The sequence below is a fragment of the Candidatus Solirubrobacter pratensis genome, from assembly GCF_000425945.1.
GTDB lineage: Bacteria > Actinomycetota > Thermoleophilia > Solirubrobacterales > Solirubrobacteraceae > Solirubrobacter > Solirubrobacter pratensis.
Genome location: NZ_AUEK01000010.1, coordinates 223,664 through 304,545 on the forward strand (window position 1 = coordinate 223,664; position 80,882 = coordinate 304,545).

Annotated in this window: 92 protein-coding genes, 1 tRNA gene and 1 pseudogene (1 of these 94 cut by a window edge); 61 read left to right on the forward strand and 33 right to left on the reverse strand. The window is 72.2% G+C overall.

What is annotated here, in order from left to right; all coding sequences use genetic code 11:
• Positions 1 to 250: the start of an acetyl-CoA carboxylase biotin carboxylase subunit gene (locus tag H958_RS0116615; RefSeq protein WP_028059494.1), read on the reverse strand. It extends 1,016 nt beyond the left edge of the window; the window shows 250 of its 1,266 coding nt (coding positions 1-250); the start codon lies at positions 248 to 250; its stop codon lies beyond the left edge, outside the window.
• Positions 247 to 1,860: a purine-cytosine permease family protein gene (locus H958_RS37945; RefSeq protein ID WP_037410365.1), complete on the reverse strand. Its 1,614-nt coding sequence runs from the start codon at positions 1,858 to 1,860 to the stop codon at positions 247 to 249. Before H958_RS37945 ends, H958_RS0116615 begins: the two co-directional genes overlap by 4 nt.
• An 82-nt stretch (positions 1,861 to 1,942) precedes the next feature.
• Here H958_RS37945 and H958_RS37950 point away from each other — a divergent pair, with 82 nt between their 5' ends.
• The gene (locus H958_RS37950; RefSeq protein ID WP_051324383.1) at positions 1,943 to 2,761 is read left to right on the forward strand and encodes a FadR/GntR family transcriptional regulator; all 819 of its coding nucleotides are present in this window, start codon (positions 1,943 to 1,945) and stop codon (positions 2,759 to 2,761) included.
• On the opposite strand, the gene H958_RS0116630 is transcribed toward H958_RS37950, so the two are convergent.
• Genes H958_RS0116630 through pxpA form a run of 4 tightly spaced genes read right to left on the reverse strand, consistent with a single transcriptional unit; the run spans position 2,758 to position 7,718 of the window.
• Positions 2,758 to 4,728 carry a hydantoinase B/oxoprolinase family protein gene (locus H958_RS0116630; protein WP_028059495.1) on the reverse strand — a complete coding sequence of 657 codons (1,971 nt, stop codon included), beginning with the start codon at positions 4,726 to 4,728 and terminating at the stop codon, positions 2,758 to 2,760. The two genes, H958_RS37950 and H958_RS0116630, sit on opposite strands and share 4 nt — an antisense overlap.
• The gene (locus H958_RS0116635; RefSeq protein ID WP_028059496.1) at positions 4,725 to 6,755 is read right to left on the reverse strand and encodes a hydantoinase/oxoprolinase family protein; all 2,031 of its coding nucleotides are present in this window, start codon (positions 6,753 to 6,755) and stop codon (positions 4,725 to 4,727) included. The genes H958_RS0116630 and H958_RS0116635 overlap by 4 nt, the downstream gene beginning before the upstream one ends.
• Positions 6,756 to 6,759: 4 nt before the next feature.
• A complete protein-coding gene (locus tag H958_RS0116640) occupies positions 6,760 to 7,005 on the reverse strand; it encodes an acetyl-CoA carboxylase (protein WP_028059497.1) in 246 nt (81 codons plus the stop codon).
• Positions 7,002 to 7,718 (reverse strand): 5-oxoprolinase subunit PxpA, encoded by a 717-nt coding sequence (gene pxpA / locus H958_RS0116645; RefSeq protein ID WP_028059498.1) that lies wholly within the window; start codon positions 7,716 to 7,718, stop codon positions 7,002 to 7,004. The genes H958_RS0116640 and pxpA overlap by 4 nt, the downstream gene beginning before the upstream one ends.
• A 245-nt stretch (positions 7,719 to 7,963) precedes the next feature.
• Between pxpA and fusA the strand changes: the two genes are divergently transcribed.
• From fusA to truA, 33 genes are all read left to right on the forward strand, one after another.
• Entirely contained in the window at positions 7,964 to 10,063 is a 2,100-nt protein-coding gene (gene fusA, locus H958_RS0116650; RefSeq protein ID WP_028059499.1) for an elongation factor G, read from the forward strand.
• Between the two features lie 61 nt (positions 10,064 to 10,124).
• Positions 10,125 to 11,312 carry an elongation factor Tu gene (gene tuf, locus H958_RS0116655; protein WP_028059500.1) on the forward strand — a complete coding sequence of 396 codons (1,188 nt, stop codon included), beginning with the start codon at positions 10,125 to 10,127 and terminating at the stop codon, positions 11,310 to 11,312.
• 163 nt (positions 11,313 to 11,475) lie between these two features.
• Positions 11,476 to 11,796, forward strand: coding sequence for a 30S ribosomal protein S10 (rpsJ, locus tag H958_RS0116660; RefSeq protein ID WP_028059501.1), 321 nt, complete (start codon positions 11,476 to 11,478; stop codon positions 11,794 to 11,796).
• A 1-nt stretch (position 11,797) separates the two neighbouring features.
• On the forward strand, positions 11,798 to 12,415 hold the full coding sequence (rplC, locus tag H958_RS0116665; protein ID WP_028059502.1) for a 50S ribosomal protein L3: 618 nt from the start codon (positions 11,798 to 11,800) through the stop codon (positions 12,413 to 12,415).
• On the forward strand, positions 12,408 to 13,028 hold the full coding sequence (rplD, locus tag H958_RS0116670; protein WP_028059503.1) for a 50S ribosomal protein L4: 621 nt from the start codon (positions 12,408 to 12,410) through the stop codon (positions 13,026 to 13,028). Before rplC ends, rplD begins: the two co-directional genes overlap by 8 nt.
• Positions 13,028 to 13,327 (forward strand): 50S ribosomal protein L23, encoded by a 300-nt coding sequence (gene rplW, locus H958_RS0116675; protein ID WP_028059504.1) that lies wholly within the window; start codon positions 13,028 to 13,030, stop codon positions 13,325 to 13,327. Before rplD ends, rplW begins: the two co-directional genes overlap by 1 nt.
• 3 nt (positions 13,328 to 13,330) lie before the next feature.
• Entirely contained in the window at positions 13,331 to 14,176 is an 846-nt protein-coding gene (rplB, locus tag H958_RS0116680) for a 50S ribosomal protein L2 (RefSeq protein WP_028059505.1), read from the forward strand.
• On the forward strand, positions 14,176 to 14,448 hold the full coding sequence (gene rpsS, locus H958_RS0116685) for a 30S ribosomal protein S19 (protein ID WP_028059506.1): 273 nt from the start codon (positions 14,176 to 14,178) through the stop codon (positions 14,446 to 14,448). The genes rplB and rpsS overlap by 1 nt, the downstream gene beginning before the upstream one ends.
• A gap of 362 nt (positions 14,449 to 14,810) precedes the next feature.
• On the forward strand, positions 14,811 to 15,161 hold the full coding sequence (gene rplV, locus H958_RS48240) for a 50S ribosomal protein L22 (RefSeq protein WP_028059507.1): 351 nt from the start codon (positions 14,811 to 14,813) through the stop codon (positions 15,159 to 15,161).
• A gap of 6 nt (positions 15,162 to 15,167) precedes the next feature.
• Complete coding sequence (gene rpsC, locus H958_RS49090; protein WP_081685958.1) at positions 15,168 to 16,184, forward strand: 30S ribosomal protein S3; 1,017 nt, start codon at positions 15,168 to 15,170, stop codon at positions 16,182 to 16,184.
• Entirely contained in the window at positions 16,184 to 16,600 is a 417-nt protein-coding gene (gene rplP / locus H958_RS0116700; RefSeq protein WP_028059508.1) for a 50S ribosomal protein L16, read from the forward strand. Before rpsC ends, rplP begins: the two co-directional genes overlap by 1 nt.
• Positions 16,600 to 16,818: a 50S ribosomal protein L29 gene (gene rpmC / locus H958_RS0116705; RefSeq protein ID WP_028059509.1), complete on the forward strand. Its 219-nt coding sequence runs from the start codon at positions 16,600 to 16,602 to the stop codon at positions 16,816 to 16,818. The genes rplP and rpmC overlap by 1 nt, the downstream gene beginning before the upstream one ends.
• Complete coding sequence (rpsQ, locus tag H958_RS49095; RefSeq protein WP_081685959.1) at positions 16,811 to 17,380, forward strand: 30S ribosomal protein S17; 570 nt, start codon at positions 16,811 to 16,813, stop codon at positions 17,378 to 17,380. The genes rpmC and rpsQ overlap by 8 nt, the downstream gene beginning before the upstream one ends.
• Complete coding sequence (rplN, locus tag H958_RS0116715; RefSeq protein ID WP_028059511.1) at positions 17,377 to 17,745, forward strand: 50S ribosomal protein L14; 369 nt, start codon at positions 17,377 to 17,379, stop codon at positions 17,743 to 17,745. The genes rpsQ and rplN overlap by 4 nt, the downstream gene beginning before the upstream one ends.
• A complete protein-coding gene (rplX, locus tag H958_RS0116720; RefSeq protein ID WP_028059512.1) occupies positions 17,745 to 18,062 on the forward strand; it encodes a 50S ribosomal protein L24 in 318 nt (105 codons plus the stop codon). Before rplN ends, rplX begins: the two co-directional genes overlap by 1 nt.
• Entirely contained in the window at positions 18,062 to 18,652 is a 591-nt protein-coding gene (gene rplE, locus H958_RS0116725; RefSeq protein ID WP_037410368.1) for a 50S ribosomal protein L5, read from the forward strand. Before rplX ends, rplE begins: the two co-directional genes overlap by 1 nt.
• 14 nt (positions 18,653 to 18,666) lie before the next feature.
• Entirely contained in the window at positions 18,667 to 18,852 is a 186-nt protein-coding gene (locus H958_RS0116730; RefSeq protein WP_028059514.1) for a type Z 30S ribosomal protein S14, read from the forward strand.
• A 4-nt stretch (positions 18,853 to 18,856) separates the two neighbouring features.
• Entirely contained in the window at positions 18,857 to 19,264 is a 408-nt protein-coding gene (rpsH, locus tag H958_RS0116735) for a 30S ribosomal protein S8 (RefSeq protein ID WP_028059515.1), read from the forward strand.
• Between the two features lie 5 nt (positions 19,265 to 19,269).
• A complete protein-coding gene (gene rplF, locus H958_RS0116740; protein ID WP_028059516.1) occupies positions 19,270 to 19,803 on the forward strand; it encodes a 50S ribosomal protein L6 in 534 nt (177 codons plus the stop codon).
• On the forward strand, positions 19,800 to 20,153 hold the full coding sequence (rplR, locus tag H958_RS0116745; RefSeq protein WP_028059517.1) for a 50S ribosomal protein L18: 354 nt from the start codon (positions 19,800 to 19,802) through the stop codon (positions 20,151 to 20,153). The genes rplF and rplR overlap by 4 nt, the downstream gene beginning before the upstream one ends.
• Positions 20,154 to 20,167: 14 nt before the next feature.
• Positions 20,168 to 20,755: a 30S ribosomal protein S5 gene (gene rpsE / locus H958_RS37965; protein WP_051324384.1), complete on the forward strand. Its 588-nt coding sequence runs from the start codon at positions 20,168 to 20,170 to the stop codon at positions 20,753 to 20,755.
• The gene (gene rpmD, locus H958_RS0116755; RefSeq protein WP_028059518.1) at positions 20,752 to 20,934 is read left to right on the forward strand and encodes a 50S ribosomal protein L30; all 183 of its coding nucleotides are present in this window, start codon (positions 20,752 to 20,754) and stop codon (positions 20,932 to 20,934) included. The genes rpsE and rpmD overlap by 4 nt, the downstream gene beginning before the upstream one ends.
• Positions 20,931 to 21,449 carry a 50S ribosomal protein L15 gene (gene rplO, locus H958_RS0116760; protein WP_231379272.1) on the forward strand — a complete coding sequence of 173 codons (519 nt, stop codon included), beginning with the start codon at positions 20,931 to 20,933 and terminating at the stop codon, positions 21,447 to 21,449. The genes rpmD and rplO overlap by 4 nt, the downstream gene beginning before the upstream one ends.
• Positions 21,450 to 21,455: 6 nt before the next feature.
• Entirely contained in the window at positions 21,456 to 22,727 is a 1,272-nt protein-coding gene (gene secY / locus H958_RS0116765) for a preprotein translocase subunit SecY (RefSeq protein ID WP_028059520.1), read from the forward strand.
• Between the two features lie 10 nt (positions 22,728 to 22,737).
• A complete protein-coding gene (locus H958_RS0116770; RefSeq protein WP_028059521.1) occupies positions 22,738 to 23,406 on the forward strand; it encodes an adenylate kinase in 669 nt (222 codons plus the stop codon).
• Positions 23,403 to 24,182: a type I methionyl aminopeptidase gene (gene map, locus H958_RS0116775; protein ID WP_028059522.1), complete on the forward strand. Its 780-nt coding sequence runs from the start codon at positions 23,403 to 23,405 to the stop codon at positions 24,180 to 24,182. Before H958_RS0116770 ends, map begins: the two co-directional genes overlap by 4 nt.
• A 322-nt stretch (positions 24,183 to 24,504) precedes the next feature.
• Positions 24,505 to 24,618 carry a 50S ribosomal protein L36 gene (gene rpmJ / locus H958_RS45180; RefSeq protein WP_081685960.1) on the forward strand — a complete coding sequence of 38 codons (114 nt, stop codon included), beginning with the start codon at positions 24,505 to 24,507 and terminating at the stop codon, positions 24,616 to 24,618.
• Between the two features lie 9 nt (positions 24,619 to 24,627).
• The gene (rpsM, locus tag H958_RS0116780) at positions 24,628 to 25,011 is read left to right on the forward strand and encodes a 30S ribosomal protein S13 (RefSeq protein WP_028059523.1); all 384 of its coding nucleotides are present in this window, start codon (positions 24,628 to 24,630) and stop codon (positions 25,009 to 25,011) included.
• Complete coding sequence (gene rpsK, locus H958_RS0116785) at positions 25,011 to 25,406, forward strand: 30S ribosomal protein S11 (RefSeq protein WP_028059524.1); 396 nt, start codon at positions 25,011 to 25,013, stop codon at positions 25,404 to 25,406. The genes rpsM and rpsK overlap by 1 nt, the downstream gene beginning before the upstream one ends.
• 78 nt (positions 25,407 to 25,484) lie before the next feature.
• Positions 25,485 to 26,105, forward strand: coding sequence for a 30S ribosomal protein S4 (rpsD, locus tag H958_RS0116790; protein WP_028059525.1), 621 nt, complete (start codon positions 25,485 to 25,487; stop codon positions 26,103 to 26,105).
• Positions 26,106 to 26,185: 80 nt separating this feature from the next.
• On the forward strand, positions 26,186 to 27,175 hold the full coding sequence (locus H958_RS0116795; RefSeq protein WP_028059526.1) for a DNA-directed RNA polymerase subunit alpha: 990 nt from the start codon (positions 26,186 to 26,188) through the stop codon (positions 27,173 to 27,175).
• Positions 27,176 to 27,226: 51 nt separating this feature from the next.
• Positions 27,227 to 27,583 carry a 50S ribosomal protein L17 gene (rplQ, locus tag H958_RS0116800; RefSeq protein WP_028059527.1) on the forward strand — a complete coding sequence of 119 codons (357 nt, stop codon included), beginning with the start codon at positions 27,227 to 27,229 and terminating at the stop codon, positions 27,581 to 27,583.
• Positions 27,584 to 27,646: 63 nt separating this feature from the next.
• The gene (gene truA / locus H958_RS0116805; RefSeq protein WP_231379279.1) at positions 27,647 to 28,345 is read left to right on the forward strand and encodes a tRNA pseudouridine(38-40) synthase TruA; all 699 of its coding nucleotides are present in this window, start codon (positions 27,647 to 27,649) and stop codon (positions 28,343 to 28,345) included.
• Here truA and H958_RS43525 read toward each other — a convergent pair.
• Together H958_RS43525 and H958_RS37975 are read right to left on the reverse strand one after the other, a co-directional pair.
• Positions 28,335 to 29,363, reverse strand: coding sequence for a GGDEF domain-containing protein (locus tag H958_RS43525; protein ID WP_051324385.1), 1,029 nt, complete (start codon positions 29,361 to 29,363; stop codon positions 28,335 to 28,337). The genes truA and H958_RS43525 overlap by 11 nt on opposite strands.
• A 4-nt stretch (positions 29,364 to 29,367) precedes the next feature.
• The gene (locus tag H958_RS37975) at positions 29,368 to 30,387 is read right to left on the reverse strand and encodes a hypothetical protein (protein ID WP_037410371.1); all 1,020 of its coding nucleotides are present in this window, start codon (positions 30,385 to 30,387) and stop codon (positions 29,368 to 29,370) included.
• A gap of 81 nt (positions 30,388 to 30,468) precedes the next feature.
• Between H958_RS37975 and surE the strand changes: the two genes are divergently transcribed.
• Positions 30,469 to 31,281: a 5'/3'-nucleotidase SurE gene (gene surE / locus H958_RS0116820; protein ID WP_028059529.1), complete on the forward strand. Its 813-nt coding sequence runs from the start codon at positions 30,469 to 30,471 to the stop codon at positions 31,279 to 31,281.
• A complete protein-coding gene (gene ligA, locus H958_RS0116825; protein ID WP_028059530.1) occupies positions 31,278 to 33,278 on the forward strand; it encodes an NAD-dependent DNA ligase LigA in 2,001 nt (666 codons plus the stop codon). Before surE ends, ligA begins: the two co-directional genes overlap by 4 nt.
• On the opposite strand, the gene H958_RS0116830 is transcribed toward ligA, so the two are convergent.
• The 3 genes from H958_RS0116830 to dacB form a co-directional block, all read right to left on the reverse strand.
• Positions 33,235 to 33,834, reverse strand: a complete 600-nt coding sequence (locus tag H958_RS0116830) for a hypothetical protein (RefSeq protein ID WP_028059531.1) — start codon at positions 33,832 to 33,834, stop codon at positions 33,235 to 33,237. The genes ligA and H958_RS0116830 overlap by 44 nt on opposite strands.
• A gap of 84 nt (positions 33,835 to 33,918) precedes the next feature.
• A complete protein-coding gene (locus tag H958_RS37980; protein WP_051324386.1) occupies positions 33,919 to 35,673 on the reverse strand; it encodes an alpha/beta hydrolase family protein in 1,755 nt (584 codons plus the stop codon).
• A 30-nt stretch (positions 35,674 to 35,703) separates the two neighbouring features.
• Positions 35,704 to 36,900, reverse strand: a complete 1,197-nt coding sequence (gene dacB / locus H958_RS37985; RefSeq protein WP_037410373.1) for a D-alanyl-D-alanine carboxypeptidase/D-alanyl-D-alanine endopeptidase — start codon at positions 36,898 to 36,900, stop codon at positions 35,704 to 35,706.
• Positions 36,901 to 36,961: 61 nt separating this feature from the next.
• Between dacB and H958_RS37990 the strand changes: the two genes are divergently transcribed.
• Positions 36,962 to 38,197, forward strand: a complete 1,236-nt coding sequence (locus H958_RS37990) for a patatin-like phospholipase family protein (protein WP_051324387.1) — start codon at positions 36,962 to 36,964, stop codon at positions 38,195 to 38,197.
• Here H958_RS37990 and H958_RS0116850 read toward each other — a convergent pair.
• The 3 genes from H958_RS0116850 to H958_RS0116860 all read right to left on the reverse strand — a co-directional run bounded on the left by H958_RS0116850 (position 38,179) and on the right by H958_RS0116860 (position 41,082).
• A complete protein-coding gene (locus H958_RS0116850; protein WP_051324388.1) occupies positions 38,179 to 39,969 on the reverse strand; it encodes an AMP-dependent synthetase/ligase in 1,791 nt (596 codons plus the stop codon). The genes H958_RS37990 and H958_RS0116850 overlap by 19 nt on opposite strands.
• 71 nt (positions 39,970 to 40,040) lie before the next feature.
• Positions 40,041 to 40,217 carry a hypothetical protein gene (locus H958_RS47605; protein WP_196807394.1) on the reverse strand — a complete coding sequence of 59 codons (177 nt, stop codon included), beginning with the start codon at positions 40,215 to 40,217 and terminating at the stop codon, positions 40,041 to 40,043.
• A gap of 103 nt (positions 40,218 to 40,320) precedes the next feature.
• Positions 40,321 to 41,082: a Nif3-like dinuclear metal center hexameric protein gene (locus H958_RS0116860; protein ID WP_028059533.1), complete on the reverse strand. Its 762-nt coding sequence runs from the start codon at positions 41,080 to 41,082 to the stop codon at positions 40,321 to 40,323.
• Between the two features lie 135 nt (positions 41,083 to 41,217).
• Between H958_RS0116860 and H958_RS0116865 the strand changes: the two genes are divergently transcribed.
• Positions 41,218 to 42,921 (forward strand): sigma-70 family RNA polymerase sigma factor, encoded by a 1,704-nt coding sequence (locus tag H958_RS0116865; protein ID WP_028059534.1) that lies wholly within the window; start codon positions 41,218 to 41,220, stop codon positions 42,919 to 42,921.
• 35 nt (positions 42,922 to 42,956) lie between these two features.
• A tRNA-Pro gene (locus H958_RS0116870) sits at positions 42,957 to 43,030 on the forward strand.
• Positions 43,031 to 43,070: 40 nt separating this feature from the next.
• On the opposite strand, the gene H958_RS0116875 is transcribed toward H958_RS0116870, so the two are convergent.
• The gene (locus H958_RS0116875; RefSeq protein WP_028059535.1) at positions 43,071 to 43,910 is read right to left on the reverse strand and encodes a TIGR03560 family F420-dependent LLM class oxidoreductase; all 840 of its coding nucleotides are present in this window, start codon (positions 43,908 to 43,910) and stop codon (positions 43,071 to 43,073) included.
• A gap of 90 nt (positions 43,911 to 44,000) precedes the next feature.
• Here H958_RS0116875 and H958_RS0116880 point away from each other — a divergent pair, with 90 nt between their 5' ends.
• On the forward strand, positions 44,001 to 44,435 hold the full coding sequence (locus H958_RS0116880; RefSeq protein WP_028059536.1) for a MarR family winged helix-turn-helix transcriptional regulator: 435 nt from the start codon (positions 44,001 to 44,003) through the stop codon (positions 44,433 to 44,435).
• Here the strand turns inward: H958_RS0116880 and H958_RS37995 are convergent.
• On the reverse strand, positions 44,423 to 46,261 hold the full coding sequence (locus H958_RS37995) for a penicillin-binding transpeptidase domain-containing protein (RefSeq protein WP_051324389.1): 1,839 nt from the start codon (positions 46,259 to 46,261) through the stop codon (positions 44,423 to 44,425). The two genes, H958_RS0116880 and H958_RS37995, sit on opposite strands and share 13 nt — an antisense overlap.
• 214 nt (positions 46,262 to 46,475) lie before the next feature.
• Between H958_RS37995 and H958_RS0116890 the strand changes: the two genes are divergently transcribed.
• On the forward strand, positions 46,476 to 46,691 hold the full coding sequence (locus H958_RS0116890) for a hypothetical protein (protein ID WP_028059537.1): 216 nt from the start codon (positions 46,476 to 46,478) through the stop codon (positions 46,689 to 46,691).
• A gap of 67 nt (positions 46,692 to 46,758) precedes the next feature.
• Here H958_RS0116890 and H958_RS38000 read toward each other — a convergent pair whose 3' ends face one another.
• From H958_RS38000 to H958_RS38010, 5 genes are all read right to left on the reverse strand, one after another.
• On the reverse strand, positions 46,759 to 48,780 hold the full coding sequence (locus H958_RS38000; protein ID WP_081685963.1) for a GAF domain-containing protein: 2,022 nt from the start codon (positions 48,778 to 48,780) through the stop codon (positions 46,759 to 46,761).
• A gap of 153 nt (positions 48,781 to 48,933) precedes the next feature.
• Entirely contained in the window at positions 48,934 to 49,440 is a 507-nt protein-coding gene (locus H958_RS38005) for a universal stress protein (protein ID WP_051324390.1), read from the reverse strand.
• Positions 49,441 to 49,576: 136 nt separating this feature from the next.
• A complete protein-coding gene (locus H958_RS0116905) occupies positions 49,577 to 50,635 on the reverse strand; it encodes a WD40/YVTN/BNR-like repeat-containing protein (protein ID WP_028059538.1) in 1,059 nt (352 codons plus the stop codon).
• Positions 50,632 to 50,898, reverse strand: a complete 267-nt coding sequence (locus H958_RS0116910) for a MoaD/ThiS family protein (protein WP_037410378.1) — start codon at positions 50,896 to 50,898, stop codon at positions 50,632 to 50,634. Before H958_RS0116910 ends, H958_RS0116905 begins: the two co-directional genes overlap by 4 nt.
• A 10-nt stretch (positions 50,899 to 50,908) precedes the next feature.
• Complete coding sequence (locus tag H958_RS38010) at positions 50,909 to 51,976, reverse strand: sigma-70 family RNA polymerase sigma factor (RefSeq protein ID WP_255325427.1); 1,068 nt, start codon at positions 51,974 to 51,976, stop codon at positions 50,909 to 50,911.
• Here H958_RS38010 and H958_RS0116920 point away from each other — a divergent pair.
• From H958_RS0116920 to H958_RS38015, 3 genes are read left to right on the forward strand one after another with little or no spacing between them, the layout of a single operon-like run.
• The gene (locus H958_RS0116920) at positions 51,975 to 52,328 is read left to right on the forward strand and encodes a VOC family protein (protein WP_028059540.1); all 354 of its coding nucleotides are present in this window, start codon (positions 51,975 to 51,977) and stop codon (positions 52,326 to 52,328) included. The two genes, H958_RS38010 and H958_RS0116920, sit on opposite strands and share 2 nt — an antisense overlap.
• A 54-nt stretch (positions 52,329 to 52,382) precedes the next feature.
• Entirely contained in the window at positions 52,383 to 53,132 is a 750-nt protein-coding gene (locus H958_RS0116925; RefSeq protein WP_028059541.1) for an alpha/beta fold hydrolase, read from the forward strand.
• Between the two features lie 22 nt (positions 53,133 to 53,154).
• Positions 53,155 to 53,697, forward strand: a complete 543-nt coding sequence (locus H958_RS38015; RefSeq protein ID WP_051324392.1) for a hypothetical protein — start codon at positions 53,155 to 53,157, stop codon at positions 53,695 to 53,697.
• Positions 53,698 to 53,736: 39 nt separating this feature from the next.
• On the opposite strand, the gene H958_RS0116935 is transcribed toward H958_RS38015, so the two are convergent.
• From H958_RS0116935 to H958_RS0116940, 3 genes and pseudogenes are all read right to left on the reverse strand, one after another.
• Positions 53,737 to 54,519: an SDR family NAD(P)-dependent oxidoreductase gene (locus H958_RS0116935; protein WP_028059542.1), complete on the reverse strand. Its 783-nt coding sequence runs from the start codon at positions 54,517 to 54,519 to the stop codon at positions 53,737 to 53,739.
• A 49-nt stretch (positions 54,520 to 54,568) separates the two neighbouring features.
• Positions 54,569 to 54,724 (reverse strand): annotated as a pseudogene (locus H958_RS49100) (pyridoxamine 5'-phosphate oxidase family protein); the annotation flags it as partial.
• 9 nt (positions 54,725 to 54,733) lie between these two features.
• Positions 54,734 to 55,570 carry a sulfurtransferase gene (locus tag H958_RS0116940; RefSeq protein ID WP_028059543.1) on the reverse strand — a complete coding sequence of 279 codons (837 nt, stop codon included), beginning with the start codon at positions 55,568 to 55,570 and terminating at the stop codon, positions 54,734 to 54,736.
• Positions 55,571 to 55,599: 29 nt separating this feature from the next.
• Here H958_RS0116940 and H958_RS0116945 point away from each other — a divergent pair, with 29 nt between their 5' ends.
• A complete protein-coding gene (locus H958_RS0116945) occupies positions 55,600 to 56,817 on the forward strand; it encodes an FAD-binding protein (RefSeq protein WP_028059544.1) in 1,218 nt (405 codons plus the stop codon).
• Positions 56,818 to 56,857: 40 nt separating this feature from the next.
• Here the strand turns inward: H958_RS0116945 and H958_RS0116950 are convergent, their stop codons facing one another.
• The 3 genes from H958_RS0116950 to H958_RS0116960 all read right to left on the reverse strand — a co-directional run bounded on the left by H958_RS0116950 (position 56,858) and on the right by H958_RS0116960 (position 58,961).
• A complete protein-coding gene (locus tag H958_RS0116950) occupies positions 56,858 to 57,691 on the reverse strand; it encodes a class I SAM-dependent methyltransferase (RefSeq protein ID WP_028059545.1) in 834 nt (277 codons plus the stop codon).
• 79 nt (positions 57,692 to 57,770) lie between these two features.
• The gene (locus H958_RS0116955; RefSeq protein ID WP_028059546.1) at positions 57,771 to 58,052 is read right to left on the reverse strand and encodes a hypothetical protein; all 282 of its coding nucleotides are present in this window, start codon (positions 58,050 to 58,052) and stop codon (positions 57,771 to 57,773) included.
• A gap of 9 nt (positions 58,053 to 58,061) precedes the next feature.
• Positions 58,062 to 58,961 carry a phenylalanine 4-monooxygenase gene (locus tag H958_RS0116960; RefSeq protein WP_028059547.1) on the reverse strand — a complete coding sequence of 300 codons (900 nt, stop codon included), beginning with the start codon at positions 58,959 to 58,961 and terminating at the stop codon, positions 58,062 to 58,064.
• Positions 58,962 to 59,063: 102 nt separating this feature from the next.
• On the opposite strand from H958_RS0116960, the gene H958_RS0116965 reads away from it, so the two are divergent.
• Positions 59,064 to 59,534, forward strand: a complete 471-nt coding sequence (locus H958_RS0116965) for an Lrp/AsnC family transcriptional regulator (protein WP_231379273.1) — start codon at positions 59,064 to 59,066, stop codon at positions 59,532 to 59,534.
• Here H958_RS0116965 and H958_RS43530 read toward each other — a convergent pair.
• The gene (locus tag H958_RS43530; protein ID WP_028059549.1) at positions 59,495 to 60,940 is read right to left on the reverse strand and encodes a sensor histidine kinase; all 1,446 of its coding nucleotides are present in this window, start codon (positions 60,938 to 60,940) and stop codon (positions 59,495 to 59,497) included. The two genes, H958_RS0116965 and H958_RS43530, sit on opposite strands and share 40 nt — an antisense overlap.
• Before the next feature lie 77 nt (positions 60,941 to 61,017).
• Here H958_RS43530 and H958_RS0116975 point away from each other — a divergent pair, with 77 nt between their 5' ends.
• The 4 genes from H958_RS0116975 to H958_RS0116990 are packed head-to-tail and all read left to right on the forward strand — an operon-like array spanning position 61,018 to position 63,686.
• The gene (locus H958_RS0116975; protein WP_028059550.1) at positions 61,018 to 61,779 is read left to right on the forward strand and encodes an SDR family NAD(P)-dependent oxidoreductase; all 762 of its coding nucleotides are present in this window, start codon (positions 61,018 to 61,020) and stop codon (positions 61,777 to 61,779) included.
• Positions 61,749 to 62,279 (forward strand): DsbA family protein, encoded by a 531-nt coding sequence (locus tag H958_RS38025; RefSeq protein ID WP_051324393.1) that lies wholly within the window; start codon positions 61,749 to 61,751, stop codon positions 62,277 to 62,279. Before H958_RS0116975 ends, H958_RS38025 begins: the two co-directional genes overlap by 31 nt.
• 14 nt (positions 62,280 to 62,293) lie before the next feature.
• On the forward strand, positions 62,294 to 63,499 hold the full coding sequence (locus tag H958_RS0116985) for a hypothetical protein (RefSeq protein ID WP_156028027.1): 1,206 nt from the start codon (positions 62,294 to 62,296) through the stop codon (positions 63,497 to 63,499).
• Position 63,500: 1 nt separating this feature from the next.
• Entirely contained in the window at positions 63,501 to 63,686 is a 186-nt protein-coding gene (locus tag H958_RS0116990) for a hypothetical protein (protein WP_028059552.1), read from the forward strand.
• Positions 63,687 to 63,791: 105 nt separating this feature from the next.
• Here the strand turns inward: H958_RS0116990 and H958_RS38030 are convergent, their stop codons facing one another.
• Together H958_RS38030 and H958_RS0117000 are read right to left on the reverse strand one after the other, a co-directional pair.
• Complete coding sequence (locus tag H958_RS38030; protein WP_051324394.1) at positions 63,792 to 65,552, reverse strand: sensor histidine kinase; 1,761 nt, start codon at positions 65,550 to 65,552, stop codon at positions 63,792 to 63,794.
• A 16-nt stretch (positions 65,553 to 65,568) separates the two neighbouring features.
• Positions 65,569 to 67,485: an acetoacetate--CoA ligase gene (locus tag H958_RS0117000; protein WP_028059553.1), complete on the reverse strand. Its 1,917-nt coding sequence runs from the start codon at positions 67,483 to 67,485 to the stop codon at positions 65,569 to 65,571.
• 23 nt (positions 67,486 to 67,508) lie between these two features.
• Here H958_RS0117000 and H958_RS0117005 point away from each other — a divergent pair, with 23 nt between their 5' ends.
• From H958_RS0117005 to H958_RS38050, 8 genes are all read left to right on the forward strand, one after another.
• Positions 67,509 to 68,240, forward strand: coding sequence for a HipA family kinase (locus H958_RS0117005; protein ID WP_081685967.1), 732 nt, complete (start codon positions 67,509 to 67,511; stop codon positions 68,238 to 68,240).
• The gene (locus tag H958_RS0117010; RefSeq protein WP_028059555.1) at positions 68,227 to 68,613 is read left to right on the forward strand and encodes a DUF3037 domain-containing protein; all 387 of its coding nucleotides are present in this window, start codon (positions 68,227 to 68,229) and stop codon (positions 68,611 to 68,613) included. Before H958_RS0117005 ends, H958_RS0117010 begins: the two co-directional genes overlap by 14 nt.
• Positions 68,614 to 68,827: 214 nt before the next feature.
• Positions 68,828 to 69,388 carry a GAF domain-containing protein gene (locus H958_RS0117015; RefSeq protein ID WP_028059556.1) on the forward strand — a complete coding sequence of 187 codons (561 nt, stop codon included), beginning with the start codon at positions 68,828 to 68,830 and terminating at the stop codon, positions 69,386 to 69,388.
• Positions 69,389 to 69,406: 18 nt separating this feature from the next.
• The gene (locus H958_RS38035) at positions 69,407 to 70,096 is read left to right on the forward strand and encodes an MBL fold metallo-hydrolase (protein WP_051324395.1); all 690 of its coding nucleotides are present in this window, start codon (positions 69,407 to 69,409) and stop codon (positions 70,094 to 70,096) included.
• A 90-nt stretch (positions 70,097 to 70,186) separates the two neighbouring features.
• Positions 70,187 to 71,761, forward strand: coding sequence for an MFS transporter (locus tag H958_RS38040; protein WP_196807396.1), 1,575 nt, complete (start codon positions 70,187 to 70,189; stop codon positions 71,759 to 71,761).
• On the forward strand, positions 71,758 to 72,024 hold the full coding sequence (locus tag H958_RS0117030; RefSeq protein WP_028059557.1) for a hypothetical protein: 267 nt from the start codon (positions 71,758 to 71,760) through the stop codon (positions 72,022 to 72,024). The genes H958_RS38040 and H958_RS0117030 overlap by 4 nt, the downstream gene beginning before the upstream one ends.
• Before the next feature lie 6 nt (positions 72,025 to 72,030).
• Positions 72,031 to 73,314 (forward strand): FAD-binding protein, encoded by a 1,284-nt coding sequence (locus H958_RS38045; RefSeq protein ID WP_037410382.1) that lies wholly within the window; start codon positions 72,031 to 72,033, stop codon positions 73,312 to 73,314.
• A gap of 225 nt (positions 73,315 to 73,539) precedes the next feature.
• A complete protein-coding gene (locus H958_RS38050; protein WP_051324396.1) occupies positions 73,540 to 74,265 on the forward strand; it encodes a DUF6597 domain-containing transcriptional factor in 726 nt (241 codons plus the stop codon).
• A 113-nt stretch (positions 74,266 to 74,378) separates the two neighbouring features.
• On the opposite strand, the gene H958_RS0117045 is transcribed toward H958_RS38050, so the two are convergent.
• Together H958_RS0117045 and H958_RS0117050 are read right to left on the reverse strand one after the other, a co-directional pair.
• A complete protein-coding gene (locus H958_RS0117045) occupies positions 74,379 to 75,371 on the reverse strand; it encodes a Glu/Leu/Phe/Val family dehydrogenase (protein ID WP_081685968.1) in 993 nt (330 codons plus the stop codon).
• A 172-nt stretch (positions 75,372 to 75,543) separates the two neighbouring features.
• A complete protein-coding gene (locus H958_RS0117050; RefSeq protein ID WP_028059559.1) occupies positions 75,544 to 77,019 on the reverse strand; it encodes an RNA polymerase sigma factor in 1,476 nt (491 codons plus the stop codon).
• 91 nt (positions 77,020 to 77,110) lie between these two features.
• Between H958_RS0117050 and arfB the strand changes: the two genes are divergently transcribed.
• From arfB to H958_RS38060, 3 genes are all read left to right on the forward strand, one after another.
• On the forward strand, positions 77,111 to 77,527 hold the full coding sequence (gene arfB / locus H958_RS0117055) for an alternative ribosome rescue aminoacyl-tRNA hydrolase ArfB (protein WP_028059560.1): 417 nt from the start codon (positions 77,111 to 77,113) through the stop codon (positions 77,525 to 77,527).
• Positions 77,528 to 77,602: 75 nt separating this feature from the next.
• Entirely contained in the window at positions 77,603 to 78,361 is a 759-nt protein-coding gene (locus H958_RS43535; protein WP_081685969.1) for a response regulator transcription factor, read from the forward strand.
• An 88-nt stretch (positions 78,362 to 78,449) separates the two neighbouring features.
• On the forward strand, positions 78,450 to 80,270 hold the full coding sequence (locus H958_RS38060; protein WP_051324398.1) for a M14 family zinc carboxypeptidase: 1,821 nt from the start codon (positions 78,450 to 78,452) through the stop codon (positions 80,268 to 80,270).
• A gap of 195 nt (positions 80,271 to 80,465) precedes the next feature.
• Here H958_RS38060 and H958_RS47610 read toward each other — a convergent pair.
• The coding region (locus H958_RS47610; RefSeq protein WP_196807397.1) for a hypothetical protein at positions 80,466 to 80,882 on the reverse strand (417 nt) is incomplete at its 5' end.

Consider the following 80,882-nt stretch of genomic DNA (forward strand, 5'->3'; position numbering starts at 1 on the left):
ACGCGGCGTTCTCGGCGAGGAACCCGTACCCGGGGTGGACGGCGTCGACGTCGCCCGCGGCGTCCAGCAGCGCTTCGCCGTCGAGGTAGGCCTTCGGCTTGCCCAGCGCGACGGCGCGATCGGCCATCGCGACCCAGGGGGCATCCGCGTCCGCGTCCGTGTACACGGCCACGGACTCGAATCCGAGGTCCCGGCACGCCCGGATGATCCGAACCGCGATCTCGCCGCGGTTCGCGACGAGGACCCTCATGCCCCGGCGCGGGCCTCCCGGATCGCCGCCGCGTAGAACGCGGTGCCGGTCGCGCACGCCGCGCAGATCGCCTCATGGCCCGCGCTGGGATCGCGATCCATCTCGCGCGCCACGTAGGACTTGCGGCAGTGGTGGCACTCCACGCGCGCCTCCCACGCGTCGTCGACCTCGAGGGCGGGGTCGTACGGCCGCGCCATGGCGAACCACTCAGGCCGGGCCGCCCGCAGCGAGAGCGAATAGACGCCGAACGCGATGGCGAACGTCAGCAGCAGGCCCCAAGTGTCCCAGAACTGGCTCGTCGCGCTGTCGGAGACCTTCAGGATCACGCCCACGGCCGTCGCGGCGAACCAGGCGGCGATCCCGCCCGGGTTGAACGCCGGGATGCGTCCCGGCCGGAACTCGAGACGGTCCAGCGAGCGCTTGTGCGCGCGCAGGTACGCCACGTGCGCCAGCGCCACGCCGACCCACGCGACGATCGCGATGCCCTGGTAGTTGAGCGCGTCGACGACGTAGGAGAAGACGTTGGTGAGCATCAGCAGGTAGCCGATCGCGCACGCCACCACGACCCACGCCGTGCGCGGCAGGTTGAGGCGGAACAGGCGCGAGAAGAAGCTCTGCAGGTTCGTCGACGCCAGGTACAGGTTGACCGTGTTGATGCGGGTCTGCGTGATGTAGATCAGCAGCAGGCCGAGGATGCCGGTCAGGTTCACAATCTGCACGGGGAGCGCGCTCTCCTGGCCGGCGAGCTGCTCCAACGTGATGCCGAAGGTCGAGACGAGCAGGATGCCGACGAGCCCGTTGACGAGGAACGTGAGCACGTAGTACAGCCATCCGAACGTGATCGCGACGTGGTAGCGCTCGTCCTCGCGGCGTCCCAGGCGCGCGAAGTCCATCGTGAACATCATCAGGATCCAGACGCCCATGTAGGCGGTGAACGCCTGCAGCCACGGCAGCGTCGTGCCCGGCGCGGCCTTGGCGTCGGGCAGGAAGCCGTGGTAGCCCTTGTCGGCGAGCGCCCAGATCACCACCGCCGCCAGCGCGATCGCGTAGAACGGCAGCAGCGCGCCGTTGAGCCGGTCCAGCCACGTACGCACGCCGCGCCACACGAGCGGCGCCGTCGACGCGATCACGATCGCGTACCAGAGCTTGATCGGGCCGCCGAAGAACGTCTGGGCCGCGACGGACACGACCGAGCCCTCGAACACGAGGTAGTAGATCGCCGTGGCGGCGAAGATCAGCGTCGCGATCGCCGCGCCGACGAAGCCGAACATGCTGCGTGAGAACAGCGCCACGGTCAGGCCGCTGGTGGCCGCCACGCGGGTGATCACGGTGTTGATCAGCGCGTAGGCGATGACCGTCAGCACGATGCCGATCAGCGCGTTGACCGTGCCGTACGCGAGCGCGATGAATGCCGCGAAGTACATGTAGAAGAACGCCGTCATGACGGCGTACCACGCCATCGTCAGCTTGCCTCGGTCCATCCGCCACGTCTGCGGTACGACGTGCAGCGAGTAGTCCTCGGTGGCCGCCTCCGCGAGCACGCGTGGATCGTCGTGATGCGTGACGCGCAGCGCGGGGATCTCCGCGCTCGCCTGACTGGTCGTCGCCATGTCTCTCCTCCTCAGGGGCGTCAGCCTTTGTACGGATCGGCATTTCGAATGTCAAGCCTTTGCAAGGCGCTAGCATCCGCCCGTGCCGTCCCGGTTCGTCCCCCACCCGATCACGACGATGGGCGCGGCGCAGCAGATCGCCGAGCAGATCCGCCTCGGAATCATGCGCGGAGAGCTGGCGCCCGGCGAGCGGCTGCCGCGCGAGCTCGAGCTGGCTGCCGAGTACTCCGTCAGCCGCGGCACGATCCGCGAGACGATGAAGCTGCTGGCGGCCCAGCACCTGGTGGAGTCCACGCGCGGCGCCTCCGGCGGCACGTTCGTACGGCTGCCCGAGCCCGAGAACGTCGCGGCGACGATGGGCGACTCGATCTCCCTGTGGTTCAACGCCGGCGCGACGTCGGTGGCGGAGCTCAACGCCGCGCGCGCCTGGATCGAGCGCGGCTGCGTCGTGATCGCGGCGCGCAGCTGCCAGCTCGCCGACCTCGAGCAGATCCGCGTCGCCGTCGAGGCGATGGAGGCGCCCGGCATCGCGATGGACGACATGCTGGCGCTCGACATCGACTTCCACGTCGCCGTCTGCCGCGCCGCGCGCAACGCGATCCTCGAGCTCGCGATGACCGCGATCCACATCGTCCGGCCCTACACGAACACGATGCTCGTGCCGCTGCTGGATATCGCGTCGATCGCGCGCCAGCATCGCGCCATCTACGAGGCGATCGCGAGCGGCGACGAGCAGGCCGCGGTGCAGGCGTTCGACGCGCACATCGCCTACCTCGACCAGGCGCGCGAGCGGGCGCTCGCGGACCAGCGGCCAGAGGACCTCCGGGTGGCCGCGCTCACGCACGAGGCGCACCCGCAGTTCGAGCGCATCCGCGCCCGCGTCCTCGACCGCGACCGCTAGCTCCCCCAGTGCGCCGCGGAGCGGCGCCGCAGCATCTCGCGGAACTTGCGCGTGGTCTCCGGGAACAGCGTCCCGTCGCCCCAGTCGACGATGACGCCGTAACGGCGGATCAGGTCGAGCACGCCGAGCTCGCCGGCGCGATAGCGCGCGGCGACCGCCTCCGCGTCCTCCTCGAGCCAGCCCACGCGTGCCGCCGCGATGCGCGCGCGCTCGGCCGCCGTCGCGTCCTGGTCGACCTCGTAGGCGTCGGTCTCGGCGTCGACGACGCGCAGCACGACCCCGTAGTCGGTCCGCGCCCGCTCGAGGCTCACGTAGCCGTCCGCCACGTCCTCGCGCACGGCCGCCGGGTCGCGCGCGAGCGGGTCGCCGAGCCCGCCGCCGCCCGCCGAGGGCCGCGTGAAGACGTCGCCTTCGCCGACCGGCACGTTGGAGAACACCGCGCCGAGGAAGCGCTCGTCCTCGGAGCCTCGGTTGAGCCAGACGCCGTGCGGGTTGGACGGCAGGCCGCCGTCGAGGCCCCAGGTGATCGAGCGCGCGCGATCGCAGCAGTAGCTCATGACCGTCCCGGTCGCCTTCGTCAGCCGGCCGCCCTTCTCGACGCCGCAGCCGCCGCGGTACCGGCCCGGGCCGCCGGAGTCGGTGACGATCTCGTGGCCCGTCGTCACGACGGGGGAGAGGCGCTCCTGGCCCTCGAGCGGCTGGACCGCCAGCCCGACGCCGAACACCGGCGCCGTGCAGTTGGAGCCGTCCTTGCCGTTGCGGGCACCCCAGCCGCCGACCATCCAGTCGTACCACATGAAGAACGGCTCGCTCTCGGCGCGGGCGTCACGGCCGCCGACGAGCAGGTACTCGAGGTTGAACGAGCACGCCATCGCGCGCTCGGGCATCACGCGCGACCACAGCTCGAAGATCGCGTTCATGATCTTCTCGTAGGGCCCGGAGCAGAAGCCCGTCACCGCGATCGGCCAGGGCGCGTTGACGACGCTGCCGGCGGGCCCGAGATCCACCTGCACCGCGCGATAGAAGCCCGAGTTGAGCGGGATCTCCGGGAAGAACGTCTTGGTCCCGGCCATCACGCCCGAGATCGCCGAGCCGAAGCCGGCGTTGAGGAACGTGCCGACGGCGGGGTGCGAGCCGCTGAGGTCGTAGTGCAGGCGGTCGCCGGCGATCGTCAGCTTGACCTTGATCGGGACCAGGCCCTCGCCCTCGTTGGGGTCGTAGTCGATGTGGTCCTCGGTCTCCCACTCGCCGTCGGGCAGCTCGGCGATGCGCCGCCGCGTGAGCGTCTCGACGTAGTCCTGGACCGCCTCGAAGGCCTCGAGGACCGTCTCGCGGCCGTACTTGCCGACGAGCCGCAGGATCTCGCGCTCGCACACGCGCGTGGCCTCTGCCTGGGCGTGGAGGTCGCCCTCGGTGTCGGCCGGCGCTCGGCCGTTGGAGAGGATCAGGCGCGCCACGTCGGCCAGGTAGCGGCCGCGGTCCCAGATCCGCACCGGCGGGATCCGCAGGCCCTCGCCGAAGTGGTCCTTGGCGGTGATGTCGAACGAGCCCGGGACGCTGCCGCCCACGTCGGCCCAGTGGCCGTTGGACTGCGCCCAGGCGATCAGCTCGCCGCCGGCGAAGATCGGGCGCAGGATCCGCACGTCGTTGAAGTGGGTGCCGCCGAGGTACGGGTCGTTGACGGCGAAGACGTCGCCCTCGTGGACGTCGTCGCGGAACGCCTCGATCACCGCCTTGGCCGTGAAGTGCAGCGTCCCGACGTGTACCGCGATGTCCTGCGAGCCCTGCATGATCGTGTTCCCCTCGCGATCGCAGAGGGCCGACGAGAAGTCGCGCGCGTAGATCACGAACGAGTGGCAGGTGCGCAGGATCTGCTCCGCCATCAGGTCGACCGTGGTGGCGAACGAGTTCTTGAGCACCTCGAAGGTGACGGGGTCCAGCCGATGTGCAGCTCGCTCGATGGTCATACGGGGATCTCCATCCGGATCATGAGCCACTCGTCCACCCGCGCCTGGACGTCGGGCGGCACGAGCACGGTCGAGTCGAGCTGCTCGATCACCGCGGGCCCAGTGATGCGCGCGCCGGCCCGCAGGTCCTCGCGCCGGAACAGCGCCGTGTCGACGGCGTCGCCGGCGTCGAAGGTGACCGGGCGGCGCGCGTGCGGCTCGGGCACGTGGTCGCGCGGCTCCGAGCGGGGCAGCTCCGGCTTCGGCGTGACGCCGATCGCCTGCACCTGCAGCTGATAGAGCTCGACCGGCGCATCGTCGCGGCGGTAGGTGTACTCGCGCTCGTGCTCTTCGTGGAAGCGCGCGAGCGCCGCGTCGAGCGACGCGATCGGGCCGTCGACGGCGACCGTCAGCGAGCGCCACTGCCCCAGGTAGCGCATCGAGATCAGCCGCTGCAGCGTCATGTCGCGCTCCTCGACGCCCTCCGCCGCCAGCCGCTCGCGCGCCTCGGTCTCGAGCTCCGCGAACGCGGCCTCGACCTCGTCGGTGTCGGCCTCGTCGGCGCGGCGCAGGTACATCGTCGAGAGGTCGTGGCGCACGTCGACGAGCAGGCACCCGAGCGCGCTCGTGATGCCCGGGTTGGGCGGCACGATCACGTTCGGGATTCCGAGCTCGGCGGCCAGCGCCGCCCCGTGCAGCGGGCCGGCGCCGCCGAAGACGACGAGCGCGAACTCGCGCGGGTCATAGCCGCGCCGGATCGAGATCAGCCGCACGGCGTCGGCCATGTTCGCGTTGGCGACGCGCAGCGCCGCCTGCGCGGCGGCGGCGACGTCCATGCCGAGCGGCCGGGCCACGCCGCCCTCGACCGCCGCGCGCGCGGCCCCCGCATCGAGCGTCATCCCGCCGCCGAGCAACTGCGCGCCGAGCCGTCCGAGCACCAGGTTGGCGTCCGTGTTGGTCGGCTCGGTGCCGCCGCGCCCGTAACAGGCGGGGCCGGGGTCGGCGCCCGCCGACTGCGGGCCGTTGCGGAGCGCTCCCGCCGGGTCGATCCACGACAGCGAGCCGCCGCCGGCGCCGATCGTGAGGATCTCGATCGACGGGAACGAGATCGGATAGCCGTACTCGACCGACCACTCGCCGGTCACGCGCATCTCGCCGTCGTAGACGAGCGAGATGTCGGTGCTCGTGCCGCCCATGTCGAGCCCGATCGCGTTGCGGTGCCCGCACAGCATCGCCACGTGGCGGGCCGCGATCGCGCCGGCCGCGATCCCGGAGGCCGCCAGCCGCACCGCGTAGCGGTCGACCAGCGCCGGGGTCATCACGCCGCCGCCGGAGTGCAGCAGCAGCAGGTCGCCGCGGTAGCCGCCGCCGGCCAGCGCATCCTCCAGCCTGCGCACGTAGCCCGACACGAGCGGCGTCAGCACGGCGTTGGCCACGGTGGTCGAGAAGCGCTCGAACTCGAAGATCTCCGGCAGCACGTCCGAGGACGTCGTCACGTGCACGCCCGGCAGCTCGCGCGCGAGAATCTCCGCCATCCGCCGCTCGTTCTCCGGGTTGGCGTACGCGTTGATGAAGCACACGGCGACCGTCTCGACGCCCTTGCGGGCCAGCTTCGCCGCGACCGCGAGCGCCTCGCCTTCGTCGAGCGGCTCGAGCACGCGGCCCTCGAAGTCGACCCGCTCGCTCACCTCGAGCCGGTCGCGCCGGCGGATGTACGGCGGCGCGACGTCCTTGTAGGCGTCCCAGAGGTCGTCGCGCGTGCCGCGGCGGATCTCGATCACGTCGCGGAAGCCCTTGGTCGTGACCATCGCCGCCGGCGGCAGCCGGCGGGTGATCAGCGCGTTGGTCGCGACGGTGGTCCCGTGCGACAGCAGCGTGGTCTCGGCCAGGTCCACGCGCGCGGCGGCGATGCCGTCGAGGATCGCGCGCATCGGATCCTCCGGCGTCGAGGCGACCTTGGCGACCGTCACCGCGGCGGTGTCCTCGTCGAGCACGAGGACGTCGGTGAACGTCCCCCCGACGTCGACGGCGACTCTCAGGCGGGCCACCGCGTCACGCGCCGTCTTCGACGATGGCGACGGCCTGACCGGCCTGCACCGCGTCCTCGTTGTCGACGAGGAACTCGACCAGCGTGCCGGCGACCTCCGCCTCCACGTTCTGGAAGTTCTTCATGATCTCGACGAGCCCGACCGTGTCGCCACTCGCGACCTCGCCGCCGGGCTCGACGAACGGGTCGCTGTCGGGATCGGGGCGCCGGTAGAACGTGCCCGGCACCGGGGTCAGCACCTCATGCCTCACGTGAGCTCCTTCACTTTCGCCGCCACCGCCCGCGCGAGCTCGGCCGCCCCCGGCGTGTCGGAGTGCACGCACACGGTGTCGGCCCGCATCGGGATCTCCTTGCCGCCGGCCGATACTGCCACGCCTTCGCGCAGGACGCGTTCCACGCGCGCGGCGGCCTCGGCCGGGTCGTACGCCACGTGCTTGCGCGTGATCAGCAGCCCGCCGTCGTCGTCGTAGTCCAGGTCGGCGTAGTACTCGGCCCAGAACTCGAGCCCGCGCCCCGAGTACACCCGTTCGTGCTCGGTTGCGGCCATGCCCATCACGGGCACGCCGAAGACGGCGGCGGCGTCCGCGATCGCGCCCGCGACGTCCGCGTCGCGCGCCGCGGCGCCGTACAGCGCGCCGTGCGGCTTGATGTGCGAGAGCGCCATGCCCTCGGCGTCGAGGAACCCCTTCAGCGCCGCCACCTGGTAGACGAGCGCCGCCGCGAGCTCCTCACGGTCCATCGCCATCGTCCGCCTCCCGAATCCCTGGAGGTCCGGGTAGGACGGGTGCGCGCCGACGCCGACCCCGTGGCGGCTCGCCAACCGCACGGTCCGTTGCATCACGACGGGGTCGCCGGCATGGAACCCGCACGCCACGTTGGCCAGCGAGACGTGCGGCATCAGGGCCTCGTCGGCCCCCAGGTCGTAGATCCCGAACGCCTCGCCCATGTCGCAATTGAGCCGCATCCGACCATGTTCGCAATGCGCCGCTGCGGGCGCTACGCCCCTGCTATTCTCAGACGCCGTCGCACAGCGGCATCCGTCGCTGCGCGGACCCTGGTCCTTCACATGGAGTCAAGCGAGACATAGCCCATTTGCGAACAGGGCCTCGCAGCATGTGAAGAGACACGGGCCCAGCAGGGCCCGTTTCTTTGCCCGCTGCAAGGGCACCCCTTACGCAGGAAGACCGTAGACAGAGAAGAGAATCCTCCATGCCGCGCAAGTTCACGCTCGAGAAGACCCGGAACATCGGGATCATGGCCCACATCGACGCGGGCAAGACGACGACGACCGAGCGCATCCTCTACTACACGGGCCGCTCCCACAAGATGGGCGAGGTCCACGAGGGCGCCGCGACGATGGACTGGATGGAGCAGGAGCAGGAGCGCGGGATCACCATCACCTCTGCTGCGACCACGTGCGAGTGGGCCGGTCATCGGATCAACATCATCGATACGCCGGGCCACGTGGACTTCACCGTCGAGGTCGAGCGCTCGCTGCGCGTACTCGATGGTGCGGTCGCGCTCTTCGACTCCGTCGCCGGTGTAGAGCCGCAGTCTGAGACGGTCTGGCGCCAGGCGGACAAGTACCACGTCCCGCGCATCGCCTACATCAACAAGATGGACCGCATCGGCGCCGACTTCGAGCGCGGCGTCCAGACGATGATCGACCGGCTGGGCGCGCATCCCGTGCCGATCCAGCTCCCCATCGGGGCCGAGGGCGACTTCAAGGGCATCATCGACCTCATTAACATGAAGGCGATCGTCTACAACGACGAGCTGGGCAAGGACGTCTCGATCGAGGACATCCCGGGTGAGCTGCTGGACGCGGCGATCGCCGCGCGCGAGCACCTGCTCGACGAGGTCTCCCATTACGACGACGAGCTCGTCGAGATGATCCTCGAGGAGCAGGAGATCCCGAGGGAGCGCCTCGTCGCGGCGATCCGCGCGGCCACGCTCTCGAGCCAGATGACGCCGGTCCTGTGCGGCTCCTCGTTCAAGAACAAGGGCGTGCAGCCGCTGCTGGACGCCGTGATCGACTTCCTGCCGTCGCCGCTCGACGTCCCCGCCGTCACCGGCCTGGAGCCCGTCAAGGGCCACGACGACCGCGAGGCCGAGCGCCACGCGGACGACTCCGAGCCGTTCAGCGCGCTGGCGTTCAAGATCATGGCCGACCCCTACGTCGGCAAGCTCACGTACTTCCGCGTCTACTCGGGCAAGCTCGAGGCGGGCTCGCGCGTGCTCAACGTGTCCTCCGGGCGCACCGAGCGCATCGGCCGCATCCTGATGATGCACGCCAATGATCGCGAGGATGTGTCCGAGGTCTACGCGGGCGACATCGCGGCCGCGGTCGGCATCAAGCAGGTCGTCACCGGCGACACGCTGGCGGCGCCGGACAAGCCGATCAAGCTCGAGTCGATCACGTTCGACGACCCCGTCATCTCGGTCGCGATCGAGCCCAAGACGAAGTCCGACCAGGAGAAGATGTCGGTCGCGCTCGGCCGCCTCGCCGAGGAGGACCCGACGTTCCAGGTCCGCACCAATGAGGAGACCGGCCAGACCGAGATCTCCGGCATGGGCGAGCTGCACCTCGAGGTGCTGGTGGACCGGATGTTCCGCGAGTTCAAGGTCGACGCCAACGTCGGCCGCCCGCAGGTCTCCTATCGCGAGACGGTGCGCGGCACCGCGGAGAAGGTCGAGGGCCGGCACGTCCGCCAGACCGGCGGCTCGGGCCAGTACGGCATCGTGTACATCAACATCGAGCCGGCGCCGGGCGAAGGGTTCGACTTCGTCAACAAGATCAAGGGCGGCGCCATCCCGACCGAGTTCATCCCGGCGATCGAGAAGGGCGTCGAAGAGGCGCTCGAGACCGGCGTGCGCGCCGGTTACCCGATGGTGGATGTCCGCGTCACGCTCGTGGACGGCAAGTTCCACGACACGGACTCCTCGGAGATCGCGTTCAAGATCGCCGGCTCGCTGGCGCTCAAGGACGCGGCCAGGCGGGCGAAGCCGGTTCTGCTGGAGCCGGTGTTCGCGGTCGAGGTCGTCACGCCCGAGGAGTACATGGGCGACGTCATCGGCGACCTCAACAAGCGCCGCGGGCGGGTCAACGGCATGGAGCCGCGCGGCAACGCCCAGGTGGTCAACGCCCACGTCCCGCTGAGCGAGATGTTCGGCTACGCGACCGACGTGCGGTCGATGACGCAGGGCCGCGCGACCTACACGATGCAGTTCGACAGGTACGAGGAGGTGCCGCCCAACATCGCCGAGAAGGTGGTCGAGGGTCGCACCGGGGAGCCCGTCCTCGCCTAGACGCGGTAGTCTGGACGGGTTCGCCTCTAAACGAGACTTAAGGAAAGAGGAGCAGCAGAAAGTGGCGAAGGAGAAGTTCACGCGGGACAAGCCGCACGTCAACGTCGGCACGATCGGTCATATCGACCACGGCAAGACGACGCTGACCGCGGCCATCACCAAGGTCCTGTCGGAGAAGTTCGGCGGACAGGCCCGTTCCTTCGAGGAGATCGACAACGCTCCCGAGGAGAAGGCGCGCGGCATCACCATCGCCACTTCGCACGTGGAGTACGAGACGGAGAACCGTCACTACGCCCACGTCGACTGCCCGGGTCACGCCGACTACGTCAAGAACATGATCACGGGCGCGGCGCAGATGGACGGCGCGATCCTCGTGGTCTCGGCGGCCGACGGCCCGATGCCGCAGACGCGCGAGCACATCCTGCTCGCCCGTCAGGTGGGCGTGCCGTACATCGTCGTCTTCCTCAACAAGGCCGACATGGTCGACGACGAGGAGCTGCTGGAGCTCGTCGAGGTGGAGGTCCGCGACCTCCTCAACGAGTACGAGTTCCCGGGCGACGACATCCCGTTCGTCATCGGCTCGGCGCTGAAGGCGCTGGACGGCGACGAGGAGTACGTCAACAAGATCCTCGAGCTCGCCGAGCAGCTCGACACGTACATCCCGGAGCCCGAGCGCGACCTGGACAAGCCGTTCCTGATGCCGGTCGAGGACGTCTTCTCGATCACCGGCCGCGGCACGGTGGCCACGGGCCGCATCGAGCAGGGCATCGTCAACACCGGCGACACGGTCCAGATCGTGGGCATCCACCCGGAGGTCTCCTCCACGGTGGTCACCGGCGTCGAGATGTTCCGCAAGATCCTCGACCAGGGCCAGGCCGGCGACAACGTCGGCTGCCTGCTGCGAGGCGTCAAGCGCGAGGAGATCGAGCGCGGGCAGGTCCTCTGCAAGCCGAACTCGATCACGCCGCACACCAAGTTCAAGGCCGAGGTGTACGTCCTCAAGAAGGAAGAGGGCGGCCGCCATACCCCGTTCTTCAACGGGTACCGGCCCCAGTTCTACTTCCGCACGACGGATGTGACCGGCGTCGCCAACCTGCCCGAGGGCACGGAGATGGTCATGCCGGGCGACAACATCCAGATGGAAGTGGAGCTGATCCAGCCCATCGCCATGGACGCCGGGCTGCGTTTCGCCATCCGGGAGGGCGGCCGCACGGTCGGCTCCGGGGTGGTCACCGAGATCATCAAGTAGTTCTTCCGCGGCGGGGCCCACGCCCCGTCGCGGCGCGAAGTCGACCGATACGACCCTTGAGGGCGGGCCCCAGAAGCCCGGGGCTCGCCCTCATTGCGCGCGAAGAACCCCCAGTCAACAGCCTTAGTCAAACTCCACCTCAAGCACCGGACAGAAAGTGGCCATAGCCCAGAACAAGATCCGCATCCGTCTCAAGGCGTACGACTCGTCGGCCATCGAGACTGCGGCCAAGGAGATCGTCGAGACGGCGACGCGGACCGGGGCAACCGTCTCAGGCCCGGTGCCTCTCCCGACCGAGAAGAACGTCTACGCCGTCGTGAAGTCCCCCTTCAAGGACAAGGACTCGCAGGAGCACTTCGAGATCCGGACGCACAAGCGCCTGATCGACATCCATCAGCCCACGCCCAAGACCGTCGACTCGCTCCAGCGGCTCGACCATCTGCCCGCCGGCGTGGACATCGAGATCCGACTCGCCTTCGGTTGATATGCCCGCCATTCTCGCCAAGAAGCTCGGTATGACGCAGCGGTTCCTCGACGACGGTCGCGTCGAGCGAGTGACCGTGCTCGAGGCCGGCCCCTGTCCCGTGACCGCGATCCGCACCCCGGAGCTGGACGGCTATGAGGCTGTACAGCTCGGCTTCGGCGCCGTGCGTGAGAAAGCGCTCAACAAGCCGCTGCTCGGTCACCTCAAGAAGGTCAACGCGCCGCCCGTGCGCACGCTCGCGGAGTTCCGCGACGAGGCGGGCGAGCTGCAGGTCGGCGACACCGTGACCGTGGAGGCCTTCGAGGTCGGCCAGAAGGTCAAGGTCGCCGGCACCAGCAAGGGCAAGGGCTTCCAGGGCACGATCAAGCGGCACAACTTCGCCTCAGGCCCGAAGGCGCACGGCTCGCACAACGTGCGCGCCCCGGGCTCGATCGGCGCGTCCGCCACGCCTTCGCGCGTGTTCAAGGGCATCCGCGGGCCCGGCCGCATGGGCGGCAAGCGCGCGACCCAGAAGGGCCTGACGATCGTCGAGCTCATGCCCGACCGCAATCTGATGCTCGTCCGCGGCTCCGTGCCGGGCCCGAAGGGCGGCACCGTGGAGGTGCGCACCGATGCCTAGCGCTCCGACGCTCGGGGGCGGCGCGTCCGTGACCCTGGACGCCGACGTCTTCGAGACGCCGTTCAACGGCCCGCTCGTGCACGAGGTCGTGGTGGCCGAGCTGGCCGCCCGCCGGCGCGGCACGCATGCGACCAAGACGCGCGGCATGGTCTCCGGCGGCACGCAGAAGCCGTGGCGCCAGAAGGGCACGGGCCGCGCCCGCGCCGGCACCACGCGCTCGCCGATCTGGACCGGCGGCGGCACCGTCTTCGGCCCCAGCCCGCGCAGGTACGTCGTCAAGGTCAACCGCAAGGCGCGCCGCGCGGCGCTCCGCGCGGCCCTCTCGGTGCACGCCGAGCGCGCGACGGTGCACATCATCGACGCCGCGGCCTTCGACGCGCCGTCGACCAAGCAGGCCGCCGAGCTGCTGCACCCCCACCGCGGCGGGTCGGTGCTCGTCGCGCTGCACGACGACGAGTTCGCGGCGGCCAAGTCGTTCCGCAACCTCTCGCGGGTCAATGTCCTGCACGTCGACGACGTCGGCGTGGCCGACCTCATCGGCGCCGCGACGCTGGTGCTCTCACAGGGCGCGCTCGACGCGCTGACCACGCGCGCGAAGAAGGAGGCCTCCTGATGGATGCGTCGCAGGTGATCATCCGCCCGGTCGTCTCAGAGAAGTCCTACGTGCTGGCGACCGCCAACAAGTACACGTTCCGCGTCCACCCCGACGCGCACAAGACGCAGATCAAGCAGGCCGTCGAGGCGCTGTTCGACGACGTCAAGGTGCTCGAGGTGCGCACCTCCAAGGTCCCCTCCAAGCCCAAGCGCCGCGGCATCACTGCGGGTCGCACGCGGGCCTGGAAGAAGGCCGTGGTCCAGGTGCGCGAGGGCGACACGATCCCGATCTTCCAGGGTTTGGAAGCCGACCTCTAAGCCATGCCGATCCGCAAGCCCAAGCCAACTTCCCCGGGACGCCGCTTCGTCACGTACCCGGACTTCGCCGAGATCACGAAGACCGAGCCCGAGCGCTCGCTCGTCGAGGGTCTGAAGAAGTCCGGCGGGCGCAACGCGCTCGGCCGCAAGACCTCCCGCCATCGCGGAGGCGGCGCCAAGCGCCTGTACCGCAAGGTCGACTTCAAGCGCACCAAGGACGGCATCCCGGCCAAGGTCGCCTCGATCGAGTACGACCCCAACCGGTCGTCCTACATCGCGCTGCTGCACTACGTCGACGGCGTCAAGTCCTACATCCTCGCCCCGAACCGCCTGCGGGTCGGGATGACGGTGCTGTCGGGCCCCGGCGCCGACATCACGGTCGGCAACGCGATGCCGCTGGCCGCGATGCCGGTCGGCACGCTCGTCCACAACGTCGAGCTCCAGCCGGGGCGCGGCGGCCAGCTCGCGCGCTCGGCCGGCACCGGCATCCAGCTGATGGCCAAGGAGGGCGACATGGCGACGCTGCGCCTGCCCTCCGGCGAGATGCGGATGGTCCGCTCGGAATGCCGCGCGACCGTCGGCGTGGTCGGCAACTCCGACCACCAGAACGTCACCATCGGCAAGGCCGGCCGCAAGCGCCACATGGGCGTGCGCCCGCAGACGCGCGGCAAGGCCATGAACCCGGTCGACCACCCGCACGGCGGCGGCGAGGGCGGCGGGTCGCTGGGCAACCATCCCAAGACGCCCTGGGGCGTGCCGACTCTCGGCTACCGCACCCGCAAGAAGGGCAAGACGTCTGACCGTTACATCGTCCGCGGCCGCCGCCGCGGCAAGAAGGGTGGCCGCTGATGAGCCGTTCCTCAAAGAAGGGGCCGTGGGTCGAGGACCGTCTCTTCGAGCGCATCGAGAAGATGAACGACGCGAACCAGCGCACCATGATCCGCACCTGGTCGCGGGCGTCGACGATCTTCCCCGAGTTCGTCGGCCACACGATCGCCGTCCACGACGGGCGCAAGCACGTGCCCGTGTTCGTCAGCGAGTCGATGGTGGGCCACAAGCTGGGCGAGTTCGCCCCCACGCGCACGTACCGTGGGCATGACTCGAAGGGCAGGGTGCGATGAGCGAAGAGCCGAAGAACGACGACGTCGAGGAGACCGCGGCCGGCGAGACCCCCGAGGAGACCTCGGAGGAGACGGTCGCGGAGACCACGACTGAGGAGACCCCGGCCGCCGAGGCCGAGCAGGAGGTCTCGTCCGAGGCCGCCGAGGATCCCGGCGTCGCCGCGCCCGTGGCCGAGGACGACGACAAGGTCGTCCCGGACAAGCCGAAGCGGCGTGCGCGCGCCAAGAAGGCGACCGAGGAGGCCGCCGAGGAGGCGACCGAGCCGGCCAAGCCCTCGCGCACCCGGAAGAAGAAGACCGACGACGAGCCGCCCGCCGACGAGGCCAAGCCCGCGCGCCGCCGGCGCGACGAGCGTCGCCCCGTGCCGGTCGGCCTCGAGGTCCGCGCCCAGGCCAAGTACGTCCGCACGTCCGCCCGCAAGGCGCGGCTCGTGTGCGACCACATCCGCGGCAAGGACGTCGTGGAGGCCCGCGCGATCCTCGCGTTCACCCCGCGGCGCGCCGCCGAGGCGTGGATCAAGCTGCTCGAGTCGGCGGTCGCCAACGCCGAGCACAACCACGAGCTCGTGGGGGAGGACCTGAAGATCCTCTCCGTGCACGCCGACGAGGGTCCGACGCTCAAGCGCTTCCGCCCGCGGGCCATGGGCCGCGCGACGCGAATCCGCAAGCGCACCTCGCACCTGACCATCACGCTCACCCCGAAGGAGTCCTAGCCCGCCATGGGTCAGAAGGTTCATCCCGAGGCCATGCGCGTGGGCTACATCCACGACTGGAAGTCGAACTGGTTCTCCGAGAAGCAGTTCTCCGACTTCCTGATCGAGGACGTCCGGATCCGGGATCACATCCAGAACAAGCTCGCGCACGCCGGCCTCTCCGACATCACGATCCGCAAGGACGCGGCGGAGGTGGAGGTCAACATCCACACCGCGCGCCCCGGCATCGTGATCGGCAAGTCGGGTTCGGAGGTCGACGCCCTACGGCGCGACCTGCACCGGATCACCGGCAAGTCGATCAAGGTCAACATCCTCGAGATCAAGCGCCCCGAGCTCGACGCGAAGCTCGTCGCGCAGTCGATCGCCGAGCAGCTGCAGAACCGCGTCGCCTTCCGGCGCGCGATGAAGCGCGCGCTCACGAGCGCCATGCGCTCGGGCGCCAAGGGCTGCAAGATCCAGGTCGGCGGCCGCCTCGGCGGCGCCGAGATGGCCCGCTCGGAGTCCTACTCCGACGGCCGCGTCCCGCTGCACACGCTGCGCGCCGACATCGACTACGGCTTCTACGAGGCCCGCACGACGTTCGGCCGCATCGGCGTCAAGTGCTGGATCAACAAGGGCGAGATCATGCCCGCCGGCTACGCCGGCCAGGATCTCACCTCGCTCGACGAGCCCAGCCAGGGCGGAAACGACCGTGACGACGACCGTCGCGGCGGTCGCGGCCGCGGCGATGGCCGTGGGCGCGGCGGTGGCGGCGACGGGCGCGGCGGCGGCGGAGGCGGCGGCCGTGGGCGCGGCGGCGGAGGCCGTGGCGGCCAGGGCGGCGGTCCCGGCGGTCGCGGCGGCGGCCCGGGCGGTCGCGGCGGCGGTGGCGGCTTCGGCGGCGGCGGTGGCCGCGGCGGAGGCGGCGGCGGAGGCGGCGGCCGTGGCGGCGGCGGCTTCGGCGGCGGCGGCGGTGGCCGCGGCGGCGGAGGCGGCGGCCGCGGTGGCGGACGTCCCGACCTCAGCGGAGGGATCAGTCGCTGATGCTCTCTCCCAAGCGAGTCAAGTTCCGCAAGGTGCATCGCGGCCGGCGCGCGGGTCTCTCCCGCGGCCAGCAGACGGTCGCGTTCGGCGAGTACGGCCTGAAGTCGCTCGAGGCCGGTTGGCTCACCAACCGCCAGATCGAGGCCGCCCGAATCGCGATGACGCGCAAGATCAAGCGTGGCGGCAAGGTGTGGATCAACGTCTTCCCGGACAAGGCCTACACCAAGAAGCCGGCCGAGACCCGGATGGGCTCCGGCAAGGGCTCGCCCGAGGGCTGGGTCGCCGTCGTCAAGCCGGGCCGCGTGATGTTCGAGCTCTCCGGCGTGCCGGAGCCGCTCGCCCGCGAGGCCATGCGCCTGGCCGGCCACAAGCTGCCCGTGAAGACCAAGTTCGTGCTGCGCGAGGACGGCCAGTGATGAAGTCGTCCGAGCTCCGCGATCTCAACGACAAGGCCCTGCGTGAGCACATCGCCACGCAGCGGCGTGACCTGTTCGGCCTGCGTCTCCAGCACGCCACCGGCGAGCTGGAGAACACGGCCGGCCTGCGCAGCGGCAAGCGCGCCCTCGCGCGCGCCATCACCGTGGCCCGCCAGCGCGGCATCGATCCGAACCAGAAGACTGCAGACAATGGCTGAGAACCCGGAAGAGACCCCAGAGAACATCGTGGAGGAGGTCGAAGCCACGGCGACCCCCGATGAGGGGACCGCCGAGGCCGCCGCTCCTGGACCGACCGAGACGCGCCGCGAGCGCAACGCCGCCTCGCGCGCCGCCAAGGCGAAGGCCGCGTCGGGCCCGCGCACGCTCGAGGAGCGCATCGCGGAGCGCAAGGCGCACCGCGAGCGCAACGCTCGTCAGCGCACGGCCTACCGCGCCAAGCAGAAGGAGAAGCGCGCGGCCGCTCGCGCCGCGGCTCCGGTCGTGGAGGAGCAGCACGCTCCCGAGCACGGCCCCGGGCGCCCGAAGGTCCGCCAGGGCATCGTCGTGTCCGACAAGGGCGACAAGACCCTGGTCGTGCGCATCGACGTGGCCCGGCGACACAAGCGCTACCAGAAGATCCTGCGGTCGTCGACGACGCTGCACGTCCATGACGAGCGCAACGAGGCGAACGCGGGTGACACCGTGCGCGTCCAGGAGTGCCGGCCGATGTCGCGCAGCAAGCGCTGGCGGCTCGTGGAGATCCTGGAGCGGGCTCGATGATCCAGAACGAGACGCGACTGCGCGTGGCCGACAACACCGGCGCGCGCGAGATCCTCACGATCCGCGTGATGGGCGGCTCGCGCCGCCGCTACGCGAGCGTGGGGGACATCATCGTCGCCACCGTCAAGCAGGCCAACCCGAACGGGACGGTCAAGAAGGGCGACGTCGTCAAGGCGGTCGTCGTGCGCACGAAGAAGGAGTTCGGGCGCGAGGACGGCACCTACATCGCCTTCGACGAGAACGCCGCGGTGATCATCGACGCGCAGAACAACCCGCGCGGGACGCGCATCTTCGGGCCGGTGGCCCGCGAGCTGCGCGACGGCGGGTTCATGAAGATCGTCTCGCTCGCGCCGGAGGTGCTGTGATGAAGATCCGCACCGACGACAACGTGATCGTGATCGCGGGCAAGGACCGCGGGAAGACCGGCAAGGTCATCCGCGTGGATCCGCAGAAGGAGCGCGTCTACGTCGAGGGGCTGAACATGGTCAAGCGCCATCAGCGCCCCGTCCAGGGCCGCCCCAACCTCGAGATCGGCGTGATCGAGAAGGAGGGCCCGATCCACGTGTCCAACGTGGCGATCGTGGACCCGAAGACGAACAAGCCGACGCGCGTGGGCGTGACCCGCGGCGAGCAGGGCCGGCGTGTCCGCGTGACCCGCCGATCCGGCGTGGAGATCGACTGATGGCACGTATCAAGGACCGCTACAACGACGAGATCAGGCCCAAGCTGGTCGAGAAGTTCGGCTACTCGACGCCGATGCAGGCGCCGAAGCTGGTCAAGGTGACCCTCAACATGGGCGTCGGCGAGGCCAAGCAGGACTCGAAGATGCTCGAGGCCGCGCTGGGCCAGCTCGCCGACATCGCCGGCCAGAAGCCGAACATCCGCCGCGCCCGCAAGTCGGTCGCCGCGTTCAAGCTGCGCGAGGGCATGCCCGTCGGCCTGACGGTCACGCTGCGCCAGGAGCGCGCGTACGAGTTCATCGACCGCCTGGTCTCCGTCGCGCTGCCGCGGCTGCGCGACTTCCGCGGCCTGAACCCGCGCTCGTTCGACGGTCGCGGCAACTACAACATGGGCATCCGCGAGCAGGTCATCTTCCCGGAGATCGACTACGACGCCGTCGACCAGGTCCGCGGCCTCGACGTGGCGATCACGACGACGGCCAAGACCGACGCCGAGGCGTTCGCGCTGCTCGACGCGCTGGGCCTGCCGTTCGCCCGCGAGGGTCGCCCCGGGGCCTACGAGTCCCTCACCCCTGAGCCAGTAGCCGCATAAGGAACTTCCTGAACATGGCCAAGACATCCAAGATCGTTCGCGCGAACCGCCCGCCCAAGTACAAGACGCGGGCGCACTCGCGCTGCCGTCGCTGCGGGCGCCCGCGCGCGGTCTACCGCAAGTTCGGCCTGTGCCGGGTGTGCCTGCGCGAGCTCGCGCACCAGGGCTACATCCCCGGCATGACGAAGTCGAGCTGGTGATCGCATGTCGATGACCGATCCCATCGCCGACTTCCTGACCCGCATCCGCAACGGCATCATGGCCGCCAAGGAAGAGGTCGAGATCCCGTCGAGCAAGCTCAAGCGCGAGATGGCCCGCATCCTCACCGAGCAGGGCTACATCCTCGGCTACGACGAGACGCCGGGCGTTCCGGGCTCCGCGGCGGACAAGATCCTCGTGAAGCTCAAGTACACTGAGAACCGCACCTCGGTGATCTCCGGCCTGCGCCGAGTGTCGCGCCCGGGCCAGCGGATGTACGTGGACTCCAAGCACATCCCGAAGGTCCTCGGCGGCATGGGCACGACGATCGTGTCCACTTCGCACGGTGTCATGACCGGTCACGAGGCCCGCGCTGCGGGCGTCGGCGGCGAGGTCGTGGCGGAGGTCTGGTAACCGTCATGTCCCGCATCGGCAAGAAGCCCATCCCCGTTCCCGCGAGCGTCACCGTCACGGTGGAGCCCGAGGTCGTGCGGGTCTCGGGCCCTCGCGGCAACCTCGAGGAGCGCAAGCACCGCGTGATCGAGGTCGTGCTCCAGGACGGCCAGCTGCTGGTCAAGCGCCCGACCGACCGCGCCGAGCACCGCGCCCTGCACGGGCTCACGCGCTCGCTCGTCGCGAACATGGTCGAGGGCGTGACGACCGGCTTCACCAAGACGCTCGAGATCCAGGGCGTCGGCTACCGCGCGCAGCTGAAGGGCCGCGACCTGGAGCTGGCGCTCGGCTACTCGCACCCCGTGCCGATCAAGGCGCCGGAGGGCATCGAGTTCGAGGTGCCCCAGCCGACCCGCATCATCGTCAAGGGCAATGCCAAGCAGGTCGTCGGCGAGATCGCCGCGATCATCCGCAAGCAGCGCCCGCCGGAGCCGTACAAGGGCAAGGGCATCCGCTATCAGGGCGAGTACGTGGCCCGGAAGGTGGGCAAGAGGGCATGACGGTTCTCACCGCTCCCGCGCGGCGCCTCAAGCGCCGCCGCCGCGTCCGCGCGAAGGTGCACGGCACCGCGGAGACCCCGCGGATCTCCGTGTTCCGCTCCAACCGCGGCGTGTTCGCCCAGCTCATCGACGACGACGCCGGCCGCACGCTGGCCGCGGTCCAGTGGACCGAGGCCGAGCTGCGCTCGCTCAAGCCGATGGAGCAGGCCAAGAAGGCCGGCGAGCTGCTCGCGCAGCGCGCGCAGGCTGCAGGGGTCTCGTCGGCGGTCTTCGACCGCGGCGGGTACCAGTACCACGGTCGTGTTGCGGCCCTGGCCGAGGGCGCCCGTGAGGGCGGCCTGAACTTCTAGACTCGATAGGACCTATGGCAGCTCCCGACCGATCCATCTCCGCCTCCGGCATCGACCTGCAGGAGCGTGTCGTCGAGATCAACCGCGTCGCCAAGGTGGTCAAGGGCGGCCGGCGGTTCTCGTTCACGGCCCTGGTCGTCGTCGGCGACGAGAACGGCATCGTCGGCGTCGGCTACGGCAAGGCGAACGAGGTGCCGTTGGCGATCCAGAAGGGCGTCGAGCGCGCGAAGAAGAACCTCTTCCGCGTGCCGCGCCACGGCTCGACGATCACCCATCAGACGACGGGCGTCTTCGGCTCCGGCCGCGTGTTCCTCAAGCCCGCCTCGCCCGGTACCGGCGTCATCGCCGGCGGCGGCGTGCGCGCGGTGCTCGAGCTCGCGGGGATCCACGACATCCTCTCGAAGTCGCTGGGCTCGCAGAACCCGATCAACCTCGTCAAGGCCACGATCGCGGGCCTGCAGGACCTTCGCAAGCCGGAGGAGATCGCGCAGCTGCGCGGCCTCTCGGTCGACAAGGTCCTCGGGCTCTCCAAGCCGGCTGAGCCGGTCGCCGAGACGATCGAGGCCGGCGCCGCCGTGGAGGAGGAGGTCGCACCCGCATGAGCACGTACGTGATCAAGCAGGTCCGCTCCGCCAACGGCGCCAACGGCCGCCAGCGCGACACGCTGCGCTCGCTCGGCCTGCGCGGCATCGGCAAGTCCGTCGAGCATGAGGACACCCCGCAGCTGCGGGGCATGGTCCATGCCGTCCGCCACCTTGTAGTTGTCGAGGAGAAGTCGTGAGCGAGCAGCAGACCGTCGACGAGGAGCTGAAGGCCGAGAACATCGGCCTTCACAGCCTCAAGCCCGCGCCGGGCTCCAAGCGCGACCGCAAGCGCGTCGGGCGCGGCCACGGCTCCGGCCACGGCAAGACGTCGGGCCGCGGGCACAAGGGCTACGGCTCGCGCGCCGGTGCCAAGGACCGGGCCCGCTTCGAGGGTGGCCAGAACCCGATCCACATGCGGATGCGCAAGCTGCGCGGCCCGAACAAGAAGATGTCGATGCCGTTCGAGCCGTTCCGGACGCACACGCAGCACGTCAACCTCGACGACCTCGACGCGCGGTTCGACGACGGCGCGACGATCGACCTCGAGGCGCTGCGCGCGGCCGGCCTGGCGAAGAAGCGCGACATCCCGGTGAAGGTGCTCGGGCGCGGCGAGCTGACGAAGAAGTTCACCCTCATCGTCCACAAGGTCTCCAAGAGCGCCGGCGAGCGCATCGAGGCCGCAGGCGGCACCGTCCAACTCATCGAGGAGTAGCCGGGCGTGGTCTCCACGATCCTGAATTCGTTCCGCGTCGCGGAGATCCGCAAGAAGCTGCTCTTCACGGCGGCGATCCTCGCGCTGTACCGGCTGGGGTCGTTCATCCCCGTGCCGGGCGTCGACACGAGCGCCGTCGACGCGATCAAGAACAACTACTCCGGCAGCGGCGTCCTGAACCTGCTCAACACGTTCAGCGGCGGCGGCCTGTCGCGGATCTCGCTGTTCGCGCTCGGGATCATGCCCTACATCACGGCATCGATCATCCTGCAGCTGCTGACCGTCGTCTCGCCGGCGATGGAGAAGCTGCAGAAGGAGGGCGAGGTCGGGCAGGCGCGCATCACCCAGTACACGCGCTACCTGACCGTCGGCCTGGCCGGCGCGCAGGCGATCGGCTACACGTTCCTGTTCCGCTCGCAGGGATCCTCGGCCGGCACGCCGATCTTCACGAGCTTCAACGCCGGCACCGTGATCCTCGTGGTGCTGTGCCTGACGGCCGGCTCGATCCTCGTCATGTGGATGGGCGAGCTGATCACGCAGCGCGGCATCGGCAACGGCATCTCGCTGATGATCTTCGCCTCGATCGTCGCCGGCCTGCCCCACGGCGTGCAGCAGTGGTGGACGAACCCCGATCCGGTCTTCAAGATCATCATGCCGTTCCTCGCCATCGGCGTGGTCGCGGCGGTCGTCTTCATCCAAGAGGGCCAGCGGCGGATCCCGATCCAGTACGCCAAGCGCGTGATCGGGCGCCGGATGAGCTCCGGCGGGCAGACCTACCTGCCGCTGCGCGTGAACATGGCCGGCGTCATCCCGGTCATCTTCGCCGCGTCGATCATGGCGTTCCCGCCGACCGTCGGCCAGCTGGTCCCGGCGCTCAACGGGCTCGCGACGTTCCTCGCTCCTGGCCGCTGGGCCTACGTCGTCGGCGAGACGCTGATGATCGTCATCTTCACGTACTTCTACACCGCGGTCACCTTCAACCCGGTCGATCAGGCGGACAACCTGAAGAAGTACGGCGGTTTCATCCCGGGCGTGCGCCCGGGCCGGCCGACGGCCGAGTTCCTCGATCGCATCCTCGCCCGGCTGACGTTCCCGGGCGCGTTGTACCTTGCGGCGGTCGCCGCGTTGCCTACCATCATCATCGCCTCCACGGGGGCCACCCGGAACTTCTACTTCGGCGGCACGTCGCTGCTGATCGTCGTCGGCGTGGCGCTCGACACCATGAAGCAGCTGGAGGCACAGCTGATGATGCGCAACTACGAAGGCTTCCTGAAGTAGGCTGCTCGGCTTGAGCGAGCTGAATCTCATCCTCCTCGGTCCGCCCGGGGCCGGAAAGGGCACCCAGGCCGCTCGGCTGCGCGAGGACTTCGGGCTGCCCTACATCGGCACCGGCGATCTCCTGCGCGAGCACAAGCAGAGTGAGACGGAGCTCGGGCTCGCGGCGAAGTCGTACATGGACAACGGCGACCTCGTCCCCGACGACCTCGTGATCGCGATGATCCTCGACAAGGTCGAGGAGGAGGGACAGGACGGCTTCCTGCTGGACGGCTTCCCGCGCACGATCGGCCAGTCCGAGGCGCTGGCGCGGGAGCTCGAGGGCATGGGGCGCCGGCTGACCGCCGCGCTGCTGATCGAGGCGCCCGACGAGGTCGTCATCGCGCGGTTGAGCGGGCGTCGCGTCTGCTCGGCCGGGCATGTCTACCACGTCGAGGACGATCCGCCCAAGCACGAGGGCGTCTGCGATCAGGACGGCAAGCCGCTGACGCGGCGCAAGGACGACGAGCCGGAGACGATCCGCAAGCGGCTCGCGACCTACCACGCGCAGACCGAGCCCCTGAAGGACTACTACGAGGAGCGCGGCCTGCTCCGTCGTTTCGACGGAACGCGCGACGTGACCGAGGTGCACGACCACATCCGTGCCACCCTGGCCACCTTGCGGCTCGAGGAACGGCTGTGATCATCAAGAAGTCCCCCGCCGAGGTCGACGCGATGGCGGCGGCGGGGGAGATCCTGGTGCAGACGATGGATCTGCTCGCGGGCAAGATCCGCCCCGGCGTGACGACCGCCGAGCTGGACGCCGCGGCGGAGAAGTTCATCCGCTCGCAGGGCGCGACGCCGGCGTTCAAGGGCTACCGCGGCTTCCCGGGCTCGATCTGCGCGTCCCCGAACGACATGGTCGTGCACGGGATCCCGGGGAGGTTCAAGCTCAAGCGCGGCGACATCCTCTCGGTGGACATCGGCGTGGTGAAGGACGGCTGGGTCGCCGACGCGGCGCGCACCTTCGGAGTCGGCGACGTCTCCCCGGTCGCTGCGAAGCTGATGGAGGTCACCTCCGGCGCGCTGTTCGCGGCGGTCGAGCAGTGCCGGGCGGGGAACCGGCTGGGCGACGTGAGCCACGCGGTGCAGGAGCACGTCGAGGCCGAGGGCTTCTCGATCGTGCGGTCCCTGGTGGGACACGGCGTCGGCCGCGACATGCACGAGGAGCCGCAGGTCCCGAACTACGGGCCGGCGGGCAAGGGCGTGCCGCTCGAGGAGGGCATGGTCCTCGCCGTCGAGCCGATGGTCACCGCCGGGCGCCACATGGTCCGCATGGGCGACGACGGCTGGGCGATCTACTCCCAGGACGGCTCACTGGCCGCCCACTTCGAGTTCACGATCGCGATCACCGCCTCCGGACCCAGGGTCCTCACGCCCTGGCACCACCCGGACCGCGCCGCCGCCGCGGCGGCCTGATCCGTCGCCCGACTGGGCTAGTCCGGATGACGCTTCGGACACATCGAACCGCTGCCCGGGCGCCAAGACGAGCGCAAAAGCGCCAAATTGCGGATTCGGTCAGAACGCCGCGAGAACGCCGGTACCGCGCGGTTTCGTAGAGTGTGAGGGACTGCCGCGGAAGGGTCTAGCACGCGGCTCGGTCGGCAAGAAGGCTTTGCTATCCTGCGCTGTCGCGCTCGGAGCCGGGAGGCTTCTGCGTGTGACCGCTCCGGGGGCATGGTAGCGGCGGCCGGCACGGCCGCCAGAGCCACCCCGTCTGGATCATCAGCCGAAAGGGATCATGAAGGTACGACCGTCGGTCAAGCCGATGTGTGAAAAGTGCAAGATCATCCGACGCCACGGTCGGGTGCTCGTGATCTGCCAGAACCCCCGGCACAAGCAGCGGCAGGGGTAAGGCAGAACGATGGCTCGCATCGCCGGGATCAACATCCCGCTCAACAAGCGTGTCGAGATCGGCCTGACCTACATCTACGGCATCGGCCGGCCGACGTCGAACGAGATCCTCGCCGCCATCGGGATCGAGCCGGACCGCAAGGTCCGCGACCTCACCGATGACGAGGTCTCCAAGCTGCGCGACATCATCGACCGCGACTACGTGGTCGAGGGTGACCTGCGCCGTGAGCGCAGCCAGAACATCAAGCGCCTGATGGAGATCGGCTGCTATCGCGGCCTGCGTCACCGCCGCGGTCTCCCGGTCCGCGGGCAGAACACGAAGACCAACGCTCGTACGCGCAAGGGCCCCAAGCGCATGCAGGTGGCGGGCAAGAAGAAGGCAGGTAAGAAGTAGTGCCCGCACCCCGTCGCCCCCAGCGCGGCCGCCGCAAGGTCAAGAAGAACGTCCCGATCGGCCAGGCGCACATCAAGACGTCCTTCAACAACACGATCGTCGCGCTGACCGACCGCGAAGGCAACGTGATCGCGTGGGAGTCCGCCGGCGGCGCCGGCTTCAAGGGCTCGCGCAAGTCGACCCCCTTCGCTGCGCAGGTCACGGCCGACGCCGCCGCGCGCAAGGGCATCGAGCAGGGCATGCAGAAGGTCGAGGTCTTCGTCAAGGGACCCGGCTCGGGCCGTGAGACCGCGATCCGCTCGCTCCAGGCCGCCGGGCTCGAGGTCACGGGCGTCAAGGACGTCACTCCGCAGGCACACAACGGCTGCCGCCCCCGCAAGCGGCGCAGGGTGTAGCCATGATCAACCAGCCCCACCGCTCCCACCCGGACATGACCAACGAGCCCCGCCGCTCCCACCCGGACAGACTTTGACATGGCACGCGATACGTCACCCCAGTGCAAGCAGTGCCGCCGCGAGGGCCAGAAGCTGTTCCTCAAGGGCGAGCGCTGCCTCACCGACAAGTGCGGCGTCGAGCGTCGCTCCTACCCGCCGGGCGATCATGGCCGTGGGCGCCAGAAGCAGTCCGAGTACCGCGTCCAGCTGCGTGAGAAGCAGAAGGCCCGCCGCTACTACGGCGTGCTGGAGAAGCAGTTCCGCAACTATTACGAGAAGGCCTCGCGCCAGAGCGGCATCACGGGCGAGAACCTCCTGCGAATCCTCGAGTGCCGCTTCGACAACGTGCTCGTGCGCCTCGGATTCGCCGCGTCGCGCCGCCAGGCGCGCCAGCTCATCCGCCACGGCCACTGGGCCGTCAACGGGCGCCGGGTGGACATCCCGTCCTACCAGGTGCGCGAGAACGACGTGATCACGTTCAAGCCCGGCTCCGATGCCGAGACCGTGATCCGCGACGCGACCGAGCTCGTCGCTCAGGTCCCCGCCTGGCTGCAGGCCGACCACGACCAGCTCACCGCGAAGGTGCTGCGCCGGCCCGAGCGCGCGGAGATCGCCGCGCCGGTGCAGGAGCAGCTCATCGTCGAGCTCTATTCGAAGTAACCAGCTCCCCTGAACCCCCGGCTGCGCACACGGCGCGCCGGGGTCCCGCTCCCCACACAGAGAACGACGTTAGGACCCTGATGCTCGACTTCCAGATCCCCCGAATCACGTCCGAATCGGTTGAAGAGAACCGCGGGCAGTTCGTGGTGGAGCCGCTCGACCGCGGCTTCGGCTACACGTTCGGGAACTCGCTGCGGCGCGTGCTGCTCGCCAGCCTCGCGGGCGCCGCCGTGACCTCGGTTCGGATCGAGGGGGTGGCGCACGAGTTCTCGACGATCAAGGGCGTGACGGAGGACGTGACCGACATCGTCCTCAACCTCAAGGGCATCGTCTGCCGGATGCACTCCGACGCGACCGAGGTCGAGGCGCCGCTGGTGGTCACCGGTCCCGGTGAGATCACCGCGCGCGACATCGACTTGCCCTCGGGCGTCGAGATCCTCAACCCGGACGCTCACATCGCCACGCTCGACAAGAAGACCAAGCTCGAGCTGTACCTGACGATCGGGCGCGGCCGCGGCTACCGGCCGGCCGAGGAGAACAAGTCGCCCGATCAGCCGATCGGCGTGATCCCGATCGACTCGATCTTCAGCCCGGTCCGCCGCGTCGCCTACTCGGTCGAGCAGGCCCGCGTCGGGCAGCGCACCGACTTCGACAAGCTGACGCTGGACATCGAGACCGACGGCTCGATCGATCCCCAGGCCGCGCTGCGCGAGGCCGCCGAGATCCTGATCTCCAGCCTGTCGATCTTCACCGACGAGGACCGGATCGAGGACCTGCGCGCGGGTCCCGGCGGCCCCCTCGGCACGCTCGAGAACGGCGCCGGCGGCGGCGTCCTCTCTCCCGGCGGCCGCTCGGGTGGTGGCGGCCCCATGGACGACATCCTGATCGAGGAGCTCGAGCTGGGCGTCCGTTCGTACAACTGCCTCAAGCGCGCTGGAATCCAAACGGTCGGCGACCTCGTGTCGAAGTCGGAGGGCGAGCTCGCCGCCATCCCGAACTTCGGCAAGAAGTCGATCGACGAGGTGATCGAGACCCTCTCGCAGCGGGGCCTGACGCTGCGCACGGATTAGTGAAGGCAGGGCATCCCCTTCGCCCCACCCCGATCATCCGACCTTAACTTCATGAGACATCAGAAGACCCGCCACAAGCTCTCCCGCGACAGCGCGCACCGCAAGGCGCTGCTCGCGAACCTCTGCATCGAGGTCATCGACCACGAGCGGATCAAGACCTCCGAGGCCAAGGCCAAGGCGGTCAAGCCGGAGATCGAGAAGCTGATCACGCTCGCCCGCAAGGGCGACCTGCACGCTCGCCGGCAGGCGACCTCGATCCTCCAGCACCCCGACAAGGGCGTCATCTACAAGCTCTTCGAGGAGATCGCCCCGCGCTACAAGGAGCGTCCGGGCGGCTACACCCGGATCCTCAAGCTCGGCCCGCGCCCGTCGGACGCGACCGAGATGGTCTACCTCGAGCTCGTGTAAGGCAAGCAGCCCCTCCGCCCCACCCCGATCATCCGGCCTTAGGCACTGGGCACGAAGCTCACTCTGGAGTACGACGGCGGCCCCTTCGCGGGCTGGGCTGCGCAGCCCGGCGAGCGGACGGTGGCCGCCGAGGTCGTTAAGGCGCTCGAGACCGTCCTGCGGCAGCCCGTGCGCATCACGGTGGCCGGCCGCACCGACCGCGGCGTCCACGCGCTCGGCCAGGTCGTCTCCTACGACGGCCCGCTGCCGAGCCTGCGCGGCGTCAACGCGGTCCTGCCGCCCGAGATCAAGGTGACCGCAGCCGAGGAGGCCGGGCCGGGCTTCAGCGCCCGTCACGACGCCGTCGCGCGCACCTACGTCTACCGCGTCCTGCACCGCGCCCAGCCGTCGCCGTTCGAGCGCGGCCGCGCGCTCTGGTGGCCGCACGCGGCGGACCTCGACGCGCTGGACGCATGCGCGCGCGCCCTGCGCGGCAGGCACGACTTCACCGCCTTCACGCCCACTGAGACCTACCACCAGCGCTTCGAGCGCGACGTCGTCGACGCCCGTTGGGAGCGCCGCGGCGACGTGCTGGAGTTCTGGATCGAGGCCGACGCGTTCATGCGCAACATGAACCGCGTGCTCGTCGGCACGATGCTCGAGGTCGCTCAGGGACGCCGCAGCCCGCAGTCCTTCGCAACCCTGCTGGAGGGCCGCCCGCGCGCCGAGGCCGGAACGACGGCGCCGCCGCACGGCCTCTACCTCGCGTCGGTCAGATACTGAGCGCCCGGTTCTTGCCCGTGCGCTTGGCGCGCAGCAGCGCGCCGTCGGCGGCGGCGAGCAGCGCGTCGGCATCCGGCTCGCCGAGCGCCCACCCCGCGCTCACGCGCAGGACGAAGCCCGGCAGCCCGAGCGAGTCGTCGCTCGCCCGGACCGTCTCCAGGATCCGCTGCGCCAGCGCGTCCATGCCGTCGGGCGTCGCCCCGTGCACGAGCAGCGCGAACTCGTCGCCGCCCAGCCGCGCCGGCAGGTCGCTCTCCCGCGCGAGCGACCGCAGCGACAGCGCGACGAAGCGCAGCGCGCGATCGCCGCCGGGGTGACCGTGGAGCGTGTTGGCGAGCTTGAAGTCGTCGACGTCGAGCAGCAGCAGGCCGAGCTGGTCGCCCGCGCGCCGCGCCGGACCGGCGCCGATCGACTCCAGCAGCGCGCGCCGGTTGGCGAGCCCGGTGAGCGGGTCGCGCCGCGCGAGGTCGTCGGCCCGCGCCCGCAGCTCGACCATCCCGCGCTTGCCGGAGACGAGCAGGAACATCAGCAGGCAGTAGCAGGGCGTGACCACGAGCAGCTCGCCGAGCAGGCCGCCGTCGACCGCGTGGCGGTCGTAGACGAGCGGCAGCGCGTGCAGGAACAGCACGAGCCCGAGATACGGCCATGCCTCGCTCCCGGGGAAGAAGTAGCCGCTGAAGACGAGCACGAGCATCAGCAGGAAGCGCGCCGGCGAGTTCGCGCCGCCGTTGTCGGACGTCGCGATCGCGATCCCCAGCGCCCCGGCGAGGACGGCGCCGTGGATCACGCCGCCGGCAACGTTGGCCCAGCGGATGCGCCGCAACGCGACCACGCCGAAGACCAGCGCGACGCCGGCGATCGGCGTCGTCGGCGTGATCGCCTTGCCCTCGACGCCGGGGATGAGCGGCAGCACGAGGGCGACGATCGTGCTCATGACGAACATCCAGCCGACGACCTTGCCGGCCAGCTCCCGCTCGTCGGCGACGTCGACGCCGACGAGCCGGCTCCCACGATCCATATCTTCAGTAATCGGCAGATCGCCGCGCAGGTCGCAGGCGCGCGACCTCCGCGGCGGCGGTGAAGACCAACAGGCCCGCAAGGCCGACGATTCCGAGGTTCACGGGCACCTCGGGGGCGGTCAGCAGCAGGATCGCGACGAGCAGCAGCGCGCCGGCGCGAGCCAGCCGCGCTCCGGGCCGCTCGGGATGGGCGACCCGCGCGAGCACCCGGCGCCAGGCGCCTGGCGTTCCCGGCTCGGCGGTCGCCGCGAGGATCAACCCGATCGCGCCGACGGCGACCGCCCACAGCCGCAGGTCGCCGAGATACGCGCTCCAGATCGTGCCCACGACGGCATCGCCGTGGCTCGTGTCGAAGGTCGCGAGCAGCAGCGACCGGGCGATCGTCACCGCCGCGAGCGTCGCGCCGCCGATCGCCGCGACCGCCATCGCGGCGCCGCGCAGGCCGCGTCGCCGCGTCGGGGCGCGCCGCACGGCCAGGCCCAGCAGGACGATTCCGGCGGCGAGCGCCGGCAGCGCCAGGCCCGCGAGGCTGCGCGCGGCCGGAGCGATCCGGCGCAGCGTCGTCTCGAGCCGGCCGCCGCCGATCGCGAGCAGGTCGGGATCGCCGTCCGGCACCGTCCGCGCCGCCGATTCCGAGTGGTTCTCGACCGCCGCCGACAGCTCCTCGCCTGCCCCGGGCAGCACGAACTGGACCGTGCTGTGCGAGTCGGCGAACAGGGTGTGGTGCATCCGCGCCGCGCCGCGCCGGAACTCCTGCGCGAAGCGCGGTGTCGCCACGATGTCCGCCGCGGCCGCATCGAGCACGGGCCGCAGCTCCGCGAGCCCCGGATGCGCCTCGACGAGCCGCCCCGCGATGCGAGCGGCGATCTCGTCGCGGACCTCGTCCTGCGCCAGAGTGCCCGTGGCGCGCGCGGCGAACGCCTGCTCGTCGAGCACCGTGTGGCGGCCGTAGAACGTGAAGCCCGCCGCCAGCAGGCAGAGGGCGCCGGCGACGAGCAGCAGGGCGTACGCGCGCGACGGCATCCGGTCAACCGTAGGCGCGGCGTCTGCTCGCGCCCCTGGCCGTCCGTCGAGGCTCGCCCGCGCCGCCTATCCTCCCGACCGATGCCGCGCGTGCTGCTGACCAATGATGACGGGATCGACGCCGAGGGGCTGCAGGCGCTCAGGCGCGCGCTCGCGCGACTGGAGGACGTCGAGCTCGCGGTGGTCGCGCCCGACGGCAACCGCTCGGCGACGGCGCGCTCGATCACGTTCCGGCGGCCGCTGTGGGTCGCCGAGGTGCCGTTCGAGGACGGCACCGTCGGGTACGCGTGCGACGGCACGCCGGTCGACTGCGTGCGGCTCGCGAGCCTCGGCCTGATCGAGGGCTTCGAGCCGGACGTGATCGTGTCGGGCATCAACCACGGCGCCAACCTCGGCGACGACATCACCTACTCCGGTACCGTCGCGGCGGCGCTCGAGGGCGTCGTGCTGGGCATCCCGGGCATCGCCGTCTCCCAGCAGTCGACGAGGCGCGAGATGGACTTCCGCCTCGGCCACCTGTTCGACTTCGAGAACGCCGCCGCGTTCGCCGCCCAGGTCGTCGACCGGCTCGACGACGTCCCGCTGCCCGAGGGCACGCTGCTCAACGTCAACGTGCCCGCCGGCGAGATCGGCGGCGTCGAGGTGGCGCGGCTCGGCAAGCGCATCTACCGCGACAGCCTCGACCTGATCGAGGAGGACACCGGCCGCCGCCTGTACCGCATCTACGGCGACTCCCCGGTCCATGACGACGAGGCGGGGACCGATCTCGCGGCCGTCTCGGCGGGGCGCATCGCCGTCACGCCGCTGCACTTCGACCTGACCGCCGAGCACGGGATGGAGGAGCTCAGGGCGTACGACCTCGCGCGCTTACTCGCCCCCACCCCTCCGGCATGAGCCGGGCCGAGCGCGCCGCCGAGCTGCGCAAGGAGCTCGTCTACCACGGGCACCGTTACTACGTCCTCGACGACCCGGTCATCGGCGACGAGGAGTACGACAAGCTGCTCGACGAGCTGCGCGCGATCGAGGCCGAGCACCCCGAGCTCGTCACGCCCGACTCGCCCACCCAGCGGGTCGGCGGCACGCCGGTCGGCCGGCTCGAGAAGGTCGCGCACCTGCAGCCGATGCTCTCGCTGGCCAACGCCCGCTCGGAGGGCGAGCTGCGCGCATGGGTCGAGCGGATGCGCAACCACCTTGCGCGCGAGGGGATCGAGGACCCGGCGTTCGAGTTCGTCGCCGAGCCGAAGATCGACGGCCTGGCGATCTCGCTGCTCTACCGCGACGGCGTGCTGGAGCGGGGCGCCACGCGCGGCGACGGCGAGATCGGCGAGGACGTCACGCACAATCTGCGCACGATCCCGTCGATCCCGCTGGGCATCGAGGACGCGCCGCCGCTGCTCGAGGTGCGCGGCGAGGTCTACATGTCGCTGCCGGACTTCGCCGCGCTCAATGAGCGGCGGGCGGAGGCCGGCCTGTCCACCTTCATGAACCCGCGCAACTCGGCGGCGGGAACGATCCGCCAGCTCGATCCGGCGCTCGCCGCCGAGCGGCCGCTGTCGATGTGGTGCTACGGCATCGGCGCCACCGAGGGGCTCTCGCTCTCCTCGCACTGGGAGGCGCTCGAGTGGCTGCGCGCGCACGGCTTCCGCGTCAACGGCGACGTCAAGAGGCTCGCGACCGAGGACGAGGTCGTCGCGCAGTGCCTGCAGTGGCAGGAGCGCCGCGGCGCGCTGGACTTCGAGATCGACGGCGTCGTGGTGAAGGTGGACGACTTCGAGCTGCAGCGGCGGCTGGGCGTGGTCGGGCGCGATCCGCGCTGGGCGATCGCGTGGAAGTTCCCGCCCACGACGGCGGTGACGCGGCTGAACGCGATCAACTGGAACGTCGGCAAGTTCGGCGACTTCCACCCGTTCGCCGCGCTCGAGCCCGTGCACGTCGGCGGCGTGACGGTGAAGGCGGCGACGCTGCACAACGAGGAGGACCTGGCCCGCAAGGACGTGCGCGAGGGCGACCGCGTGATCGTCCTGCGCGCCGGCGACGTGATCCCGCAGGTGATCTCGCCCGCCCCGCACGAGGCCGAGCGGCCGGATCGCTCACCGCCGCCGAAGGTCCCCGAGCACTGCCCGTTCTGCGGCACGCCGACCCTCAAGGCCGAGGCCTCGGTGTTCACGCGGTGCCCGAACCGCGACTGCCCCGAGCGGCGCTGGCAGCTGCTGACCGCGTTCGCCGGCATCCTCGACATCGACGGCCTCGGCGAGAAGCAGATCGCCACGTTCCTGCGGCTCGGGCTCATCAACACCGCGGCCGATCTCTACCGGCTCGATTCCGACCGGCTGCTCGAGCTCGACGGCTACGGCGAGGTCAGCGTCAACAAGCTGCTCGACTCGCTCGAGCACTCCAAGCGGCGCCCCTTCGGCATGGTCCTGTGGGCGATCGGCATCGAGGGCATCGGCGGCGTGACCGGGCGCGCGCTGGCGCAGCGGTTCCGCACGATCGACGCCCTGCTCGCCGCGACGCCGGAGCAGATAGCCGAGACGCCCGGCATCGGCCCGATCGTCGCCAACCTGATCCACCAGCAGTTGCAGGACCCCAAGACGCGCGCCCTGATCGAGGACCTGCGCGCCGTGGGGCTGACGATGGAGGAGGCCGGTCCGCCGCCCGGGGAGGGGCCGCTGGCCGGCAAGACGTTCGTCCTCACCGGCACGCTGCCGGACCTCACGCGCGAGCAGGCGCAGGAGCGCATCGTCGCGGCGGGCGGCCGCGTCACCTCGTCGGTCTCGAAGAAGACCGACTACGTCGTCGCCGGCGCGTCGCCCGGCTCCAAGCTCGAGAAGGCCGAGCGCCTGGGCGTCACGGTGCTCGACGAAGCCGGGCTGCTGGCATTGCTGCCGTGACGGCGACCGCCGCGACGGTCACGATCGCGGCCGCCACGGCCGGCGTGAGCGAGGCGAGCACGGCGGCGGCGAACACCGCCAGGCCCGCGGCGAGTGCGGTCTCCAGGCTGCGCCGGCGGCTCCGGCGGCCGCCCTCGGCGCGCGCGTAGGCGTAGTCGACCAGCCAGGCGAGCGGGACGCCGACCACCACCCCGGCCGTGAAGGCGAACCCGAAGCCGCCGACGAGGCCGAGGGCGCCGACCGCGGCGAGCGCCGCCGTGGTCGCCGCCGCCAGCCGCGCCGGCGCGCTCCGGCGCCGCAGCGCCCAGGCGCCGACCGCCAGCTCGGCGCCGAGCGCGATCAGGAACCACGGGACCGAGCCGGCGTCGACGACGGCGCGGCGCGCGCCCGGCCCGTCGTAGACGCAGCGCCAGCCGGGCGGCCACAGCGTCGTCTCGCTCGCCGCGCCGGTGGTCCCGGCCGGATACGCGTTGCAGAAGTCGTCGTCCTGGAGCGACGACAGGCCGGCGGCGCCGAGCAGCGCAAGGATCGCGAGCAGCGCGACGGCGAGCTTCACGCGCCCAACGGTAGCCGCGCCGTCACGCGGACATCCAGCCGTCGCCTCCGAACTCCCCGCCGCCGATCGCGACGACGTGTCCGCTCACCGCTTGGCCGCGCAGGTGCGGTACGTGCGCGTGTCGCGCAGCGTCTTCCCGCGCGTCGTGCGCGCCACGACGCGGACCTTGACCGTCGAGCGGGCGCGTCCGCGCAGGTCGACCGTCGCCCGCAGCCGGCCGCCCTTGCGGACCGTGCGCACGCGCTTGCCGGCGACGTAGACGCGCGCGGAACGCAGCTTCCCATGCAGGCGGATCTCGAACCGGCGGCGCGAGACGCACGTACGCGCCGCGCTGAGCAGCGGGGTGGCGGCCGGGCCGACGGTCGGGAGCGAGAGGCCGATCGCGCTGAAGGTGATCGCGGCGACGCCGCGGACCGGGCCGTAGAGCATCGTCCCGCCCGTGACCTGGAGGGTGTAGCGCGCGCCCGCGGCCGCCGACGCGGCGATCGCCTCGAGCGGGCGGGTGATCGTGTGCTGCTGTCCGTCGAGGGTGACCGGGATCGGCGTCGCCTGGTTGCCGACGACGACGCCGCGCGCCTCGTCGACGAGCTGGGCGAACACGTGCGTGCCGGCGCCGGTGCCGCGGTAGGTCAGCGTCAGCCGCGGCTCGCCGACGATCTGGGCCGCCGCGGGCGCCTTGACCGCGACGTCGACGGCGTTGAGCGCGCGGCCCGCGGTCACCGGCGTTCCCGAGACGGCGTCGGACGGGTTCAGCGCGAGCGTGCCCGAGCCGGAGGCGGTGACCGGGGCGCCCTGGGGGAGCGGATAGTCGGCGCCCGAGCGCCACTTGGCGTCGTCGGCAAGCCACTCGAAGCGGGGGCCGGTGTCGACGGAGGCATCGCCCGCGAGGTAGCGCTTCAGCCACGCCACCACGACGGATTCGACGTGGCCGGCCGGCCCGGCGCGTTCCGTCAGGGAATCCCTCGGCGCGACGGAGGGCCCGGCGCCGGTGAGGCAGACGCCGTGGCCGCCGCAGAACCAGACCATCTTTGCCGGCACGCCGTTCGCGCGCAGGATGCCGTAGTTCTCGATCGCCTCGCGAAGCGTGAACAGGGTGTCGGCCGTGCCCTCGACGAGCAGCGTCGGGATCCGGATCCGCCCGACCGCGTCGCCGGGGCCGCGTGAGGCGAACCAGGCGGCGTCCTCGGCCGAGAGCGTGCCGGTGCTCAGCCCGGTCGTGAACGCCGACGTGATGTGCGGGTCCAGCCGGTTCTTCGAGCTCGGAACGCCGGACGAGTAGAGGAGGCTCGCCCAGCCGCCCTTGACCGTCTGCTCCTTGTAGAGCGAAGTGGTCAGCGAGTGCCAGGCGATGATCGGCGCGATCGCGTCGATGCGCTTGTCCTCGGCCGCGCTCACCAGCTCGATCCCGCCCGCGTAGGAGACGCCGGTCATGCCGACGCGCGGGTCGCCCGCGGCGTCCAGCTTCGCCTCCGGCTGCTGCGCCAGCCAGTCGATCAGCGCGCTCACGTCGCGTCCCTCGAAGTCCTTGGAGTCGGCCTCCACGGTGCCGCCCGAGTTGCCGAACCCGCGTGCGTCCCACGTCAGCACGTTGAAGCCCGCGCGCCGCAGCGCGCCGACGCCGACGTTCCCGGTGACCTCGCTGCTCGCGCTGTTGGGGTCGGTGTCGCGCGAGCCGCCCCACCCGTGGCCTTCGAGCACCGTCGGCGCCTTGCCGCCTCCCTCGGCGGGGAAGAAGGAGAGCTGGATCGGCGTGCCGTCGAACGACGTCACGGTGGCGTCTCGGGCCTGAGCGGCCGGCGCGAGGAGCAGGAAGAGGGAGACGGCGATCAAGGCGCGCATGGCGCTGCTTAGTACCCGTTTCCGGAGTGCTCAGTCGAGCCGTGCGAGCGCGACGGTCATCGCGTCCTGCAGCGGGTGCGCGCGCCACGTGGAGGTCGCGTTCATCAGGAACGCGAACGCGACCCGGCGGCCGCCGAGGGTCGTGCAGTAGCCCGCGAGCGTCGAGACGTCGTGCAGCGTCCCGGTCTTCGCGTGGCAGCGGTCCTGCGCCGCCGTCCCGCGCATGCGGCGGTAGAGCGTGCCGTTGCGCCCGACCACCGGCAGCGAGGCGTCGAACGCCGAAGCCTGCTCGGTCCCCGCCATGCCCGAGAGCAGCTGCACGACCTGGCGCGGCGTCGTGCGGTCGTTGCGCGAGAGCCCGGACCCGTCCTGGATCTGCGGCGCGATCTTGAAGCGCGCGACGGTGTTCTCGATCGCGTCCGCGCCCGCCACGGTGCTGCCGGCCGTCCCGTGGTCGGCGCCGATCGCCTTGATCAGCGTCTCGGCCATGTAGTTGTCCGACGGCTGGTTCATCGCCTTCACGATGTCCGCCACCGTCGGCGAGTCCCAATGGCGGAGCGGCGTCATGCCCGTGGGCGCGAGGCCGGAGCGGGCGGCGCCGGTGATCTTCACGCCGCGCTTCTCGAGCGCCTTGGCGAACTCCTGCGCGGCGAAGCGGGCGGGGCTCGACTGCCAGTAGGGCCGGCGCTTGCCGGTGCGCCCGTGGTCGTAGGAGAGCGCGCTCAGCGGCCCGACGTCGCTCGAGAGCCGGAACGCGGAGGACGGCGGGCCGCGGAACGCGTCGAAGGCGGACTCGTCGCCGATCACGCGGCCGTCGATCCGGTCCAGGCCCGCGCGGGTGAGCTGTCCGGCCAGCGCGCTCAGGTCCTTCGTATCGAAGGTCGGGTCGCCGCCGCCGCGCAGCACGACGTCGCCATGGATGTCGCCGGCGTCGTCGGGCAGCGACGCGGACAGGACGGTCGTCGAGAGCCGCCCGGACGCGCCGTACAGCAGCAGCGCCGCCGACGACGTGTACAGCTTCTCCACCGACGCCGGCATGCGCGCCACGTCCGCGTTGCTCGAGTACAGCTCCTCGCCGGTCCCGGCGTCCAGCACGTAGGCGCCCGAGGCGCCGCCGGCCTTCGCCATCTCGCGCGCGAGCACGCGCTGGGTCGTGGCAAGCGTCGCCGCGTCCGCGGATGGGGCGAGCAGGAGCAGGATCGTGAGGGCGAGGACCAGGCGCTTCATCGGCGTTCGAGCCTAGGGAACCCGGCTGACGATCGAAAGTTGCCCATACACTGGCTCAGAGATGACCAACGTCGTCGAGATGGGAGCGCCGGCACGGCGCCGGCGCCGGCAGTCCAAGACCGCGCTCGTGCTCGGCGGCGGCGGCTTCACCGGCGGCGTCTACCAGATCGGCGCCCTGCGGGCGCTCGACCTGCTCTCGGTCAACCGCTCCGTCAACCAGTTCGACGTCTTCGTCGGAACCAGCGCGGGGTCGATGATCGCCGCGCTCGCCGCCAACGGCGTGACGCCGGAGCAGATGATGCGGGTGGTCAACGACCAGGTGCCGATGCCGTTCCCGAACATGCAGCTCGGCAACCTGCTGCGGCCCAACTACGGCGAGATGGCCGCCAAGGCCGTGCGGCTGCCGCTGCACGTGGTCGGCGTCGCCCGGACCCTGGCGCGCACGCTCGGCTCGTTCTCCGCGATGGACCTGCTGCTCGCCCTGGGTGACGCGCTGCCGTCGGGCATCTACACCGGCAAGGGCGTCGAGGAGTACCTCAAGAGCGTGCTGGGCGAGGACGGGCGGACCGACGACTTCCGCCTGCTCGAGCGCGAGCTCTACCTGGCCGCGACCGACCTCGACACCTGCGAGCGGATCGTGCTCGGCGCCGAGGGCTGGGATGACATCCCGATCTCCGCGGCCGTGCGCGCCTCGACGGCGCTCCCGATGGTCTACGCCCCGTATCGCGTGCGCGAGCGCGAGCTGGTGGACGGCGGCATCGTCTCGACCACCAACCTCGACATCGCCGTCGAGGCCGGCGCGAAGTTCATCGTCGTCGTCAACCCGCTCGTGCCCTACGTCAACGACTTCTCGAAGTCGATCCCGACGCTGTTCGGCACGCGCGCGCGGCGGATCTCCGACATGGGCTTCCCGAAGATCGGCTACCAGACGTTCAAGCTGCTCGCCTACCAGCGCCTGCACGAGATGGCCGGCCAGTGGAAGGCGCGCTATCCGGGCGTCGACATCGTGCTGATCGAGCCCGACGCCGACGACGAGCTGATGTTCCAGACGAGCATCCTCAACTACGCGAGCCGCGTCGAGGTCGCCCGGCACGGCTTCCAGTCGGTCACCGTCAAGCTCGCCAAGGACTACGAGGACCTGCGCGAGGTCTGCCGCCGCCACGGGATCGAGATCTCGGCCACGCGCGTGCGCAAGGTCGTGCGCCACTTCTCCTCTGAGAAACAGGAGTCGCGCGCCTGGCGCCGCATCCTCGAGCAGACGACAGGCGCGTTGCTGCGTCAGTCGGCCGACGAGTAGAGCCGCTCGAAGTCGCCGGCGTACTTGTCGTTGACGACGTTGCGCTTGACCTTCAGCGTCGGCGTCAGCTCGCCGGTCTCCTGCGAGAGGTCGTGGTCGAGGATGAAGAACCTCTTGATCTGCTCCACGCGCGCGTAGTTGGCGTTGACCCCGTCGAGCACGCCCTGCACGAGCTCGATCACCTTCGGCTCGCGCGCGAGCGAGGCGACGTCCTCGGGCAGCGAGTGCTCGCGCGCGAAGTGGACGATCTCCTCCGGGTCGAGCGTGATGAGCGCGACGGGATACGGCCGGCGGTCGCCGTACATCACGGCCTGCGAGATCCAGCGCGAGCGCTTGAGGTCGTTCTCGAGGTTGGCCGGCGTGAGGTTCTTGCCGCCGGCGGTGATGATGATGTCCTTCTTGCGGCCGGTGATCGTGAGGTAGCCGTCCTCGTCGAGCGAGCCCAGGTCGCCGGTGTGCAGCCAGCCGTCGGTCACGCCGCCGAACGCGACGGTGTCGCCCGCGCCGTAGTAGCCGCGGAACACGTGCGGGCCGCGGACGAGCACCTCGCCGTCGTCGGCGATCCGCAGCTCGGCGCCGGGGATCGCCCGTCCGACGGTGCCGAGCCGGTAGTCCTGGACGACCGACGTGGTCGTCACGGTCGACGTCTCGGTCATCCCGTAGCCCTCGAGCACCGGCGCGCCGCACGCGTAGAAGAACTCGAGGATCTCGCGCGCGATCGGGGCGGCGCCGGACGTCGCCTGCACGAGGTTGCCGCCGAAGATGCCGCGGACGTTGGCGAACAGCTCCGCGTCGGCCTGGTCGAACGCGGCCTGCAGGTCGGCCGGGACCTCCTCGCCGGCCTCGCGCATCTGGCGCACCGTCAGCCCGAGCTTCGTCGCGGCGGCGATCTTCTCGGGGTCGTTGTTGCCCGTGACGAGCGTGTAGATCTTCTCGAAGATGCGCGGCACCGACGGCAGGTAGGCCGGCTTGACCGCCATCAGGTCCGGCACGATCTGCTGCGGGTCGCCGCTCCAGTAGGCCAGCGGGGCGCCGAGGTCGACGGCCAGCAGCTGGATCAGCAGGGCGTAGGAGTGCGCGAGCGGCAGGTAGAGGTAGACGACCTCGCCGGCCTCGATGACGTCGATCTCCTCGCACATGCGGGTGACCGAGCGGTAGTTGCCGTGCGTGAGCACGCAGCCCTTGGGCGGCCCCGTCGTGCCGGACGTGTAGATGATCGTGTACGTGTCCTCAGGCGTGACGGCGGCGACGCGCGCGGCCAGCTCGGCGGCGTCGCGCGAGCGCCCGCGCTCGCGCAGCTCATCCAGCCCGATCGTGCCCTCGGCGGGCTCGATCGAGATCACGTCCTCGAGCAGCAGCAGCCGGTCGCGGACGGCCGCGATCTTCGCCGCCTGGCCGGCGTCCTCGACCACGACGAAGCGCGACTCGGAGTTGCCGACCACCCATTGGCACTCGTCCGGCGAGTTGGTCGGATAGATCGGGACGACGACGGCGCCGGTGCTGGTGATCGCGAAGTCCACCCACGACCACTCGGGGCGCGTCGTGCACAGGAGGGCGACGCGGTCCCCGGGCTGAACGCCCAGATCGATCAGCCCGCGGCCGATCTCGGAGACGATGTCCGCGAGCCGGCGGTAGCTGATGTCATGCCAGTCGCCGTCGCGCTTGAACCGAGCCGCCGGCCGCTCGCCGTAGCGCTCGGCGGCCAGGCCCACGATGTCCGCGATCGTCGCCGAGCCCGTCCCGTGGCTCGGGGCTGACGTGCCTTCCTGCATGCTGATCCGCTCCTCCTCAGGACTCCCTAGGAGGGCGATGCTACCCGGGGGCGCGCGCTACGCGCGGCAGCTCAGGCAGTTGCTACTGGGCTGGCAGCTTCCAGCTGCGTCACGTTCGCCAGAAATAGCGTCTTGTCAATGCGGCCTTGGAAGATCGGCACGCCCAGCTCCATGCACTTCTCGATGACCTCGCGACGCTCCATGCCGGCTTCGCGAGCGAGCTCCGTGGGCGTGAGATGGATTGCCATCAGTGCGATTCCTCCTGATGAGGTTTGCCACGTGGCAGCCACGGTAGCGTGTTCACCGGATGGCGACAACGCCTACCTGCTCAATCTGAGCTAAACAATCCGCTCACACGGGATTCGGGATGTCTACGAAGATGTGCTCGACCGCAAAGCGTTCCTGAAGCAGGTCGCCGATCGCCCGCACGCCGAAGGTCTCCGTCGCGTAGTGGCCTGCCGCGATGAAGTGGATTCCGGACTCTCGGGCGTCGTAGAGGACATGCTCGCGGGGCTCCCCGGTGAGGAAGGCGTCGAGGCCCGCGGCGACGGCCTGCGGCAGCATGTCCGCGGCCGAACCCGAAACGATGCCGATGGTGCGGATGCGCTCGGGCCCCTCGCCCAGGAAGAGCGGGTCGCGATGGGTGACCGCGCGCACGCGGTCGCGCAGCTCGGACGGCGTGAGACCGTCTCCCGGGAAGGTTCCGCGGCGGCCGATCGGCGTGCCGTGGTAGTCGCCGAACGCCTCGTGCGCGCCGCAACCGAGCTCCTGGGCGAGCAGCGCGTTGTTGCCGAGCTCCGCGTGGGCGTCGAGGGGGATGTGGTACGCGGCGAGGTTGATGTCGTGCTTGAACAGCGGGCGCAGGCGCTCGGCGAGCACGGGTGTCAGGCCCGCGCCGTTGAAGCTCCAGAAGAGCCCGTGGTGGACGAGCACCAGCTGGGCACCCAGCTCCGCGGCCCGTTCACTCAGTTGTCGTTGAGCGGACACTCCGCTCACGACGCGCGTGACCTCGCGCGCGCCAGGAACCTGGAGCCCGTTCGGGCCGAGATCCTTGTAGGCCGCGGGCTCGAGCAGGTCGTCGAGCGCGGCGATCAGTGCAGTTATGTCGGCCATTGAGTTTGAGAACGGACACTTTGGGCGATTTGCAACTACAGTGTCCGCGCGTCCGCCAGCAGGGGGCAGGCGCAGCAGACGTAATCGTTAGCGCACCGGAGGGCCTCGAGGTTGAGTAGGGGATCGAGCGGCGCCGTGCTCGCGCCAGTCGTCCACGATGCAGACGGAGATTCCCCGGCCGACTCCGATCAGCGCCTGGTCGCAGCCGTCCGAGCGGGAGACGATCGCGCGTTCGAGGCGCTGTACGAGCGCTACCAGCGGCGCATCCACGCGTACGCGCTCGGGATGGTCAAGGACCACGGGCGCGCGGAGGACGTGACGCAGGAGGTCTTCGTCTCGGCGCTGCGGCGCATGCGGGCGACGGAGCGGCCGATCGCGTTCAAGCCATGGGTGTATGAGATCGCGAAGAACGCGTGCATCGACGCGTTCCGGCGCTCGAGGCGGGCGGAGGAGGTCTCCTACGACGCCGAGGAGGGCCTGGCGCCGGGGGACCACTCGCGCCTGGCATCCAACGGGCCCTCGCCCGAGGCGGCGGTCGCCGCCAAGCACGACCTCCAGACCCTGTGCGGCGCGTTCGGCGGGCTCTCCGAATCGCATCATCAGATCCTTGTGCTGCGTGAGCTCGAGGGGCTCACGTACGACCAGATCGGCGCGCGCATGGGGATGACGCGCCCGGCGGTCGAGTCGACGCTCTTCCGCGCGCGCCGGCGGCTCACGGAGGAGTACGACGAGCTGGTCTCCGGCGCCCGCTGCCAGCGCGTGCAGTCGATCATCGCGGCGGCGGCCTCCGGCGCGCTCGGCGTGCGCGACTCGCGGCGGCTCAGCCGCCATCTCTCGCATTGCCAGTCGTGCCGGCGCGAGGCCCTCGCCGCCGGGCTGGACCGCGGGCTGCTGGTGCGCCGCCCCGCGCTCGAGCGCGCCGCCGAGAAGGTCGCCGGGCTGCTGCCGTTCCCCGCGTTCCTGCGGCTGCGTCGCGGCGCCGGCTCCGCGCCTTCGGCGTCCGAGCCGACGGGGGCGCGCCTGGCCGCCCACCTGCCCGCGCTCTCGGACCAGCTGAGCGGCCCGTGGGCCAAGGCCGTCACCGGCGCGGCCCTGCTGGTCACCGGCGTCGGCACCGGCATGGGCGTGCACGAGGTCGCGAGCCGGCCCGATCGCGCCGCCGCCCGTCCCGCGGCCGTCGCGCCGGTCTCGCACAAGCCCCCGGGCTCGCATGCGGCCACGACCGCGGATTCCCGCGCGACCGTCACCGTGCGGGAAGCGAGCTCGCGGAGCGGCGGCGACCGGGGGAAGGACAGCCGCCGCTCCGCGCACCGGTCCCACGACTCGGGCTCCGCCCCCGACCGTGCCACGTCGGTCGGCGGCGGGGCTCCGGCCGGCTCGGCGCCTCCGCCGGCGCCGGCGCCGGCGTCGGCCGCGCCCGCGGGACGCGCGAGCGACTCCACGTCGGGGGCGTCCAAGAACGCGGCCTCCCCGACGCCTGCCGTCAAGACGCCGTCCGTGCCGGCGTCGACGCCCGATGCGGTCAAGCAGGCCGCAGACGGCGTCCAGCAGACCTCCGGCGCGGTGGCCAAGACGGTCGACCAGACCGCGGACACCGTGGACAAGACGGTGCAGAGCACGACCGGCGCCCTGACCGACGCGAGCAAGGACGCGACCGGCGCCCTCGACGGTGCCGTCGTCGGCGCGACGGGAGGCGGTCCGGTGCCCGCCACGGTGAAGGGCGCGACGGACACGGTCGGCGGCGCCGTGGACGGCGTGAAGAAGACGGTGGACGGCGCGACGGGCGCCGTCACGGACACCCTGAAGCAGGGGGCGAGAGGGCTGCTCGGCGGCCACTGAGCCACTCGCTCGAGAGCGGCTAGACTGCACGCTCTCGGGGCGTGGCGCAGCCTGGTAGCGCGCGCCGTTCGGGTCGGCGAGGTCCCCGGTTCAAATCCGGGCGCCCCGATGGACAGAAGCCCCCGCCGCCGGCGGGGGCTTCGTCGTTCTCAGCCCGCTCCCGCGCTGAGCGTCGCGACGGACTCCTCGGTCCACGGGCCGTCGGTGATCGCGACCACGTGGTCGAGCCCCAGTTGGCCCAAGGCGATGCAGCGCGCGGTGAAGGAATCGGCGGACTCGCCCGCCTGCAACCGCGTGCTCACCGTCTTCTCGATCGCCTCGTAGGGACGTCCGGCCGCCTCGCAGTGGCGCGCCAGCACGTCCAGCTTGTGGCGGATCGTGCGGCCGCCGTCGGGGATGTCGAACAGGTTGCACGCGTCGCCGTGCTCGGCGACGTAGCGCAGCGTCCTGCGCTCGCCCATCCCGCCGATCAGCACGGGGATCCGCGACAGCGGCGGCGGGCTTGAGACCGGGCGCTCGAGCCGCAGGTAGGTCCCTTCGAAGGGCGAGGCGTCGCCGGCCCACATCCGCCGGGTGAGCCTCAGCGTCTCCTCCAGGCGCGCGAAGCGCTCGGCGACCGGCGGCAGGAACAGCCCCATGGCGCGCGCCTCGTCCTCCTGGTAGCCGGCGCCCACGCCGAGCCACGCCCGCCCGCCGGAGAGGACGTCGAGCGTCGTGACCGCCTTGACGAGCAGGCTCGCGGGGCGGAACGTGACCCCGGTGACCATCGTGCCGAGACGGACGCGCTCCGACTGCCCGGCGAGGTAGCCGAGCGTCGTGTAGGCCTCGAGCATCGGGTCGTCGTCGGCGGTTCCCGGGGCGGCCTGCAGCAAATGGTCGGCGACCCACACCGTGTCGATCGCGCCGGCGTCGGCGGCGCGCACGATGCGCGCGAGGTGCCCGCGGATGTCGTGCTCGGGATAGGCGGTGACGTTGAGGCTCACACGCACGCGGTCGCCGACACGGAGATCTGATGGCATGTGATAAACCTTAGACTTCGAATCCTTTGACTTCAATCCCTCATTGCTACGATTATCGGTGTGACCCGCCCAGCGATGCTTCCGCCCATCGGCCTGCGCCTTGCGCGCACGGCCCGCGTCGTCTCCCAGGCGTTCGAACGTGCGATGGCGGATGCCGGCGGCTCGGCGTCGACGTGGCAGGTGCTGGTGCTCATCCGCTCGCAGAAGTGGGGCAACCAGGCCGAGATGGCCGAGGCGCTCGGGATCACCGGCGCCACGCTCACCCATCACCTCAACGCGATGGAGTCCCAAGGACTGGTGCGGCGCTGGCGCGAGGCGAGCAACCGGCGCGTGCAGCAGGTCGAGCTGACCGAGGAGGGCACGGCGATGTTCGACCGCCTGCGAGGCGCCGCGGTGGCCTTCGACGACCAGCTTCGGTCGGGGCTGGGCGACGATGAGACCGCCCAGCTGGCGGAGTTGCTCGAGAAGCTGCAGGCCGGCGTTCAGGCGCCGTAGGCGCTGAAGAAGCGCGCGGCCAGCGGCGCCGCGACCGAGCCGCCGCTGCGGCCCTTCTCCACCAGCACCGCGAGCGCGAGATCGCCGCGGTAGGCGATGAACCACGCGTGCGTCTCAGGCGGGTCCGCGCCGCCGAACTCCGCCGTCCCGGTCTTGCCCGCGACCTCGCCGGGAACGCTCGCGAGCGCCGTGCCGGTGCCGCTGGTGACGACCTGTCGCATCAGTGAGCGCAGCGTCGCGAGCTCGCTCTGGGGAAGTGCCGGGCCGGCCGTGGACGGATCGGACGAAACCAGCCGCGGCCGGCGCCAGCGGCCGTCCTGGACCGCGGCGGCGACGCCCGCCATCGCCAGTGGCGTCGCCGTGATCTTGTCCTGCCCGATCATGGCCGCGGCGCGGCTGACCTTGTCGGTCCCCGGCGGCACGTGCGAGCGCGCCGTGCCGAGCGGGAGGTCGTAGGTGCGCCCGAGGCCGTAATCCTTCGCGACCGTGCCGAGAGCGGCGGCGGGCAGCCGCGAAGCGAGCGAGACGAACGCGGTGTTGCACGAGATCGCGAAGTCGCCGGCGAACGTCGCGGCGCCGCTCTCCTCGCCCTCGAAGTTCTTGAACGTCTTGCCGTCGACCACCAGCGTCTTCGGGCAGGCGACCGACGAGGCCGGATCGAAGCCGTCGCGCAGCAGCGCCGCCGTCGTGATGACCTTCAACGTCGAGCCCGGGGCATAGGCGCCGGCCAGCGCGCGGTCGAACGTCGAGTCCTCCGGGCGGTTGGCGACCGCGAGCAGGTCGCCGGTCGAGGGCTGGACGACGACCATCGCGGCCTCGGCCTTCTGCTCGGAGAGCGCCTGCTCGGCGGCGGTCTGGGCGCGCGTCGAGAGCGTGGTGCGCAGCGCCTTCGGCGCCTTCCCGGGGAGCTTCTCGAGCGTGCGCACCGGCGCGCCGCTGTCCGTGGTGCGGATGAGGATGCGGCGCGCCGGGGCGCCGGCGAGCCGGTCGTCGAAGGCTTTCTCCAGGCCCCACTGGCCCACCTGCTTGCCGGGCGCGATCTTGCCACCGGACGCCTTGACCTGCTCGGCGGTCGCCGGGCCGACGCCGCCGAGCAGCGCGCGTCCGAACGTCCGCGTGGGAGCCAGCGGCGCCGTGCCCTCGACGGCGAGCACGCCGGGAATCTCGTCGAGTTGCGCCTGCTTGTCCTGGTAGTCGGCCTTGCGCAGCGTCTGCGCCTCGACGAACTGCTTCGGGCCGGCGCCGCGCACCGCCTTCGCGAGCGCCTTGGCGTCGATGTCCAGCGCCTTGCCGAGCGCGCTCGCGCTCGCTGCGACGTCGGTCACCTTGTCGTGCTGCAGGCCGACGCGCACGACCGCGCGCTCCTGCACGAGCGGCTTGCCGTCGCGGTCCAGGATGTCGGCCCGCGAGCCCCTCGAGCTGTCGGTGCCCAGCCGCGTCGCGGCCGTCAGCCGCGGATGGATCGTGCGCGGGCTGTAGTGCACGACCCACTCGTCCTTCGCCTTGATCAGCGTGACCGTCGACGTGTAGCTGTAGGCGCCGATCGCCGGGACCTGCCAGGTCACGCGCAGCCGCCCGGTGGCGCGGTCGTCCTTGACGGTGAGCGGGCCCGGCTTGACGCTGACCTTCGCGCCGTCGAGCCCGGCGCGGTTGGCCTTCAGCGCCTTCGCCGCGGCGGGGTCGTCGGTCAGGGTGCCGGCGCGCGCGTCGTCGCCGCGGCTCCATGCGGCGGCGAACGCGCGCTCCGCGGCGGTGGCCTTCGCCGCGCTGTCATCGCCCCCGCGCACCAGGAAGAAGGCCGCGACCGCGAGGAGCGGGACGAGCACCGCCGCGAGCGCCGCCGCGCGTCCTCCTGAGGACGGCGAGCGCCGTGGCGACGGGGGAGGAGGCGGCAGGCGGCGGGGTGCGGGGCGGGGGCGGGTCACGTCACAACAGTGTCGCCTGGCCCGGATGTGTGTCTCGCTCCCGTTCGCCGGCTGACTCAGGGTGCTCCCAGGCGGCTCGCAGCCGGGTCGCAGCGAGCGGGCCGAAGCTGGGCACATGCCAGCCCGACGAACCCTCCGCAAGCAGATCCTCCCGAACCGCCGCTTCGCGCGCCTGCTGCCGGCGGCGATGGCCTCTGTCGCGCTCGCCGGCGCGTCCTTCGCCGGGCCGGCCGCCGCGCGCGCCGACACGCAGCGCGCCGCGCATGCCAGCCCGCCGCCGAAGCTCTCGAGCGCGACGCTGCGGCGCGACGCGACGCGCCGGCCGAGCTAGGCCTCGAGCGTCCGCCGGCGGCTCGAGCTCGAACACCTCGAGCCGGTTCTCGGCCGGGCCGGCTCGGCTATCGCGTCGCTGCGCCGCCGATCGGGAGCGCGACGCTGACGGCGGTGCCGCGTCCCGGCGGGCTCGCGACGGTGATCGAGCCGCCTGCGGCGGCGACGCGGTCGGCGAGCCCGACGAGTCCGGTTCCCCGCGTCGGATCGGCACCGCCCGCGCCGTCGTCGCGCACCTCGAGACGCAGCGCGTCGCGATCGTCGACGGCAAGGACCTCGACGCTCGTCGCGCCGGCGTGCTTGACCGCGTTGGTGAGCGCCTCGGCGATGACGAAGTAGGCCGTCGTCTCGACGCCTGCCGGCAGGCGGTTCGCGGTGACCTCCACGCCTACCGGCAGGTTCACGTGCGCGACGAGCGACTCGACCGCCGCTCGCAGGCCGCCCCGCGTGAGCGCGGCGGGCATGATGCCGTGGACGAGCTCGCCGAGCTCCGCGGTCGCCCGCTGGGCCAGCTGCAGCGCGTCGTCGATCAGTTCGGTTGCCGCCGCCGCGTCCGTGGCCACCGCGGCCTTGGCGAGCTTGAGCTGGATGACCGTGTGCACGAGCCGCTGCTGCGCGCCGTCGTGCAGGTCGCGCTGGATCCGCCGCCGGGTGTCGTCGGACGCGGCGACGACGCGAGCGCGCGAGGCGGTCAGCTCCGCCCGGCTCTCGGTGTTCGCGATCGCCGTGGCCGCGAGCTCCGCGAACTGGGCGAGCCGGTCCTCCGTTCGCGGCGGCAGCGGGTAGTCGAACGACATCGCGAGCAGGAGTCCCCAGACCTCGCCGCCGACGACGATGGGGGCGCCGACCGCCGCCCGGACTCCGAACGCATGCGCCACGACGGACGCCGGTCCCATGGCGTTCGCGTAACAGTCGACGCGCGCCGGCCGCGCCGTGCGGAGCACACGGCCGGCGACGCTTTCGCCGCCTGCCGCGATGTAGGCGCCCTGGCCGCCCGGGACGCCGTGCTCCGCGACGACCGTCACGCCGCCCTGGCGGTCATATCGCTGCAGCGCCATCGGGCGCCAACCCAGCAGGCGGGATGCCTCCTCCGTGACCGCGGCGAAGATCTGCGGCTGGGAGCCGCCGCGCGCGACCAGCGTGGCCACGTGCCGCAGCGCCTCCTGCTCCTCGGCCAGGGATCGCAGCTCGGCGCGCGCCTGGGCGTTGGAGATCGACGTGGCGACGAGCTCGGTGAAGGCCGCGATCCGCGCCTCGGTGTCAGGCGGGAACGGATCCGCCCCCGTGGTGGACACGAAGCTCGCGCCCCACACGCGACCGTCGACCACGACCGGTACGCCGACCCACGACCGCACGCCCCTTCTCCGCGCCTCCTCCACGAACGCTCCCGTCGCCGGGAGCTCGGCGGGACCGAAGCGCACCGGGCGGGCCTCGTCGCGAATCGTTCGAAGCGCCGCGTCCAGGCGCCGGTTCGCGCCGACGGTCGTCGTCGCCGGGGCGACGACGCTCCACGCGGCCACGACGGTGACGGTCTCGTCGGGCTCGAAGCGCATCATCGCCGTCTGCTCGGCGCCGACGAGCCGCGCGATCCAGTCGTTGACGGCCGCGAAGAGCTCTTCCTGCGCGACGCCGCGGGCCACGAGCGTCGCCACGTGCCGCAGCGCGACCTGCCGGTCGGCGATCCGGGCCGCCTCGGTGCGCGACGGCAGGAGCGCGACATCGGTCTTGTCGGCACCGTCGGTCAGGTAGTAGCTGTGGCACGACACGATCCGGCCGTCGCGAACCCGGTAGATGTCGCAGACCGAGCCGGCGAGGTGCCAGCCGGACTCGTCCTGGTCCGGGTTCACGAGGCGGTACTCGACGACGATCGTGTCGGCGGTCTCCGCCACGACGTTCTCGAGCTCGGCGCGCAGGCCGGGGAACGCCCGGACCGTGCCGGCCGCGAAGGCGAGGGCGGCGGCTCTGCCCCGCATAAGGCCGGCATCGGCCCTGACCTCGACGTCCTCGCACAAGAGGTCGGCCCACGTCGCGAAGTCACGCTCGTTGTAGGCGTGGAGATAGCGCTCGACCAGGGAGCGGAGCGCGGTCACTGCATAACCATGGCGACGGCGCCGACCGTGACTCCGGGATCCCGCGCGAAGTCAGCACATTGGAGCCGCGGCGACTGACTATTCGGTGCGCCTCCGGACCGGACGGTTCGAGTGGCGGCGCGGCGGCGCCGAGCCGGGGAGTGCGGGGCTCCCCTACGTGAGCCCGGGCGCCGTGTCGACCACGGTGCGGGCCGGCGCGGCAGCCGGGACCGGCGCGGGCTCTTCGCGGGGTGCGCGGGCGAGCAGCACCGGGATCGGGCTCGCGTGCAGGACCTTCTGCGAGACGCAGCCCATCAGCGAGGTGTGCAGGCGGCCATGGCCGTGCGAGCCCATCACGATCAGGTCGTAGTCGCCCGACTCGGCGCGCTGGATCAGCGCCCGGGCCGCCGTCCCCTCGACGAGCAGCGTGGTGACGCTGATGTCATCAGGCAGCGAGTCGGTCGCGTGGCGCAGGGTCTCCGCGTAATGGCGGATGACCTCGCTGCGCGGCGGCGCGGCGCCGGAGGCCAGCAGCGCGGTCGCCGGCAGCGGCGGGATCGCCGTCAGCAGGGTGAGGCGGGCGTTCTGGTCGCGTGCCAGCGCCGCGGCGTGCTTGAGAGCCGCTTCGGCGTCGGGCGAGCCATCGACCGCGACGAGGATGCTGCGGTAAACGCTGCTCATCGTGCGTGTGAGCACAATGATACCCGTACATCTGGACGTGTACGTCCATTTGTCCAGGTCCGCGCGGTCCAAACGGCACGTTCGAGCCGGCAGCATTCCGAAACCGATGGGCGCCGCGGCGCTGATCGTGCTGCGCCTACCCGGCCCGGACGCTGTAGACCGGCGGCAGGTGAGCGGCGGCGGTGAACCAGGTGCCGCCGGCGTCCCCTGAGCCGAACACCTCGCCCGAGGTCGCGCCGAAGTAGAGCTCGAGCGAGGCGCCCTCGCCGGTGCGGTCGAACGCCTGGCGCAGCACGGTCAAGTACGCGTGCTCGCTCGGCAGGCCATCGCCGCGCGGGGTCCAGGTCGCACCTGCGTCGCGCGTCTCGAACACCCGCACGCGGCCGTCCGGCGTGACGCGGTCGACGTCCGCGGTCAGCGGGATCACGTACGCGCTGTCGGGGTCGGCCGGGTCGACGGCGAGCGGGAATCCGAAGTCCGACGGCAGGCCGTCGCCGATCGCCGTCCACGACGCGCCCGCGTCGTCGGAGCGGTACACGCCGCCGTGGAACTGCATGAACATGCGCTCGGGCCGCCGCGGTGCGCGGTGGAGGTCGTGGACGCAGAACGTCAGCGACGGCGGCGCGTCCTCCGGCAGGTACCCGGCGTTCAGGCCCTCGTTGCCGTGCGACCACGTCCGCCCGCCGTCCGACGTCAGCCACACGCCGACGGCCGACATCGCCAGCGCCAGCCGGTCCGGATCACCCGGCCACGGGACGATCGAGTGCAGGCACAGCCCGCCGCCGCCGGGCTTCCACTCTGGCCGCGTCGGGTGCTCCCACAGCGCCTGGTTGAGCGCCCACGTCGCGCCGCCGTCGCGGCTCTCGAACAGCACGCCCGGGTCGCCGCCGGCGTACAGCGTGCCGTCCTCGCCGGCGACGATCACCCAGATGCGCTCCAGCGCAGCGTCGTCCCCCTCGGGCAGCGCGACGCCTTCGGCCTGCGTCCACTCGCCGGCCGGGTCGTCGGCGTAGAAGACCTTCGGGCCGTAGAACGGGGACGTCAACGCCGCCAGCACGCGACCGGAGTGCGGGTCGCGCACCGCGTACTCGACCGGCTCGCCGGCGAACGCGCGCGCCGTCACGTCGAACGGCGCGCCGGGCTCTCCGGCCAAGGTGAACAGGCCCTTCTTGGTCCCGACCAGCAGCTCGGTCATGCAGCGCCTCCTGAGATCGCGGGGAGCACGTCGATGCTGTCCCCGGCGGCGAGCGCGGTTCCCTCTCCACCCGCCTCGCCGTTGACGAACACGTTGATGTGGCGGCGGACGAGCCCGCGCTCGTCGAGGATCCAGCCGCGCAGCTCCGGTTGCTCGGACTCCAGCGCGCGCAGCGCAGCGCGCACCGTCGCCGCCTCGACCGTGTGCTCGGCGCGGCCGCCGGCGCGTTGCTTGAGCATGCCGCGAAGCCGGATCAGCGCCATCACGGCGATCCTACGCCAGCTCCGCCGGCAGGGCGAAGCGCGCGAGCAGCTCCGGCTTCACGAAGCCGGTCGCGACCGTGATCCGGTCGCCCCGCAGCGCGATGACGTTGATGCCGATCGCGGCGAAGCGGCCGTCCTCGTACCCGTAGCTCGCGAACGCGAGCTGCCCGTTCGCATGCACGGGGATCCCGCGCACCGCCTCGAAGCACGGCTTCTCCGGCGTGCCGAGCATCGCCTCGACGGTGTCGCGCCCGCGCCACCACGCGGCCCACGGCGGCATCTCGACGACGATGTCCTCGGCGAGCAGCGCGACGATCGCCGGCACGTCGTGGCGCTCCCACGCGTCGATGTAGTGGTGCAGCAGGTCGCGGGCGCGCTCGTCCCCGAGCGCCCGCAGGGTCTCCTGCTGGCTGCGCTCGGGCAGCCGCTCGTCCACCGTGCGCCGGGCGCGCTGCAGCGCGCTGTTGACCGAGGCCACCGTCGTGCCGAGCGACTCGGACGTCTCGCGCGCGGAGAAGCCGAGCACCTCGCGCAGGATCAGCACCGCGCGCTGCTGTGCGGGCAGGTGCTGGAGCGCCGCGACGAACGCCAGCTCGACCGCCTCGCGCTGCTCGTAGCGAGCCTCGGGCGCCGCGTAGCCGCTCTCGAGCTCCTCGCCGGGATACGGCTCGAGCCACAGCAGCTCGCTCTCGGGCGCGCCGACCTCGTGGGTCGCGGACCAGGACGGGCCGTAGTCGGCCGGCAGCACGCGCTTCGGGCGCCGCGCGATCGCGCTCAAACAGACGTTCGTCGCGATCCGGTACAGCCACGCGCGCAGCGCCGCGTCCTCGCGCAGGCGCGGCAGCGCGCGCCAGGCGCGCAGCAGCGCCTCCTGATAGGCGTCCTCGGCGTCGTGCAGCGACCCGAGCATGCGGTAGCAGTGGGCGTGCAGGCCGCGCTTGTGCGGCTCGACGAGGCGCTCGAAGGTGAGCTCGTCGCGCTCGGTGGTGATGGCCATCTCAGCTACAGACCGGGGCGCGCGCGGAAACTCATCGCCCCGGCGATGAATTCGCCGGGCGGCGGCAGTCGAACAGAGCATGACCCATCCCGTCGTGCACCTCGAGCTGCACACCGGCAACCTCTCGCGGGCGTGCGCGTTCTACACGCAGCTCTTCGGCTGGCGCGCCGAGCGGGTCGCCGTCGGCGAGTCGTCGTATCTCGCGCTCGGCCTCGGCCGCGAGTTCGAGGGCGGCGTGGTGGAGTCCGACACCGAGCGGTCGCTGTGGCTGCCCTACGTCGAGGTCGACGACATCGAGCGCGCCACCGCGCAGGCGCGCGAGCTGGGCGGCGGGGTCGCGCTCGAGCCGCGCGAGGGGCCGGCCGGCTGGCGTGCCGTGATCGCCGCTCCGGCCGGCGCCGGCGTCGCGCTGTGGCAGCCGAAGTCGCGCTAAGGGTGTATGACGACGACCAGGACCTTCGAGGTGCGGCACGTTACCGTCCCGCCCATGCTTCCGCACGATGAAGCGGGCTCGGGGCCCGCGGTGATCCTGCTGCACGCCGGCGTGGCCGACCGCTCGATGTGGTCGGAGACGCTTCCCGCGCTGGCCGAGGCGGGGTACCGCGCGATCGCGGTCGACCTCCCGGGCTTCGGCGACGCTGCGGTCCAGGCCGGGCCGCAGGCGCCGTGGAACGACGTCCTGCAGACCATGAACGAGCTCGGGATCGAGCGCGCAGCGATCGTCGGCAACTCGTTCGGCGCCGCCGTCGCGCTGCGGGTGGCGGTGATCGCGCCCGCGCGGGTCAGCGCGCTCATGCTGGTCTCGACGCCGATGCCCGGCGAGCCGTCCGAGCAGCTCGCCGCGGCGTGGGAGGCCGAGGAGGAGGCGATGGAGCGCGGCGACGTCGAGGCCGCGGTCGAGGCGGTCGTCGAGGCGTGGACCGATCCGGGGCCGGTGCGCGAGCGCGTCGCCGCGATGCAGCGGCGCGCGTTCGAGCTGCAGCTCGCGGCGGGCGACGTCGAGGACGCGCCCGATCCGGTGGACGAGGACCCGGCCTCGCTGACCCGCATCGACATGCCGGTGCTGGTCGCCGCCGGCGCGGGCGAGATGCCGGACTTCCTCGCGGCCGCCGAGACGCTCGCGCGCGTCGTTCCGGGCGCGCGCTCCGTGCTGATCGGCGGCGCCCGCCACCTCGCGCCGCTCGAGGCGCCGGAGGCGTTCCACGGGCTGGTCACGGAGCTCTTGACCCTCCAGTAGGTGGAGGCTGTTCCATGGCCGCATGACCGCCCTGCTGGGCATGCCCGACGACGAGCGCAAGCGGATCGTCGGCGACTTCCTCGACCACGTCTTCGATGGCCTCGACGTCGACCCCGCGTTCGTCGCGCGCATGCGGTGCGCCGCGCCGGAGCTGCCCGACGACCCGTCACCGGAGCAGCTCGACGCGTGGATCGAGCTCGCCGAGCTCGTCCACGACGCCGGCTTCCGCGCCCGGATCCGGCGGATGTCGGAGGAGAGCGCGGCGGCGGGGCCGGCCAGCGTCGAGATGCAGGCGGCGGCGACGCTCGTGGCCGAGCGCGCGGGCGCGGCGCTGAGCGACGGCGTCGCCCCGGGCTCGCCCGAGGCGGAGGCGGTCGTGGCCGAGATCCTCGCCGCGTTCGGGGACACGGATCGGCGCGCGCTGGCGGAGCGCCTCGCCGCGGGGACCGACGCGCGCGCCGAGCGCTACTGGCAGCTGCTGGCGACGATCAACGGCTGGCCGCCGGTGCCGGCGACCGTCCCCGCGTGGGAGTGGTCGATCGCCGCTCTGCGATATCGAACGTGAGTCCAGCGGCGCGGGGGCGGCGTGCCGCCGAGCCGGACGTCATAGCGTCTTGATCAGGCCGCCGTCGATCACGAAGTTCGAGCCGTTCACGTTCGCCGTCCGCGGCGACGCGAGCACCGTGACGAGCGCGGCGACCTCGCGCGGCGTCGTGAAGCGGCCGGTCGGGATCCCGGCGGTGACCTGCTCGCGGATGGCCTCCGCCCCGGCTCCGGTCGCCTCGCCGATCGTCGCCGCGACGCCGTCGTCGGCGAGCCACAGGTCGGTGGAGACCTGGCCGGGGGAGACGCTGGCGATCCGGATGCCGTGCGGCGCGAGCTCCTGCGAGAGCGCCTTGGAGACGTTCACCAGCGCCGCCTTCGCCGCGCCGTAGTCGATCACCGCGCCGTCCGGGTGGTAGAACGCGTTGACCGACGCGACGTTGACGATCGTGCCGCCGTCGCCCTGCTCGAGCATGGCCTTGACCGCGGCGCGGGTCGCGCGCAGGGCGGAGAAGAAGTTGAGCTCGAGCGAGGCCTGGAAGTCGGCGTCGGTCAGGCTCGTGAAGCCGTCGAGGCGGACCTTGACGCCGCCGACGTTGTTGACGAGCACGTCGATGCGTCCGTGCTGCTCGATCGCCGCGGCGACCAGCCGGCCGGGACCGTCAGGATCGACCAGGTCGACGGCGAACGCCGTGACGTTGCGGAGGTCCTGCAGCGCACCGGCCGTGCGCGCGCCCGCCACCACGAGGGCGCCCTCGGCGGCGAGCTCCTCGGCCACGGCCAGGCCGATGCCCTTGCTCGCGCCGGTGACGACGGCGACCCTGCCGGTGAGTTCGAGGTCCATGGTCCGAGGCTACGTGACGATCGCCGCCCGGGCGAGTTCGCGCGAGCGCTCAGCCGGAGAGCCTCGAGCGCGTGGCGCCGTGCGGCTCGGCCGACGCGACGCCGAACGCCGTTCGCAGCGTGAGACGGTAGAGGTACCAGGGCGGCGGCCCGGCGCTCGGGGCGCTGTAGGGCGCGGTGAACGCGTCCGAGGTTCTTGGGGGCGGTCGGCTGGGTCATGCTCGTTGAGACCGCGGGCGGCCCGCCGGCTCATCGCCGGTGGCGGCGGGGCGCGAGCTGTGGCTCCACTGCGACCAGGAGCCGGGGTACAGGCGCCCGGTGCCGAGTCCGGCGTGCTCGAGCACGAGCAGGTTGTGACATGCCGTCACGCCGGAGCCGCAGTACGAGACGACGGGCGTGTCCTCCTCGATCCCGGCGGCCTGCAGGGTGGCCCGCAGCCGCTCGAGCGACAGCAGGCGGCCGCGCTCGTCGAGGTGCTCGCGGCACGGCAGGCTGCGGGCGCCGGGGATGTGGCCGGCGCGCGGGTCGACGGGCTCCGTGTCGCCGCGGAAGCGCTCGCGCTGGCGGGCGTCGATCACGACGTTGGCGGGGTCGGCCGCGTCGTCGGGCGAAGCGATCCGGTCGGCCGGCCACGGCGCGGGCGTGAAGTGGGCGGGGGCGATCCGCGGCGCCGCGGTCTCGAGCGGCCCGTCGTAGGCGAGCAGCCCGCCGTCGAGCAGCGCGGCGTCGCGGCCGAGGGCGCGAAGCATCCACACGAGCCGCGCGGCGATCGCGCCGCCCGCGTCGTCGTAGGCGACGACGGTCGTGTCGTCGCCGATGCCGTGCTCGCCCATGCCGGCGGCGAAGTGCTCCGGACCGGGAAGTGGGTGGCGGCCGTCCTGCGGCGTTGCCGGGGCCGCGAGCCAGTCCTCGAGCTCGATGTACACGGCGCCCGGGATGTGGCCGGCGTCGTAGGCGGCGCGGCCCGAGCGGCCGTCGAGGTAGTGGCGGACGTCGGCGAGCACGGCGTCGTGCCCGGCGAGCCAATCGAAGTCGACGACGGGAGCGATCACCGCGTCCACCCTAATACGCTGCTTCCCCCATGGAAGCGACCAACTGGGCGGGCAACTACGCGTACCGGGCGTCGCGGCTCCACCGGCCTTCGACGCTCGACGAGCTGCGTGCGATCGTGGCGGCCGCGCCGCATGTGCGGGTCGTCGGCTCGCGGCACTGCTTCACCGGGATCGGCGACTCCCACGAGCTGATCTCGCTCGCCGCCCTTCCCCCGGACGTCGTGGTGGAGGACGGCACGGCGACGTTCGGCGCGGGGCTGACCTACGCCGAGGTCGCGCGGGCTCTGGAGCCCGAGGGCGTCGCGCTGCACAACCTCGCGTCGCTGCCGCACATCTCGGTGGGCGGCTCGATCGCCACCGCGACGCATGGCTCGGGCGACCGCAACGGCAACCTCGCGACCGCGGTCGCGGCGCTGGAGCTCGTGACCTCGGACGGCGACGTGGTGCGGCTCGCGCGCGGCGACGCGGACTTCGACGGGGCCGTCGTCGGGCTCGGCGCGCTGGGCGTGGTGACCCGCGTCACCGTCGACGTCGAGCCGTTCTATGACGTGCGCCAGCGCGTGTTCGAGGGGCTGAGCTGGGAGGCGCTGCTCGGCCACTTCGACGCGGTGACGTCGAGCGCGTACAGCGTGAGCGTGTTCACGCGCTGGGGCGACGCGACCGACATGGTCTGGCTCAAGGACCGCGGCGAGCCGGCCGGCGAGCTCTTCGACGCTCGGCCCGCGACCGTCGAGCGGCACCCGATCATGGGCGTGGACCCGATCCGCGCGACCGCGCAGCAGGGCGTGGCGGGCCCGTGGTACGACCGCCTCCCGCACTTCAAGATCGAGTTCACGCCGAGCAACGGCGAGGAGATCCAGTCGGAGTACTTCGTCGCTCGCGGCGACGCGGTCGCCGCGATCCGCGCCCTGCGCGAGATCGGCGACGCGATCCGGCCCGTCCTGCAGGTGTCCGAGATCCGCACGATGGCGGCCGACGAGCTGTGGCTCAGCCCGCAGTACCGGCAGGACATGGTCGGGGTGCACTTCACCTGGATCCGCGACCAGGCGGCGGTCGAGCGCGCGCTGGCCGAGGTCGAGGCCGCGCTCGAGCCCTTCGCGGCCCGTCCGCACTGGGGCAAGCTCTTCCTCGCCTCGCCGGCGGCGCTCTACGAGCGCCTGGACGACTTCGCCGCGCTGGCCGCGAGGCTCGACCTGCGCGGGGCGTTCCGCAACGACTGGCTCGAGCGCCTGCTCGGCTCGCGGTAGGCGGCCGCGCGGCCCGGGGCCGCCGCGCGACCGCTCCGCCTCACGCGCGCGTGCCGACCGCGATCAGGTACTCCATCTCGAATCGCGCGCGGCCGGGCGCGCCGCGGTCCCACTCGTCGCAGAACGCGTCCAGCGCGGCGACGAGCTCCTCCTCGCGGCCGTCCTTGCGGGCGTTCGCCTGCGCGGCGATCGTAGGCCCGTAGCGGGCGCGGAAGAACGCGCCGTAGTCGCGGGCGTGCTCGAACGCGGTGACGTCCAGCACCTGGCGGCGGACCGTGTGCAGCTCGACGCGCGCGCCGAGCAGCTCGCGCACGTGCGCCTCGCTGCCCCACAGCGGCGGCGACTGGGCGCCGGGCGGAGGCGGCGGGGCGAACGGGCCCATCGTCCGGAACAGCGCGCCCAGCATGCCCTCGGGCGTCCAGCTCAGCAGGCCGATCGTGCCGCCGGGCCGGCAGGTGCGCACGAGCTCGTCGGCGGCCGCCTGGTGGTGGGGCGCGAACATCACGCCGATCGCGGACATCACGACGTCGAACGACGCGTCCTCGAACGGCAGCCGCTCGGCGTCGCTGGCGACCCAGTCGAGCTCGACGCCGGTCTCCTGCGCGCGCCCGCGGCCGGCCTCGAGCAGCTCGGGCGTGAGGTCGCTCGCCGTCACGTCGGCCCCCTGCCGGGCGGCGGGGATGCTCGCGTTGCCGGTCCCGGCCGCGACGTCCAGCACCCGCTGCCCGGCGCGGATCTCGCACGCCCGCACCAGCTCGGGGCCGAGCGGCGTGAGGAACGTCTCGACCATCGAGGGATAGTCGCCCGATGCCCACATCGCGCGGTGCCGGGCCTTCAGCTCAGAATCGAAGGTCCCCGTCGATACGGTCGCCATCGTGACTCCTTCGGTCGGTTGGCGCGACGCTACGGGTGCGCCGCGCGCGCGACATCGGGAGGTCCTCCCTATCTTTGGCTCAGGCCATGAAGTGCGTCTGGAGCACGCGCACCGGCGCCTCGGGAGTCACGTCGCGGTAGGGCCCCTCGGCCGGCTCGGCATCCGGGTAGCGCTCGGCCGCGTGGCGCTCGAGCGCCGTGGGGACCAGCGCGTGGAGCTCGTCGTCGCACAGGTCGAGGCGCTCGCGCTCGTCCGCGGGGAGCTCGACGGCGACCGGCTCGGACCGGCCGTGCAGGTGCACGTGCCAGCGGTGCGGATGGCCCGGCACGCGCTCGTGGTGGGAGATCGACAGCTTCGCCATGGCCCGACGCTACCGCGGCGAGGCGGCGGCGGCGATGCCGAGGCGCTCGGGCGTGTCGTCGTCGGCCGAGGCGAAGAAGCCGCCGGCGACGTCCTCGAGCTCGCCGAGCGAGCGCGCCGCGAAGAGGACCGGCTGATACGAGGTGATGTCGTAGTCGGCGGTCGCCATTGCGGCGATGTCGAGCGGCCGGATCTCCATCGAGCGGAACTCCTCGATCTCGCCGTAGGAGGAGAGGATGCCGGCACCGTAGGCGCGCAGCTCGCCTCGCTCGTACATCACGCCGAACTCGAGCGTGAACCAGAAGACGTCGGCGATGACCTGCAGCGCGGCCTCGCTCTGCACCCGCAGCGCGGCCTCGCCCGCGGCGCGCTTGAGCGCCGCGAAGCGAGGCGAGCCGAGCATGTTCCCGTGCCCGATCACCTCGTGGATGACGTCGGGCTCGGGTGTGTACAGCGGCTGCGATGGATGCCGCACGTACTGCGTCGAATGGAACACGCTGCGCGCGAGCGACCCATAGAACTCGCGCAGTGGCACCAGCCCGGGCGCCGGGTGATACGAGAAGCCCGTCAGCGGCGCCAGGCGCGCCGTGACCTCGGCGAGCTGGGGGACGCGATCGGTCGGGAGACCGACCGCCGCCTTCGCCGACAGGAACTCGCTCACCGCGTAGCGCTGGTGCTTGGAGTCGAGCTCGGAGCTGACCAATGCCCAGATCTCGTTCTCCGTGTCCGTGTAGGCGACAGGCGCCGGCGTGGCCGCGGGATCCCACGCGAGCGCGGACGCCGCGATCTCGTTCCGCCGCTCGCGATACACGGGGTCGTTGAACCCCGGATGGCCGGCGCCCAGGTGCACGACCACGGCACCTGAGTCCGACTGCGTGACCGGCGAGTAGAGCTGCCCCTCCTCGAACATGGCGCCAAGATCAGCAAACCGCCCGGCTCTATGCAAGTCTTTGCATCACGCCTGGTACGACTGCACAGTCTGCGTACCGAAAACGCCGAAAGGGTGGTCAAAGTGCCCGAAGAGATCGACCAGCTGGATGCGCGCCTGCTGCTGACGCTGCGCGCGCAGCCGCGGATCGGGCTGCTCGAGGTCTCGCGCCGGCTCGGCGTCGCGCGCGGCACCGTGCAGGCGCGGCTGGACAAGCTCCAGCGGCGCGGAGTGATCACCGGCTTCGGGCCCGAGCTCGAGCCCGCGCACATGGGCTATCCGGTGCTCGCGTTCGTCTCGCTGGAGATCGTGCAGGGGCGCCTGGACGAGGCGGTGGCCGGGCTGCGGCGCGTGCCGGAGGTGCTCGAGGCGCACGGCGTGACGGGCGACCGCGACCTGCTGTGCCGCGTCGTCGCGCGCGACAACGGCCACCTGCAGGACGTCATCAACGGCATGCTGCAGAAGGGCGCCGTCCAGCGCTCGATCAGCGCGATCTCGATGACGCGCCAGATCCCCTACAGGGTGGAGCCGCTGATCTCGGCCGCGGTGGTCTGATCGACGCGGCGGTACCACAGGATCACCATCGGGTCCTTGTCGGTCAGCCGCCAGCCGGGATCGCCGAGCAGCGCCGCCATCTCCTCGCGGCACGCGTCGTATGCGAGGCGGCGGCCGCCGTGCCAGTCGTCGACGCCGGGCTCCGGATCGATCGTCGCCGGATCGACGTCGCCGAACGGCACGAGCGCGACCCGCTCGACCTCCACGACCGCGTGGCGGCGGCCCATGTGGTCGAACACCGGCAGGCGCTGGCCGATCCGCGGCGGGCCTCCCTCGAGCTCCCACTCGCGCGCGAGCGAGACGGCGGTCGTGCGCTTGCCGGCGAGCAGCTCCTCGATCTTCTTGCGCCCGCGCCCGCCGTCGTCGGCGTGGCCGAACTCCAGGAACGGATCGCGCGCCGTCCGCCACGGGGCGAGCGGGATGGTGGCCGCCAGTCGCGTGCCCTCGCCGGGCGGGCTGTCGACCATCAGCCGCCCGCCGAGCGACTCCACGCGCGCGGCCAGGGCCTGGAGGCCGGTGCCGTGGTCGCCGCGCGCGCCTCCCACGCCGTCGTCGACGATCTCGGCGACGAGCGTGCGGCCGTGCTGGACGACCTCGACGCGCACGTCGGTCGCCTGCGCATGCTTGATCGCGTTCGAGAGCGACTCTCTCACCAACAACCAGACGGTCGCCTCCACGACCGGCGGGAGCCGGCGCGCCGGCAGCGAGACGATTCGCAGCGGCACGGGCGACTGGACCGCGAGCGCGGCGAGCGCTCCGCCGAGCCCGCGCTCGAGCCCGACCAGCCGCTGCTGCGCGCCGTCGTGCAGCTCGCGGCCGATGCGGCGGCGCTCCTCGTCGGCGGCCTGCAGCGCGCCGGCGCGGGATCCGGCGACCTCGTCGGTCTGCGCGCGCAGCGCCGCCTCGTGGCGCCGGCGCTCGACCTCGGCGCCGGCGCGGGCGGCGAAGATCTGCAGCGCCGCGAGCTCCTCGTCGGTCAGCTCGAGCCGGCGCGTCGAGACGATCGCGATGTGGCCGATCGCGCGGCCGTCGGCGCCGCGCAGGGCGAGCGCGATGTAGCCGTTGAGCTTGTGGGCGGCGAGGAACGCGTCGCGCGGATAGCGCTCGCGCGCGTTCTCGGGGACGCGCAGCAGCTCGCACGCGTCGGCGTGCTCGCACGGCGTGCCCTCGAGCGCGAGCTCGCAGCCCTCGCGCAGCTCGATCCCGGGCGCGCAGGCGCCGGCGATCGTGCGCGCGTAGCCGGGGCGCTCATCCACCAGCTCGGCGACGAACGCGACCTCGGCGTCGAGCGCGGCGCCCAGCTCGGCGACGAGGCGGCGGAGGAACGGCGCGCCGACCACGCCGGCCGTGCCGGCGGCGAGCCGGCTCAGGAGGTCGCGCTGTACTGGGACCTTCGCCGCCGCCATGGATCAGGGAAGGCTAACCGCCGCGAAACGGGCCGCGCAGTACGGCTGCCACGCGGCGGGGTACGGTTACCTCCCTCATGCCGATCGCACTGATCACGGGAGCGACCGACGGCCTCGGCCGCCATGTCGCACGCGACCTCGCCGGCGAAGGGTGGACGGTCCTGGTCCATGGCCGCTCGCGCTCGCGCGCCGAGGACGTCGTGCCGGGCGCTCGGGTCTACGTCGCGGACCTGTCCTCGCTGGCCGAGGTGCGGCGACTGGCGGACGAGGTGCTCGCGAACGAGCCGCGGCTGGACGTGCTCGTCAACAACGCGGGGGTCGGCAGCGCCGGCGAGCGCGAGGAGAGCGCCGACGGCCTCGAGCTGCGCTTCGCCGTCAACTACCTCGCGCACTTCGTGCTGACGCTGCGGCTGCTCGAGCTGCTGCGGCGCTCGGCGCCGTCGCGGATCGTCAACGTCGCCTCCGCGGGCCAGGCGGCGATCGACTTCGGCGACGTCCAGCTCGAGCGCGGCTGGAGCGGCGGCCGGGCGTACGCGCAGAGCAAGCTGGCGCAGATCATGTTCACGTTCTCGCTGGCGGAGCGGCTGGAGGGCACGGGCGTGACGGTCAACGCGCTGCATCCGGCGACCTACATGCACACGAAGATGGTGCTCGCGGCGCGCGGGTCCTCGCTCTCGACCGTCGAGGAGGGCGCCGAGGCGACGGAGCGGCTGATCACGACGGACGCCGGGACCGGCCGGTACTTCAACGGGCTGCGGGAGGCGCGCGCCGACCCGCAGGCCTACGACGCGGACGCGCGGGAGCGGCTATGGGCGCTGAGCGAGCGGCTGGCGGGCTGACACCCCCGTTCCTGCGCGGGCACGACCACGCGCTCGGCGCCGGCGGTCCGGTCGTGCTCGTGTTCGGCGACTACGAGGACCCTGAGAGCGCCGACGCGTGGCGCGGGATCGCGGCCCTGCGGGAGCGCTGGGACGGCTTCACGGCGGCATGGCGGCACCTGCCGATCGGCGAGCTGCATCCGCGCGCCAACGGCGCGGCGCTGGCCGCCGAGGGCGCCGCGGCGCAGGATCGCTTCTGGGACTACCACGATGTCCTGCTCGCGCGTCAGGAATCGCTGTCGGTGCCCGACCTGTTGACGTATGCGGGAGAGATCGGGCTCGACGTGGCGATGCTGATGGACGACATGCGGGAAGGGCGGCACGCCGAGCGCGTGCTGGACGACGTGCGCAGCGCGGTGAGCTCCGGCGTGCGCGCGACGCCGGGGGTGTTCGTGGAGGGCATCGCGCTCGGCGGCTGGGACGCGGAGCTGGTGGAGGGCGCGTTGCGCGCGGCCGCCTAGTGTGGCCCGGGGAGGTGCTCGAGGACCGCGCGGGCGACATCGCGGTCGGCTTCGCGTCGCTGCTGACGCGCCAGGCGGCGTGGCGGCACCGGCGCGTGGAGACGATCACGGTGCTCTCGCACGAGCTGGTGCGGCGCTCGGTCTCGGTGGACTTCACGGTGCCGGCGGAGCACCGCGACGATCTGCGGCTGTCCGAGCGCGAATGGGTCGTGCCGCTGGCGCTGCTGGCCAAGCGGCCGCTGGCGCACTTCGACCTGCGCATGGAGGACATGGCGAGCGTGCCGCTGCTGCGCTCGGAGGAGACGCAGCTGATCGGGCGCGAGCTGCTGTACCTGATGCTCGACCTCGATCTCGAGGAGGGCGTCGAGGCGGACGCCGGCGGGCTGATCGAGCGCGTGCTGGCGACCAACGGGGACGACCTGGCCGCGATCGACGCCGGGCTGGCCGCGCTGGAGGAGCGCGTCGGGCCGGTGCCGGGCTTCGCGGCGCTGGCGGAGCGGCTCGCGCGCGGGTTCCTGCTGTGCGCGGTCGTCGGGGACGTCGATCGCCGGCGGGTCCTGAAGTTCGCCTACGACGAGCCGCTGGATCGCCCGGACCGCGTCGCGCACTTCTACGACGCCCCCGGATGCACCGAGGCCGCGAGCTATCACGCCGAGGTCGACGTCCCGGACGAGATGCGCGCGCGCACGAGCGAGCTGGTGGACAACCGGACCGGCGCGGTGCTCGCCTCCGGCCCGCGCGACGCCGATCGGCCCGCGGTGTACTACGTGGCCGACACGGGGCGGCAGGTCCAGCCGGGGCTGAGCGTGAAGTACGGCACCGAGCGCGGGCGCTTCCTCGTGCCGGCGGCGCTCGTGGCGTGGGTGATCGCGCTCGAGCTCGCGCTCCCCTGGCTGTTCGCCGACCTCTCGCACCTGGCGGCCTCCGCCGGGCCGGCGATCTCGGTGCTGCTGTCGAGCTCGGCGATCTTCTCGGGCCTGGTCCTGCGCAGCGGCGAGCACCCGCTCGTGCGGATCGTCCTCGCGCCGTACCGATTGTGCCTCGCCGCCGCGACGCTCTGCGCGATCGTGGCGGGCGCGGTGCTGGCCTTCCGCGCCACTTCCGGTGCATTGGAGCTGGCCTGGGGTCTCGGCGCGCTGGTGGCTGCCGCCGCGGCGGGTATCCTGACCATGGAGGCCGCCCGTGCACCATCGGCCCGGGCCGCCGAACGAGTTCGCTGAAATGGCCAGCCTGCCCCGCCTCTTCCACCGCCGCCGGCCCGCGGATCGCAAGGGCATCCGCGAGCGCTCCGCGGTCGTCCGAAGCGCCGAGCTGGCGCTCCCGGCGTTCGCCGCGCCGGTGAACCGCGAAGAGGCGCGCGCCGCGCTCGAGCGCTCCCGCGCGCGCCGCGCCTCGACCGGCGACTGAGGCGCCCGCGCGGCGCGATCTCCACGGCCGCCTGCCCGCGCTCCGCGCCGCCGGCCGTTGGGGCCCATCACCGGGCGGCCGATTTCGGGGGGTGTGCCACGAACCTCAACTCATGCTTGAGGAACGTGGCGCACCCCTACCCGGCGCCACGCCGCGAGCGGGCGGCGGACATGGGATCGCCGCCCGGACCGTCGTCCCGCGCCCCGGCGGCGAGTCGACGGACAAGCTGCCGTCGAGCACGGCGACGCGGTCCGCGAGCCCTCGCAGGCCCGAGCCGCCTCCCGGATCGGCGCCGCCGATCCCGTCGTCGGACACGGCGACGGTCAGCTCGTCGCCGCAGTGCTCGACGCTGACGCGGGCGCCGTTCGCGTGCGCGTAGCGGGCGACGTTGGTGATCGCCTCGGCGACGACGAAGTACGCCGTCGCCTCCACCGCGTCCGGCAGCCGCTCTTCGGGCACCGAGACGACCTCGACCGGGAACGGGAAGCGCGCCGCCAGCGCCTCGAGCGCGGCGCCGAGCCCGTGATCCGAGAGCACCGCCGGGTGGATGCCCCGCGCCAGCTCGCGCAGGGACTGCAGCGCCGCCTGCAGCTCGCGGGTCGCCGCGTCGAGCATGCGTCCCGCCTCGGCCGGGTCGCGCTCCACCCGCGTCCGCGCCAGCCGCAGCGAGAGCGCCAGCGCCACCAGCTGCTGCTGCGCGCCGTCGTGCAGGTCGCGCTCGATCGCGCGCCGCGCCGCGTCGGCCGTCTTGACGATCCTCGCGCGCGACGCGCGCAGCTCCTTCACGCTCGCGCGCAGCTCCGCCGCCAGCCGCTCGTTCTCCAGCGCCAGCGCCGCCGCGCCGACCACCGCCGAGACGAGCTCGCGCTCGTCCGCCACCGACGCGTCGTGCACGAGCAGGGCGACGTTCTCGACCGGGGTGCTCGCCCGCCCCTCGGCGACGATGAACGGCGCGCCCGAGGCGTCCACCCAGCCCGTCGGCGTCCAGTACGCGAGCTCCAGCGACGGATCGCCCAGCGCCTCGGCCAGCTCGTCGCGCAAGGAGCCGTGCCGCGAGCCGCCGAGCCGCACGACGAGCTCGCTGACCGCGGCCGCACCCGCGACCTTGGAACGCAGCAGCCCCGCGAGGAACGCGAACGGCACCAGCGCCAGCGCCACCACGCGCGCCCGCTCGAGCCCGTCCTGCAGGGACGTCGACGCGCCCAGCACGCCGAGCACGGCCCAGACCGCGTACAGCGCCAGCACGAGCCCGCCCGACAGGTACACCCACATGCTCCCACGCCGCCGGCGCCGCGCGAGCACGACGAAGAGCGCCGCGATCAGCGCGGCCACGATCGCGAGCCGCGTGTTGGCGAGGACCTTGAAGAGGTCCGGCTGGTCGGAGATCAGCAGCGGATTGGCGGGCACGCCGAGCCGCGTCGTGTCCTCGAAGACCATGCACAGCCACCAGCCGGCGGTCGCGACGAAGTACGCGGCCGCGGCGAGCGCCCGCGCGCCACGCGACTCGATCCGCCCGGTCGGGAACGCGAGCAGGATGTGGAACAGCAGCGCGTACGGCACCGCGATCAGCGCCAGACCCGCGATGAACGGCCACGGCTGCGTCGTCACGATCAACCCGGACAGGCAGTACGCGAACCCGAGCGCCACCATCAGCGCCCCGAAGCGGTTCTCCGGCCGCCGCATCCACGCCAGCAGTCCCGTCCCGATGAACGCGCCGCCGATCAGCGGCCCGAAGATCGCGATCAGGTCGCGGTGATGCCCGCCGACGCTGTCGATCGCCAGCGCCAGCAGGATCGCGCACGCGAGTGCGCCGGCGATCGCGATCGCCGCAAGCGCGCGCCGGAGACTGGGCGAGGGGTCCGACACTACGGACCCACGGTAGCTACGCCCGTGAGCGCGCGAAGTCCACGAACGCGTCCAGCGCGTGCGGATTGGCGAGCGAGTCGCGCGCCGCCGCCTTCTCCACCGGGGTGCCCATCAGGATCCGCTTGACCGGCAACTCGAGCAGCTTGCCGGACAGCGTCTTCGGGACCTCGTTCACCGCGATGATGTCGTTGGGCACGTGCCGCGGCGAGCAGTCCTCGCGGATCCGCCGCCGGATCCGGGCCGCGATGTCGTCGCTCAGCTCCGCGCCTTCGCGCATGACGACGAAGAGCGGCATCCACGCGTCGCCCTCGTCCTGGGGAACGTCGACGACCAGCGCGTCCACGACGTCCTCGACCGCCAGCACCGCCCGGTAGATCTCGGCGGTGCCCATGCGGATGCCCCCGCGGTTGATCGTCGCGTCCGAGCGCCCGCTGATGATCGCCGTGTCGCGCTCGGTGATCTCGATCCAGTCGCCATGGCGCCACACGCCCGGATAGACCGAGAAGTACGCCTCGCGGTAGCGCGAGCCGTCCTCGTCGCCCCAGAAGTAGATCGGCATCGAGGGCATCGGCTGGACGACCACCAGCTCGCCGACCTCGCCGATCAGCGGCTTGCCCTCAGGGTCCCAGGCCTGGATGTCGGCGCCCAGCGCCCGCGCCTGCAGTTCTCCCTCGTACACGGGCAGCAGCGGCGTGCCGCCGACGAACGCCGTGCACATGTCCGTGCCGCCCGAGGTGGAGAACAGCCACGTGTCCTTCCCCAGGTGCTCGTAGATCCAGCGGAAGCCCTCGGGGGAGAGCGGCGAGCCGGTCGAGCCGACCGAGCGCAGCGCCGACAGGTCGCGCTCCGCGCCGGGCTCGATCCCCGCCTTCATGCACGCGCCGATGTAGCTCGCGCTGGTGCCGAACGTCGTCATCCCGGTGCGGTCGGCGAAGTCCCACAGCACGCCCATGTCGGGATGCCCAGGCGAGCCGTCCCAGAGCAGGATCGCCGCGTCGGTCAGGAGCCCCGAGATGATGAAGTTCCACATCATCCAGCCGGTCGTGGTGAACCAGAACAGCCGGTCGCCGGCCTGCGCGTCGAGGTGGAGATGGAGCTTCTTGAGGTGTTCGAGCAGGATGCCGCCCTGGCTGTGGACGATCGCCTTCGGCAGCCCCGTCGTGCCCGACGAGTACAGGACCCACAGCGGGTGGTCGAACGCGACGCGCTCGAACGTCAGCTCGTCGTCGCCGCCGGGGAGATCGTCCCAATCGAGTGCGCCCTCGAGCGACGCGTCCTCGTTGCCGTAGGGCAGCAGCACGGTCGCGGCGAGGCGCGGAATCGCCTCGCGCACCTCGCGCACGACGTCGAGGCGGTCGAAGTCGCGGCCGTTGTACCGGTAGCCGTCGACGGCGAGCAGCACCTTCGGCTCGATCTGCGCGAAGCGGTCGATCACGCTGCGGGCGCCGAAGTCCGGCGAGCAGCTCGACCAGACCGCGCCCAGCGAGGCGGTCGCAAGGAAGGCCGCGGCGGTCTCGGGGATGTTCGGCATGTAGGCGGCCACGCGATCCCCCCGACCGACGCCCAGCGCGCGCAACCCGGCGGCGATGCGCCGCGTCTGCTCGCGCAGCGCGCCCCACGTCCACTCCTCGTCGTCGCGCCGCTCGCCGCCGGCGATGATCGCGAGCGCGTCGTTGTCCTTGCCGCGGAACGCGTGCTCGGCGTAGTTGACCCGCGTGCCGGGAAACCACCGGGCGCCGGGCATCTCTCGCGACGCGAGCACGGTGTCGCCGCGCTCGCCGACGTCGTAGCGGTCCCAGATCGCGGCCCAGAAGCCGTCCAGGTCGTCGGTCGACCAGCGCCACAGCTCGCCGTAGCTCTCGAACCCGCGCTCGCGCATGAAGCGCCCCATCTCGGCGCGCTCGAGCAGCGAGGCGGGCGGGGTCCAGAGAATCGGAGGAGTCACCGTCAGCCATCATGCCAACCGTGCTCCGGACCGTCACGGCCACGCGCTACGTCACACCCCTTCGGGAGGGGGGATCGCTGCCGGCGATCGTGGAGGCCGACGACGACGGGTTGTACGTGTGCAAGTTCCGCGGCGCGGGCCAGGGGCCGAAGGCGCTGGCGGCGGAGATCGTTGCCGGGGAGCTGGCGCGGGGACTCGGGCTGCCGGTGCCTGAGCTGGTGCTGGTCGAGCTCGATCCGGCGCTCGCGGCGGCCGAGCCGGACCCGGAGATCCAGGAGCTGATCGTGGCGTCGGCGGGGTTGAACCTGGGCGTGGACTTCCTCCCCGGCGCGCTGCCGTACATGCCGACCGAGCCGCCAGACGCCGAGCTCGCCGCCGATGTCGTCTGGTTCGACGCGCTGGTGACGAACGTCGACCGCACGCCGCGCAATCCCAACCTGCTCCGCTGGCACCGCAACCTGTGGCTGATCGACCACGGCGCGGCGCTCTACGCGTTCCACGCCGGCGAGCCGCTCGAGCGGGCGCGCGGCGGCTTCCCCGCGATCCGCGACCACGTGCTGCTGCCGGCCGCGGGCTCGATCGTGGATGCGGACGCCCGCCTGACGGAGCGCGCGGACCCCGGCGCCGCGGCGGCGCTCGTGCCGGAGGAGTGGGCCGACGGGGCGCCCTACGCCGAGTTCCTGGCCCAGCGGCTGCAGGCGCCGCGCGAGTTCGCCGAGGAGGCCGAGCGTGCCCGGGCGTGAGCCGTTCCAGTACGCGGCGCTGCGCATCGTCCCGCGCGTCGAGCGCGGCGAGGCGTTCAACGCGGGCGTCGTGCTCTTCTGCCGCCCGCTGCGCTTCCTCGGCGCGCGTACGCGGCTCGACGACGCGCTCCTGCGCGCGCTCGCCCCCGGTTGCGATCCCGCCGCGGTCAAGCCTCATCTGGACGCCGTCGAGCGGATCGCCGCCGGCGACCCCGCGGGGGGGCCGATCGCTCGCATGCCGGCATCCGAGCGCTTTCACTGGCTCGTCGCGCCGGCGAGCACGATCGTCCAGCCGGGGCCCGTCCACACCGGGCTGACCGACGACCCCGGCGACGAGCTCGAGAGGCTCTTCGGGTCGCTGGTCGAGCGCTGATGCGCTGACGTACGCAGCGCCACGGCGGTCAGGATCCCGACAGATCGTGCGGAAGGGAACTTCACGCCCGGCTCCAACGTAGACACCATGGGATGCTCTCGTGGTCGAAGGTCGGCTTAGGGCTGGAACGCCCGGACCGGATGTACTCACTCGTCCGCGCCGTCCACGCTTGTCGATTGGTGACCGACCCTCTCCCTGGACTCGAAAGCGCCGCATGCCTTACTTGACGTGCCCGAGCTGCACCCTTCCCACGTACGTCGTCAGCGAAGGCCTCTGCCCCGCATGCGGGACGCGGCTGAAGGCGCGGCGGGCGGGCGCCGGGCCGCTGCCGGGGCGCTTCGGGAGCGGTGACGCCGTACGTGCCGAGCTGGCGATGGTGTGCCGCGAGCTCGACATGGACACCGCGCTCGTCGCGGAGGTCACGGGTGGGCGCGAGGTCGTGCGCTGGGCGGCCGGCGAAGGCGAGTACGCATCCGTCTCGGCCCCAATGGACGAGACGATCTGCCAGCGGCTCCTGGACGGGCGGATCGGCGCGCTGGTGCCGGACACGGCGGCGGAGCCGTCGCTGCGCACGATCGAGCGCGTCCGGGACGGCTCGATCGCGGCCTACATCGGCGTGCCGTTCACGACCGCCGACGCGCGGCTGTACGTGCTCTGCTGCCTGGCGCGTGAGGCGCGGCCGGACCTCGGGGAGGCGGACGTCCGCTTCCTGCGCGGGCTGGCCGAGAGCATCCGCTCGCTGCTCGAGCCCGCCGCGCCGCTCACCTGGGTGTAGCTGTAGCGTCTCGCGCACGTGACGCTCGACGAGCTCGGCATTGCCCGCGTGCGGGCGGAGAACCCGTCCCCGCTGACGCTGACGGGCACCAACACGTGGGTCGTGGGGCGCGATCCCGCATGGGTCGTCGACCCGGGACCCGCGCTGCCGGCGCACGTCGACGCGGTGGCGGCCGAGGTCGCCGCGCGCGGGGGTGCGGGCGGGATCGTGACCACGCACTCGCACGCCGACCACGTCGAGGCCGCGCCGGCGCTGAGCGAGCGCCTCGGCGTGCCGGTGACCCGCGGCGGCGGGCCGTTCGAGGTCTACGAGGTGCCGGGGCACGCGGACGACCACGTCGTCTACATCGCGGGCCGGGCGGCGTTCACCGGCGACGCCGTGCTCGGCCAGGGCAGCGTGTTCGTCAGCGGGCGGCTGAACGAGTACCTCGCCGGCCTGCGCCGCCTGCGCGAGCTCGACCTGGCGGTGCTCTGCCCCGGTCACGGCGACGAGGTCTGGGACGCGGTCGCGAAGCTCGACGAGTACCTCGCGCACCGCGCCGACCGCGAGCGGATGCTGACCGCCGCCCTCGATGCCGGGATCCGCGGGGAGGAGGCGCTGCTCGACGCGGCGTGGGCCGACGCGCCCGCCGCGGTGCGGCCGTTCGCCGCCGTCTCGCTGCGCGCGCATCTCGAGAAGCTGCGCGAGGACGGCTACGCGATCGACTGACGTCCGTTAGCGGACGAAGCGCAGTTTGCGCGGATCGATACGAAGGGCACCCTTCGAGCAGTCGCGCCGTAGGGCAGAAAGGAGAGGAGCGTGACGACCTCCGACCTTCGCACGATTGAGACCGACATCCCTGCGCGGATGGACCGGCTTCCGTGGTCGCGCTGGCATTGGATGGTGATCGTCGGCCTGGGGACGGTGTGGATCCTCGACGGGCTCGCGGTCACGATCGTCGGCGCGATCGGCGGCCGCCTGAGCGAGAAGGGCGCAGGGCTGGAGCTGACGCCCTCCCAGGTCGGCCTGGCCGGCTCCGCCTACATCCTCGGGGCGTGCGCCGGCGCGTTGTACTTCGGCCAGCTCGCCGACCGGCTCGGCCGCAAGAAGCTCTTCATGCTCACCTTGGCGATCTTCCTGGCGGGGAGCGTGCTGACCGCCTTCTCGATGAACCCCGCGTGGTTCATCGCCTGCCGTGTGATCACCGGCGCCGGCGTGGGCGGCGAGTACTCGGCGATCCACTCCGCGGTCGACGAGCTGATCCCGGCGCGCGTGCGCGGCGCCGTGGACCTCGTCATCGGCGGCTCCTACTGGATCGGCACGATCCTCGGCTCGCTGGCGTCGCTCGTGCTGCTCGACGAGTCGATCTTCGCCAAGGACGTCGGCTGGCGCCTGGCATTCGGCCTGGCGGCGGCGATGGGCTTCGCAATCCTGCTCGTGCGGCGCAACGTGCCGGAGAGCCCGCGCTGGCTGTTCCTGCACGGCCGTGAGGAGGAGGCCGAGGCCGTCACGCGCGGCATCGAGCGCCAGATCGTGGCCTCCACCGGCCAGACCCTGATCGAGCCGCGGCGCAGGATCCGCATCAAGCAGCGCCCGCCGATGAACATCGGCGAGATCGCCGGCGTGGTGTTCAAGCTCTACCCGAAGCGCACGTGCGTCGGGCTGGCGCTGTTCACCGGCCAGGCGTTCCTCTACAACGCCATCTTCTTCACGTACGCGCTGGTGCTGACGAACGTCTACCACGTCGGCTCCGGCAGCGTGGGCCTCTACCTGCTGCCGTTCGCGGTCGGCAACTTCCTGGGGCCGCTCCTGCTGGGGCGGCTGTTCGACTCGGTCGGCCGCAAGCCGATGATCGCGGGCACCTACATCCTGTCGGGCGTCCTGCTGATCATCACCGGCCTGCTGTTCCGCGCCGGCACGCTGAACGCGACTACGCAGACCGTGGCGTGGTGCGTGATCTTCTTCTTCGCCTCGGCGGGCGCGAGCGCCGCGTACCTGACCGTGAGCGAGATCTTCCCGATGGAGACGCGCGCGATGGCGATCGCGTTCTTCTACGCGACCGGCACGATCGTCGGCGGCTTCGGCGGTCCGCTGCTGTTCGGCGCGCTGATCCAGAGCGGCGACCCAGGCCAGATCTTCATCGGCTACGTCGTCGGTGCGGTGGTGATGATCGCCGGCGGCGTCATCCAGGCGCTGATGGGCGTCGAGGCCGCGGGGCGCGACCTCGAGGACATCGCCCCGCCGCTGTCGGCGACCGACGAGGAGCTCGACGAGCCGGGCGAGGAAGCCGATGTGTATACCGTCGGGCGCGGCGAAGGCCGTGGGACCTCCCACGCCCCGCGCTTCGAGCGCGACCAGGACGTGCCGACCCAGACCCCGGGAGGCGAGCGATGAGCAGCTACACCCCCTTCCCCAGTACGTCGTCCCGCGACGAGGAGGAGAACGAGTGGTGGCTCCGGCGCGAGCTGTCGCTGATCGAGAACCTCCTGCGCGAGGAGGGCGAGCTCGACCGTGACACGATCGGCGAGCGGCTCGGCTGCAAGTACTGGGGTCCGTTGCGCTTCCGCCACGCGCTCAAGGAGGGCGTCAAGCGCGGCGTGTTCGAGAAGCGGGGCCGCAACCGGTACGCGATCGCGTCGGATTCGTTCAAGACATAGGACCTCGTGCCCTCGATCCTCGAGGGCATGAACCTCCCCGAGATCGAAGGCCGCGCGGTCCTGCCCGGCGACGCCGCGTGGGACGAGGCGCGGCGCTCCTGGAACCTTGCCGTCGACCAGCGGCCGGCGGCGGTCGTCGAGGCCGCCGGCCCCGCCGACGTGCAGGCGCTGCTGCGCGCCGGGGTGCGCGTGGCGCCGCAGGCGACCGGCCACGGGTCCGAGCTGCTCGGGCCGCTGGACGACGTGGTGCTGCTGAAGACGTCTCGGCTGCGCGAGGTGTCGATGAGCGGCGCCGTGCTGCGAGCGGGCGCTGGCGCGCTCGCGGGCGCGGCGGCGGACGCGGCCTCCGCGCACGGCCGCGCGCCGGTGCTCGGCCTGGCCGCGGGCGTGGGCGTCGCCGGGCTCGCCCTCGGCGGCGGCACCGGCTGGCTGAGCCGGGCGTACGGGCTCGCGTGCAACAACGTGCGCGCGTTCGACGCCGTGCTGGCCTCCGGCGAGGCGGTGCGGGTCGACGCCGCGCACGAGCCGGAGCTGTTCTGGGCGCTGCGCGGCGGCGGCGGGCGCGGCGCCGTCGTGACGGCGATCGAGCTCGAGACGCACCCGGTCGACGTCTCGGCCGGGATGCTCACGTGGCCGGCCGAGCGCGCCGCCGAGGTGCTCGAGCAGTTCCGCCGCTGGACGTCGGACGCGCCCGAGGCGCTCGGCGCGGTGTTCCGCCGGATCGCGCTCCCGGACGGGCCGATCGTCGCCGTGGTCGCGGCTCACCTCGGGACCGAGGCGGACGGGCGGCGCGCGCTCGAGCCGCTGCGCGGTGCCATGGTGAGCGACTCGTTCGGCCCCGTCGCGCCCGCGGACCTCGTGCGCGTCGCCGGCGATCCGGAGCAGCCGATCCCGACGCGCGGCGACGGCTTCCTCCTGCGCGAGCTGGACGTCGAGGCGCTCGCCGCCGTGCTCGAGGATCCGGAGCCGATCGGCGTGGTCGAGGTGCGGCTGCTCGGCGGCGCGCTGCGCCGCGCGCCCGACGGCCACGGCGCGCTCGGCTCGCTCGACGCCGCGTACTCGATCTTCTGCGGCGGGATGGCGGTCGACGGGCTGCCCGAGCGGCTGGCGGAGGTGCGCGAGCGCCTGGCGCCGTGGGCCTCGCCGCAGGAGCTGCTCACGGCGGCGGCGCGCGGCGCCGACCCGGCGCGCGCGTTCGGCGCGGACTGGGAGCGGCTCGAGCGGGTCCGGCGCGAGTACGACCCCGACGCGCGGATCGTCACGACCCATGACCTCGCGCCGGTCGGGTGACGCCTCGGAGGCGGGGCGCGGGCGGGATCTTCGTGGCGTCGCGCGTGGGTCCGGCCCGGCGATCTCCGCGGCCGTCGTCCGTGAGCCCGGCCCGCGATCTCCGCGCCCGCTGGGGCGATTCCTTGCGGGCGCGCGCTGGGCGCCCGTCGCGGGGCGAGCGCGGCCGGTGATCTCTGCGTCCTCTCGCGGTCGTCCGATCGCCTCGGTCTTCCTACGCTGACGTTCATGGGCGGATACGTCGAGATCCCGCCGCCTCCGGCGCTCAGCGCGTTCCTGGACTGCCTGTGGGTCCACGTGATCGACGACCCGCCGCCGCCCGAGGGGCGGCGGCTGCTGCCGAGCGGGCAGGTCGACTTCGTCTGGCTCGCGGGGATGGGCGTGCGCGTCTCAGGCCCGCAGTCGCGCTACACGCGGCCGCCCGACCTGCGGCGCATGACCGCGGTCGGGGCGCGCTTCCACGCCGGCACGGCGCCGATGCTGCTGCGCGCGCCGGCGTCCTCGATGGTCGACGCACACGTCGCGCTCGACGCCTTCGACGCGCAGCTCGCGGCGCGGCTGGACGACCGCCTGCTGCACGCGTCCGGCGCCGCCGGCGCGATGGCCGCGTTCGCCGAGGAGCTCGGCCGCGGGCTGCGGCACGTCGCGGAGCCCGACGCCGCGCTCCTGGAGGCGGTGAGGCTGCTGGACCGTGGCGAGCCGGTCGCGCGCGTCGCCGACCGCACGTTCGTGAGCGAGCGCGCGCTGCAGCGGCGTTTCGGCGAGCACATCGGCTACGGGCCGAAGACGCTCCAGCGCGTCCTGCGCTTCCAGCGCTTCCTGCGGGCGGCGCCGCGCGTGCCGCTCGCCCGTGCGGCTTCACTCGCGGGTTACGCGGATCAGTCGCACCTCTCCCGCGAGGCGCGGCGCCTGGCCGGGCTGACGCCGCGGCGGCTGCTGACCTGGCAGCACTGAGAGAACTGCGCAAGTAAGGGAAGCGCCGGCGCGACGCGGTCGCGCCGAGACGGCGGTGGCGAGGCGTCGCCGTGCGGAGATCGCGGCGGCGAGACGCTTCCCCGCGGGCACCGCTACGCGTCTGCGCCGCTCGCCAGCTCTTCGCCCGCGACCCGGCGCTCACCGAGCGCGAGCGCCGCGTGGAGGGGCGTGACGCCCTCGCTCTCGGCCGCGTCGAAGATCTGGCGCAGCGTGTCGCCGACCGCGCGCACCGCGGGCTCGGCGCGCTCGGGCGAGTAGCCCTCGGGCTCGAGCTCGACGGCGATGTTGATGATCCCGCCGGCGTTGCAGACGAAGTCCGGCGCCCACAGGATCCCGCGGGCGGCGAGCTCGTCGGCGAGCTCCTCGGCGGCCAGCTGGTTGTTGGCGGCGCCGGCGATCGCGCGGCAGCGCAGCTCCGGGACGGTGTCGTGGTTGAGCACGCCGCCGAGCGCGCACGGCGCGACGATGTCGACGTCCGCGGTCAGCGCGCTCGCCGGGTCGGTCCAGCGCGCGCCCAGGCGCTCGGCCAGCTCGCGCTTGCGCGGATCGATGTCGGCTATGACCAGCTCCGCGCCGCCCTTGGCGAGCAGCTCGGCGAGCGGCCCGCCGACGTGCCCCGCACCGATCACCGCGATGCTGCGCCCGCTCAGGTCTTCGGTGCCGAACGCGCGCTCGGCGGTGACGCGGATCGCGGCCTCGCAGCCCAGTGCGGTCCACGGGCTCGGGTCGCCCGAGCCGGATGAGAGTCCGGTGACGTGCGCCGTCCGGCGGGCGATCGTCTCCATGTCGGGCTCCGACGTCCCGACGTCCTCGGCCGTCAGGTACGCGCCGCCGAGTGCGTCGACCGTGTCGCCGAAGTCGAGCAGGACGGCCTCGCGGCGCTCCGGCGAGAGCGTGGACTCCTCAGGGCGCAGCATGATCACGCCCTTGCCGCCGCCGAGAGGGAGTCCGGCGACCGCCGCCTTGAAGGTCATCGCCCGCGAGAGGCGCAGCACGTCGCGCACGGCCGCGCGCGCGTCGTCGTAGGTCCACATCCGGCATCCGCCCAGGGCGGGGCCGCGCGCCGTCGAGTGGACGGCGGCCATGGTGAACAGCCCGGACCGGCGGCCGCGCCGGACGAGCAGCGTCTCGTGAGCGAGAGGTTCGAGGTAGCGGTCGATGATGGCGCCCGAGCCTAGCGGAGCGCCGCCGACCGGACTGTGCGCGTGCGGACGGCGACGCGCGCGGGGGCGCGGCGAACGGCGCTTCGCGAGGGCGCTACTGGGTGTCCGGCGCCGGTGTCGCCGACGGTGCCGGGGCGGCGCCGGTCGGGGCGACGGGATCCTGCGGGACGCCGCTGTCCGCGCTCGCGGGCGGGGGCGTCGCCTGCGGGCCGTCCGTGAGCGGCTCCGGCGTGGCCTCCGCAGGCGTGGTCGGCGACGGCGTCGCGGTGGGCGCATCGGGAGCGCGGGCGCCGCCGGTGGCGAGGGACGGGTCGTCGGCCGGGCGCTGGAACTTGGCCGGGGCGTTCGCGCCGCCCTGCGGCACCGGGGTGGCGGCCGTGGGCACGGTCGCCTTCTGCTTCGCCGCCTTCTTCTTCGGGTGCGCCGCCGCGGAGGGACCGAGCGCTCTGTCGCGAACGGCCGCCGAGCCGTGGTCCGGCACGAGCGGGCGCGCCGCGCGATGCGGCGCGACCGTCGCGGCTGAGGTCGCGGGAGCGGCGTGCGTCTTCTTGGCCGCGGACGCCGAGGAGGAGTGCGCGTGGGCCGTTGTCTTGTGCGTCATCTCCCGGTTGACCTCGACGGCGCCGCCCGCGAGCGCCGCGGTGCAGACCACCGCCGCGACCTTGCACGCCGTCGCCGTCGCGATCCCGCCGCTGGTGACCGCGACCGAGGCGCCGCCGCCCGCCGCCGCGGCCCCGCCGCCGGCGGCCGCGCCGCCGCCGCCCAGGCCCACCAGCTTGGCGGCGAACGCCAGCGGTCCGAAGCCGACCGGCGCGAGCGCCGCGAACGAGCGCTTGACGCCGCGCAGCGCCACACGGTACTCGCGGCAGCCGTCGCAGGAGCGCATGTGCTTGCGCGCGCGGCCCGAGGCCTTCACGCCGCGGTCGTACGCGCTCAACAGGTCCGCGCGGATATCGGCACAGTCGGCGTCGCGCGCCTCCTGCGCCTCGACGAGGCCGATGCGAGCGCGCACCAGCAGCGACTTGACCGCGGGGACGGTGACGTCCAGCGCCTCGGCGAGGTTCGCGTACGACATGCCGTCGATCTCGCGCATGAGCAGCGCCGAGCGCTGCTGGTCGGGCAGGCGGCCGACGTCCTCCACGAGCCGGCGCAGATCGTCGCGCCGCTGCGCCTCCTCGATCGGATCGTGCAGCGGCTTGCGCGAGACCTCGAAGACCTCGGCGGCCGGCGGCACCGGCCGGCGCAGGTGGTCGATGCAGCGATTATGAGCGACGCGGTAGAGCCACGCGCGGACGTTCATTTCGCGCGCGTCGTTGCGCAGCGCGCCGTACGCGCGCACGAAGACGTCCTGCAGCACGTCCTCGGCGTCCTGGCGCGACGCGCTCGAGAGCATCTGGCGCACGTACGCGAACAGCCGCTGGCGGTAGCGGTCGTGGAGCACGCGGAACGCCTCGTCGTTGCCCGCGCGGAAGTGCGCGAGCAGCTGCTCGTCCGACCGCAGCCGCAGGAGCGGGGTCCCGAGCGGAAGTCGGCCGACTGATGCGGGTGCGTGGATCGCTGAGGCTTCCATTGCTAGGGCTCCTGACGGCTGCCGTCCCGGCGACTGTAACTGTAAGGGGTGGCGGAAGTTCCGCACCAACGGTGTGATCCTTCATCCCCCTATGACGGAGTTCCTGCCGATCCGCGACGGAATCGCCGTCCCGATGAGCGAGATCGCCGTCCGCGCCTCGCGCTCCTCAGGCCCCGGCGGGCAGCACGCGAACGTCACCGCATCGCGGATCGAGGCGTCCCTCGACATCGCCGCAACCACCGCCCTGAGCGAAACGCAGAAGCAGCGGGCGATGGCCAAGCTCGGCCCGCGGGTGACCGCCGTCGCGCAGGACGCGCGCTCGCAGGCGCGCAACCGCGAGCTCGCATTGCAGCGGCTCGCGAGCCGGCTGGCGCACGCGCTCGAGGTCCCGCGCGTACGAACGAAGACCCGTCCGACGGCCGCGAGCCGCCGGCGCCGGCTCGACGAGAAGCGACGCCGCGGCGACACCAAGCGCGGCCGCGGGCGGCCCTTCGACGACGCGTCGTAGCCGAGCCGACCGGCGGTCGGTTGACCGCTGCCGGCCCCCACCGCGAGGATTCGGCCACAAGAGAGGGGGACGGGGATGAGGGGAGTACGCGTACTCGTGGTCGACGACCACGAGCGGATCCGGTCGGGCATCCGCTGGCTGCTGCGGCGCGCGCCGTGGGTCGAGTCCTGCGCCGGCGCGGCAGGCGAGGACGCGCTGGCGCACGAGGTCGACGTGGCGCTCGTCGACGTCCACCTCGGCGGCTACGGCGGGCTCTGCCGCGCGCTGCCCTCGCACGTCCGCGTCGCGCTGACGACCTCGCGCTTCGACCTCGTCCCGCTGCGCTTCGCGGACGAGGCCGGCGCGCTCGGCGTCGTCGCCAAGGACGCCGGCGCGGGTGACCTGCGCGCCGCCGTGCGCAGGCTCGCGGACGGCGCCGAGGTCGAGGTCCCGTGCCCGCGCCCGGCGACCCTGCGCTTCCTCCCGCTCGACCGCGAGATCCTCCGGCTCGCCGGCGAGGGCTTCACCAACGCCGAGATCGGGGCGCGGGTGCACCTCTCGCCCGGGACCGTCAAGCAGCACACGCGCTCGATCTACGCACGGCTCGCGGTCGAGAGCCGCGCCGGCGCCGTGCACGTCGCGCGCGAGCTGGGCGTGATCCCGCGGCCGCACGCGCCGGAGGCCGCGGTCTCCCCGCGCGAGCGCGACGTCCTGCGCGTGCTCGCCACCGGCGCCACCAACGCCGAGATCGCCGGCCGCCTCGGCCTGTCCCCTCACACGGTCAAGCAGCACACCCGCTCGATCTACCGCAAGCTCGGGGTGCGCAACCGCGCCGAGGCGGCCATGAGGCTCTGACATCCCCCGAATGGGAGGCGCGTGCGATCTCGTGCGCGGCCCGGACATAGGATCGCCGCCGGGATCAGGGACGAACGAGGGGGTTGCCTTGAAGAAGTGGAGGCTGTGCGCCGGCGTGCTCGCGCTGGGCGCCTGCTTGTCGACGGCCGAGGCCGCGCACGCGCAGACGTCACCGCTGCCGACCGGCCGGACGACGTATCGCGATCTGCCGGAGACCGTCGCCGAGCTGCACGCGCTCGCGGCGCAGTACCCGGACAAGGTCAAGCTGATCAAGCTCAGCCATAAGTCGCTGCTCGGGCGCGACATCGAGGGCATCGAGATCGCGCATCGCGTCAACGAGGACGACGGCCGGCCGGTGTTCTACGTCGGCGGCGTGCTGCACTCGCGCGAGTGGCCGTCGAACGACTTCGCGATGGAGTTCGCGCACGACCTGCTCATGAACGACGGGAGCGATCCGAAGATCACGCGGTTCCTCGAGAACGGCCGCGTGACCGTCGTGCCGATGCAGAACCCGGACGGCTACGACGTCTCGCGCCGCAACGTCAACGGCAACCAGCAGAAGCGCGGCAACTGCCGCTTCTCGCCGGGCGTGATCCCGACGCAGGAGGAGTGCGACGCGGCCGGGTCCTCGGGCAAGGGCATCAACAACAACCGCAACTTCCTGCCGTTCTGGGGCGGCGACGGCTCCAGCGCCGATCCGAGCAACACCAACTTCCGCGGCGAGGCGCCGCTGTCGGAGCCTGAGAACGCCGCCTACGCCGACTACCTCGCCACGCATCCGGTCACGGTCGGGATCGACATGCACACGCCGGACAAGCGCCTGCTGTCGGTCCAGTCCTCGCTCAACGAGCCGAGCGTGATCGCCGACCAGGCGACCTACACGGACCTGACCACCTCGATCGCCGAGAAGAACCTCGCCGGCTGGCCCCACGGCCCGTGGCCGAAGGTCTACTACGAGGCGACGTCGACCGAAGAGGAGCAGACCTACTACGCCTACGGCGCGTTCGGGTTCACGACCGAGGCGACGCCGGGCTACAGCGGCAACAACACCTACCACCCGCCGTACCAGGCCGTGATCGACAACTACTACGGCATCGGCCAGTACCCGGGCGCGACGATCCGCGGGACGCTGCTGGACATGCTGGAGGCGTCGCAGAACCCGGCGCTGCACTCGCGCCTGACGGGCACGGCGCCGCCCGGCGCGACGATCACGGCGAGCAAGGACTTCACGCTCGACTCGGCCCCGACGACGTGGGGGACCGGCGGCGCGCCTGAGGTCCGCTCGTTCCCGACGCACCTGCGGTACACGCTGAAGGTGCCGGCGAGCGGCAGGTTCGAGTGGAACCTGAACCCGTCGCTGCGCCCGAGCCAGTACACGAGCGAGTTCCTGCAGGAGTCCTACACGGTGACGTGCACCGCGCCGGACGGGACCGTGCTCGAGACGACGACGGTCAAGCTCGCGCGCGGGGAGACGGTGAACCGCTCGCTGTGCACGCAGGGGAGCGCGGGTGGGACGGTGCCGGCGACGCTGTCGCTGAACCTCGGCCCGGCCGCGAGCTTCGGCGCGTTCGTGCCCGGCGTGAAGCAGTCCTACGACGCGGGCACGACCGCGACGGTCACCAGCACGGCGGGCGACGCGACGCTGAGCGTCACGGATCCCGCCGGCACCGGCCGGCTCGTGAACGGCTCCTACTCGCTGGCGGAACCGGTCCAGGTCGCGGCTTCGCACCTCGGCTCGCCCGCGGGCGCGTTCGCGGCGGCGCCCGCGACGCTGCTCACCTACACGGCGCCGGTCTCCAACGACGCGCTGACGCTCTCGTTCCGGCAGGCCATCGGCGCGAACGAGCCGCTGCGGACCGGCACGTACGGCAAGACGCTCACGTTCACGCTCGCGACGGCCAATCCGTAGCGACCGACACCCCGCTCCTGCTCGCCGGTGGATGCCGGCGGCAGTGGGTCGCCGGCGGCGCCGAACCCCGCCGCCGGCGGCCTCAGGTCCGTCAGGGCCTGGCCGGCGAGCTCTCCGGCGACGAGCCGGCGTTCCTACAGGGCGTGCTCGACCACGGCGTCCACGTCGCCGGGACGGACCGGGGCCGCCGCCCGTCTACTGCTCGGCGCGCCTGAAGTGCAGCACGGCGAGCTCGGTGGGGAAGACCGTGGTGCTCTTCTCGCCTTGGCGTTGGGCGCTTTCGGCGGCGATCGCGAGTGCTTGTTCGTGGGTGCGGGCGAGCAGGCGGTTGAGCTTCTTGAAGGCGCGGTCGTCGAGCTCGAGCGGGGTGCGTTGGACGATCACTTCGGGGTCGTCGAGCTTGCCGGCTTCCGAGGCGGCGCGCATGTCCTCGACGATCTCGGCGAGGCTCTCGCCGGAGAGCTCCTTGCGCAGGCTGGAGGGCAGCGTCTTCCACTGGTCCTCGTCGAGCGTGGGGCGCGCGGTTGCGCGGTAGAAGTGCTGCAGGGCGCCGCGGCGTGGCTCGGTGCGTACGAGCTCGACGCAGTCGTAGTCGCGCAACATTCGGACGTG

Bases quoted from the DNA above. Each gene is read 5' to 3' on its own strand.
- rplP (WP_028059508.1), top strand. From the start codon at position 16,184: ATGCTCTCTCCCAAGCGAGTCAAGTTCCGCAAGGTGCATCGCGGCCGG.
- H958_RS38025 (WP_051324393.1), top strand. From the start codon at position 61,749: ATGGGCGCTGAGCGAGCGGCTGGCGGGCTGACACCCCCGTTCCTGCGC.
- rplF (WP_028059516.1), top strand. From the start codon at position 19,270: ATGTCCCGCATCGGCAAGAAGCCCATCCCCGTTCCCGCGAGCGTCACC.
- rplW (WP_028059504.1), top strand. From the start codon at position 13,028: ATGGATGCGTCGCAGGTGATCATCCGCCCGGTCGTCTCAGAGAAGTCC.
- H958_RS0116860 (WP_028059533.1), bottom strand. From the start codon at position 41,082: ATGGCCGACATAACTGCACTGATCGCCGCGCTCGACGACCTGCTCGAG.
- rpsE (WP_051324384.1), top strand. From the start codon at position 20,168: ATGGCAGCTCCCGACCGATCCATCTCCGCCTCCGGCATCGACCTGCAG.
- H958_RS0116945 (WP_028059544.1), top strand. From the start codon at position 55,600: ATGGAAGCGACCAACTGGGCGGGCAACTACGCGTACCGGGCGTCGCGG.
- H958_RS0116955 (WP_028059546.1), bottom strand. From the start codon at position 58,052: ATGGCGAAGCTGTCGATCTCCCACCACGAGCGCGTGCCGGGCCATCCG.
- rplB (WP_028059505.1), top strand. From the start codon at position 13,331: ATGCCGATCCGCAAGCCCAAGCCAACTTCCCCGGGACGCCGCTTCGTC.
- rpmC (WP_028059509.1), top strand. From the start codon at position 16,600: ATGAAGTCGTCCGAGCTCCGCGATCTCAACGACAAGGCCCTGCGTGAG.
- ligA (WP_028059530.1), top strand. From the start codon at position 31,278: ATGAGCCGGGCCGAGCGCGCCGCCGAGCTGCGCAAGGAGCTCGTCTAC.
- rplC (WP_028059502.1), top strand. From the start codon at position 11,798: ATGCCCGCCATTCTCGCCAAGAAGCTCGGTATGACGCAGCGGTTCCTC.
- H958_RS38005 (WP_051324390.1), bottom strand. From the start codon at position 49,440: ATGAGCAGCGTTTACCGCAGCATCCTCGTCGCGGTCGATGGCTCGCCC.
- rpsM (WP_028059523.1), top strand. From the start codon at position 24,628: ATGGCTCGCATCGCCGGGATCAACATCCCGCTCAACAAGCGTGTCGAG.
- H958_RS37945 (WP_037410365.1), bottom strand. From the start codon at position 1,860: ATGGCGACGACCAGTCAGGCGAGCGCGGAGATCCCCGCGCTGCGCGTC.
- H958_RS38050 (WP_051324396.1), top strand. From the start codon at position 73,540: ATGGGCGGATACGTCGAGATCCCGCCGCCTCCGGCGCTCAGCGCGTTC.
- rplQ (WP_028059527.1), top strand. From the start codon at position 27,227: ATGAGACATCAGAAGACCCGCCACAAGCTCTCCCGCGACAGCGCGCAC.
- H958_RS43535 (WP_081685969.1), top strand. From the start codon at position 77,603: ATGAGGGGAGTACGCGTACTCGTGGTCGACGACCACGAGCGGATCCGG.
- H958_RS0117005 (WP_081685967.1), top strand. From the start codon at position 67,509: ATGCCAACCGTGCTCCGGACCGTCACGGCCACGCGCTACGTCACACCC.
- H958_RS0117015 (WP_028059556.1), top strand. From the start codon at position 68,828: ATGCCTTACTTGACGTGCCCGAGCTGCACCCTTCCCACGTACGTCGTC.
- H958_RS0116975 (WP_028059550.1), top strand. From the start codon at position 61,018: ATGCCGATCGCACTGATCACGGGAGCGACCGACGGCCTCGGCCGCCAT.
- H958_RS0116730 (WP_028059514.1), top strand. From the start codon at position 18,667: ATGGCCAAGACATCCAAGATCGTTCGCGCGAACCGCCCGCCCAAGTAC.
- H958_RS0117030 (WP_028059557.1), top strand. From the start codon at position 71,758: ATGAGCAGCTACACCCCCTTCCCCAGTACGTCGTCCCGCGACGAGGAG.
- H958_RS0116960 (WP_028059547.1), bottom strand. From the start codon at position 58,961: ATGTTCGAGGAGGGGCAGCTCTACTCGCCGGTCACGCAGTCGGACTCA.
- H958_RS0116925 (WP_028059541.1), top strand. From the start codon at position 52,383: ATGCTTCCGCACGATGAAGCGGGCTCGGGGCCCGCGGTGATCCTGCTG.
- rplE (WP_037410368.1), top strand. From the start codon at position 18,062: ATGGCACGTATCAAGGACCGCTACAACGACGAGATCAGGCCCAAGCTG.
- rpsD (WP_028059525.1), top strand. From the start codon at position 25,485: ATGGCACGCGATACGTCACCCCAGTGCAAGCAGTGCCGCCGCGAGGGC.
- H958_RS37980 (WP_051324386.1), bottom strand. From the start codon at position 35,673: ATGCGCGCCTTGATCGCCGTCTCCCTCTTCCTGCTCCTCGCGCCGGCC.
- dacB (WP_037410373.1), bottom strand. From the start codon at position 36,900: ATGAAGCGCCTGGTCCTCGCCCTCACGATCCTGCTCCTGCTCGCCCCA.
- H958_RS0116990 (WP_028059552.1), top strand. From the start codon at position 63,501: ATGGCCAGCCTGCCCCGCCTCTTCCACCGCCGCCGGCCCGCGGATCGC.
- rpsQ (WP_081685959.1), top strand. From the start codon at position 16,811: ATGGCTGAGAACCCGGAAGAGACCCCAGAGAACATCGTGGAGGAGGTC.
- H958_RS37975 (WP_037410371.1), bottom strand. From the start codon at position 30,387: ATGCCGTCGCGCGCGTACGCCCTGCTGCTCGTCGCCGGCGCCCTCTGC.
- arfB (WP_028059560.1), top strand. From the start codon at position 77,111: ATGACGGAGTTCCTGCCGATCCGCGACGGAATCGCCGTCCCGATGAGC.
- H958_RS0117050 (WP_028059559.1), bottom strand. From the start codon at position 77,019: ATGGAAGCCTCAGCGATCCACGCACCCGCATCAGTCGGCCGACTTCCG.
- fusA (WP_028059499.1), top strand. From the start codon at position 7,964: ATGCCGCGCAAGTTCACGCTCGAGAAGACCCGGAACATCGGGATCATG.
- H958_RS0116890 (WP_028059537.1), top strand. From the start codon at position 46,476: ATGCCAGCCCGACGAACCCTCCGCAAGCAGATCCTCCCGAACCGCCGC.
- H958_RS0116795 (WP_028059526.1), top strand. From the start codon at position 26,186: ATGCTCGACTTCCAGATCCCCCGAATCACGTCCGAATCGGTTGAAGAG.
- H958_RS0116630 (WP_028059495.1), bottom strand. From the start codon at position 4,728: ATGACCATCGAGCGAGCTGCACATCGGCTGGACCCCGTCACCTTCGAG.
- H958_RS0116935 (WP_028059542.1), bottom strand. From the start codon at position 54,519: ATGGACCTCGAACTCACCGGCAGGGTCGCCGTCGTCACCGGCGCGAGC.
- rplX (WP_028059512.1), top strand. From the start codon at position 17,745: ATGAAGATCCGCACCGACGACAACGTGATCGTGATCGCGGGCAAGGAC.
- surE (WP_028059529.1), top strand. From the start codon at position 30,469: ATGCCGCGCGTGCTGCTGACCAATGATGACGGGATCGACGCCGAGGGG.
- H958_RS38015 (WP_051324392.1), top strand. From the start codon at position 53,155: ATGACCGCCCTGCTGGGCATGCCCGACGACGAGCGCAAGCGGATCGTC.
- rplD (WP_028059503.1), top strand. From the start codon at position 12,408: ATGCCTAGCGCTCCGACGCTCGGGGGCGGCGCGTCCGTGACCCTGGAC.
- H958_RS0117045 (WP_081685968.1), bottom strand. From the start codon at position 75,371: ATGGCCGCCGTCCACTCGACGGCGCGCGGCCCCGCCCTGGGCGGATGC.
- rpmJ (WP_081685960.1), top strand. From the start codon at position 24,505: ATGAAGGTACGACCGTCGGTCAAGCCGATGTGTGAAAAGTGCAAGATC.
- H958_RS38010 (WP_255325427.1), bottom strand. From the start codon at position 51,976: ATGCTCTGTTCGACTGCCGCCGCCCGGCGAATTCATCGCCGGGGCGAT.
- rpsH (WP_028059515.1), top strand. From the start codon at position 18,857: ATGTCGATGACCGATCCCATCGCCGACTTCCTGACCCGCATCCGCAAC.
- rpsS (WP_028059506.1), top strand. From the start codon at position 14,176: ATGAGCCGTTCCTCAAAGAAGGGGCCGTGGGTCGAGGACCGTCTCTTC.
- H958_RS0116920 (WP_028059540.1), top strand. From the start codon at position 51,975: ATGACCCATCCCGTCGTGCACCTCGAGCTGCACACCGGCAACCTCTCG.
- pxpA (WP_028059498.1), bottom strand. From the start codon at position 7,718: ATGCGGCTCAATTGCGACATGGGCGAGGCGTTCGGGATCTACGACCTG.
- H958_RS0116950 (WP_028059545.1), bottom strand. From the start codon at position 57,691: ATGGCGACCGTATCGACGGGGACCTTCGATTCTGAGCTGAAGGCCCGG.
- rpmD (WP_028059518.1), top strand. From the start codon at position 20,752: ATGAGCACGTACGTGATCAAGCAGGTCCGCTCCGCCAACGGCGCCAAC.
- H958_RS47605 (WP_196807394.1), bottom strand. From the start codon at position 40,217: ATGGCAATCCATCTCACGCCCACGGAGCTCGCTCGCGAAGCCGGCATG.
- rpsC (WP_081685958.1), top strand. From the start codon at position 15,168: ATGGGTCAGAAGGTTCATCCCGAGGCCATGCGCGTGGGCTACATCCAC.
- rplR (WP_028059517.1), top strand. From the start codon at position 19,800: ATGACGGTTCTCACCGCTCCCGCGCGGCGCCTCAAGCGCCGCCGCCGC.
- H958_RS0116910 (WP_037410378.1), bottom strand. From the start codon at position 50,898: ATGGCGCTGATCCGGCTTCGCGGCATGCTCAAGCAACGCGCCGGCGGC.
- H958_RS0116850 (WP_051324388.1), bottom strand. From the start codon at position 39,969: ATGCAGGAAGGCACGTCAGCCCCGAGCCACGGGACGGGCTCGGCGACG.
- H958_RS43530 (WP_028059549.1), bottom strand. From the start codon at position 60,940: ATGGCGGCGGCGAAGGTCCCAGTACAGCGCGACCTCCTGAGCCGGCTC.
- H958_RS43525 (WP_051324385.1), bottom strand. From the start codon at position 29,363: ATGGATCGTGGGAGCCGGCTCGTCGGCGTCGACGTCGCCGACGAGCGG.
- rplN (WP_028059511.1), top strand. From the start codon at position 17,377: ATGATCCAGAACGAGACGCGACTGCGCGTGGCCGACAACACCGGCGCG.
- H958_RS0116905 (WP_028059538.1), bottom strand. From the start codon at position 50,635: ATGACCGAGCTGCTGGTCGGGACCAAGAAGGGCCTGTTCACCTTGGCC.
- H958_RS37990 (WP_051324387.1), top strand. From the start codon at position 36,962: ATGACCAACGTCGTCGAGATGGGAGCGCCGGCACGGCGCCGGCGCCGG.